We start from the raw sequence: 112,217 nt of genomic DNA, 5'->3' as shown, positions 1-112,217 counted from the left end.
CACATACGCGACGGGCGCGCCGCACACGCGCCCTGAGCCCCGGATGAGGGGTGTAACCAACCTTCTTACCGGACGGACGGCGCCGGCGACGAGCCCATAACGCGAAGGTCACATGCAGGTGACATGACTCATGGGCAGATATGCCGACAAGTACCGGACAAACCCTTGACAAACCCTTGGACGAGTGCTTAATGCAGCACAAAGCTCGAGCCGCGGCCATCTGCATCGCGAGATGCACCGAAGATCTTCCGGCCGGAATGAGAGATTCCCGCAAAAGGTCCCGCCTTGTTCGGCCTGGATGTACCGACCTGATGCGGTTCGGGGGTCGCCCGTTATCCGATTTTGACATAGCCGGTCCCCTGAATGGTCCAGTCCGAATGGCAAGATGCCCTAATCACACGAGGTCGCGACACCCGAAAGAGTGTGTTCTCGTCGACCCCATCGGCAACTCCATCCAGCCGCCGGAGGCACCCAAAATGACCGCAAGCTCCACCCGTCGTACGACCGCCGCGCATTCCCGGCTAGCAGCGGTCGGTGCGATCGCGGTCGCAGGCGCCCTGCTGCTCACCGGCTGCGGTGACCAGACGGACAGCAGCGGTGGCAGCTCCGACGAGTCCTCGTCGGCGAGCACCGCCCCGCTGTTCTCCAAGCTGCCCAAGGAGATCCAGGACAAGGGCGTCATCGAGGTCGGCACCAACGCCGAGTACGCGCCGATGGAGTACCAGGAGGGCGGCAAGATCGTCGGTGTCGACCCCGACATCGCCGCCGCGCTGGGCAAGCAGCTGGGCGTCGAGTTCAAGTTCACCTCGGGCTCCTTCGACGGCCTGATCACCTCGCTGAACTCCGGCCGTTACGACGTCGCCATGTCCTCCATCACGGACACCAAGGCGCGCCAGGAGGGCCTGGACGACGAAGGCAAGAAGCTCGGCCCGGGCGTCGACTTCGTCGACTACTTCGTGGCCGGCACCGCCATCTACGTCCAGAAGGGCAACCCGAAGGGCATCAACTCGATCGAGGACCTCTGCGGCCAGACGGTCGCCGTGCAGCGCGGCACGACCTACGAGGAGATCCTGCAGACGCAGTCCAAGACCTGCACGGAAGACGGCAAGAAGAAGCTCACGATCGAGTCCTTCGAGAACGACACCGAGGCCCAGACCCGAGTGAAGTCGGGCGGCGCCGTCGCGGGCGTCAACGACTACCCGGTCGCCGTGGACCTGGCCCGCAAGGCCGATGGCGGCAACGCCTTCGAGGTCGTCGGCGAGCAGGTCGACGCCGGCCCGTTCGGCATCGCGGTGAACAAGGACAACAAGGAGCTCACCACCGCTCTCGAGGCGGCCGTCAACGCGATCATCGAGGACGGCACGTACAAGACGATCCTCGAGAAGTGGGGCGCCGAGACCGGCGCCATCGACAAGTCGGCGATCAACGGCGGCAAGTGACAAACCCGGCAAGACTGAAGGGCAGTCACTGTGACTGACAAGTTCGACAAGGCACCGGCCGACGGCGACCCGTCGTCCGGCGTCACCAAGGAGAGCGGCTCCCTGCCGCCCGAGGCGATCAAGGCCATCCCGGTCCGCCACTACGGCCGCTGGGTCAGCGCGGTGATCGTGCTGGCGCTGGTGGCGCTGCTGATCAACGCGTTCGCCAGTGCCGAGAAGATCCAGTGGAACGCGGTCGGCGACAAGCTGTTCGACTCCACGGTTCTCGCGGGCGCCGGCCGCACCCTGCTGATCAGCGTCCTCGCGATGATCCTGGGCGTGGTCCTGGGCATCGTGCTGGCCGTGATGCGGCTCTCCAAGAACCCGGTGACCAGCTGGGTGGCCTGGGTCTACATCTGGTTCTTCCGCGGAACGCCGGTGTACGTCCAGCTGCTCCTCTGGTTCAACCTGGCGCTGATCTTCCCGATGCTGAATCTCGGTCCGATCTACAAGGACGAGATGACGGACGTCATGACCCCGTTCATGTGCGCCCTGCTGGGCCTGGGCCTCAACGAGGCCGCGTACATGGCGGAGATCTGCCGCGCCGGCCTGATGGCCGTCGACGAGGGCCAGACGGAGGCCGCGCACGCGCTCGGCATGAGCCACGGCAAGACGCTGCGCCGCATCGTCATCCCACAGGCGATGCGCGTGATCGTGCCGCCGACCGGCAACGAGTTCATCAACATGCTCAAGACCTCGTCGCTGGTCTACGCGGTGACGTACAACGAACTGCTGCGCGCGACCTCGACGATCGGTTCCACGTCGTACGCCGTGATGGAGATGCTCTTCGTCGCCTCGATCTGGTACCTGGTCATGACCAGCGTGTTCAGCGTCTTCCAGTACTACCTGGAGCGCTACTACGCACGCGGTTCCAGCCGCAGCCTGCCGCCGACGGTCTTCCAGAAGATCAAGGCGAACATGCTCGGTCTGGGCAGCGAAAGGGGCAAGGCAGCATGACCGCCATGGTGAAGGCGGAGGGCGTCCACAAGTCCTTCGGCCTGGTCGAGGTCCTCAAGGGCATCGACCTGGAAGTGCAGTCCGGCGAGGTCTTCTGCCTCATCGGCCCCTCCGGCTCCGGCAAGTCGACCTTCCTCAGGTGCATCAACCACCTGGAGAAGATCAACGCCGGTCGCCTGTACGTCGACGGGAACCTCGTCGGCTACAACCAGAAGGGCGACAAGCTGTACGAGCTCAAGGACAGCGAGGTCGCACAGCAGCGCCGGGACATCGGCATGGTGTTCCAGCGGTTCAACCTGTTCCCGCACATGACCGCGCTGGAGAACGTCGTCGAGGCGCCGGTCCAGGTCAAGGGCACCGGCAGGACCGAGGCCCGGGAGCGCGGCATGCAGCTCCTGGAGCGCGTGGGCCTGGCCGACAAGGCCAAGGGCTACCCCTCGCAGCTCTCCGGCGGCCAGCAGCAGCGCGTCGCGATCGCCCGCGCGCTCGCGATGGACCCGAAGCTGATGCTCTTCGACGAGCCGACCTCGGCCCTCGACCCGGAGCTGGTCGGCGACGTCCTCGACGTCATGCGCGACCTCGCCGAGTCCGGCATGACGATGGTCGTCGTCACCCACGAGATGGGCTTCGCCCGCGAGGTCGGCGACAGCCTGGTCTTCATGGACGGCGGCGTGGTCGTCGAGTCCGGCAACCCGCGCGACGTCCTGACGAACCCTCAACACGAGCGCACGCAGGCGTTCTTGTCGAAGGTGCTGTAGCGGTACGAAGTCGAGAAGGGGCGGCACGGGCATCCCGTACCGCCCCTTCTCCATGCCCCCAGTGGATCACTTCAGCGCCAGCAACAGGGTGTCCGACGGCGAGCACCACACCGGGCGCGCCTCCCCGAAGCCCTGCTCGCGCAGCACACGCGCGTGCCACGCGGCGGACGGCATGTCGCCGTCGGCGTGTTCGCCGTAGATCTCGAAGCGGCGGGCGGTGGGGCCGGCGAGGACCGGGTCCTTGGCTGCCAGCTCCCACCACTGGGCCCAGTCCAGGACACCGCTCTCTTTGGCCTGATCCATGCGGGCGTGGCGCTGTGCCCGTTCCGCCGCGTTGATCCTCGGCGTCGACTCGTCGATCATGTGGTCCGCGTTCATGAAGACACCGCCGTCGCGGACGAGTTCCGCGACCCGACCGTAGAGGGCCGCGAGGGGTTCGCCGTGCAGCCAGTGCAGGGCCGTGGCGGTCAGTACGGCGTCGTAGGAGTCGTACGGCAGCCTCGTCGGCCATGCCGGGTCCTTGAGGTCGGCCGTGACGAAGGAGACGCGCTCGTCGCCCGCGAAGGTGCCCTCGGCGATGGCGAGGAGGGCCGGGTCGAGGTCGACGCCCGTGCTGACGGCCTCCGGGAAGCGGGCGAGCAGCCGGGCCGTGATGGAGCCGGTGCCGCAGGCGAGGTCGAGGACGCGAGGTGTGGAACCGACGAGGGCCTCGACCATGTCCAGCATGACGCGGAAGCGTTCCTCGCGGTCGGGCATGTACCACTCCTGCTGGCGGTCCCAGCTCTGCTGCCAGGCCTGCCAGTCCGCGCCCGTCGTGGTGTCGGTGTCCGTCATCGCTGCCCTCCGTCGCGTACGCCGCCGTAATACCCTGGAAGCACGATCGTCTGTTACCCGTCCGCATCCACGACCATAGAGCGCCTCCGTAAGGACTACAAGTGGAACTGGCCTATTACTCGGACTACGCCGTGCGCCTCGTCAACACCGAGGAACCGGCCCGGGGCAAGGACGCCCTGACCTCGGTGGAGGCCGTCCGGTACCTGTTCGGCAACAACCAGGAGGCGGCCCGCCGCACCACCGAGGCCGACGTCACGCGCTTCCGCTCGGTCCGGGCGCGGCTGCGCGCCGTCTTCGACGCGGCGGACGGCGGCGACGAGACGCTGGCGGTGAACCTGCTGAACTCGCTCCTCCTGGAGTTCCCGGTGAGCCCGCAGATCTCCGGGCACAACTTCCGGGACGAGGACGGCCGCCCGCTGTGGCACATGCACCTGGCGGACCACCCGTCGAACGCGACCGCGGGCTACGCGGCGATCGCCGCGATGGGCCTGGCCTTCCACCTCACGGAGTACGGCGTGGACCGCCTGGGCCTGTGCGAGGCGCCGCCGTGCCGCAACGCCTACCTCGACACGTCGACAAACCGCTCCCGGCGGTACTGCTCCGACCGCTGCGCCACCCGCGCCAACGTGGCCGCCTACCGCGCCCGCAAGCGCCTGGAGGCCGACCGGTCCGAGAAGACGGGCCTGGCGGCCGACAGCGCCCAGCGGGCCACCGCGAACGGCGAACGCTGACCGGGCTTCAGCGGCCGATACCGAAACCGGACCCTGCCCAGGACCAGTTCCTCGGGCACGGTCCCGTAGTCCGTGCTGTCGCCGCCGGCGTACGTGTTGTCGCCGAGCACCCACCAGCCGCCGTCACGCCGCTCCACGGCCCGCTTCACGACGAGCAGGTCCTGCTGGAACGGATGACGTAGGACCACGACGTCACCCGGCCGGACCCTGGCTCCCCACTGCACCACGAGGCGGTCCCCGTGATAGAGCGTGGGCACCATGGACGGCCCGGTCACTTCGGCCACCCCGAAGGGCAGGACGGCCCTTCCCCGCTCGGTCTCCTGCGACAGCTCCGGCATCCCCGGCACCTCCCCGGTCCGATCCTCCACCAGTCTCAGTCTGACCCCGGACTTTTGTCCTAAGCCCATGGGGGCACCCGCGAAAACCCGTCTCGCAGGGAGTAATGTCCCACCTGAGAAGACGATCACGAGGAAGGAACGCTCCATGCTTTCCCGCCTGTTTGCCCCCAAGGTCAAGGTCAGCGCACACTGCGACCTGCCCTGCGGTGTGTACGACCCGGCCCAGGCCCGCATCGAGGCGGAGTCGGTGAAGGCCGTGCAGGACAAGATGGCCGCCAACGACGACCCTCACTTCCAGGCGCGCGCCACCGTCATCAAGGAGCAGCGCGCAGAGCTCGCGAAGCACCACGTCTCGGTGCTCTGGAGCGACTACTTCAAGCCCCCGCACTTCGAGAAGTACCCGGAGCTGCACCAGCTGGTCAACGACGCCCTGAAGGCCCTCTCGGCCGCCAAGGCCTCGACGGACCCGGCGACGGGCCAGAAGGCTCTGGACTACATCGCCCAGATCGACAAGATCTTCTGGGAGACCAAGAAGGCCTGACGCTCCACCAGTTCACGATGACCGGCGATCGGTGCACCATCGCAGGTCAGCGAAGACCCTGAAGGGGTCCGGCCGGTTCGCCGACTGGGCCCCTTCGGCGTTTCAATGACGGCATACGAGGATGCCGGCGGCGCTGTTGATCACGAACACGCCGTTGCGCGCGAGGTCTTCGGTGAGGATGGCTCGGGCCCGTTCTACGGTCGCCTCGAACGGCACGTCGTAGAGGTCGGCCCAGGCCCGCTGGGAGGCCAGGTGTGCGATGACCGGCTCCGGGGAGCGGACCGTGATGGTGCCGGTCAGTTCGATCGTGTCCACCCGGCCGAACTCGTCGCCGAGCAGGGCATGCGCCTTCTCCAGGGAGAAACGCGCATCGAGGGAGACACGGGCCGCGCCCAGGACGTCACCGGCCGCCCGCTGCCACAGCTCGTCGAGTTCGGCCTTGTCGCGTGCGCTGTTGGTGGAGACGATCACCAGTCCGTCGGGGGCGACCACCCGGGACAACTCCCTGACCGCCCGGGGGATGTCGGGGACGTGGTAGAGCATGTGCAGCGCCAACGCGGCGTCGACGCTCCCCGTGGCCAGCGGTAGGCGGGCGGCGTCCGCCACGGCGACCGGGCCGGGGACACCGGCGAGGATGCCCGGGGAGATGTCCAGGCCCAGCAGCGCCAGATCGGGGCGGTCCTGGCGGAGCCGCCGGACGTACATGCCGTTGCCGCAGCCGACGTCGACCACCCGTCCGCGCACTCCGCTCAGCTGTCCGGCGACGATGCCGGGAAGGTCGTAGCGAGGCGTCTGCCACTGGTAGAGGGCCTGACGGGCGGCCAGGTCACGGTCGCTGCTGTAGGCGCTTTTGGCGAGGCGGGCCCGGTCGGTGAGGGCGGCGTCGTGTGCGGCGGCGGGGTCGGACACGGCGGGACCTCCGTCCTCCTCAAGTGGCCGGCCGTGCTTCCGGCGCCCGCAGCCGCCGTACGAGCAGGCCGAGCAGGGTGGCGTTGAACAGGCCGGCCAGGGTCACGCCGGCGGAGAAGATCAACGGGTTCAGCCAGTCGAGCGAGGAGTCCCACGCGAAGGGCGCCGCCGGCAGGAGGGCGAGGAAACTGAACGGCGCCGCGGCCATGAGCGGCCAGATCCCGGCGAATCCCACGTCCGGCGACAGGTAGGCGGCGTACAGGAAGAACCCCAGCGACGCGGCGACCACGGCGAGGTACCCGCGTGCGGGCCAGTTGTCCACCGCGGGCGCCAGCAGGGCCCGGATCCTCCGTAGGCGGGGGCGTGCAGAACGTGCCATGTCCGTTCCTTTCTCTACTTCTTGTTCACGCGTGCCGCGTGGTGCGGCTGTCGCGGACGTGGTCGGCGAGGGCGCCGACGACGGCGGCGTTCACCAGGGCGCACAGCAGGAGCCATACGGCCGAGACGGCGACGGCGAGCACCTCGGCCGGTCCAGCGCCCTGGGTTCCGAAGCCGAAGGGGAAGACGATGCCCAAGTAGGAGAGGGGTGTGGTGAGCAGCAGGGGGCTCATGGCGTAGACGCTGTCCGGGAAGAGGAACGCGACGGGGACGGACGCGGCGAAGACAGCCAGATAGCCCCGTGCGGGCCAGTTGTCCGTGGCGAGCGCGAGGAGTCGGCGTAATCGCGGCATTCGGCGCGGGCGCGAGGCATTCGGCATCGCGGGTCCCTTCGGGTCGGTCCGTGGGTTGTGGTCTCCACGGTGGGCCCGGGGGCGCGTTCAGGGATGAGTACAGGTACTCAATCCCGTTGGGGGGTTCCGGAATTGCCGCTTCTTGGCGTTTGAACCGCTCCCGCCGAACGCCCGTTGTGCCGGTGGAAACGGAGAGCACCACCGATGCCGAGGAGGCGCGGCCAATGAAGCTCAACACATTCTGGGCCGGCGGAGAACTGCGGGAGCAGGACAAGGCGGACCTCCTGCGACTCAAGGACACCTTCCCCGACTGGGATCGCACCCTGTGGGTGCACCCCCGCGACACCGGCCCGGACGGTGCCGACAAGGCCGCACTGCTCATGGACAGCTATCGGCAGGCGGCCGAGCCGCTGGGATTCGCCGTGAAGGATCTGCGGGCGGAGGCCGACGACCTCGTCTCAGCGCTGCCCGAGGGAAAGCGCAATGGGCAACTGGTCAAGGACATCTGGCAATGGGAGATGCAGAACGACGGGCAGATCTCCGTCAAGGACATGGCGGCCTACCTCGTCGAGGGCAAGCACGGAGGCCTCTCCCTCGACCTGTCCGCACGCCCGACAGCGGAAGCCGGGCAGATCTCCGGGACAGAGGCGGCGTTCGACCGCGATTTCGCCGTTCCCATGATCAACGAGCGCGAAATCATCAATTACATGCCGGAAGAACACCGGACGTACTCGGAAGAAGCTGACTTCGACAACGATGACGCCATGGTCACCGCCCCCCAGATCGACATCTGGGCCATGTGGGCCAAGGAGGGCACCGAGGGCCAGACGATCATGCAAGGGGCCGCCGAGAGCATGATCGACAAGTACGTGAAGATGGCCGAAACCGGCGTCAAGGACGACATGATCGAGATGCAACACGGCCCCGGGGAAGGGCGGTTCGTGCCCGGCAGGGTCGACCAGGAATCCGCGCTGGGAAAGAAGGCGAACCGCGAAGACCCGTCCTGGGCCATGATTCCCGGAGAGCTCGCCGGGCACTCGCTCTACGACGGGCTGGCCAAGGTCGACGGCGAGACCGTGGATCAGTACGGCACGGACGTAAGGAAAGTCCGCGAGGAGAAGTGGCCGGAGCGCACGTGGCCGACAGGTATGGCCGGCGAGAGGGACCGGACCCTTCCCGGCCTGAACATCACGAAGTCCCATGAGGCGTCCTGGAAACAGGGCCTCGAACCGACCAACCCGCTCGCACAGGTCGCGCGCATGAGGCTCGACGGGTCCCCTCCTGCCCCGAGCACCTCCCAGCCCACGACGCCGCCCCGGGTGCCCTCCCCCGCGCTTAGCAATACCTCCTCCACCGGGCAGGGTAGGTAGCATCCACCACTGTGACGCGGATCACCCACACCAACACCCTGCCCATCGCCCCGATTTGGCGGCTCTGACACCGTTTCCCTCGATTCCCTCCCCTATACCGTCCCTCTGGTATCGCACACCTGTTGCACAAATAAACATGAGAGACCGAGGGTGATGAAGCGTCGTTGGTGGGGGGCGGCCGGTCTGGTGGCCGCGGCGGTAACGGGGACTCTGCTCGTGCAGGGTGTGACCGGTGGGCAGGCGGACGGATCGACCGGGGACGGCAAGTCGCGGCCCGTCAAGGTGAACACACGTACCGCCGCGATGACGTTGGCCGATGACGGCACGTCCGCAGCGATCGGCAAGCGGGACACCGAGCCGTTCAGCATGCTCGGCGTCACCTGGGCCGACCCGTCCGCCCAGGTCGACGGCACCGTCGAGATCCGTACCCGGGACTCGGAGACCGGCACCTGGTCGTCCTGGCTGTCGCTGGACGGCGACAGTGGACAGGGCGACGCGGAGGCCACGCGTGGCGGTACCGAGCCCGCGTGGGTGGGGCCGTCCGACGGCGTTGAGGTTCGGGTCGACGGCAAGTCGTCCACGCGGCTGCCCAAGGGGCTGCGCCTCGACATGGTCGATCCGGGCAGCAGCACCGTCTCGGAGCTGGAGCCCGCCGCGTATGCCATGGCGGCGGAGACCGATTCGGCCTCGCCCTCCGCCACGGACTCCTCCTCCGCCTCGCCGGAAGCCTCCGTGACCGACTCCGTGTCGCCCAGCGCGAGCAACTCGTCGAGTGCGTCGGCCTCCGCCTCCGCGACGCCCTCCAACTCGGCCTCGTCGTCCGCCTCCACCTCGCCGTCGCCCTCGACCACGGCTCCCTCGTCCACCGTTCCGCAGCCGCCGATCACCTCGCGCGCCGGCTGGGGCGCCGACGAGTCGATCAGCCCGGAGGAGCCCGCCTACCTGCCCGGCGGGAAGATCAAGGCGGTGGTCGTGCACCACACCGCCGAGTCGAACGACTACACCTGCGCCCAGGCGCCGGCCGTCGTCCGGGGCATTTACGCCTACCACGTCCAGACGTTGGGCTGGAAGGATATCGGCTACAACTTCCTCGTCGACAAGTGCGGCACCATCTACGAGGGCCGCAAGGGCGGCATCGACCAACCGGTGTTCGGCGCGCACACCTACGGCTTCAACTCCGAGACCACCGGCATCTCGGTCCTCGGCACCTACACGACCGCCGCCCCCTCGACGGCCGCGCTGACGTCCGTCGCCCGGCTCGCCGCCTGGAAGCTGGGCCAGTACGGCGTCGCCCCGAACGGCACCACCACCCTCACGGCGGGCGCCGACGGCAACAACTACGCCGGTACGACGTGGAAGTCGGGCGCGCAGCTCAGCTTCCCGACCATCCTGGGCCACCGCGACGGCTACAACACCCAGTGCCCCGGCGACGCCCTCTACGCCAAGCTGGCCACGATCCGCTCCTGGGCGGCGGGCCCGGTCGCCGGCCTGACGCTGAAGTCCGTCACCGGCGTGGGCGTCTCCGGCTCGACGTACTACACCAAGAGCTCCGCCACCGTGAACTGGTCGGCCACCACGCCGGCTTCGCTGATTACGAAGTACGAGGTGCTGGTGGACGGCACGACCGCCGCCACCGCCGCCGGTACGGCGACCTCGGCGAAGGTCAGCCTGGCGGTGGGCACCCACAGTGTGGCCGTACGGGCCGTGCACCAGTCCGGCAAGACGAAGACCACCGCGGCCGTCACGATCGTCGCGGAGACCACCGCGCCCACCTTCTCCACCAAGCCCAGCGTGGCGCTGCGCACCGGCACGGTGAACACCACCGCGGTTCCGCTGACCCTGAAGTGGAAGGCCACCGACACGGCCGCGCTGAAGGAGGTCCGCCTCACCGCTCCGACCACCGCGACCTACGGCCCGACCGTCACCAGCGCCTCCCTCACCGCCAAGTCGGGCACCGCCACGACCTGGGCGATGACGGCGTACGACCAGGCGGGCAACACCGCCGCGGCCTCGGTCGCCCGTACGCCGGTGATCCTCCAGGAGTCCTCGGCCACCAAGTCGGGCACCTGGACGACCAAGTCCTCCACGAGCTACCTGGGCGGGAAGTCGTACACCAGCAAGACCAAGAACTCCTCCCTGACCTGGACCTTCACCGGCCGCTCGGCCTCCTGGGTGGTGTCGCGCGCGGCGACCTCCGGGCAGGCGTACGTCTACGTCGACGGTGTGAAGACGGCGACCGTCGATCTGAAGTCGACCACCGCCAAGTACCGCCAGGCGATCTGGACGAAGACCTGGTCGACCAGCGCCAAGCACACCGTCAAGATCGTCGTCGTAGGCACGAGCGGTAGGCCGACCGTCACGACCGACGGTCTCGTCTACATCAAGTAGGTCAAGCGGTCACGGGGTCGTCGTCCTCCCCCGCCTCCAGCAGATTGGCCGCCGCGCCGATGATGCGGGGGTCGGGGGTGCCGACGACCTCGTGGTCCTTGTCGGAGTACTCGAAACGGGCCAGCACGCTGCGCATGGCCTCGACGCGGGCCCGCTTCTTGTCGTTGCTCTTGACCACCGTCCAGGGCGCCCGCTCGGTGTCCGTCTCCCGGAACATGGCGACCTTCGCGGCGGTGTAGTCGTCCCAGCGGTCAAGGGAGGCCAGGTCCATCGGGCTGAGCTTCCACTGCCGTACGGGGTCGACCTGGCGGATCGTGAAGCGGGTGCGCTGCTCGCCCTGCGAGACGGAGAACCAGAACTTGATCAGGTCCACCCCGTCGTCGACGAGCATCCGCTCGAACAGCGGGGCCTGGCGCATGAAGCGGCGGTACTCGTCGTCCGAGCAGAAGCCCATCACGCGCTCGACACCGGCCCGGTTGTACCAGGAGCGGTCGAACATCACGATCTCGCCCTCGGTCGGCAGATGCTCGACGTACCGCTGGAAGTACCACTGCCCGCGCTCACGCTCGGTCGGCTTCTCCAGCGCCACCACCCGGGCACCGCGCGGGTTGAGGTGCTCGGTGAAACGTTTGATCGTGCCGCCCTTGCCGGCCGCGTCCCGTCCCTCGAAGACGATGACGAGACGGCGCCCGGTCTCCTTTATCCAGCTCTGCAGCTTCAGCAGCTCGATCTGCTGGAGCCGCTTGTACCAGTCGTACTCCTTGCGCTCCATGCGCTCCGTGTACGGGTAGTTCTCCCGCCACGTGTCGACGGGCGTTCCATCGGCCCTGATGAGCACGGGCTCGTCCACATCGGTGTAGTCGACGGTCAGTCCGGTGATCAGCGGTGTCATGGAGTACCCCCAGCGTCAGTGAAACTGCGGCACGATCAGATAGATGCCGTACGCGACGACCGCCGCGCAGGCGAGGAAGCACAGGCCGGCCTCTGCCAGGCTCAACGCGTGGGTGGCGCCATTCTCGCGTGCTCCCTCCACTCGTACGAGACCCAGCACTCCGAGCGCGAAGACGACGACCACGGCGACGGTCACGCCGAGGCTCACCCCGGCGACCTCGCCCAGTGCGGTCCAGTCGAGCTGCATGTCGGTTTCTCCCTCGCTCAGGCGGCGCTGCCGGCGGTGGCCGGTGCCGGGGTGCGGACGGCGACCTCGTGGCCGTCGTTGACGTTGTTCGCGTGCACCGGGTTACGGCGGGAGAGCATGACGATGCCCGCCGCCACGGCAGCGCCGACCAGCGCGTGCGAGGAGCTGGAGGGCAGCCCGACCAGCCAGGTCAGCAGGTTCCACAGGATCGCCCCGATCAGCCCCGCGAAGATCATCCCTGGGGTGACGAGCGTGTCGTCCACGATCCCGCCGGAGATCGTCTTGGCGACCTCCGTGGACAGGAAAGCACCGACGAGTCGTGGAATCCGTTGGCGAAATCGAAGGCCAGTGCCGTGACGATGACGACCCCCACGAGGTACGTGATGTGATCCATGCCTTCATGGGAACAAGCGCTTCCATACGGGAAGCGAACTGGGAGCAAAGCCCGGGTCAGGACCCGGCACGCAGCCGGTGACGGTCGTGCGATGCTGATGTGGTGAACCGTGAGGATCTGGTACGGCTGCGACAGGCACGCGACCGCATGGACCGCGAGTACACCGAGCCGCTCGACGTCACCGCGCTCGCGAGCACCGCGATGATGTCGCCGGGCCACTTCCAGCGCAGCTTCCGCGAGGCCTACGGCGAGACACCGTACGGCTACCTGATGACCCGTCGCGTCGAGCGGGCCAAGGCCCTGCTGCGCCGGGGCGACCTCTCGGTCACCGACGTCTGCATGGCCGTCGGCTGTGCGTCCCTGGGCTCCTTCAGTTCCCGCTTCACCGAACTGGTCGGCGAGACCCCGAGCTCCTATCGGGCCCGCTCGCACGAGGAGAGCGCGGAGATCCCGCCCTGCGTGGTGCGGGCGTACACGCGTCCGAGGCGGACGTGACGCCGGTATTGACCTTAGGTTGGACGCATGGACCTGAAACTCAACAACTGCTTCATCGCCGTCGACGACCATGACAAGGCCGTCGCCTTCTACTCCGACGTCCTGGGGCTGGAGATCCGCAACGACGTCAAGTACGAGGGGATGCGGTGGGTGACCGTCGGGTCGCCGCTGCAACCGGAGGTGTCGATCGTCCTGGAGCCGCCCGCGGCCAACCCCGACCTCTCCCCGGCCGACCGGGAGGCGATGGAGCAGCTGCTGGCCAAGGGCATGCTGCGCGGGGTCAACTTCACCACCGAGGACTGCGACGCCCTCTTCGCCCGGGTCCGGGAATCCGGAGCCGAGGTGATCCAGGAACCGATGGACATGCCGTACGGGGTACGCGACTGCGCGTTCCGGGATCCGGCCGGGAACATGCTGCGGTTCATGGAGCGGGCCGAGAGCTGAGCGGGCCAGTGGCTGAAATTCGGGAAGCGGGACAGCACCGCCGACCTACGATCGCGCCATGAGCATCCGCTGGACCTACGCGTACATCGATCGACCCTCCGAGCTCGCCGGCCGGGCCCACGACTTCTGGACCGCCGTCACGGGCACGCACCTCTCCGAACTCCGGGGCGATCAGGGCGAGTTCGTGACCCTGTTGCCGGAGACGGGCGACGCCTGCGTCAAGCTCCAGGGGGTCGACTCGGGCGACGGCGGCGCCCATCTCGACCTCGCCGTCGAGGACGTACCGGACTTCGTGAAGTCGGCGCTGCGCCTGGGGGCCTCGGTCGTCGCCGAGCACGACGGATGGGCCGTACTGCGCTCCCCCGCCGGGCAGTTGTTCTGCGCGGTGCCCTGGCACGGGGAGGCGGTACGGCCGCCCGTCGTCGACGGCAGCCGCCTCGACCAGGTGAGTCTCGACATCCCGCCTTCCGCGTACGACGCCGAGGTCGCGTTCTGGAGCGGCCTCCTGGCCGGCTGGGAGTCACTGGCGGGCTCACTCCCCGAGTTCCACGTGCTCAAGCCCCCGCCCGGCCTGCCCGTCCGTATCCTCCTCCAGCGCCTCGGCGAGGAACGCCACGTCTCCGCCCACCTCGACCTCTCCTGCGCGGACATCGCGGCGACCCGCACCCGCCACGAGCGCCTCGGCGCCGCCTTCGTCGCCGAGCACAGCCACTGGACGGTGATGCGCGACCCGGCGGGCGGCGCGTACTGCCTGACCGGCCGCGATCCGGAGACGGGCGGGCTGCCCGGGCGCTCCTGACCGCGCCCGCGTCAGGCCCACTCCTCCACGTCGACCACGGCGTCCACCGGGATCGGCCCGTACACGTGCGGGAACTCCTCGCCGCCCGGGTGCGGAGACTCGTACTTCAGCGGGGCCGTGAGCCTTGCCGGGTTCACGACCAGGACCACCAGGTCGAGCGGGGGCTCGTCGGAGCCGTACAAGCGGGCTGCCACGCGCGGGAGTTGGGTGCGGGTGGAGCAGTGGATGAAGCCCTGCTCCTGGAGGGTGAGGTCGCGGCTCGACATCTCGTAGGTGCCGTGTGCGCGGGCCTCGTCCCAGAGTCGGCGTTCGGTGATGTGGAGGATGGGTTCGGAGAGTTCGGGCATGGCGGCAACGCTAATCCCTCAGACGCCCAGCCTCGCCGACCTCGCGTGGAGATAGCGCTGCTCGGGCAGGCTGAGCGTCCTGGCCGCCGCGGACTCGTACGCCGCCCGGGCGGCCTCCGTGTCGCCCGCCCGCTCCAGGAGATGACCCCGGACCGCGTCCAGGCGGTGGCCTTCGCCCAACTCGTCCACCAGCACGTCCAGTTCGGCGAGGCCCGCGTACGGTCCGTCGACCATGGCGACGGCGACGGCCCGGTTGAGGCGTTCGACGGGGCCGGGGACGAGGCGTACCAGCACCTCGTAGAGGCCGAGGATCTCGTACCAGTCCGTCGCCCGCGCGTCGGGCGCCTCGTCGTGCACCGCGGCGATCGCGGCGCGTAGTTGGTAGGGGCCGGCCCGGCCCCCGGAGAGCGCCCGGGTGACGAGCGTGACGCCCTCCTCGATCGCGGGCTTGTCCCAGCGGTCCCGGTCCTGTTCGTCGAGGGGGACGAGCTCGCCGTGCGGGCCGGTGCGCGCGTCGCGGCGGGCGTCGGTGAGCAGCATCAGGGCCAGCAGGCCGGCCACCTCGCGGTCCTCGGGGAGCAGGCGGTGGACGGTCCGGGTGAGGCGGATCGCCTCGCCCGCCAGGTCGCGCCGCTGGAGGGCCGAGCCGGAGGTCGCCGTGTAGCCCTCGTTGAAGATCAGGTAGAGGGTCTGGAGGACGGCCGGCAACCGTTCCTCCCAGCTGTCCGGGCGCCCGAAACTCACCCCCCTGACCTTCTGCTTGGCCCGGCTGATCCGCTGGGCCATCGTCGCCTCGGGGACCAGGTGGGCCCGGGCGATCTCCGCCGTGGTCAGACCGCCGACCGCCCGCAGTGTCAGGGCGATCTGGGCGGGCGGCGTCAGGTCCGGGTGGCAGCACAGGAAGAGCAGCGTGAGGGTGTCGTCCTCGCGCGGGGCACGGTCGGCACCGGGCGGCGGGGCGACAAAGGCATCGCGCGGAGCGAGCGCCGCCGCCCGCTCCTCTCTCCGCCGCCGCGCCTCCTCGGCACGCAGCGCGTCGGTCAGCCGCCGCGAGGCCACCTTGATCAGCCACCCGCGCGGGTTGTCCGGCACCCCGTCCCTCCCCCACTGCCCGGCCGCCGCGAGCAGTGCCTCCTGTACGGCGTCCTCGGCGGCGTCGAAATGGCCGTACCGCCGGACCAGCGCGCCGAGAACCTGCGGCGCGTGGCGGCGCAGCAGGTCCTCGGTCTCATCGGTCTCGGTCGGGTCGCTCATGGCCGCTCAGAGGTCGCCGGCGCCCTCCTGGATGCGCCGGATCACCACCGGGTGGTCGGGGGCGCCCGCGGGCTGGGGGCAGCGGGCGACGCGCTCGGCGATCTCCGTGACCCGCTCCAGGCTCGCGCAGTCCAGGATCCAGAAGCCGGCCAGCAGCTCCTTGGTCTCGCTGTACGGACCGTCGGTGATCTGCGCCTTGCCGTCGTCGCCCAGAGTGACGTGGCGGGTCTTCGCGGGCTCGACCAGGCCCTGCCCGTCGAGCATCTCGCCGGTCTCCGACAGGTCGTCGTTGATCGCGCTCATGTAGGCGTACATCGCCTGCACCTCCTGCTCGCTCCAGGCCGGGGAGCCCGCGGAGGCCTTGCCCTGCATCGCCTCGTAGTCCGCCTGTGTGCCCTGCACCATGACCAGGTACTTCATGATTCCGCTCCTTCGGCTCGGGCCACCCTCGGTGGGCGGCTCTCACAGGGGACGTCGGAGCCGGGCCGGGGTTCTCGACACGGTTCAGGAATTGTCGGCGGCCGGTTTCGGAGGGGCCGGTTTCTGGGGTGCCGGCTGCTGCGCGGCGGACTTCTTCGCCGGGGTCCTCTTGCGCGAGCGGTCGCCGGCCGGGGCGTCCGGGTCGAGGTACGCCTCGCACTCCCTGTTGCGGCACGGGCCACCGACCCACCGGGGCACCCACGCGCCCAACGTCTTGTACCGCTTCACGACCGTTGCGACGGGCTGTCCACAGACGGGACAGGCGTGTTTTTCGCTGTCCATGTCCTCAGCGTAGGGCGCTTGGGAGCGGGGTGCTCACCTCTTGCGTGGGTGAGGTGCGGACGAGCACGCGTCGCGCGACGCCCGCTGTCGACGATTGTGCCGGTGACTGGATCGACGGCAACCTACGGCGAGTGAGCCGAAGGGGCGCGCCTGTGTCGAGAGCCCGAGCGCGCGGAGGCCCGCAGGGTCGAGCACGGTCGGGCTCTCGACACAGGCTTTGGCGCCCCGGAGGCGAACCGAGCCTCCCCAAAAAGGGGTGTGGGGCGGGTCCCGCACACCGTGGGGATGTGCGGGACCCGCCCGGCCGGAATCCCCGGGTGGCTGCGCGGGGTCAGGAGCCGCGCGGGGCCGGGGATTCCGGGGTTCGTAGGTGGCCTCAGTTGCTACGGCGGGTGACGAACTCCGCCAGTGCGAGCAGGCCGCCCGCCGCCTCCGGGTCCGGGATCGCGCGGGACAGCTCGTGCATGGCCCGGGCCATGCGGTCGGCGGCCTGGACCTGCGCCCAGTCGCGACCGCCCGCCCGCTCCACGGCGAGGGTCGTACGCTCCAGCTCACCTTCCTCGTGGGGAACTCCGTACAGCTCCGCGAGCTCGGCCGCCGCCGGGGTGCCGGAGGCGAGCGCGGCGACCACCGGCAGGGACTTCTTGCGGGCGGCGAGGTCCGCGCCGGCCGGCTTGCCGGTGCGGGACGGGTCGCCCCATATCCCGATGACGTCGTCGATGAGCTGGAAGGCGAGCCCGGCCTCCCGGCCGAACGCGTCCAGCGCCTCCACGTCGTCGTCCGACGCCCCCGCGTACAACGCGCCCATCGCGCACGCGCACCCCAGCAGCGCACCCGTCTTGGCCGCGGCCATGGCGAGCACCTCGTCGAGGGTGACCTCGGTCGGACCGCACCGCTCCATCGCCACGTCCGCGTGCTGACCGGCGCACAGCTCGACGACACACGCCGCGAGCCGGGCGGCGGCCGCCGAGGACGCGGGGTGCGGATCCCGGGCGAGCAGCCCGAGGGCCAGCGCCTGGAGCGCGTCCCCGGCGAGGATGGCGTCCGCGTCACCGAACACCGTCCACGCGGTGGGCCGGTGCCGACGGGTGGTGTCCCGGTCCATCACGTCGTCGTGCAGCAACGTGAAGTTGTGGACCAGCTCCACCGCCGCGGCGGCCCGCAGGGCCGACTCCCGCACGCGCGTACCGCCGAGCGCGGCGGCCGTGGTGAGGACGAGGGCCGGACGTATCGCCTTGCCCGCGTTGCCCGCCGCCGGTGTGCCGTCCGCGTGCTCCCAGCCGAAGTGGTAGAGCGCGATCCGGCGCATGGAACCGGGCAACGACTCGATGGCCGCGCGCAGTTCGGGATCGACCGAGGCCCGGGCGCGCTTCAGGATCCCCGCCGCCTCGTGCCCGTCGGGCGGACCCGACCGATCCTCTATGTCGCTCTCGATGGACCTCCCCCTTTCACGTGTCCCGGTGAGGCCCGTCGTGTCGCCCGGGCACTGCTTCGTCCGCGTCATGAACTCACCCACGGATCACCTCGGGCGTCCGGTTCATCGCCAGCGGCCGATCTCGACGTTCTCCAGGACGCCGAGCGCGTCCGGTACCAGGACCGCGGCCGAGTAGTAGGCCGTCACCAGGTAGTTGATGATCGCCTGCTCGTTGATGCCCATGAACCGCACGGACAGGCTGGGCTCGATCTCGTCGGGGATGCCGGCCTGCTGGAGGCCGATGACACCCTGCTCTGCCTCGCCGGTGCGCATGGCGAGGATCGAGGTCGTACGGGCCTCGCTGACCGGGATCTTGTTGCACGGGTAGATCGGCACACCGCGCCAGGTGGGGATGCGGTTGCCGGCGATGTCGATGGTCTCGGGGACGAGTCCGCGCTTGTTGAGCTCACGGCCGAACGCGGAGATCGCACGCGGGTGGGCGAGGAACAGCTTGGTGCCGCGGCGCCTGCTGAGCAGCTCGTCCATGTCGTCCGGGCCGGGCACGCCGTCGTGGGGCTGGAGCCGCTGGTCGTACTCGCAGTTGCTGAGCAGGCCGAACTCACGGTTGTTGATGAGCTCGTGCTCCTGGCGCTCCTTCAACGCCTCGACGGTGAGCCGGAGTTGCTGCTCGGTCTGGTTCATCGGCTGGTTGTAGAGGTCGGCCACGCGTGTGTGGATACGCAGGACGGTCTGGGCGACGCTCAGTTCGTACTCACGCGGCCTGGCCTCGTAGTCGACGAACGTGTGCGGGATGTCCGGCTCGCCGGAGTGGCCGGCCGCGAGGTCGATCGACCTCTCGCCGTACTTGTTGGTCTGCTGCTCGGGGATGGAGCGCAGCTCCTGGAGGTGCCCGCTCAGTGATTCCGCGCGCTCCGCGACCATCTCGACGTCCTGGCGGGCCAGGACGAGGACCGTGCAGGCGGTGACCGCGCGGGCCGTGAACTCCCAGATGGCGTCCGGGTCCAGCAGCGCCTGGTCGCCGAAGTAGGCGCCGTCGGCGAGGACTCCAAGCTCCGCGTCGTCGCCGTAGGGGCCCGTGCCGATCTTCTCGACCTTGCCGTGTGCCAGCAGGAACACCTCGTCGGTCTGGCTGCCGAAGGAGGCGATCACCTCGCCCGGGGCGATCTCCCGCTGCCGGCAGCGCTGGGCGAGCTCCGCCAGCACTTCCTCGTCCTCGTAACCACGCAGGGCCGGCAGTTCGCCGAGCTCCGCCGGGATCACCTCGACACGGTCGCCGGTCTTCACGAACGTCACCCGGCCGTCGCCCACGGAGTAGGTCAGCCGCCGGTTCACGCGATACGTACCGCCCTGCACGTTCACCCATGGCAGCGTGCGCAGCAGCCAGCGTGAGCTGATCTCCTGCATCTGAGGCGCGGACTTCGTGGTGGTGGCCAGGTTCCGCGCGGCCGCCGTGCCGAGACTCTGCTGCGGCTTGCCCTGCTCCGTGCGGACCTCTTCGCCTACCGACATAAAAAATGCCCTCCCCGCTCATGCACCGGCACCCACCTGCGCCGGGCATCGATCTCCGCGCACAAGCCTTCCACCACGGAGGGTGCCGGTGCTATTACACGAAAGAGCGGGATTGGATCTTCGGCAGCTGGGCACATAAGGGCTTTCTGTCGAAAGCGGCCGTCGGTGTTCGAATCCGGCGGCGACAATGGCGAGGTGCACCGCCCCGACGCCCCCGACCTCGCCGCCCTGCGCCCGCGACTCCCCTCCCCGCTGCAGGACGTCGAGGACGAGCGGTTCGCACGCCACGCCGTACGCCTGCGGCTGAAGCGGGACGATCTGATCCACCCGGACCTGGTCGGCAACAAGTGGCGCAAGCTCGCGCCGAACCTCACCGCGGCGGCGGGCCGCCCGCTCGTCACGTTCGGCGGCGCGTACTCCAACCATCTGCGGGCCACCGCCGCAGCGGGCCGGCTGCTCGGTCTGCGGACCGTCGGTGTGGTCCGCGGCCAGGAGCTGGCCGACCTCCCCCTCAACCCCTCCCTGTCCCGGTGCGCGGCGGACGGGATGCGACTGCACTTCGTCGACAGGTCGACGTACCGCCGCAAGACCGAGCCGGACACCCTCGCGCGCGTGCTGCGCGCAGCCGGCGCCGAGGACGCGTACGTCGTCCCGGAGGGCGGCAGCAACGCCCTCGCCGTACGCGGCTGCCACGCGCTCGGCGAGGAGCTGCGCGGCCACGCCGACGTCGTCGCCCTCGCCTGCGGCACCGGCGGCACACTCGCGGGCCTGGCCGCCGGGCTGGCCTCCGACCAGCACGCCCTCGGCATTCCGGTCCTCAAGGGCGGTTTCCTGACCGCCGACATACAGGCCCTGCAACGAGAGGCCTTCGGCGGCCCGCGCGGCCACTGGCGCCTCGACGACCGCTTCCACTTCGGCGGCTACGCCCGCACCACCCCCGAACTCGACGCCTTCGCCGAGGACTTCGAGGACCGCCACGGCCTGCCCGTCGAGCGTCTCTATGTCGCCAAGTTGCTGTACGGACTTGTCACCCTGGCCGAGGAGGGCGCCTTCCCACGCGGGACGACTCTGGCCGCGGTGATCACGGGGTCACCGTTCGGGCAGTGAGCCCGCCTGTTCACGCTGCCTCGCGGTAGGCCGCCGCCTCCTCCAGGTCCAGTCTGCGCAGCAGGGTGCGCAGCATCTCGTCGTCGATGTAGCGGCCGTCCCGCAGCCGGACGAAGACCGCGCGCTCGGCGCTGATCATCTCGCGGGAGAGGCGGCGGTAGGTGTCGTCGACGGTCTCACCGGTGATCGGGTTGACCTGGCCGAGGCGTTCCCAGACGGAGTTACGGCGGCGTTCCAGAACCTGGCGGAGACGGTCGGCGAGGGGCGGCGGGAGCACGTTGCGTTCGTCGTCGAGGAGCTCGTCCAGGCGACGCTCTGCGGCCCGGGATGCCTGCGCCTGGGCGTTCGCCTCGGCGAGGGTCTCGGCCTGGGTGTCGCGGCCGGGGAGTTTCAGCGCGCGGATGAGCGGGGGCAGGGTCACGCCCTGCACGACCAGGGTGCCGATGACCGTCGTGAAGGTCAGGAAGAGGATGAGGTTGCGCTCGGGGAAGGGCTCGCCGTCGTGCGTGAGGGGGATCGAGAAGGCGATCGCCAGCGAGACCACGCCCCGCATTCCGGCCCAGGCGATGACGAACGCCCCCTTCCAGGTGGGATTCGGCTCTCTTTCGCGGATCCGGGCCGACAGCAGGCGGGGCACGAAGGTCCCCGGATACACCCACACGAACCGGGCCACGACGACGACCACGAAGAGGGCGAACGCGTACCAGGCGGCGCTGGCACCCTCGTACTCGCCAAGCCCCCTGAGCACCACCGGCAGTTGCAGTCCGATCAGCATGAAGACCGCGGACTCCAGGACGAAGGCGACCATCTTCCACACCGCCTCCTCCTGGAGGCGGGTCGCGAAATCCACCTCCCACGCGCGGTGGCCGAGGTAGAGCGCGACGACCACGACCGCGAGGACTCCGGAGGCGTGCACCTGCTCGGCGACGCCGTAGGCGACGAAGGGGATCAGCAGGGAGAGCGTGTTCTGCAGGAGCGCTTCCCTGAGGTGGGTGCGCAGCCAGTGGATCGGCACCATCAGCAGCAGCCCGATGCCGACGCCGCCGACCGCGGCGAGCAGGAACTCGCCGATCCCGCCGGCCCAGGTGGCGCCCTCGCCGACGGCGGCCGCGAGGGCGACCCGGTAGGCGGTGATCGCGGTGGCGTCGTTCACCAGGGACTCGCCCTGGAGGATCGTGGTGGTCCGCGACGGCAGCCCCACGCGGCGTGCCACCGCGGTGGCCGCGACCGCGTCCGGCGGCGCGACCACCGCGCCGAGTACGAGCGCCGCGGTCAGCGGCAGGCTCGGCACGATCATGTAGGCGGCCCAGCCGACGGCGAAGGTCGCGAAGAGCACGTAGCCGACCGACAAGAGCGCCACCGGCCGCAGTTGTGCCCGCAGATCGAGGTAGGAGCTGTCGGTGGCCGACGTGTACAGCAGCGGGGGCAGCAGCAGGGGCAGTACGACGTCGGGGTCCAGGGTGTATTCCGGCACCCCCGGGACGTACGAGACGAGCAGGCCCGCCGCGACCAGCAGCAGGGGTGCCGGTACGGGGGTGCGCCGGGCGGCCGCGGCCACCACGGCGCTGCCCGCCACCAGCAACAGCAGCGGCATCACGTCCATCGTCCTCGCCCACCCTCGGTTTTCCGCGCGGCAGGCCGCGCACCCGTCGTAACCTGGCAATCATGAAACAGTGCACGCATGCCGACGCGCTGCCGCACCCGGAACCCGCTCCCCTCAACGAGACGTGTCCCGAGTGCCTGGCGGAGGGCACCCACCCCGTGCAACTGAGGCTGTGCCTCAGCTGCGGTCATGTCGGTTGCTGCGACTCCTCGCCCGGACGGCACGCCACCGAGCACTACAAGGACTCGGGACATCCGATCATGCGCACCTTCGAGCCCGGCGAGGAATGGCGCTGGTGCTTCGTGGACCACGTGCTCGTATGACCTCGGGCCGGCCGGACAGTACCCCGGATCCGGACGGTTCGACCGTCTGACGTCTGGGTACGTCAACCCGGCGCGCGCTCTTCCCAATTGGGCCCGCGGACCCCCTAGCCACGGAGCGTATCCGTGTGTTTACTATGAGTTACAGCATGGGGTTGGGGTCCCGGGGACAGGAAAGTCGAGAGCGCGGTAGCGTCACCGCTGAAGCACACATCGCGTTATCCCGGGGGGCGACCCTCGGCCCCGAAAAGCTTGTACCACCTTGGAGGTGAGGGTGTCCCAGATCGCAGGCGAGCCCGCGACCCAGGACTTCGTGGAAGTCCGGCTGCCGGCCGCGGGTGCCTACCTGTCGGTGCTGCGTACGGCCACGGCCGGTCTCGCAGCCCGTTTGGACTTCACCCTCGACGAGATCGAGGACCTGCGCATCGCCGTGGACGAGGCCTGCGCGATCCTGCTCCAGCAGGCCGTGCCCGGCTCGGTCCTCAGCTGTGTGTTCCGACTGGTCGACGACTCGCTGGAGGTCACCGTCTCGGCCCCGACCACGGACGGTCACGCGCCCGCGCGCGACACCTTCGCCTGGACCGTCCTGTCCGCGCTCGCGGGCAAGGTCTCGTCCGCGGTGGACGACGACAAAACCGTTTCGATCAGCCTCTACAAACAGCGCGGCGCGGGACCCGGGCCGGCGTGAGGAACGGGGACGGGCCGGTGCGGGACGAAGAGCGCGGCACACGGGAGCTGCCGGCCGAGGGCTCGGGCACCCCTGGCGGGTCTCGGCGCACGGCGGACGGCATCCCCGAGCAGGCCCGGCCGCATCCGCAGGACGGCCTCGACGACCACGCGGAGGTCGGCGTGACGAACGACGGGCAGCGGGAGCAGGACGGTGCCGTGCTGAGCACGCCCCTGGAGGGCCGGATTGGTGGGGTCTCCCCCGTTCACGGGGGTCCCCCCGCTCGACCGAAGTCGAGGCTGGGGGAGGAGGCGAAAGCTCTGGGAAGGGCGACGGGCGGGACGATGAGCGAGCACGAGCGAGACGATCAGCAGGGCGCGCAGACTGTGCAGGCCACGCAGCACGACCCGCAGGACCGCAGCGGGGCACGCGCGTTGTTCATCGAGCTGCGCGAGCTGAAGGACGGCAGCGCGGAGTACGCGGAGCTGCGCAACAGGCTGGTCCGCATGCACCTGCCGCTCGTCGAGCACCTCGCGCGCCGCTTCCGCAACCGCGGCGAGCCGCTGGACGACCTCACCCAGGTCGCCACCATCGGCCTGATCAAGTCGGTCGACCGCTTCGACCCGGAGCGCGGCGTCGAGTTCTCGACGTACGCGACCCCGACGGTCGTCGGCGAGATCAAGCGGCACTTCCGCGACAAGGGCTGGGCGGTGCGCGTTCCGCGCAGGCTCCAGGAGCTGCGGCTGGCGCTCACGACGGCGACGGCGGAGCTCTCGCAGCTGCACGGCCGCTCCCCCACGGTCCACGAGCTGGCCGAGAAGCTGGGCATCTCGGAGGAGGAGGTCCTGGAGGGCCTGGAGTCGGCCAACGCGTACTCCACGCTGTCCCTGGACGTCCCCGACACGGACGACGAGTCCCCGGCGGTGGCGGACACGCTGGGCGCCGAGGACGAGGCCCTGGAGGGCGTCGAGTACCGGGAGTCGCTCAAGCCGCTCCTGGAGGACCTGCCGCCGCGCGAGAAGCGGATCCTGCTGCTGCGCTTCTTCGGCAACATGACCCAGTCGCAGATCGCGCAGGAGGTCGGCATCTCGCAGATGCACGTGTCCCGGCTGCTGGCCCGGACACTGGCCCAGCTGCGGGAGAAGCTTCTCGTAGAGGAGTAGCGCGCAGTGGTGCTCCGGAGCAGCAGTACTTACTGAGCTACTTCTGGTCCTGCACGTTTCCGGGCCCCCGGATCCCGAGGGCCCGGGTCGTCGCCGGATTGATCAGCAGGACGAGGGCCGTCACCGCGACCACCGCGAGGACGATTCCGCCGGGGATGGCCACGCTGTCGGCCTGGAGCAGGTTGTAGGCGACGGGCAGCGCCATGATCTGCGTGATGACGGCCGGGCCGCGGCTCCAGCTGCGGCGGGCGAGCAGCCCGCGCGCGGCCAGCAGCGGCAGCAGCCCGAGGACGATCAGCGTGATGCCGCCGGTGACGGCCTGCTGCCGGTCGTCCGGGTCACCCGTGAGGCCCAGGACCAGCATCCAGGCGCCGCCGACGACGAGGGCGAGCCCCTCCAGGCCGGCCAGCGCGGCCGCATAGATCAGGCGGCGGGGGCGGGGTTCCTCGGCCTGCGGGGCGGGGTTCTGCTCACTGCTCACCCCTGAAGGGTAGCCAACGCCCCGCGCCCCTCCGTTGAGGATCTCTTACTTGAATCCTCCCCCAGCTGAATCAGGGGGATTCCTGGCTCACGCCGCCTGCGGGTCAGCGACCCGACAGGTCTTCCACGATCAACACCAGCCGGGTTGAAACCAGCCCGGTTTGTACCGCAAAGCTTGGAGGTGCATGTGCTGTCTTGGTTCTCGATCAGCACGGTGTACGCGCTTGGTTCTCGCAACGCACAGTGATCAGCTTACCCGACTGCGTAGGGGAATCCTCGAACGTCTCCCGTGATCCCCACCTCGGACTGGGCCCGGTACCCCCCAGTAGGTACCCTGCAACCCATGCGTGCACTTCTCGTGGTCAATCCGGCGGCAACCACCACAAGCGCACGTACGCGCGATGTCCTGATTCATGCCCTCGCGAGCGAGATGAAGCTTGAGGCGGTCACCACCGAGTACCGCGGGCACGCGCGCGACCTGGGCCGGCAGGCGGCGGACAGCAAGGACATCGAGCTGGTCGTGGCCCTCGGCGGCGACGGCACGGTCAACGAGGTCGTGAACGGCCTGCTGCACAACGGCCCCGACCCCGAGCGGCTCCCCCGCCTCGCCGTGGTCCCCGGCGGTTCCACCAACGTCTTCGCCCGCGCCCTCGGCCTGCCGAACGACGCCGTGGAGGCCACCGGCGCCCTCCTTGACGCCCTGCGCGAGGAGCGGGAGCGCACGATCGGCCTCGGGCTCGCCGCCGGCACCCCGGGCACGGAGGACGAGGCGGTGCCGTCCCGCTGGTTCACCTTCTGCGCGGGGCTCGGCTTCGACGCGGGCGTGATCGGCCGGGTCGAACAGCAGCGCGAGCGCGGCAAGAGATCCACACACGCTCTTTACCTGCGTCAGGCTTTCCGCCAGTTCCTGGAGGAGCCCCACCGCAGACACGGCACGATCACGCTGGAGCGGGACGGCGAGGACCCGGTCACGGATCTGGTGCTGTCCATAGTCTGCAATACGTCCCCGTGGACGTTTCTTGGCAATCGCCCTGTGTACGCGTCGCCTAAGGCCTCGTTCGATACCGGGCTCGACGTGCTCGGTCTCAGCCGTATGTCCACGCCCGCTCTGGCCCGGTATGCAACACAGTTGCTCACTTCGTCCCCCGAGCGCGGACCCCATGGCAAGCACGCCACCTCCCTGCATGACCTGAGCGACTTCACCTTGCATTCGAAGGTGCCCCTCCCCCTCCAGATGGACGGCGACCACCTGGGACTGCGAACGAGCGTGACGTTCACAGGCGTACGCCGTGCACTGCGTGTGATTGTGTGAGCAGAAGGGGCTAAAGTCCTTTCACTCGAACGTTTAGACCAGGGTCCACCCCATGGAAGTACGGCTGTGACCTAGTCGACACCGAGGAATCAAAAAAAACTTTCCAGAAGGGGTTGTATCCGCCGCTGAGGTTTGCGAGTCTCTACGTGGCGATCGAGACGGCCCGCAACACCGGCCTCCGGAGATCACCAGAACCCCTCTCCAAAACAACGGACCACGCCGGGAACCCGGCAGTCGGCCCTTCACTTGTTGAGGGATTCGTGAAAGCGTTCACATTCACAAGCAACCCGCACGTAATACCAAGGAGAGGTAGCAGCCATGGACTGGCGTCACAACGCCGTTTGCCGCGAGGAAGACCCCGAGCTCTTCTTCCCCATCGGCAACACCGGTCCTGCGCTGCTGCAGATCGAGGAAGCCAAGGCCGTCTGCCGCCGCTGCCCCGTCATGGAGCAGTGCCTGCAGTGGGCGCTCGAGTCCGGCCAGGACTCCGGCGTCTGGGGTGGTCTCAGCGAGGACGAGCGTCGCGCCATGAAGCGCCGCGCCGCCCGCAACCGGGCCCGTCAGGCCACTGCCTGACAACCCACCCCGCTCACAGCCTGAGCTTGGCGGCGCGTACAGCGAGTACGCATCTCCCGCCCCCGAGCCGCAGCGCGCAGTACCCCCGATGCGCTTAGCAGTAAAACGAGCAGCAACGAGCACAAGCCTCGGACCACTTGGTGGTCCGGGGCTTCTTGCTGTTCCGACTGTCCGGACACACCGCTCGCGTTACTTGTGCGACCGCACCGGAATGTCGAGGATCACCCGCGTGCCGCGCTCCGGCGCCGCGATCATGTCGAACGTACCGCCCAACTCCCCCTCCACCAGCGTTCGTACGATCTGGAGGCCGAGGTTGCCCGAGCGGTGCGGGTCGAAGCCCTCGGGGAGGCCGACTCCGTCGTCCTGGACGGTGACGAGGAGGCGGGACTCCTTCGCCTTGTCGCCGCGGACCGCCGAGACCTCGACCGTGCCGGTGTCGCCTTCGCGGAAGCCGTGTTCGAGGGCGTTCTGGAGGATCTCGGTGAGCACCATCGACAACGGGGTGGCAACCTCGGCGTCCAGGATGCCGAAGCGTCCGGTGCGCCGGCCGGTGACCTTGCCCGGCGAGATCTCGGCGACCATGGCGAGCACCCGGTCGGCGATCTCGTCGAACTCCACGCGCTCGTCCAGGTTCTGGGAGAGCGTCTCGTGCACGATCGCGATCGAACCGACCCGCCGCACGGCCTCTTCGAGGGCCTCCCGGCCGCGCTCGGAATCGATGCGCCGGGCCTGGAGCCGCAGGAGGGCGGCGACCGTCTGGAGGTTGTTCTTCACCCGGTGGTGGATCTCCCGGATGGTCGCGTCCTTGGTGATCAACTCGCGCTCGCGGCGCCGCAGTTCGGTGACGTCACGGAGCAGGACCAGCGAACCGATGCGGGTGCCCTTGGGCTTGAGAGGGATCGCCCGGAACTGGATCACCCCGTCGCCGGACTCGATCTCGAACTCGCGCGGCGCCCACCCGCTCGCGACCTTGGCGAGCGCCTCGTCCACCGGCCCCCGCGTCGGGGCGAGTTCGGCGGTGGTCATGCCGAGATGGTGACCGACGAGGTCGGCGGCGAGGCCGAGGCGGTGGTACGCCGACAGCGCGTTCGGGGACGCGTACTGGACGATGCCGTCCGCGTCGAGGCGGATCAGGCCGTCGCCCACGCGGGGCGAGGCGTCCATGTCCACCTGCTGGTCGGGGAACGGGAAGGAGCCGGCCGCGATCATCTGCGCGAGGTCCGACGCGCTTTGCAGATACGTCAGTTCGAGGCGGCTCGGGGTGCGCACGGTGAGCAGGTTGGTGTTGCGCGCGATGACACCGAGGACGCGCCCTTCCCGTCGTACGGGGATCGACTCGACGCGGACGGGGACCTCTTCGCGCCACTCCGGGTCGCCCTCGCGCACGATCCTGCCCTCGTCCAGGGCCGCGTCCAGCATGGGGCGACGGCCGCGGGGGACGAGGTGGCCGACCATGTCGTCCTGGTAGGAGGTCGGGCCGGTGTTGGGGCGCATCTGGGCGACGGAGACATAGCGTGTGCCGTCGCGCGTGGGTACCCACAGGACGAGGTCGGCGAAGGAGAGGTCGGAGAGCAGCTGCCACTCCGAGACCAGCAGGTGGAGCCACTCGAGGTCGGAGTCCCCGAGGGCGGTGTGCTGGCGTACGAGTTCGTTCATGGAGGGCACGTGTGCGAGCGTACCCGCCGGTTTGTACGGGTCCTAAAACACCCGCGGGCCGCGGCGCCTGAGAGGGACCCTCAACCCTCCCGGCACCGCAGCCCGGAGCAGCAACGGCCACGGGGTGTGCGGTCCCGATCGGCCGATGGATGAGGATCCGGGGCAGTCAGGGCAGAGAGCTCCGGTTCCTCGGTCCGCCTTCCTGTGCGGGGAAGACGGAGGCTCATGCATTCATATGTTGTTCGCCCAGCGTGGCCCATTGTGGACTAGACCACTCCTTGGTGTCCACGCGTCGGAGAATGTTCGTTGCTGTTTCTTCACGACCGGACCGACTGGTCGGACGTCCCAGTAACCACCATGAAGCGTAGCCCGCCTGGGTCATTCGCGGGGCCGGATGGCCAGGGCAATTTCCGCGAGCGCGCTCAGCGGGTCTCCGTCACCTTCGCCAGGGCGCGTGGGGCGTCCGGGTCCTGGCCGCGGGCGATGGTGACCTCGTAGGCCAGGAGCTGGAGCGGGATGATCTCCAGGACGGGCTGGAGCTCCTCGACCACGCCTTCGGTGGGCAGGACGAAGCCGGCCGAGGCCTGCTCCACCTGGCCGGCGGGGCCGATGACGACCAGGTCGGCGCCCCGGCCGCGGAGCCGGTCGAGGACGGGTTGGAGTGCCTCGCCTCCCTTGCCGTCCGTGACGACCGCGATGACCGGGGAGACGTTGTCGACCATGGCGAGGGGGCCGTGCAGGAGGTCTGCGCCAGAGTAGGCGAGGGCGGGGATGTAGCTGGTCTCCATCAGCTTGAGGGCGGCCTCCTTCGCCGTGGGGTAGCCGTAGCCGCGCGAGGTGATGACCATGCGCTCGGCGAAGCGGTAGCGGGAGGCGAGGGCGCGGACCTCGTCCTGCCGGGCGAGCAGCTGCTCGGCGAGGTCCGGCAGGGCCTTCGCCGCCGCGCCGTCGCCGCCGCGCAGGCCCTCGACGAAGAGATAGAGCGCGAGTAGGGAGGCGGTGTAGGTCTTGGTGGCGGGAAGCGCCTTCTCCGGACCGGCCATGATGTCGATGTGGTACTCGGAGACGCCGGCCAGCGGCGAGTCCGGGTTGTTGGTGACCGCGAGGGTGACGGCGCCGGCCTCGCGGGCGGCCCGGGTCGAGGCGAGGGGGCTTCTGATGGATCTCCGCGGGAGAAGGAGTGGCGTTCGGTGCGTGCTCTCGGCGTGCCGGGCGGAAGTCCTTGTAGCGGAGCTACCAGGGCTTCCGTCCGGTGCGGCGAGAGTGCGTGCCGGGCGTCGCGACGCCGCGGAGATCCATCAGAAGCCCCCTAGATCCGGGGAGCCGCCGGACTGGCTGACGGTGACGACGAGGACGTCGGTGAGGTCGGGGCGGGCGCCGTAGGCCGTCGTGGTCGACATCGAGGTGAGCCCGCAGGGCAGGCCGAGGCGGATCTCCAGGAGGTACTTGGCGTACAGCGCGGCGTTGTCGGAGGTGCCGCGGGCGGTGAGCAGGACGAAACGGGGCTTGCGGGCGGCGATCTCCTGGGCCACCTGCCGGATGAGCGGGGCACCCTCGTCCAGGATCCGTCGCAGGACGGCGGGCTGCTCGGCCATCTCCCGAGCCATGACCCTGCCGGGGAGGTCCGGTGTCGTGGCGGTCATATGGGGTCCTCTCGGGGGTCGCTGCGCGTTTCGTCGTGCGTGTCATCGTGCACTGGCGGGTTCCCTTCCACTCTCCCTCGCGGGAGGGCGCCTCTGCCCTGGGACGCATGAACCGACTCTGTTAGATTGGTGGAGATTGGTCTAAACCACATGCCCAACCGGGTCCCCCAGAGCCCCTCTCCTCAGATCGGCAGGCCCAGCGTGGAAGTTGTCATCGTTCCGGACGCGAAGGCGGGCGGCGAGCTCATCGCCGAGGCCATGGCTCAGTTGCTCCGGCGCAAGCCCGACGCCCTGCTCGGCGTGGCCACCGGCTCGACGCCGCTGCCCATCTACGAGGCGCTGGCGGCCAAGGTGAAGTCCGGTGCCGTGGACGCCTCGTCGGCGCGGATCGCCCAGCTCGACGAGTACGTGGGGCTGCCGGCCGAGCATCCGGAGTCGTACCGTTCGGTGCTTCGGCGTGAGGTGTTGGAGCCGCTGGGGATCGGGATGGACGCGTTCATGGGGCCCGACGGGACCGCCGAGGACGTGCGGGGCTCGTGCGAGGCCTATGACCGGGCGTTGGCTGCCGCCGGTGGGGTGGATCTGCAGTTGCTGGGGATCGGGACCGATGGGCACATCGGGTTCAACGAGCCCTGTTCTTCGCTTGCCTCGCGGACGCGGATCAAGACGTTGATCGAGCAGACTCGGGTCGACAACGCGCGGTTCTTTGACGGGGATATCGAGCAGGTGCCGCATCACGTTATTACTCAGGGGATCGGGACGATTCTCGAAGCTCGGCACCTGGTGTTGCTCGCCACCGGCGAAGGTAAGGCGGATGCGGTGGCCGCGACTGTTGAGGGGCCGGTTGCTGCGGTGTGTCCTGCGTCGGCGCTTCAGTTGCATCCGCATGCGACTGTCGTGGTTGATGAGGGGGCTGCGTCCAAGTTGAAGTTGGCCGACTACTTCCGGCACACCTTTGTCAACAAGCCTGACTGGCAGGGGATTTAGACGCGTCAGCGTCTGCCGGGATCTGTTTGGCGGCGGGTGCGGGTTGTCTGTGGCTTGTCGCGCCCACGCGGCGGAGCCGCATATCGACACAGGCCCGCGCCCCTGAGCGGCGACGAAGGCGCCTGTTCCCTTTCCAGGAACCGGCGCCTTTCGTGTCGTAGGGGCTACTCGCCTGCTATTGCCTCTGCCGCCGCCCTTCCGCATACGCGGGCCGCGCCGTGTGTCGCTATGTGCAGGGCGCCTCTTGGTGGGGACTGGGGGACGCCCATTTCTACGACGATCGTGTCCGGGCGTTCTCGCAGGATCGTGTCCAGGGCCGTTGTCATCCAGGGGTGGCGGTGTTCGTCCCGGACCACCGCGACTATGCGGCGGTCGCCGGCCGCTGACAGGGCGTTGTGGCCTGCGTCCTGGCCTGTGAAGCTCGCCGTTTCCGTGCCAGGGAGGAGGCGGGAGAGTTCTGCTGCTACTCCCCAGGGGGTTTCCTCGCCTACGGCGATGTTCGCGGCCGGGGTGAAGGCCGCCACGTACGGAGGGGCGGTCAGGGGGGCGTGGGGGGCCGTGGCTGTCAAAGTCAGGGCTCGGCGGGCTGCTATCAGGCCCACTTCTGGGCGGGGGTCGGTGTCGGTCGTTTGGGCCGTGGTTGTCCAGCGGGCCAGGGCTCGGACTCGTTCCGCCGCGTCCGCCAGGCGTTCCTCGGGCAGTTCGCCCGAGCGGACCGCTGTGATCAGGGCGTCGCGCAGGCGTCGTACCGTCTCGTCGTCCGCCAGGCCGCCGCCCACGCAGATCGCGTCGGCGCCGGCGGCGATGGCGAGGACGCTGCCGTGTTCGATGCCGTAGGTGGCGGCGATGGCCTGCATTTCCATGCCGTCGGTGACGATCAGGCCGTCGTAGCCGAGTTCGCCGCGGAGCAGGTCGGTGAGGATGGGGGCGGACAACGTTGCCGGGTGGTCCGGGTCCAGGGCCGGGACCAGGATGTGGGCGCTCATCACCGCTCGGGTGCCCGCGGCGATGGCCGCGCGGAACGGGGCGAGTTCGCGTCCCTCCAGCACCGAGGCGGCCACGTCGATGCGTGGGAGTGCGTGGTGGGAGTCGACGGCCGTGTCGCCGTGGCCCGGGAAGTGTTTCGTGCACGCCGCGACGCCCGCCGACTGGAGGCCGGTGACGTAGGCGGCGGTGTGGCGGGCGGCCAGGGCGGTGTCGGCGCCGAAGGAGCGGACGCCGATGACCGGGTTGGCGGGGTTGGAGTTCACGTCGGCCGACGGGGCCCAGTTGAGGTTCACCCCGCAGGCGGCGAGGCGGCGGCCGAGTTCGTGCGCGACCTCGCGGGTCAGGTCGATGTCGTCCACCGCGCCCAGGGCGTGGTTGCCCGGGAAGGAGGATCCGGTCCTCACCTCCAGGCGCGTCACGTCACCTCCCTCCTCGTCGATGGCGACCAGGACGTCGTCGCGTTCGGCTCGCAACTGGGCTGTCAGGGATGCCAGTTGCTCGGGGGTGGCTATGTTGCGGCCGAACAGGCCCACCGAGGCCAGGCCCTCGCCGAGGCGGCGCAGCAGCCAGTCGGGAGCGGTCGTACCCGCGAAGCCGGGCTGGAGGACGGTCAGCGCGTCGCGCGTGAGCCCGTCTTTTCCAGGGTCGGATGCGGTCGTACCGCTGGCGAATGTCGTCATCGGGTGGCGCTATCCCTTCACGGCGCCTGAGGCGAGGCCGCTGACGGCCTTGCGCTGCAGGAAGACGAAGAGGATCAGGATCGGTATGGCGAACAGCGAGGCCGCCGCCATGGTGGCGCCCCAGTCGTCGCCGAAGGTCGTGCGGAAGCTGGACAGCCACAGCGGGAGGGTCTGGGCCTCGGCCTCCTTGTTGAGGATCAGGACCAGCGGGAACTCGTTCCAGGCGGTGATGAAGCCGAAGAGTGACGTGGCCATCAGGCCGGGCGCCAGCAGCGGGAAGATCACCTTGATGAAGGCCTGGGTGCGGGTGCAACCGTCCACCATCGCCGACTCCTCCAGCTCCTTCGGCACGGCGGCGACGTAGCCGCGCAGCGTCAGGATGGTGAAGGGGAGCACCATGACCATGTAGAAGCAGGTCAGCGGGACCAGGCTGTTGAGCAGGTCGGCGTCGCGCACGAGCATGTAGATGGCGATGACCATGACCTCCCAGGGGGCCATCTGCGCGACCATGAACGTGACGATGAAGCCGCGCCGGCCCTTGAAGCGGAGGCGGGCGAGCGCGTAGGACGCGAGCAGCGCGATGACGAGCGACAGCAGTACCGAACACACGGTGACCGTCACGGAGTTGCCGACCAGCGTCCAGAAGTTGTCCGCGTCGACGACCTTCCTGAAGTGTTCCAGGGTGGCGTCGGTCGGGAAGAAGACCGGGTCCTCGGCGATGATGTCGCCGGTCGGTTTGAAGGCCGTGGCGAACATCCAGTAGACGGGGAACGCGAAGACCGCGAAGAGGACGATCGCCGTCGCGTTGGGCCACAGGCGGCTGATGAGGGATCGGTTCACAGCTCGTCCTCCTCCTGCTTGAGCACGGTGCGCAGGTAGTACGCGGTCAGGGCCAGCAGGATCAGGATGGTCAGGAACGAGATGGCCGATCCCATGCCGAAGTGCTGGTTGCCGACGCCCTCGACGAAGGCGTAGATCGGCAGGGTCTCGGTGAGCCGGTCGGGGCCGCCCGCGTTCATCGCGAAGATCTGCGCGAACGACTTGAAGACCCAGATGACTTGGAGAAACGTCGTGGCCCACAGGAACGGCCGCAGGAACGGGAAGGTCACCGAGGCGAAGGACTGCCAGGCGCCGGCGCCGTCCAGCGAGGCGGCCTCGTACAGCTCCTTGGGGATCGTGGTCGTCGCGGCGTAGAGGTTGATCGCCACGAACGGGATGGACTGCCAGACGATCAGCAGGGTGACCACGGAGAAGGTGGAGAACTGGGTGCCGAGCCAGTTGTAGTCGGCCATGGAGTGCCAACCGAGCTTGTCGAGGACCCAGTTGACGACGCCGAAGCGCTGGGCGAACAGCCACTGGTAGACGGTGGTCGCCGCGATCACGGGCATCGCCCAGGCCAGCACGAGGCCGAGCATCAGCGTCACCCGCATCCGCCTGCCGAGGCGGGCCAGGAGCAGGCCGGTGAGGGTGCCGAGCAGCATGATGAGGACGACGTTGGCGGCGGTGAAGACGACCGACCGTCCGACGACCTTCCAGAAGTCCGAACCGGTCAGGACCGCCTGGTAGTTGTCGATCCCGTTCCACTCGGTGAGGTGGAGGATCAGCTGCCGTGGGTTGAGGTTCTGGAACGACAGCATGCCGTTCTTCACCAGCGGCCAGCCGAGGAGTACGGCGGTGGCCAGCAGCGCCGGCAGCAGGAGCAGATAGGGGGCGGACGCGCCGCCCTTTCTGCTCGCCCGGGTGTCCCCGTCTCCCGGCGGGCCGGAAGGTGTTGCGTCGCTCTTGTGGACTCCGGTCGCCAAGGCCGTGTCCGCGCGTTCGGTCTGCACTGACATGCTCGCCGTCTCTCTGTGGCTGCGCCGGGGCGCCCGCTCTGGGGCGCCCCGGCGGCGGGTGGTCAGCTCGTCTGCGCGAGACGCTTGTTGATCTCGGCCTCGACCTGCTTGGCGGCGTCGGCGGGCGACTTACCGTTCAGCACCGCGGTCATGTAGGTCTTGATCGGGTTGGGGGTGTTCTCGACGGCGGCCCACTCGGGGATCAGCGGCGTGGTGCCGCCGAAGGCCGCGGCCGGGGCGGCTGCCACGGCGGCGGGGTTGGCCGTGAGGTTGGTCTGCAGCGACTCCTTGTTCGGGATGACGCCGTTCTCCTTGGCGAGGGCGCCCTCGAACTTGTCGGACAGGGCCATCTTCAGGAACTCCTGGGCGAGTTCCTGCTTCTTGCTGCCCGCGGCCACCGCGAAGTTGGAGCCGCCGAGGAAGACGCCCTCGGGCTTGTCGGCGCTCTCACCCGGGATGGTGAAGTAGCCGATGTTCTTCTCGATGTCCTTGTTGGCGGCGATCGCCGTGCCGGCCTCCCAGCCCATGCCGATGAAGGCGCCGACGTTGCCCTTGGCGAAGACCTCGGCCTGCTGCGGGGTCGCCTCGTCCTTGTCCTTGGGGGCCTCGGAGAAGGACTGGTACTTCTTGTAGATCTCCATGGCCGCGGCGACCTTGGGGTCGGCGAGGTTGGAGACGTACTTGTCGCCGTCCTTCTTCACCAGGTCGGCGCCCTGGCCGATGGTCAGGCCGTCGAAGAAGTACCAGTTCTGGCCGGGCAGGTAGATCGGCTCGGCCTTGGTCTTCTCGCCGATGGTCTCCAGGTCCTTGTAGAACTCGTCCCGGGTCTTGGGGGTCTCGGTGATGCCGGCGTCGGCCCAGACCTTCTTGTTGTAGATGACGACGCGGTTGGCGAAGTACCAGGGGGCCGCGTACTGCTTGCCCTCGTAGACGGAGGACGCGTTGAGGGCCTCGGTCCAGTCGGCGCCGATCTCCGACTTGAGGTCGGTCAGGTCGGCGAGACCGCCGGTGGCCGCGTAGGCGGGGGTCTGGGTGTTGCCGACCTCGATGACGTCCGGCGGGTTCTCCTCGGAGAGCGCGGTCGTGATCTTCTGCTGGATGCCGTTCCACTGCTGCGTCTCGAACTTCAGCGTGGCGCCGGTCTTCTTCTCGAAGGCCGCGGTCAGGTCCTTGGTCCAGCCGGGAGGCGTCGAGCCGTCCATCGCCCACACGGTCAGGGTCTCGCCCTTGAAACCGTCGGCCCCCGCCTTGCCTTCGCTGTCACTGTCGTCGCCACCGCACGCCGCGACCGAGAAGATCATGCCCGCGATACCGATCGCGGCTATCAGCTTTCGCTTCACGCCATCCTCCTCAGGGATGCCACATACCCCCCTGCCTCCCCGCGCGAGCGATGGGCCGGGACCTGGACCAATGGTGTAGACCAGTAGGGGGAGCTTGGCCCAGACCATGAAGCGTGTCAAGGGTGGCCGAAAAGGCTCCGACCAGCCGTTATGGGACCTACATATGCAGGAACCTTTAAGTAAGAAGCCCTCGAAAACATGAGGCCCGGACCGCTCGATTCCGGTAGACCATTTAAAGTGGTGGACTAGACCAAAAGAGGTGACCGACGGTATACAGAGGGGATCACGGAGCGTGCGGGGAACATCCCGGTACGCTGCCGTGCCACGATGTGAGCCGCATCCGGAGCCGGGAAGGCAGAGCATGAGCACCGACGTCAGCAGTGCGGAGAACGAGGGTGGGGCGACCGTCCGTACCGCGCGTGTGCCCAAGTACTACCGCCTGAAGAAACACCTCCTCGACATGACGGAGACACAGTCGCCCGGCACCCCGGTGCCGCCCGAGCGCACTCTCGCCGCCGAGTTCGACACCTCCCGCACGACCGTGCGCCAGGCCCTCCAGGAACTGGTCGTCGAGGGCCGCCTGGAGCGCATCCAGGGCAAGGGCACCTTCGTCGCCAAGCCGAAGGTCTCGCAGGCCCTCCAACTCACCTCGTACACCGAGGACATGCGCGCCCAGGGCCTCGAACCCACCTCGCAGCTCTTGGACATCGGCTACATCACCGCCGACGACCGCCTCGCCGAGCTCCTCGACATCACCGCCGGCGGCCGCGTCCTGCGCATCGAGCGCCTGCGCATGGCCAACGGCGAGCCCATGGCCATCGAGACGACGCACCTGAGCGCCAAGCGCTTCCCGGCCCTGCGCAGGTCACTCGTCAAGTACACGTCCCTCTACACCGCGTTGGCCGAGGTCTACGACGTCCACCTCGCCGAGGCCGAGGAGACCATCGAGACCTCCCTGGCCACCCCGCGCGAGGCCGGCCTCCTCGGCACCGACGTGGGCCTGCCGATGCTGATGCTGTCCCGCCACTCCCTGGACAAGGAGGGCCAGCCGGTGGAGTGGGTGCGGTCGGTGTACCGGGGCGACCGCTACAAGTTCGTGGCGAGGCTCAAGCGCCCTCAGGACTAGGGGCGTTGGGCAACACGGCCTTTGGGCAGTAATGCACGCGGTGTAGCGCAACCGTCAATCCTGCTCTACGTTCCTCCCGTCGCCGCATCAACGGGAGGACGACCCGTGCGCACTGCGAATGCCCGAACCATCGTCATCTGGACCCTCGTCGCGCTGATCGGAGCCGCGGGCTGGACCGTGCTCGCGCTCTCGCGCGGTGAGAACGTCTCGGCCGCCTGGATGGTCGCGGCGGCCCTCGGCTCGTACGCGATCGGCTACCGCTTCTACTCGAAGTTCATCGCGTACAAGGTGCTCAAGGTCGACAAGACCCGGGCCACTCCCGCGGAGCGGCTGAACAACGGCATCGACTTCCATCCGACCGACCGGCGCGTCCTGCTCGGCCACCACTTCGCCGCGATCGCCGGCGCCGGACCGCTCGTCGGCCCCGTGCTCGCCGCGCAGATGGGCTATCTGCCCGGCACGATCTGGATCGTCGTCGGCGTCATCTTCGCGGGCGCGGTCCAGGACATGGTGGTGCTGTTCTTCTCCACCCGCCGGGACGGCAGGTCGCTCGGGCAGATGGCACGGGAGGAGATCGGCCCGTTCGGCGGGGCGGCCGCGCTGATCGCCGCCTTCGCCATCATGATCATCCTGCTCGGGGTGCTGGCGCTGGTCATCGTCAACGCCCTCGCGCAGTCCCCCTGGGGCACCTTCTCCATCGCCATGACGATCCCGATCGCCTTGCTGATGGGCTTCTATCTACGGGTGCTGCGGCCGGGCCGGGTCACCGAGGTCTCGCTGATCGGGGTGGCGCTGCTGCTGCTCGCCCTGGTCGCGGGCAAGTGGGTCGCCGACTCGTCCTGGGCCGACACCTTCACCCTCGCCCCCTCCACCCTGGTCATCTGGCTGGTGGCGTACGGCTTCATCGCGTCGATCCTGCCCGTGTGGACGCTGCTCGCCCCGCGCGACTACCTCTCCACGTTCATGAAGATCGGCACGATCTTCCTGCTCGCCCTCGGTGTCGTCATCGCGCTGCCGACGCTGAAGATGGACGCGGTCACCGACTTCGCCTCACACGGCAACGGGCCGGTCTTCGCGGGCTCCCTCTTCCCGTTCGTCTTCATCACGATCGCCTGCGGGGCCCTTTCCGGCTTCCACTCGCTCATCTCCAGCGGTACGACGCCGAAGATGATCCAGAAGGAGACGCAGGTCCGGATGATCGGCTACGGCTCCATGCTGATGGAGTCGGCGGTCGCGATCATGGCGCTGCTCGCGGCCAGCATCATCGACCCGGGCCTGTACTTCGCGATGAACGCGCCGGCCGGTGTCATCGGCACCACGGTCGACAACGCCTCGCAGGTGGTGGGCAGTTGGGGCTACCAGATCTCCCCCGCAGAACTCGCCCAGGCGGCGAAGAACGTCGAGGAGACGAGCCTGCTGTCCCGCACCGGCGGTGCGCCCACCCTCGCCGTCGGCGTCTCGGAGATCTTCTCCAAGGTCACGGGCGGGAGCCTGCGGGCATTCTGGTATCACTTCGCGATCATGTTCGAGGCACTGTTCATCCTGACCGCGCTGGACGCCGGCACGCGCGTGGGCCGCTTCATGCTCCAGGACACCCTCGGCAACCTCTACCGGCCGTTCAAGAACGTCAGTTGGAAGCCGGGGCTCGTCATCACCAGCGCCATCGTGTGCGCGCTGTGGGGCTACTTCCTGTGGGTCGGCGTCCACGAGCCCCTCGGCGGCATCAACCAGCTCTTCCCGATCTTCGGCATCTCCAACCAGCTGCTCGCCGCGGTGGCGCTGGCCGTCTGCACGACACTCCTGGTGAAGTCGGGACGCCTCAAGTGGGCCTGGATCACCGGGGTTCCGCTCGTCTGGGACGCCACGGTGACCCTGACGGCCAGCTTCCAGAAGGTGTTCTCCAGCGACCCGCGCGTGGGCTTCTTCGAGCAACGCAGCGTCTACCAGGCCGGCATCGACCGGGGCGAGGTCCTGCCCCCGGCCAAGAGCATGGACGACATGCACACCGTCGTCACCAACTCCACGGTGGACGGCATCCTTTCGGCGGTCCTCGCGATCCTGATCATCATCGTGATCGCCGACGCGGCCCGCGTCTGCGTCCGCCATGTCCGCCGCCCGGCCATGTCCACGCTGAGCGAGACCCCGTACGTCGAGTCGAAGATCATCGCCCCGGCCGGGCTGATCCCGACCAAGGAGGAGAAGGAGGAGGCACGGGATGCGGTCTCCACTCCGGCGGGCACTTGAGGGTGTGCGCTGGTACGTACGGGAGTTGACCGACGAGTCGGCGTACGACCGCTATGTCGCGCATGTGCGTACGGGTCACCCGGAGGCGTGCGTGCCGTCCCGCCGGGAGTTCGAGCGGATGCGCACGGACCGTCAGGAGGCGGATCCACGGCAGGGCTTCCGCTGCTGTTGACACCGATGTCTGGCCTTCACGGAATCGACATACCGATATGCGGACGAGGTCTTCCGCTTGCGTGACACCGTGACCTAGATTGCCTGCGCGTTACACAGGTGATCAGTGAGGGAGCGGAGCCGCCAGATGTCAGATGCGCCTGAAGTGAGACCACCGGTGGTGACCCCGGTCCGTGTGGTCATAGCCCTGTGCCTCTTCGCCCCGTTCGTGGCGATGTTGTGGGTCGGCTCGTTCGCGAAAGTGGACCCGACGTTCATCGGCATCCCGTTCTTCTACTGGTACCAGATGCTGTGGGTGCTCATCTCCACGGCGCTGACGATGACCGCGTACCAGCTGTGGCAGCGTGACCAGCGCGCCCGCTCGGCCACGAAGGGTGGTGCCGGCGCGTGAACGACGGCGTGAACGGCGTGGCACTCGCCGTCTTCATCTTCTTCTTCCTGGCCGTCACGGTCATGGGCTTCCTGGCCGCGCGCTGGCGCAAGGCCGACAACGAGCACAGCCTCGACGAATGGGGCCTGGGCGGCCGGTCGTTCGGCACCTGGGTGACCTGGTTCCTGCTCGGCGGCGACCTGTACACCGCGTACACCTTCGTGGCCGTACCGGCGGCGATCTACGCGGCGGGCGCGGCCGGCTTCTTCGCGGTGCCGTACACGATCCTCATCTACCCGCTGATCTTCACGTTCCTGCCGCGCCTCTGGTCGGTGTCGCACAAGCACGGCTATGTGACGACGTCGGACTTCGTGCGTGGCCGGTTCGGCTCGAAGAGCCTGTCGCTGGCGGTGGCCGTGACCGGCATCCTGGCGACGATGCCGTACATCGCGCTCCAACTGGTCGGCATCCAGGCCGTCCTGGACGTGATGGGCGTCGGCGGCGGCGAGGACACCAACTGGTTCGTCAAGGACCTGCCGCTGCTGATCGCGTTCGGCGTGCTGGCGGCGTACACGTACTCGTCGGGTCTGCGGGCCCCCGCGCTGATCGCGTTCGTCAAGGACACGCTGATCTACATCGTCATCGCCGTCGCGATCATCTACATCCCGATCAAGCTGGGCGGGTTCGACGAGATCTTCAAGGCGGCGAACGAAAAGTACACGGCGGCCGGCGTCGGCGGCCTCGTCCCGGCCGAGGCGGGCCAATGGACGTACGCCACGCTGGCGTTGGGCTCCGCGCTCGCGCTCTTCATGTACCCGCACTCGATCACGGCGACGCTCTCCTCGCGCAGCCGTGAGGTGATCCGCCGCAACACCACGATCCTCCCCCTGTACTCGCTGATGCTGGGCCTGCTCGCCCTGCTCGGGTTCATGGCGATCGCGGCCGGAGTGAAGGTCACCAACGGGCAGTTGGCGATCCCGCAGCTCTTCGAGACGATGTTCCCGGCCTGGTTCGCGGGCGTGGCCTTCGCGGCGATCGGCATCGGCGCGCTCGTCCCGGCGGCCATCATGTCCATCGCGGCCGCCAACCTCTTCACCCGCAACATCTACAAGGACTTCATCCGCCCGGACGCGACCCCGGCCCAGGAGACGAAGGTCTCCAAGCTGGTCTCGCTGCTGGTGAAGGTCGGCGCGCTGGTCTTCGTCCTGACGATGGACAAGACGGTAGCCATCAACTTCCAGCTCCTGGGCGGCATCTGGATCCTCCAGACCTTCCCGGCCCTGGTCGGCGGCCTCTTCACCCGCTGGTTCCACCGCTGGGCCCTCCTCGCGGGCTGGGCGGTCGGCATGCTCTACGGCACCTTCGCCGCATGGGGCGTGGCCTCCCCGACCCAGAAGCACTTCGGCGGCTCGGCGAAGGAGATCCCGGGCATCGGCGAGATCGGCTACATCGGCCTCACGGCCTTCGTCCTGAACGTGGTGGTCACGGTGATCCTGACCTTCATCCTGAAGGCGACCAACGCCCCCGAGGGCGAGGACGAGACCAGCCCGCAGGACTACACGGCGGACGCGGGCGACAAGGGCGTAGAGACGGAACTGGTAGGCGCCGCTCACTGACCCCACCTAAGGGGCGCGGGGAACTGCGCGACCAGCCACACACAACCCGCAACGGGCCACCGAGAGCAAGAAACTCGGCGGCCCGTTGTCGTACCCATCCGGCACACTCGCCAACATGGACATCGCGATCAGGCAGGCGACCCCCGACGAGTACACAGCCCTAGGCGAAATCACCGCCCAGGCCTACCTCCAGGACGGCCTCCTGGACTTCGGCGAGAGCGACGAATACCTGGGCGAACTCAGAGACGTAGCCAAACGAGCCGCCGCCGCAGACGTCCTCGTCGCCACAGCACAGGGCCACCTACTCGGCGGAGTGACTTTCGTCCCGGCCGGCGGCCCCATGGCCGACATCGCAAAGCCCGGCGAGGCAGAAATACGCATGCTGGCGATCGCTCACGGGGCCCGAGGCCAAGGCGCCGGCGAGGCCCTCGTACGCGCCTGCATCGACCGCGCGAGGGCCACCCCCGGCTGCACAGCCATCGTCCTGTCGACCCAGCGCACGATGCACTCAGCCCACCGCATCTACGAACGCCTGGGCTTCACCCGCACACCCGCTCGCGACTGGAATCCCATCCCGGAGCTCGACGACATCACTCTCCTCACCTACGAGTTGACGCTGAGTTGACGCCCTGACACGCGACACGACACAACATCTGGTGGTGCCATGACGGCCCGGCACAAGATGTATGCTCATGCTCGCTGTCGCCGCAGGGGAATCCGGTGCGAATCCGGAACTGTCCCGCAACGGTGTACTTGTGCATGTTTTGTGCACATGGTCAGTCCGAGGACCTGCCGACAGCGCGCCCGGCCGTCCGGCCCGGGTGCATTGACGTCCGGGCCTCGCGGAGTGGGCCGGTGGACGCGACGCCGCGCGCGCTCGTGAACTGCCATGCCCTCCCCAAGGCCCCGTGCCGAGCGAGGGAGAGCCCCACGTGACCATCGCGCCAGCCGAACCGGCTTCAGCGACCGCGACCACGGCCGAGACCGAGACCGACGGTCCCGGAACCGCGCTGCTGCGGACCCTGACCGAGCTGACCGCCGACCTCCCCGACGCCGACCCCGGCCGGGTCGCCGCCGCCGCGTTGCGCGGCCGGTCCGCCCGGGCCGACGAGTCGGAGTTGCGCGAGCTGGCCACGGAGGCGGCCGCCGGCCTCATCTCCGAGGACCCCGCGTACTCGCGGCTGGCCGCGCGGCTGCTGACGATCAGCATCGCCGCCGAGGCCGCCTCGCAGGGTGTCACGTCGTTCACGGAATCCGTCGCCGTCGGCCACCGCGAGGGCCTCATCGCCGACCGCACCGCCGAGTTCGCGCGCATCCACGCGGCCCGCCTCGACGCGCTCGTCGACCGCGAAGCCGACGACCGCTTCGGCTACTTCGGCCTGCGCACCCTCCACAGCCGCTACCTGCTCCGGCACCCGATCACCCGCAAGGTGATCGAGACGCCCCAGCACTTCATGCTGCGCGTGGCCGCCGGCCTGGCGGAGGACGACACGACCCGAGCTCTCGACGAAGTAGCCGCGCTCTACAGGCTCATGAGCCGCCTCGACTACCTCCCCTCCTCCCCCACGCTCTTCAACTCCGGCACCCGGCACCCCCAGATGTCGTCCTGCTACCTCCTCGACTCCCCGCTGGACGAGCTGGACTCCATCTACGACCGCTACCACCAGGTGGCCCGCCTCTCGAAGCACGCCGGCGGCATCGGCCTGTCGTACAGCCGGATCCGTTCCCGCGGCTCCCTGATCCGCGGCACGAACGGGCACTCCAACGGCATCGTCCCGTTCCTGAAGACCCTCGACGCGTCCGTCGCCGCCGTGAACCAGGGCGGCCGGCGCAAGGGTGCCGCCGCGGTGTACCTGGAGACCTGGCACTCCGACATCGAGGAGTTCCTTGAGCTGCGCGACAACACCGGTGAGGACGCCCGCCGTACGCACAATCTGAACCTCGCGCACTGGATCCCGGACGAGTTCATGCGCCGGGTCAACGCGGACGCGGTCTGGTCGCTGTTCTCCCCCGCCGACGTGCCCGAGCTGGTCGACCTGTGGGGCGAGGAGTTCGACGCGGCGTACCGCAAGGCCGAGGCGGATGGCCTCGCCCGCAAGACCATCCCGGCCCGTGACCTCTACGGCCGCATGATGCGCACCCTCGCGCAGACCGGCAACGGCTGGATGACCTTCAAGGACGCGGCCAACCGCACCGCCAACCAGACCGCCGAGCCGGGCCACGTGGTCCACTCCTCGAACCTGTGCACCGAGATCCTGGAGGTCACGGACGACGGGGAGACGGCGGTCTGCAACCTGGGTTCGGTGAACCTCGGCGCGTTCGTGGTCGACGGGGACATCGACTGGGACCGTCTGGACGAGACGGTCCGTACGGCCGTCACCTTCCTCGACCGTGTCGTCGACATCAACTTCTACCCGACCGAGCAGGCGGGCCGCTCCAACTCCCTGTGGCGTCCGGTCGGCCTCGGCGCGATGGGCCTCCAGGACGTCTTCTTCAAGCTGCGCGTGCCCTTCGACTCGCCGCAGGCCAAGGCCCTGTCCACCCGTATCGCGGAGCGCGTCATGCTCGCCGCGTACGAGGCCTCCGCCGACCTCGCCGAGCGCAACGGCCCGCTGCCGGCCTGGGAGAAGACCCGTACGGCGAAGGGTGTCCTCCACCCCGACCACTACGACGTGGAACTGACCTGGCCGGAGCGCTGGGCGACCCTGCGCGAGCGCATCGCGACCACGGGCATGCGCAACTCGCTCCTCCTCGCCATCGCGCCCACCGCCACCATCGCGTCGATCGCCGGCGTGTACGAGTGCATCGAGCCGCAGGTGTCCAACCTGTTCAAGCGGGAGACGCTGTCGGGCGAGTTCCTCCAGGTCAACTCATACCTGGTTGACGAGTTGAAGAAGCTCGGCGTGTGGGACGCGCAGACCCGGGAGGCGCTGCGCGATTCCAACGGCTCGGTGCAGGGCTTCACTTGGGTCCCGCAGGACGTCCGCGATCTGTACCGCACGGCGTGGGAGATCCCGCAGCGCGGCCTCATCGACATGGCGGCGGCGCGGACCCCCTTCCTCGACCAGGCCCAGTCCCTGAACCTGTTCCTGGAGACGCCGACCATCGGCAAGCTCTCCTCGATGTACTCGTACGCCTGGAAGCAGGGCCTGAAGACGACGTACTACCTGCGCTCCCGCCCGGCGACCCGCATCGCCCGCGCGGCCCAGGCGCAAGCCCCCATCCCCGTACAGCAGCCGGCGGACGAAGACGCCGTCGCCTGCTCCCTGGAAAACCCCGAGTCCTGCGAGGCGTGCCAGTAAATGAGCTCCACCAACTCCGAGAAGAACCTGCTCGACCCGGGATTCGAACTCACCCTCCGCCCCATGCGCTACCCCGACTTCTACGAGCGCTACCGGGACGCCATCAAGAACACCTGGACCGTCGAGGAGGTCGACCTCCACTCGGACGTCGCCGACCTGGCGAAGCTGTCCGAGGGCGAGCAGCACATGATCGGCCGGCTGGTCGCGTTCTTCGCGACGGGCGACTCGATCGTGGCGAACAACCTCGTGCTGACCCTCTACAAGCACATCAACTCCCCGGAGGCGCGCCTGTACTTGTCGCGCCAGCTCTTCGAGGAGGCAGTCCACGTCCAGTTCTATCTGACCCTCCTGGACACCTACCTCCCCGACCCGGAGGACAGGACGGCCGCCTTCGCGGCGGTGGAGAACATCCCCTCCATCCGCGAGAAGGCGGAGTTCTGCTTCAAGTGGATGGACTCGGTCGAGAAGCTGGACCGCCTGGAGACGAAGGCCGACCGCCGCCGCTTCCTCCTCAACCTCATCTGCTTCGCCGCGTGCATCGAGGGCCTCTTCTTCTACGGTGCTTTCGCGTACGTCTACTGGTTCCGCAGCCGGGGTCTCCTGCACGGCCTGGCCACCGGCACCAATTGGGTGTTCCGCGACGAGACCATGCACATGTCCTTCGCCTTCGAGGTCGTCGACACCGTCCGCAAGGAGGAGCCGGAGCTCTTCGACGACCAGCTCAAGGAGCAGGTGACCGACATGCTGCGCGAAGCCGTCGAGGCCGAGCTGCAGTTCGGGCGCGACCTGTGCGGCGAAGGCCTGCCGGGCATGAACACCGAGTCGATGCGCCAGTACCTGGAGTGCGTCGCCGACCAGCGCCTCACGCGCCTCGGCTTCGCTCCGGTGTACGGCTCTGAGAACCCCTTCTCCTTCATGGAGCTCCAGGGCGTCCAGGAGCTGACGAACTTCTTCGAGCGCCGCCCGTCGGCGTACCAGGTCGCGGTCGAGGGCACAGTCGACCTCGACGAGGACTTCTGACCGCACCGCGTCACAGTGGACAGGGCCCCGGCCGTTCCGAACGGCCGGGGCCCTGTCATGTACCCGTATGGATCCTGATCCGGTGTCGGTACGTCCAAGCGGCAAGGAGGCCTTCCATGGACCGAACGACCCACCGCCGCACCGTCGCCCTCGCGGCACTGGCGCTTCTCCTCGCGGGCTGCGGCGCGGAGAACGACAGCGGCGCGGGAGGCAGCGGCACCGTGTCGCCGTCCCCCACGGCGTCGTCCCCCACGACAACTCCCTCTGACTCCGCCTCTCCCACTGCGAGCGACGAGGGCTGTGAACCGGCGCCGACGGAGCTCTCCGCCGCCGACTCCGGGCACACGTACTGCCTGGCGACCGGGGGTGTGTTGCGTATCAGTCTGGACGGCACGACCGCCCGGCCCTGGAAGGCGGTCGCCGTCGACGGCTCCGCCCTGGAGGCCACCAACAGCGGCATCGTCCTCCCGCCGGGCGACGCCTCGTCCGCCTTCGAGGCGGTCTCGGCCGGGACGGCTGAACTGACGTCGTCCCGCCCGCTGTGCGCCATCGCGACCAAGCCGGGCCAGGTGTCGTGCAAGGGGATTCAGGAGTGGGCGGTCACCGTAGTGGTGTCGAACCGCTGACGTCGGTCCGAGGGTTCCAGGTGCGGACGGGGCGCTGGGCCTCCCTGATCTGACGGTCGATGCGACGCTCGTGCACGAGACCGACCAGCGAGGGGAGGGCCACGGCGGCGAAGACGAAGAGAAGGGCGATGACGGCGATGAGGTTGTCCGTGGCTGTATTCATGACATGAGTCTCGCGCCGATTGCCCCTGACCGTCAGTGGCAGGACTGCCGCACACCCTCGATTTACTGCCAGATGCAAGGCACACTGGCAGCATGCTGAAAAACGTGGCCGCCGTCCTCCTCGACGGAGTGCACCCCTTCGAACTCGGCGTCGTCTGCGAGGTGTTCGGCCTCGACCGCGCCGACCAGGGCCTGCCGGTGTACGACTTCGCGGTCGTCTCCGCGGAGGGCCCCTCGCTGCGCACCCACGTCCCCGGCTTCACCGTCTCCACGCCGTACGGCCTCGACCGGCTGGAGGAGGCCGATCTGATCGCCGTACCGGCGGGCAGCGACTACGTGGGCCGGGAGTACCCGCCCGAACTGCTCGCCGCCCTCGTGAGGGCAGTTGACCGGGGTGCCCGCGTGCTCAGTGTCTGCTCCGGTGTCTTCGTGCTCGGTGCCGCCGGGCTGCTGGACGGGCGGCGCTGCGCGGTGCACTGGCAGCAGGCGGACGAACTGGCCCGGCGCGTCCCGCGCGCGATCATCGAGCGCGATGTGCTGTACGTGGACGAGGACCCGGTGATCACCTCGGCGGGCACGGCCGCCGGTATCGACGCCTGTCTGCACATCGTGCGCAAGGAGGAGGGCACGGAGGTCGCCAACACCATCGCCCGCCGTATGGTCGTCCCCCCGCACCGCGACGGCGGCCAGGCCCAGTACATCGACCGCCCGCTGCCGGACTCCCCCTGCGACACCGTCGGCGAGGTGCTCGTCTGGATGGCGGAGAACCTCGACGAGGAGGTCACCGTCGAGCAGCTAGCCGCCCGCGCCCACATGTCCCCGCGCACCTTCGCACGCCGCTTCCAGCAGGAGACGGGCACGACCCCCTACCGCTGGATCCTGCGCCAACGCGTCCTGCAGGCCCAGCGGTTGCTGGAGGCGACGGACGAGACGATGGACGCGATCGCGGGCCGAACAGGGTTCGGTACGGCGGCAGCGCTACGCCATCAGTTCGTACGGGCCCTGGGCACCACCCCGAACGCCTATCGCCGCACGTTCAGGGGCCCGGAGGCCGCCTGAACGCATACTCGACCGCTCAGTCGTTCTCGACGATGGCGTAACGGGGCTCGTTCTCGGCCATCTGCCGCAGCGCGTCCTTGCGCTCGCGCTTGGAGAGCCGGTCGATGTACAGGTAGCCGTACAGGTGATCGGTCTCGTGCTGCAGACACCGGGCGAAATAGCCGGTGCCGCGCACCTTGATCGCGTTGCCCTGCTCGTCCTGCCCGGTCACCTCGGCGTAGTCGGGCCGGGCGAGCGGCGCGTACGCGGTCGGCACGGACAGACAGCCCTCGTTGCTGTCGTCCAGGCGGCGCAGCTCGGCGGGCAGCTCGACGAGCTTGGGGTTGCAGACGACACCGGTGTGCCGGGCACCCTCGTCGTCGGGGCAGTCGTAGACGAAGACCTTCAGGTCGACGCCGATCTGGTTGGCGGCCAGGCCCACGCCCTCGGCGGCACGCTGGCTGGCGAACATGTCCGCGACCAGCTGCTGGAGCTCCTCGCCGAACTCGGTGACGTCCTTGCACTCCTTGTGCAGCACCGGGTTCCCGACAACGGTGATCGGCCGCGAGGTCCCGCGCTCACGCCACCCGGCCTCACGCTCCTCGCCGCCCTCGGTGTCGATGACGAAGCCCTCGTCGTCCACGGGAAGCACGCCCACGTGCTGCTGATCGGTGTCCTGCTGCGCCATGACCGACGATGCCTTCCTCAACCAAAAAATAAGGGGGGTGTGATGCTGATACAGGGTAAGGGCACCTAACAGACCTCTTCGAGATCCCGCCAGTCCCTGGAATCCGGGCTGTCGGCAACCCACCCGTCCAGCAACCCCCGAACCAGCGAGGCGGGCGCCGCAACGCCACACTCCCGCTCAGGCACCCACAGCTGCCCATCGGTCCGATGACCGAGCGGCCCAGGATGCCCCGGCTCACTGTGATCATGCGGATCGAGATGCTCCCCGTCGCCCTCATCGGACGGCATCCGGGACTCCGAGCACATCCGACACAGCAACCGAACCGACGACGACCAGTCCTCCGCCGCGAACCCGGCGTCAGCCGCAAGCTGCTCCAGCGCATCCCGATCGGCCTCGGTATCGGCCTCCAGAAGCACGACCCAGGTAGGAACAGGCGAAGGAGCCCAAAGCTCGATCTCGTCGAAAACGGGGTAAGCGTGCCCCGCACCAGTCGTCCGCTCCCCATGCGGAACCCCGTCGTGCAGCACGACCTCACCCCACCGCCGCCCGGACGACGGCAGCGGAATGGACAGCACCTCAATACGGGCGGGATCCAGCCGCCGCCCCCACACGACCTCGGCCTCCCCCTCGGGAGAGAGTCGTACGGCCGCGCTGCCCAGGTCCATCCCGACGGGCTCCCCGGACGCACCGGGAGCGCCCGGCACGCGCAGCCCGTACGCCTGCCAGGCCCGCCGCGCCAGCGGCCAGTCCTGGAGCGCGGTGGCGGCGATGCCGACGTTCCACCAGTCAGGTGCCCCGGTCTCCCGGTCGAGCAGCGCGACGGCACGCAGCCCCGCCGCCCTGGCCTGCTCCCAGTCGTGCCGGAACTTGTGCAGCAGGGCGAGGTTGAACCAGGACTCGGACAACCAGGGCTCAAGGTCGGCAGCACGTGTCAACAGCGCTCCCGCGTCCTCGTACCGACCGTCGCCGATCAGCGTGAACGCACGGTCGGTGGCCTGCCGCCAGGAGGCGGAGGGCCGGTGCCGTCCCTTGCCGAAGATCCTCACGATTCCCGCCTGCCAGTTCCGTGGTGTGGGCTGGCCTGTGCCCCCGGACACCCTCTCATTCGCATCCAACCACGTGCGGCTGGAAGGGCGCTCATTACCCATGGGTTACCCAGCCGAGGGCAGCGTAAGACAGTCCCGCGACAGCACGCGGGCCAGCGATTCCACGACCTCGGGCGCGTAGTCCCCGGCGCCCCCCAGCCGCAGCTCCTCCAGGGCTTTCAGCGGCCCGCCGGGCCCCGCGTCCCGGGCTTTTTCCTCGTACGCGTTCACCGCCCGCACGATCTGCGCGGTGACCGGTTGCTCCCGATAGGGGTCGGCCTGCCGCTCGACGACGACGGCGACCTCCGCGTCGACCCCGGTCTGGCGTACGACGGCTCCCCCGAGCAGGGCGATACGGCGCTGCTCCTGCGCGGGCAGCACGGCGGTGGCCCCGGCCGGCACCGGGTCGACGAGGCTGAGCTGGCCGATGTCGTGCATCAGGGCCGCGTACTCCAGAACGGTCAGGTCGGGCTCGGACAGCCCCAGGTCCCGCCCGACGGCCCGACTGAGCGCGGCGACGCGGCGGGCGTGCCCGGCGGGGGTGTAGCCCGCTATCTCGGTGGACCGGGCCAGGGAGGCGATGGTCTGCCGGTAGGTGGCGCGTACGGCGGCGTACCGCCGGAAGGAGAGCTGGGTGAGCAGCAGCGGCAGCGAGAACACGGGCAGCGCCCACAGCCCCACGACGGCGACCGCGAGCGCCATCACCGCCCCCGTCGCACACACGGCCGACCCGATCCCGAGCATCGCCCGCAACTCGTCCCGCAGCAGCGGGCCGAACGGCCACCGGGTACGGGAGTGCGCCAGCGCGGCGGCGAGCACGGCGTCGCACAGGGCGGTGAGCGTGAGAAGCGCGAGCAGCAGCAGCGCGTAGGCGGGACCGCCCCACTCCCCGAACACACCCCGGTTGTACAGCGGTTGAAAACAGACGGCGGCGAATCCGACGGTGAGCACCCGCCGGGCCAGGTGATCGAGCGTAGGGCTCTGCCCGCGAGCTATGTGCGGCACGGATCCAAGCAGGGAGGCGACAAGAACGACGGTGACGACCTGGGCCGCGCCATGATGCGTCGGCTGCCCGGCATCCTCCCCGAGCAACGCATAGGCCAGCGCCCCGGCGGCCCCGAGTGGCGCGGCCTGGCGCACATCGGCCCCGGTCCACCGAGTCAGCTCCCCCAGAGCGACGAGCACCCCGAAGGCAAGGGCGACACCGCGTTCGTCGAGGCCGGTCCAGAGGGTGACGAGGAGGGAGACGAGGCCGAGGAGGGCGGCGGAGGCGTGAATGAGGGCGAGCAGGAGGGGAGGGCGGGGCGAGGCAGATGGCCCAGGCAAGGCCGAACGGGACGGCGCGGACGAAGTCATGGCCCGCTCCGGCCGACGCCGTCGGGGTGCTTCTCTGTCCGACTGGAAACGGGTGGCGTGGGTGGGAAGGCTTTTCGGGACTGGGCCTCGTCGGCTGTGACCGCCGGATGCCATCCATACCGCCCCAGCGCCCGCACCAACGCCGTGACCATCAAGGGGTCGAACTGCACCCCCGCACACCGACGTAGCTCCTCCAACGCCGCCGACACAGGCCGACCCCGACGGTAGGACCGAGTGGACGTCATCGCATCGAACGCGTCAGCGACAGCCACCACTCGCGCGAACTCCGGGATCTGACTCCCGACGAGCCCATAGGGATACCCGCTCCCGTCGATCCGCTCATGGTGATGAAGAATCGCCGACCGGGCCTCCCCCAGAAACCCGATGCCCCGCACGATCTCGTGCCCGTACTCGGGGTGCAGTTCGATCACGCGCCGCTCCTCGGGCGTCAACGGCCCGTCCTTGCGGAGCAACCGCGTCGGTACGCCCAGCTTCCCCACGTCATGCAGGATCCCGGCGAACCGCAGCACCTCGACCCGCTCGTCGTCCATCCCGAGCTCACGCGCGATCATCATCGAGGCCTGTCCGACCCGCTCGCTGTGCCCGCGTGTGTACCCGTCCTTGATGTCGACGGCCTGCACCAACGCCCTGATCGTCGCCTGATGGGCGGCCCGTTCCCGGTGGTACTGGGCGAACACCCACCACGACACACACATCGGCAACAGCACGAGCAACGCGGCGACAGGACCGTACGGACTGCGCCACAGGACGGCCATCATCAGCCCGGCGAGCCCGTGCACGGCGACGGGAGCGAGGGATCGTAGGAACAGCCCCCGCCAGGCCCGCCGTACCGGCACCCGCTCGGCGAGCACCAGAATCCCGCCGTCGAGCACGCTCAGCACCAGGCAGAACGCCACCACGGCGGCCCCGGCGGGCAGCAGCGCGTAAGGGAAGTCGGACGCGACGACGGCGTCCCGGCCGCCGAGCCACCAGTGCACCCGGGAGGCCGCCCACACCCCGAGCGCCAGCTGAGCGGCCCGCCACACCCGCCGTAGCAGGAAAGGCCGCTGCTCGACCCGCGAGAGCAGCGCCCCCGGCAGTGGTACGAGCGCGGCGGCGGGCGGCGGCAGGAGAAAGGCGCCGGCGAGCAGCACGGGGTAGAAGGTGCCGGCGAACCGCCTGCGGGCGACCTGCTCGCAGCCGGCGTACAGCACGGCGAGCAGCAGGACGGCCCACCACGGTGTACGCACCGTCGGCAGCGGAAGCAGGCAGAACAGGACGCAGAGGACGACACAGGCGACGTACGCGCGCGCCCGTGCCGGAATTGCCTCCATGATGTTCCTGCTCCTCCCCCGACCATGCCTGTCCAGGCTGGGGAGCCTAGGGCGGCCAGGGGGGAGTGCGCGGGCTTATCACCCGCGGATTAGCACGTTCGAGTGACGATCGCGCGTTCAGGATTCCTGCGGGGCGGCGGTGATGTCGTGCTCGGGCACGGCCTGCCCGGAGCGGATCTGATCGAGCCGCCCCAGGACCTTGGAGCGCAGGTCGCTCGGCACGTCGTCGTGACCGCAGCACCGCTTGACCAGCTTCTTCACGGCCTCTTCGAGCCCGTACTTTTCCAGGCACGGCGAGCACTCCGTGAAGTGCTGCTTGAACTTGTCGCGGTCGACGTCCGGCATCTCACTGTCGAGGAACTCGTAGAGATGGTCGAGTACCTCACTGCAGTCCGTCTCGTGCGGCTCTCCGCAGCTCATGAGCCCGAGCCTTTCGCTTCGTTCGACTCTCCGACACCGGCCGGGACCAGCCCGCGCTCACGCGCGTAGTCCTCGAGCATGCCGCGCAGTTGACGGCGGCCCCGGTGCAGCCGGGACATCACCGTACCGATGGGCGTCCCCATGATGTCCGCGATCTCCTTGTACGCAAAGCCCTCAACGTCCGCGAGATACACGGCGATGCGGAACTCCTCGGGGATCGCCTGGAGCGCTGCCTTCACATCCGAGTCGGGCAGGTGGTCGAGCGCCTGCGACTCCGCGGAGCGCAAGCCCGTCGACATGTGCGACTCGGCCCGTGCGAGCTGCCAGTCCTCGATCTCCTCGGCCGCACTGCGCTGGGGTTCGCGCTGCTTCTTGCGGTACGAGTTGATGAACGTGTTGGTGAGAATCCGGTACAGCCACGCCTTGAGGTTGGTGCCCTCGCGGAACTGGTGGAACGACGCGTACGCCTTGGCGTAGGTCTCCTGCACCAGGTCCTCGGCGTCGGCCGGGTTGCGCGTCATGCGCAGCGCGGCCGAGTACATCTGGTCGAGGAATTCGAGCGCGTCCCGCTCGAAGCGCAGGCTGCGCTCGGCGGACGACTCCGTGCTCGTGCCCTGGCCCTCGGGCTGCTCCGCCTGGCCGTGTTCGGTCCCTGCGTCGGTCCCAGTGACCGGACCCACCTCCTCAAGATTGCCGACAGCACCGAAACCGATGCCACCAGAATCGGAGGATAGACGACGATCCGGTCCGGCCGCCGCCCGAATAGGGCCGCTCTTCGTCGCGTGCAGCACTGTCCAGTCCAGTTCAGCGCTGCTGCTGCGACTCGGGCAGAAGGTCGAACCCATGCGGCGGACTTCCTCTCCTACGACGTCTGCGCTGCCGGCCAGTCCTTCACCCGGCCAGCACTTCTGTCCGCCTCAACAGTGGTAAGGGGCTCAGCATTCCCGCCCTTTACCCGAGTGTTCGAGTCCACTCCACGACCCGCCCCGTGACGATCGCCAGCGCCTGCTCCTGCGTGATCTCCGCGCGCTTCGGCACGACGAACCCGTGATCGCCGTAGGGCACCTCGACCAGCTCGAAGGATCCGTCCGGGAACTCCTCCGGCTTCCCGAAGGGATCGTGGCCGCCCTGGACGACGAGTGTGGGCACCCCGGCCCCGAGGAGTTCGTCGGCGCGGGACTTCTCGGGCCTGCCGGGCGGGTGGAGCGGGAAGCTGAGGGCGAGTACGGCATGGGCGCCCAGCTCCGTCGCCGTACGACAGGCGACACGGGCACCGGCGCTGCGCCCGCCCGAGATCACCGGCAGCCCGGGCTTGGCGAGCGCGGGCCACAGTCCCCGCCAGCCCACGTCCAGGGTCTTCGGCGCCGGCGCCACCTTCTTGCCGGCCACCCGCCAGGGCTGCTCGACGAGCGCCACGCTCACCCCGTGCCCGGGCAGCACGGCCGCCAGCGCCTGGAGGTCCCGCGCTTCGATGCCCCCGCCGGCGCCATGGCTGACGGCGAGGACGAGTCGCGCCTTCCGCGCCTTGTGCCAGGTGATGCGGGCGTCCCCCGCGTCCGTGCCAATGATCTCGGTGCCCATGATCTCGCTCGTCACATCAGAAGAGTGTGCCCTCTTCAGGCCCCTCAAGTTCGGTCAGCAGCTCCGGTCCGTTGTTGCGGACGTTGCTGACGGCCGTGGTCACCGGGTAGGCGCGCATCAGACCGGCGGGCGGCGGCGCGAGCAGCTCGCGGAGGTCGTCGGGGTCCGTGCGGGAGGGGTCCAGCCAGGCGTCCCAGCGGTCCGGCGTCAGCATCAGGGGCATCCGCGGGTGGATGTCGGCCAGCGCGTACGGGCCGTCGGCCGGAGCGATCGCGAGCGGCGTCGTCTCCGCCTCGGTCGTGATCACCGAGCAGGTCACCCACCAGGCCTGCGGATGGTCGTCGGGGAGCGTCTTGTCCCGCCAGAACTCGTACAGCCCGGCCATCGCGAAGACCGAGCCGTCGGCGGGCAGCACGAAGTACGGCTGCTTGCGCGGCCGCTTCTTCCTGCCCTCGACCTCCAGGTCCCTCTCCTGTGTGCCGGTGACCCACTCGTAGTAGCCGTCGGCGGGGATGATGCAGCGTCGGGCGGCGAAGGCCCGGCGGTAGGACGGCTTCTCGTGCACGGTCTCGGCGCGCGCGTTGATCATCCGGGCGCCGCCCTCGGGCGTCTTGGACCAGGACGGGACCAGGCCCCACTTGAGTTTCCGCAGCTGGCGAACCGGACGGGGGTCCTCCGCGTCTTTGACGGGACGGTCGAGGACTGCATAGACCTCTTTGGTCGGGGCCACGTTGTAATCGGGGGCCAGGGTCTCCTCGGGCTCCCACTTCTCGATCTCAAAGATTCCTGCGAGATCCTCGGGCCCACGACTCGCTGCATACCGTCCGCACATACGTGCAACACTGCCAGGCCCACCCGTCGCCCGACCACCACCCCTCAACGATGGCGCTGCGCGCCAGCCCCTTTTGATCCGACCCACGGGAGCCACCGCCGAACATGGACAGCATCGCCTCGACCTCGCTGGCCGACCTCTGGAACGAGATCTTCGGCAGCCAGCCCGACCCCGATCTGTGGGTGGTGCTCGCCACCATGGTCGCCGCCCTCGCCGTGGTCGTCCCGCACACCCTGTGGCGCATCTCCCGCAACGCCATCACCATCGCCCACGAGGGTGGCCACGGCCTGATCGCCCTCCTCACCGGCCGCCAGCTCACCGGCATACGCCTGCACTCCGACACCAGCGGCCTCACCGTCAGCCGCGGCAAGCCCCACGGCATCGGCATGATCCTCACCGCCGCCGCCGGCTACACCGCTCCCCCGCTCCTGGGCCTGGGCGGCGCCGCGATGCTCGCCGCCGGCCACATCACGGCCCTCTTGTGGCTGGCCTCGGCGCTCCTGGTGGCGATGCTGGTGATGATCCGCAACGCCTACGGCGCCCTGACCGTGATCCTCTCCGGCGCCACCTTCGTGGTGGTGTCCTGGCTGGCGGGCCCCCAGGTCCAGGCGGCGTTCGCGTACGCGGTGGTGTGGTTCCTGCTGCTGGGCGGAGTACGCCCGGCTTTCGAGCTACAGATGAAGCGCTCGCGCGGCGGCGCCGGAGACTCGGACGCGGATCAGTTGTCGAGGCTGACGCACGTACCGGCGGGGTTGTGGTTCTTCCTGTTCCACGCGGTGAGCCTGTGCTCGCTGATAGGCGGGGGCAGGTGGCTCCTGGAGGTATGACGCGCCCCGAAGGGGCAGGCGTCAGGGGCGCGGGGCTGTATCAATTTGCGGCTCCGCCGCGTGGGCGCGACCAGCCACAACGGCGCAGCACCCGAACGACGGCCTACTTATACAGTTGCCCCATGGCTCCGAACGACCCACACATCGCCCTCTGGCCCGCCCCATACGCGACCGGAGCCGTCGACGCGACGGTCCACGTACCCGGGTCGAAGTCGGTCACGAACCGTGCCCTCGTCCTGGCCTCCCTCGCCTCAGAACCCGGCTGGCTGCGCCGCCCCCTCCGCTCCCGCGACACCCTCCTCATGGCCGGCGCCCTGCGCGCAATGGGCGTCGGCATCGAGGAGGGCGTAGGCCCGGACGGCTCCGGCGAAGCCTGGCGCGTCATCCCCGCGGGCCTGCACGGCCCCGCCACGATCAACGTCGGCAACGCCGGCACGGTGATGCGCTTCCTCCCCCCGGTCGCCGCCCTCGCAGACGGCGAGATCCGTTTCGACGGCGACCCGAGGTCGTACGAGCGCCCCCTGCACGGCGTGATCGACGCCCTCCGCGTCCTCGGCGCCCGCATCGACGACGACAGTCGAGGCGCACTCCCGCTTACGGTCCACGGCGGCGGCGCCCTGGACGGCGGCCCGGTGTCGGTCGACGCGTCCTCGTCCTCCCAGTTCGTCTCGGCGCTGCTGCTGTCCGGCCCCCGTTTCAACCAGGGCGTCGAGGTCCGCCACACCGGCTCCTCGCTGCCCTCGATGCCGCACATCCGGATGACGGTCGACATGCTGCGCGCGGTCGGCGCCCAGGTCGACACCCCGGAGTCGGGCGGCGAGCCGAACGTCTGGCGGGTCACCCCGGGCGCCCTGCTGGGCCGGGACCTGACCGTGGAGCCGGACCTGTCCAACGCCCAGCCGTTCCTTGCGGCGGCCCTGGTGACCGGCGGCAAGGTCCTGATCCCGGACTGGCCGGCCCGCACCACCCAGCCCGGCGACCGGCTGCGCGAGATCTTCACCGAGATGGGCGGTTCCTGCGAACTGACCGAGTACGGGCTGGTGTTCACCGGCTCCGGCGCCATCCACGGTATCGACGTGGACCTGAGCGAGGTCGGCGAGCTGACCCCGGGCATCGCGGCGGTGGCGGCTCTCGCCGACTCCCCCTCGACCCTCCGCGGCGTGGCCCATCTCCGGCTGCACGAGACGGACCGCCTGGCCGCGCTCACCAAGGAGATCAACGAGCTCGGCGGCGACGTCACCGAGACCGCCGACGGCCTGCACATCCGCCCGCGCCCACTGCACGGCGGGATCTTCCACACGTACGAGGACCACCGCATGGCGACGGCCGGCGCGATCATCGGCCTCGCGGTGGAGGGCGTCCAGATCGAGAACGTGGCGACGACGGCGAAGACCCTCCCGGACTTCCCCGACCTGTGGAGCGGGATGCTCGGGAGCGATGGGGCGTAGGGGACTCACGCGATGCGCCGCTACGGCAAGCACACCGACGAGGACGACATCCGTCAGCGCCCCAACCGCAAGGGCAACCGGCCGCGTACGAACATCCGCCCCAAGCACGAGGAGGCGGTCGAGGGCATGGTCCTCACCGTCGACCGGGGCCGGCTGACCTGTCTGGTCGAGGACCGGGTCGTGATGGCGATCAAGGCCCGCGAACTGGGCCGCAAGGCGGCGGTGGTCGGCGACCGGGTGGCCATCATCGGTGACCTGTCCGGGGAGAAGGACACCCTCGCCCGCATCGTCCGCATCGAGCCGCGCAGCTCCGTGCTGCGCCGCACGGCCGACGACGACGATCCGTACGAGCGGGTGGTCGTCGCCAACGCCGACCAACTCGCCATCGTCACCGCCCTCGCCGACCCGGAGCCGCGGCCCCGCCTCATCGACCGCTGTCTGGTCGCGGCGTACGACGGCGGCCTCGACCCGCTGCTCGTGCTGACGAAGTCGGACCTGGCCTCGCCCGACGAACTCCTGGAGCTGTACGGGGCGTTGGGCGTCCCCTACGTCGTGACGAGCCGTGAGGAGCTGGAGAGCGGCGCGGCGGTGGAGCGGGTGCGCAAGCAACTGGACGGCAAGATCACGGCGTTCGTCGGCCACTCGGGCGTCGGCAAGACGACCCTGGTCAACGCGCTGGTCTCGCTGGAGCGGCGGCGCAGCACCGGGATCGTCAACGCCGTCACCGGGCGCGGCCGGCACACCACGACCTCCGCGCGCGCGATCCCGCTGCCCGACGACAACGGCTGGGTCGTCGACACGCCCGGCGTCCGCTCCTTCGGCCTGCACCACGTGGACCCGTCCCGGGTGATCAAGGCCTTCCCCGACCTCGAACCCGGCACCGAGGGCTGCCCGCGCGCGTGCAGTCACGACGAGCCGGACTGCGCCCTTGACCAGTGGGTGGCCGACGGCCACGCGGACCCGGCGCGACTGTATTCCCTACGCCGATTGCTGGCGACACGGGAACGGACGGAGGGCGACTGACCTCCGCGTTGTTTGGCCGGGTCGAGGTCCGGTAAGTGCATAATCGCACCGAGCCGATCCAAGCCGGACGAAGCAGTCGACGTGGCGACACGGAGGGACAAGACATGGCGTGGCTGCTGGTCGTTGTGGCGGGACTCCTCGAAACAGGCTTCGCCGTCTGCCTGAAGCTCTCTCACGGCTTCACCAGATTCTGGCCGACCGTCGCATTCTGCATCTTCGCCCTGGGCAGCTTCGGCCTGCTCACGATGTCCCTGAAGAAGCTCGACGTGGGCCCGGCGTACGCGGTGTGGACCGGCATCGGCGCGGCCGGCACCGCCATCTACGGCATGATCTTCCTCGACGACCTGGTGTCCACCCTGAAGATCGTCTCGATCAGCCTGGTCATCATCGGCGTGATCGGCCTGCAGCTGTCGGGCTCGTCGCACTGAGGCCCGTCGTACCACTGAGGCCCGTCGTACCACTGAAGTCCCTCAACTGACCTGCCGGTGCAGCGCGCTGCGCACCAGGTCCGCGACCCCGCCCTCCCCCGGCGGTGCCGCCACGCAGGACAGGGCGAGACGGACGACGAGTTCGCAGGAGCGGGCCAGGTCGGCGGTGTCCGGCTTGGCCGCGCCGGGCCCGGAGAGCACGGCCACGGCACGGTCGCGGACCAGGGCGACGAAGTCACCGGGCGAGGGCAGCGGGCCGTCCGCCCGCCGCTGTGCCGGTACCGCCGAGGAGGAGGGCACGGCGGAGAGCGTCGGCGAGGGCAGGCGTTCGCTCCAGCATCCGGTGAGCATGGCCCGTACGAGCGCGTTCTCGCGGGCCGTGGACGCGGTCCACTCGGCGGTCGCGGTCAGCCGTTCGCGGGCGTCGGCGGGGCCGCGCTCACGCAGGTCCACGGCGCCGGCGAGGGCGCGTTCGACCCCGGCGAGATAGCCGTCCGCTTCCCTGCGGACGAGGGCCCGGGCGAGGCCCTCCTTGCTGCCGAACTCGTTGTACAGCGTCTGACGGGACACTCCCGCCGCCGCGGCCACGTCAACCATCCGCACAGCGGACCACGGCCGACGGGCCAGCGCCGTATAGGCGGCGTCCAGTAGGGATTCCCGCGCTGCAGGCATTCCGCCTCCCTGGGGCCAAGCGGGGTCCGGCGAAGTTCGGTGCGGTTCGGAGGCGCCCCAAAGGGGCGCGGGGGCCGTATCGATATGCGGCTCCCCCGCGCGGGCGCGCCCAGCCAGAACGAACCCGCGGTCGACTCACCGGACTTCCAGCGGAGCGCTTAGCGGCTCTGCGCCCAGATTTGACGCGCACGGGGGCACTGTCAAGGGTTCGCGAGAGCACCGGGGGGCGCCTTTCGGCCTTCGCGACCCGCTTCACTGTCGACACGGTTCCTCCACAGACAGTTGTTGGTCCATCACAGCCCCCTGTAGCCCGGAACCGATCGGTAAAGATACGGTTCGTCGCATGCCCGACTATCGCGATGACCTGCGTCTCGCCCACGTCCTCGCGGACGCCGCCGACAACGCGACGACGTCCCGGTTCAAGGCTCTTGACCTGAAGGTCGAGACCAAGCCGGACATGACCCCGGTGACCGAGGCCGACAAGGCGGCGGAGGAGGTCATCCGCGGCCAGCTCCAGCGTGCCCGCCCACGGGACGCGATCCTCGGCGAGGAGTTCGGCATCGAGGGCACCGGCCCCCGCCGCTGGGTGATCGACCCGATCGACGGCACCAAGAACTACGTACGCGGCGTGCCCGTCTGGGCCACCCTGATCGCCCTGATGGAGGCGACGGAGGGCGGCTACGAGCCCGTCGTCGGCGTCGTCTCCGCGCCCGCCCTCGGCCGCCGCTGGTGGGCCGCGAAGGGCCACGGCGCCTTCACGGGCCGCAGCCTCTCCTCGGCGTCCCGGCTGCACGTCTCCCGCGTCTCCAAGCTCTCCGACGCCTCTTTCGCGTACTCCTCGCTGTCCGGCTGGGAGGCGCAGAGCCGCCTGAACGGCTTCCTGGATCTGACCCGCGATGTGTGGCGCACGCGCGCGTACGGCGACTTCTGGCCCTACATGATGGTCGCCGAGGGTTCCGTCGACATCTGCGCCGAGCCCGAGCTCTCCTTGTGGGACATGGCCGCCACCGCGGTCATCGTGACCGAGGCCGGCGGCACGTTCACCGGCCTCGACGGCCGCCCGGGCCCGCACAGCGGCAACGCGGCCGCGTCGAACACACTGCTGCACGACGAGTTCCTGGGGTATCTCAACCAGCGCTACTGAGCTTCCCGCGCCCCCTTGTTGACCCTCTCTTTGCCTGCCACTCTGAGAGTCCCGCCCCTTGTGAATTTGTGAAACAATGAACAAACGCCGGCGGGGTACCCCAGGAGGTGGCTCGTCCCCATGCTCGTTCGTGACGCCATGAGCACAGTGGTCCTCACCGTCGGCCCGACCCACACCCTTCGCCAGGCTGCCGCACTGATGTCCTCCCGCCGGGTGGGCGCGGCGGTCGTCCTCGACCCCGACGCCGGTGGCATCGGCATCCTCACCGAACGCGACATCCTCAACTCCGTGGCCCTGGGCCAGAACCCGGACACGGAGCCCACAGGCACCCACACCACCAACGACGTCGTGTTCGCCACCCCGACCTGGACCCTGGAGGAGGCGGCCCGGGCCATGGCCCACGGCGGCTTCCGCCATCTCATCGTCCTCGACCACGACGAACCCGTGGGCATCGTCTCGGTCCGCGACATCATCCGCTGCTGGGCGCCGGTACGACAGCACGCGCCGGCCTGAGCGCACACCCAAGCGCACACACATACGGGCCGGACCCCCACGCAGGGAAGTCCGGCCCGTCCAGCACGACAAGCGATGACAGATCCTGTATTAGACAAATTCCAATCCAATCAGAGCTCTAAAGTCACACCCATTCGGGACCTGGTCCCCTTCTGTTAAACTGGCTCTTATGAGCGACCTTCTGGAACGACTGCGTGGACGCGGATGGCGAATGACCGCGCAGCGACGCGTCGTGGCCGAGGTCCTCGACGGTGAGCACGTCCACCTGACGGCCGACGAGGTGCACACACGCGCCGTCGCGAAGCTGCCCGAGATCTCCCGTGCGACCGTCTACAACACGCTGGGCGAGCTGGTCTCCCTCGGCGAGGTCCTGGAAGTCGCCACGGACAAGCGCGCCAAGCGGTACGACCCGAACGCGCACCAGCCGCACCACCACCTGGTCTGCGCCCAGTGCGGCGAGATCAAGGACGTCCACCCGAGCGGCAACCCGCTGGCCGACCTCCCCGACTCGGAGCGCTTCGGCTTCGCGGTCTCGGACGTCGAGGTGACCTACCGGGGCGTGTGCCCGAACTGCGCGGCAGCGTAGAACATACGAACGCGAGCCCCCGGCGCCGATCCGGCACCGGGGGCTTTCTGCTGCGCACGACCTTCCCGTATCTGACGGTCCGTCATATCGTCGACGCCGTGGGAGAGCCGTATCCAAAACTCAGCGCGACCGACCTGACCCGCACCTTCGGCAGGGGCCCCGGGGCCGTGGAAGCCCTCGGCCCCCTCGATCTGACCGTCGCCCCCGGCGAGTTCGTCTGCCTCGTCGGCCCCTCGGGCTGCGGCAAGTCCACACTCCTGCGCATCGCCGCCGGCCTGCTCCGCCCCAGCAGGGGCACCCTGGAAATCCGCACCACGAGCCCGCGCCCCGCAGCCATGATCTTCCAGGACTACGGCATCTACGACTGGAAGACGGTCCAGGCCAACGTCCGCTTCGGCCTGGACATCCAGCGCGTCCCGCGCCGCGAGGCGAACGCCCGAGCCACCGAGTGGCTGACCCGCATGGGCCTCGCCGACTTCGCCCAGGCCTACCCGGCGACCCTCTCGGGAGGCATGCGCCAACGCGTGGCGATCGCAAGAGCCCTGGCGGTGGACCCCGAACTCCTCCTGATGGACGAGCCGTTCGCAGCCCTGGACGCCCAACTCCGCATGATCCTCCAGGACGAACTCCTGGACCTGACCCAGACGACCCCCACAACCACCCTCTTCATCACGCACAGTCTGGAGGAGGCGATCGTTCTCGGCGACCGCGTCCTGGTGATGTCCGCCCGCCCGGGCCGCATCATCGCCGAACACCGCCCGCCGTTCCCGCGCCCACGCAACGGCGAGATCCGCTCGACCCCTGAATTCACCGCCCTGAAGACCGAGTTGTGGGACCTGTTGCGAAAGGAGGCGGCCCCGGCATGACCACGGTCACCAAGGCGCCCCCCGGCGAGTCGATCCTGATCCGCCGCCCGGGCCCACAGGAACTCCATCCCGTACGGACCCACCGCCGCCGGCGCGCCCTGGAACTGTCCCTGGCGGTGGCCGTCCCCCTCTGCCTGATCCTCCTGTGGCAACTGGCCGCCACCCAGGCCTGGATCGACGACCGGGTCTACCCGGCACCGTCCGCGATCCTCGCCGACGGCTGGGACCGTGCCGCGGCCGGCGACCTGTGGCCGGACGTGTGGGCCACCCTGAAACGCGTCCTGGCCGGCTACGCGGTCGGCACGGCGGCGGGCTTCGCCCTTGGCCTGCTGATGGGCTCCCTGTCGCTGGTACGGGCGGCACTGGAACCGATGCTGGACGCCCTGTACGTCGTACCGAAACTGGCCCTGCTCCCGATCTTCCTGAACATGTTCGGCCTGGGCGAGGGCCCGCAGGTGGCCCTGGTGGGGGCCACGGTCTTCTTCTTCGTGTGGATCTCGACGATGTCGGCCGTGATGGCGATCCCGTCCGGCTACCGCGACGCGGGCCAGGTCTTCGGAGCCTCCCGCTGGCAGATGTTCCGCCACGTCCTACTGCCCGCGTCCCTCCCCTCGGTCCTGGTGGGCGCGCGGATAGCGGCGGGCGTGGCGGTCCTGGTCATCGTCGCGTCGGAGCAGATCGCCGCGACGAACGGCCTGGGCCATCTGATCTTCGACTCGCGCGCGCTGTTCCAGAACGACGTGATGTTCGTGGGGATCGTCTGCGTAGCCGTCCTGGGCGTGCTCTTCTCCGAACTGGTGCGGGTGGCGGGCCGGTTGCTGACGCCGTGGGCACCGAGGGACCGAGGACGGGGACAGTCATGAGAAGCCGTACGTACGTCGCCGCACTGACGCTGGCGACATTGCTGACGGGAGCCGGATGCACGGCGCAGGACAACTCGGCGTCGAACTCCCCTTCATCCTCGGCACCGCGCACGATCAAGTCGGTGGCGGGCTGCGGGACATCGTCCTGGACGGACCCTGCCGACCTCTCACCGAACCGCACCCCGGCCCGCTGCCGCGCCGGAGCCCCCGCGCCCCAGCCCCTCCCCGAAACCCGGAAGCTGACGATAGCGACGGGAACGCTGAGCGCGGAGTATGTGGCACCGCTCCAGGTAGCCCTGGACAAGGGCGAGTTCAAGAAGGAGGGCCTGGACGTCACGCTCAAGGTGCTCCCGACACCGGACGCCCTCCCGCTCCTGGCCAAGGGTGACCTGGACGCGATCTGGGCGGCCCCGGAGGCGGCGGTGATGAACGGCGTCAAGGGCGGCTTCGACATCAAGTGGGTGGCGGGCAACTTCTCACCCTCCCCCGGTTCGAAGAGCGGCCTGTGGGTGCGCTTGAAGGACGGCGAGACCACGGACCGGGTAGCGATGGCCGGCCGCAGGATGGGCACGATGATCGGCAAAGGCTCCGTGATCGCGTACCCCATGGAGAAGGCCCTGGAGAAACACGGCGGCGGCCTGGACAAGATCCAATACCAGCAACTGGGCTCCGCCGACGTCCTCACGGCCCTGCAGAACGGAGGCGTGGACTCGGCCTGGCTCCTGGACCCGGTGTGGCGCAAGGTCGACGGCGAGCCGGGGTACGCCTTCCTGGGCGGCCAACCGCCCGGCGAGCCCCTGGGTGGCATGCTGTACGGCCGCAGCCTGCTGAGCGACGACGTGGACGCGGGGGTGGCCCTCCTGAGGGCGTACATCCGCACGGTGAACACGTACTTCGCGTCGGACTACAAGAAGAACGCGACCTTCGTCACATACCTGGCGAACCTCCTGAAGACGGACCCGGCGATCCTCGAATCCACCCCGTCCCTCCGCATGGACTGGGAAATCCGCGCCGGCACAACAGACCGCCTCCAGTCCGCGTACGCCGCCCAGGGCGTGGCAGAGGGCTCCCCACTCCCGGAGTCGAAGACGGTGAACCGCGCCCTGTACGAGGAAGCGGTGGGCCACAAAAACGCGTAAGGACCCGGATCTTCAAGATCCGGGTCCTTAGGCGTTCAGTAGCGGGGACAGGATTTGAACCTGCGACCTCTGGGTTATGAGCCCAGCGAGCTACCGAGCTGCTCCACCCCGCGTCGATGAACTGAACATTACGTCAGGGATGCAGACGGAAGCAAATCGCTTACTGAAGGCCGAACTACTCAACGCCGGTCCAGGCATCTCAGCCTGTCCGGCGTTTGAGGACAAGGCCCGTTCAGGGCCGGCAGCGGGGGTCTGGGGGCGCAGCCCCCAGGGATGGGACGGGTAGGGGCGGCGGGGGCGAAAAAACCCGACGACCACCGTCAGGCAGACAGCTCCTCCCGCAGAGCGTCCCGCAACCGAGCCGCCCGCTCCGAAACCTCCCCCGGCCCCAGCGTCACAGCAAGATCAGCCCACCGCTGCCCCTCCGCCAGCTCCCCACGACGCGCGTAGACCAGGGCAAGCCGCAAAGCCGCCCGCCCATGCCCCGCGTCAGCGGCCCGAGTCCACCACACCGCAGCCTCAGGCTCACTCCCCTCCCGAGCCAACAGCAACCCAAGATTGAACGCCCCGTTCCGAGACCCGGCCTCGGCAGCCTCCCGGTACCACCGAGCCGCCTCCACCACATCGCCCCGCGCAGCGGCAAGCATCCCCACCCGCACCTGCGCCCGCCGATGCCCCTGAGAAGCCGCCCGCTGATACCACTCCTCGCACTCACTCCGCTCCCGCACAGGCTCCCCGAGCTCATGCGAAGGCACAGGAGGCCGCCGAGCGTCGAGCACGGCGGCCAACCGATACGCCGCCTCCGCGCTCCCACCCCCCGCGGCACACCGCAGATGCCGCTCGGCCTCCGGCTCGTCCCCGTCCCGCAGCAACACGATCCCGACCTGCAACGCCGCTTCCGTATGCCCGGCGGCGGCAGCACGCTCGTACCACCGCAGCGCGGCCTCGTCCTCACCCCGCCCGGCATGCAGAATCCCGAGGTTGAACGCGGCGTCCACGCTCCCGGCCTCCGCGGCCTTGGAGAACCACGGCTCCGCCCCCGTCGTGTCCCCGCCCTGAAGCAGCAGGATCGCGAGCGCGTTGGCCGCCTCGCGATGCCCGGCGTACGCGGCCCGCCGATACCACTGCTCGGCCTGGGCGGTCCGCCCCTGCGCGGCACAGAGCAGCCCGAGGTTGTAGGCGCCGTTGACGTCCCCGGCGTCCATGGCGGCCCGGTACCACCGCTCGGCGGTCTGGGTCTCACCCCGCTCGGCATGCAGCGCGCCCAGCGCGTTCGCGGCGTTCCCGTCCCCGTCCTGCGCGGCCCGCAGCCACCACACGGCGGCGCTCTCGGAGTCCCCGGCGTCCCGCAGCAGGAACCCGAGCGCGCACGCGGCCCGCGCCTCGCCGTCCTTGGCGGACGTCAGATACCAGCGCCCCGCCTCCTTGAGCTCTCCGCGCTTCTCCAGGATCGCGCCGAGCTGGAGCGCTGCCCGGCGGTGCCCACGCGCGGCGGCCTGCCGGTACCACTGCTCGGCCTCGTCGACACCGTTGTCACCACCGGTCTCGCCCTCATCAGCGGCCTTGCGGTCGATCGTCCGCGCCAGCCGGTACGCCGCCTCCCGGTGGCCCCGCTCGGCCGCGGCCCGCATCCACTGCTCGGCCGTGCCGTCCGCGCGGTGTTCCAGCAGATCGGCGAGCGCGTAGGCGCCCAGGGCGTGTCCCTGCTCGGCGGACTGGCGCAGCCAGTACTCGGCGGCGGGCTCGTCGCCCCGCTCGCGGTGATGCCGGCCCAGCGCGTGCCCGGCGGCCGCGGACCCGGCGACGGCGGCGATCCGCCACCAGCCGGCGGCCTCGTCGGCGTACCCGCGCTGGTGGAGGAGGACTCCCAGGTTGTTGGCGGCGGCACGGTCCCCGGCGGCGGTGGCGGCACGCAGCTGGGGCTCGGCTCCGTCGAGATCACCGCGGCGCAGCAGCATGGCGCCGAGGACACTCATCGCCTCGGTGTCGCCTGCTTCGGCGGCCAGCCGAGTGCGTGCCTCGTCGGCAGCCTCGCCGGTTTCGTCCCGGTCGGAAGGCTGCGCAAAGCCCGCGGGCTCCACGAAGTCAGAAGGCTCCGCAAAGCCGGAAGGCTGCACAAAACGCCCTGTCTCCAACAGAGTTGCCTTGTCCCCCATAACGTCCATCGTCGCACCACCTGCAACCTGGGTACACCTGGTATACCGCAGCCAGTGAGGTCACTTCAGCGTTTTGTCGACATGCCCACAGAACGACAAGTCAAACACACATACACCAACTCCCCACGGCGGCACGGCCGTCCCGCAGGTCGGCACATCCGTTCGCACACACACCGAAGGCCCGGATCCTTTGAGGATCCGGGCCTTGGTATCAGTAGCGGGGACAGGATTTGAACCTGCGACCTCTGGGTTATGAGCCCAGCGAGCTACCGAGCTGCTCCACCCCGCGCCGTTGTGTTGCAACCGTACCACGGCGCGGGATGGCCACTTGACCAGCTGGATCAGCCGCTGGGGCTGCTGCTCGGACTAGTGCTGGGGCTGCTGGTGGAACCACTATTGGGACTGCTGCTTGGACTCGCACTGCTACTGGGCTTACTGGTGCTCTTGTCGGCCTCGGCCTGAGCCTCTTCCGCCCGCTGCAACGCGTCCTCAAGGTCCTTCTGCGCCTGGCCGTACGCCTCCCAGTCGCCCTTCTTCAGGGCCGCCTGGCCCTCGTCGAAGGCCTTCTGGGCGTCGTTCAGCGCCTCTTGGACCGTGGGATTACTGGACGTGGGTGGAGTGGTCGTCCCCTCGTCCGGTGGCTCAGTGGTCGAACCCTCGCCCCCGAACACCTTGTTGAGCGCGGCGTCCAGGGTGTCCTCGAAGGCGGTGTTGCCTCCGTAGGTCACCAACACCTTGCGCAACAGCGGGTACTTGAGTCCACCACCGCGTACGTAGACGGGCTCCACGTACAGCAGTCCTCCGTCGAGTGGCACCGTCAGCAGGTTGCCGTACTCGACCTCGGAGTCGCCACCTCTCAGGAGTCTGATGGTCTCGGCGATGTTCTGTTCGGAGTTGAACTGGCTCTGGACCTGTTTGGGCCCGTTGACGGTGGTGCTCGTCGGCAGTTTCAGAACTCTGATCTTGCCGTAGTCACTTGTGCCCGCCTCGGCGTCGACCGCCATGAAGGCACTGAGGTTGTCCCGGCCGTTCGGCGTGAACGTCGTCGTCAGCGAGAACGCCTGCGCCTTCTGGTCGGGCATCTTCATGCTCAGGTAGTACGGCGGCACCGCGTCGCCCGACTTGTTGCTCGGGTCGTCCGGCACCTGCCACACCTCGCTGCCGGAGAGGAACGTCTGCGCGTCCTTCACGTGGTAGCGGGTGAGCAGCTCGCGCTGGACCTTGAACAGGTCCTGCGGGTACCGGAGATGGGCCATCAGCGAGTCCGAGATCTTGCTCTTGGACTCCACCGTGCCAGGGAACGCCTTCATCCAGGTCTTCAGGACCGGGTCCTGGGTGTCCCACTGGTAGAGCTTGACCTCGCCGGTGTACGCGTCGACGGTCGCCTTCACCGAGTTGCGGATGTAGTTGACCTGGTTCTGCTGGGCCACCACCGCACGCTGGTTGTTGCCGGCGGTCAGCGAGTCGGCGGTCGTGTCGCCGAGGGTCGTACGCGAGGCGTACGGATAGCCGTTGGTCGTCGTGTACGCGTCGACGATCCACTGGATCTGCCCGTCCACGACCGCCGGGTAGGCGTCGCCGTCGATGGTCAGCCAGGGCGCGACAGCCTCGACGCGCTCCTTGGGCGTGCGGTTGTACAGGATCCGCGAACCCTCGCCGATGGCACCGGAGTAGAGGATCTGCGGCTCGTTGAACGCCACCGCGTACGCCGCCCGGTTGATCGGGTTGGCGAGGTTGACCCCGCTCTTGCCCGTGTAGCTGGTGGTCTTCTCACCGTTGTCGTCGGAGTAGTCGATCTCCTTCTGGGGACCGCCGACGATCGAGTACTGGCTGGTCTTCTCGCCGTAGTAGATCCGCTGCTCGTACGTCCCGAGGTCGCCCTGGGACGGCAGGTCGGACTCGGTGAACTCCGGGCGGCCCTCGGCGTCGGCGGTGGTGCCCTTGGCGGCGACCACTCCGAAGCCGTGGGTGTAGCGGAAGTGGTCGTTGATCCAGTTGTTCTTCGGAATGCCGGCGAGGTTCAGCTCGCGCAGACCGATGACCGTGTCCTGGTCTTGGCCGTCCTCGCTGTAGCGGTCGACGTCCAGGTTGGTCGGGAACGCGTAGTAGTTCCTGATCTGCTGGAGCTGCTGGAACGTCGGCGACACGATGTTCGGGTCCAGCACACGGATGCTCGCCGTGGAGTCGACGTCCTTGCGCAGCTTGGCCTGGTCCGTGGTGCTGCTCGTCCCCGAGTACTCGGTGACCTGCGCGTCGTCGATGCCGTAGGCCTCACGCGTAGCCTTGAGGTTCTTGGTGACGTACGGCGCTTCCTTGGCCTGCTCGTTCGGCTGGACCTGGAACTTCTGGACGATCGCCGGGTACAGCCCGCCGATGAGGATCGCCGAGAGCACCATCAGACCGAAGCCGATCATGGGCAGCTGCCAGGTGCGCCGCCACAGGGTGGCGAAGAACAGCAGGGCGCAGATGACCGCGATACAGAACAGGATCGTCTTGGCGGGCAGATAGGCGTTCGCGTCGACGTACCTGAGGCCCGTCCAGTTGTCCGTCGCCTTGAAGTCGCTCGACTTGACCGCGAGGCCGTACCGGTCGAGCCAGTACGCGACCGCCTTCAGGCTGACGAAGAGGCCGAGCAGCACCGAGAGGTGCCCGGTGGCCGCAGCCGTGGCCCGCGCGCCGGGACTCGTGACCCTGAGCCCGCCGTACAGGTAGTGGGTGAGCGCGGCGGCGATCAGGGAGAGGATCGCGGCGGCGAAGCCGAAGCCGAGCAGGAACCGGTACCAGGGCAGGTCGAACGCGTAGAACTTGACGTCGAGGTGGAACTGCGGGTCCTTCGTACCGAAGGACACACCGTTGACCCACATCAGCCAGGTCCGCCACTGGCCGGACGCCGAGGCACCCGCGATCAGACCCACCAGGGAGGTGATCGCGAGCAGCAGCCACTTCTTGTACGGCGCGATACCCATCCGGTAGCGGTCGAGGCTCTGCTGCTCCATCGACATGGCGCTCAGCGGCGGGCGCAGCCGGTGCGCCAGCCAGATGTTGAAGCCGACCGCGGCCGCCATGAGCAGGCCGAAGACGAAGAAGAGCCCGATCTTCGTCCACAGGGTGGTCGTGAACACGGACGAGTACTTCACCGACCGGTACCAGAGCCAGTCCGTCCAGAATCCCGCGAACATGGTGAACGCCATGCCGAGTACGGCAAGGACGCCCAACGTCATGAGCAGGGTCCGGACACGCCGGGAGGGGCGGCCCACTCTGATCCGTGGCCCCGTCGGGCCTCCGCCGCGGTCCGGCATCTGGAAAGCCAAGGTGCGCACCTCGAAGTTCGCTGTTGGTCCGTCAGGCCCCCGTCTTCGCGGGCCCGCCATGGGGCCTCGTGATCGTAGGCCCCCACCTATGCAACTTACTCACGGTTTACGCGGTTCCCGATTCCGGCCCCCAACGAGGCAGGATTGTGACTATGTCCAACACTCCCATGGCAGCGAGCCCCCTCACCCGGGCCGTACTCGAGATCGACGAGTACGCCTCCACCCTCGGCTGGGACCAGCCCGCTCGCCTTTTCGCCCTCGTAGACACCGCGCGGCTGCGGACTCAGGAACCCTCCCTCGCGGCCCAGCTCGGCCTGGAGGACGAGCAGGAGACCACCGGTCTCACCCCGATCGAGCAGGACGAGATCCCGGCCGGCAAGCCGCTGGACGAGTTCCTCGGCACGATCGCCTGGCCCGGCGCCGTCGTCGGCTGCGCGCTCACGGTGGAGCGGCTGATGCTGCCGCCGTCCGCCGAGGCCTCGGTCCCGGAGGGCCTGAACGACGCCGCCCTCACGAAGTGGGTCGCCAAGCATCCGGACCGTCAGGAGGTCCGCATGACGGTCGGTGTCCTCCGCGACGGCACCCGCGACTCGGCCCTGCGCCTGCGCGAGAAGGACGCCCCGACGGAGGTCCTCACGGGCTCGGGCCTGGTCCCGGGCCTGGCGGAGGCGTTGTCGGCGACGTTCGAGGACTGATTCGCGGACTGAGGGGACGGGGTCCCTTCGGTAGTTCTTCGCGTACGACGACGGGGGCGCCCTTCGTGCTGGGGGCGCCCCCGTCGTCGTAGAGCCGTCTCTGTTTCTCTGTTTCTCTGTCTCTCTGTCAGCCCTTGGTGGTGCACTTCGGCAGGTCGGCGGTGTCGCCGCTGCGGATGTCCTTGAGGGCGCCGAGGGCGTCGTCGATGGTGGCGACCTTGACGAGCGTGAGTCCGTCGGGTGTGTCGGAGGCGGCGGCCGCGCAGTTGTCGGCGGGCGTCAGGAAGTACTGGGCACCCTTGCTGCGCGCGCCCACCGTCTTCATCTCGATGCCGCCGATCGGGCCGACCGTGCCGTCGTCGTCGATCGTGCCGGTGCCGGCGACGAACTTGCCGCCGGTGAGGCTGCCCGGGGTGAGCTTGTCGTAGATGCCGAGGGCGAACATCAGGCCGGCGCTCGGCCCGCCGACGTCGGCGAGCTTGATGTCGACGGTGAACGGGAACGTGTGGTCGGTCCCCGCGGAGATCCCGACGATGGCGCGCTTCTCACCGGTGTCGTCGGACGTCGCGGTGGTGATGGTGATGTTCTCGGTCCTGGTCGCCGTCTTGTTGGCCTTCTCGGCGGCGGCCTGCTCCTTGGCGGGGATGATCGTGAAGTCGACGTCCTCGCCGGGCTTGTGCTTGGTGACCAGTTCGGCGACGTCGTCGGGCGCCTTCACCGTCGTACCGTCTACCGCCTTGATCACGTCACCGGCGTGCAGCTTGCCCTCGGACGGGGAGTCCTTGACGACGGTCGAGACGATCACCCAGGACTTCACGGGGATGTCCAGCTCCTTCAGGGCGGCGACCTTGGCACTCTCCTGGGACTGGCTGAACTCCTCGGCGTTCTCCTGGGTCGACTGCTCCTCCGTCTTGCCGTCCGGGTAGAGCGTGTCGTGCGGCACGATCTTGTTGTCGTGCGCGAGCCATCCGTAGACGGCCTCGACCAGGTTCATCTTGTAGTCGGCGCTGGTGACGCGCACCGTGGTCATGTTCAGATTCCCGCTGGTCGCGTAGGTCTTGCGCCCGGAGATCTGCAGTACCGGCTCGCCGTCGTGATCGCCGAGGGTGTTCACCGTCGGGCCCGGGGACATCTCCGAATACGGCACGGGGATGAACACTCCCGCGCACAGGAGCGCGATCAGCATCAGGGTGGAGGCGAGCATCGTCGCGGTGCGGCGTGGCATGGAACGACAGTACGGGACGTGTCTGTCAGCGCCCCGTCAGGGCCGCCCGTCACAAGCCGGAGTGCGACTTCGACTTCTCCATGGCCTCGCGGAAACGCGCGTACCCGTCGAGCTCGGGGCGGTCGCTGCGCGTCTTACGCGTGCGGTTGGCCCAACTTCCCCACAGACCGGCGCCGATCGCAGCCAAAAGCGGAATCAGCAACCAGGCGAGCGCCGCCATGCCGACCTCCCAACCCCGATGAGCGACCGCAACTGACTGATCAGCAGATTAACCATCCGCACTGACAACGCTCACGCCAGGGGTGCGGTTACGCAACCGGAAGGAGAGTAAGAGGTCGGGAAGGAGATGAGGAGGCGGATCGTCCGCTCAGCAGGCGCCGACCCACTCCTCGGTCCCGTCGGAGAACTTCTGGTGCTTCCAGATGGGCACTTCGTGCTTGAGGTCGTCGATCAGCTTCCGACAGGCCTCGAAGGCCTCACCGCGATGCGGGCAAGAGACGGCGACGACGACGGCGAGATCCCCGACCTTGAGGTCCCCGACGCGATGCACGGCCGCCAGCGCCCGCACCGGATACTCGGCGACGACCTTCTCCGCGACCCGCCGCATCTCGGCCTCCGCACTGGGATGACACGAGTACCCGAGCTCATCGACATCGGCCCCCCCGTCATGATTCCGCACGGTCCCGACAAACAGCGCGGTCCCCCCGGCCGCGTCATCCCCGACGGCCCGAAAGACCTCGTCGAGAGAGAGCGCGGTCTCGCGAATACCGAGAAGCTTGATGGGATCCTGCGCACCGAGCTCACCGGGATGATCGTTCATGGCTGCCATGCCTCCATCGTGCCCCAAGCCACGGACAACCAGGAACAGAACATTCACCAGCACGCACGCGTGCGGCTTCGGAGTCTCCTACAGGGCGAGCATCATCAGCCCGTCTGGGGGTCCCCCCTCTGGGGGAGTTTGAGGACAAGGCCCCTTCAGGGCCGAAAGGGGGGTCTGGGGGCGCAGCCCCCAGGGATGGGACGGGCAGGGGCGGCGGGGGCGAAAAAAGCCGCCCCACGCGGCAGCACCCCGCACAGTCAGATCCGCCGCCGAGCCTTCCGAGCCCGCCGCACGACAGCCGCCGCACCCAGCAGTGCGACCGTCGCCCCCGCGGCCCCCGCCGCAGTCGCGTCCTTCCGCCCGAGCCGCCGCCCGGCAACGGTATGCCTCCCGGCAACCTCCTCAAGCAGCTCCGCGAGCACCTCCTCGTTGCTCCACTGCGGCCGCCACCCCGCGTCATGCAGCCGACTCCCGCTCACCACCCAGGGATACATCGTGTACGCCAGATCCCCGGCCGGAGACGGTGTGAGCCCGATCCGGTGCAACCGAGCCGCCGCCCCCAGCGCGACCGCCGACGGCAGCTCCATCCGCCGGATCCCGCTGAGCTCCTCGACCTCCTCCTGCTCCAGCCACCCGTCACACCCGACGGCCAGCTCCCCGTCCGCCTTCTCCAGAACGGCGTACTCCAGAGCGCTGCACAGATCCTCGACGTGACAGAACTGCCAGGCAGGCCGCGACCCGGCCACGACAAGCAGCCGAGGCGACTCGAAGTACCTGGTCAGGGCGGTGTCGGTGCCCCCGACGAGAACAGCCGGCCGGACAACGGTGACGTTGAGCCCGGGATGCGCGCGCGGAGCCCGCCGCGCCAGCCGCTCGATCTCCAGCAGGTCACCGACCCCGGTGGCCTCCGCGGTGGCCCGCAGCTCGGCGTCCTCGGACAGCGGCAGCTCGTTGTCCGGCAACGCTCCGTAGACCATCGCGGACGTGCAGAGCACGACCCGGTGGACCCCGGCCGCCGCGGCGGCGGTCAGCACGGTCTGAGTCCCCCGCACGTTGTAGGCCGTACGGGCGGCGGCGTCCGTCTCCAGGTCCAGATCGAGCGCCAGATGGACCACCACATCGGCCCCGCGCAGCTTTTCCGCGATGGCCGGATCTCGTACATCCAGGATGTGCCAGAGCGCGGCCGCGCACTCACCGCGCCGCTCGTCGATGGCGATGACCTGCTTGATCTCGTCGGACGCGGCGAGCCGCTCGGTGAGCAGCGCTCCGATGCCGGACGCGGCGCCGGTGACCGCGACGACGGGCCCGCGCACGGCGGGCGTGGTTGAGTGGTTTCGCGCTCCGCGAATCTGCGGATCTGGGGAACTCACCGGGCGTCTCCAGCGGTTGTCTTCAATACGGGCGCGAGTGACGCGTACGTACCAGGTGGCATCCATCCTGCCGCAGGCCGAGAGTCGGCGAAGCACCGAGGCCCGAACCGCCAGTGGTGTCTACGCTGGGTGGTGTTGCAGGGCAGCCGTGCCGCCGGAGAGAACCGGTGGCCTTACCAGCCGAGGAATCCCGTGAGTGACACCCCATTCGGTTTCGGCCTTCCGCCGGAGGAGCCGGAAGACGGCGACGAGGGCAAGAAGAAGGACCAGCAGAGCGGCGGTGGTCAGGGACCGGACAACCCGTTCGGGTTCGGGGGCCTGCCCGGAGCCGGAGGTTTTGGCGCCCCCGGAGCCGACAATCCGCTCGCTGCCATGTTCGGTTCACTGAACCCCAACGACCTGGGCGCCGCGTTCCAGCAGCTGGGCCAGATGCTCTCGTACGAGGGCGGCCCGGTGAACTGGGACATGGCCAAGCAGATCGCCCGCCAGACGGTCGCCCAGGGCACTTCTGAGGGCACCAAGGACGCAAGCGTGGGCCCCTCCGAGCGCACCGCGGTCGAGGAGGCCGTCCGTCTGGCCGATCTGTGGCTGGACGACGCGACGTCGCTGCCGTCCGGTGCCGGTTCCGCGGTGGCGTGGAGCCGCGCGGAGTGGGTCGAGGCGACCCTGCCGGCGTGGAAGGAGCTCGTCGATCCGGTCGCCGAGCGCGTCGGCGCGGCCATGGGCGATGTTCTGCCGGAGGAGATGCAGGCCATGGCGGGCCCGCTGATCGGCATGATGCGCTCGATGGGCGGCGCCATGTTCGGCACGCAGATCGGGCAGGCCGTCGGCGTGCTCGCAGGCGAGGTCGTCGGTTCGACCGACATCGGCCTGCCGCTCGGCCCGGTCGGCAAGGCCGCGCTGCTGCCGGTGAACATCGAGGCGTTCGGCAAGGACCTGGGCGTGCCCAAGGAGGAGGTGCGGCTGTACCTCGCGCTGCGCGAGGCCGCCCACCAGCGCCTCTTCGCGCACGTGCCGTGGCTGCGCTCGCACCTGTTCGGCGCGGTCGAGGGGTACGCGCGCGGGATCAAGGTCGACACGGCCAAGCTGGAGGACGTGGTCGGCCAGTTCGACCCGCAGAACCCGGAGCAGCTGCAGGACGCCCTCCAGCAGGGCATGTTCCAGCCGGAGGACACCCCGGAGCAGAAGGCCGCCCTGGCCCGTCTGGAGACGGCTCTGGCGCTCGTCGAGGGCTGGGTCGACGCGGTGGTGCACGCGGCCGCGAAGCCGCGCCTGACGTCCGCGGACGCGCTGCGCGAGACGCTGCGCCGGCGCCGGGCCACCGGTGGCCCGGCCGAGCAGACGTTCGCCACGCTGATCGGCCTGGAGCTGCGCCCGCGCCGTCTGCGCGACGCTTCCCGGCTGTGGGCCTCGCTCACGGACGCGCGCGGTGTCGACGGCCGCGACGGCCTGTGGGCCCACCCGGACATGCTGCCGACGGCCTCGGACCTGGACGACCCGGACGGCTTCGTGCACCGCGAGCAGCTGGACTTCTCGGAGCTGGACAAGATGCTGGGCGAGGCGGCCGAGAAGCCTGACCTGAAGAAGAAGGACGACGACACCGAGTGAGCTTGTACGACGACGCCGTCCTGGTCCTCAAGGGCTACGAGGACCAGGCGGAGCTCCGCCAGGCGTACCTGGACCATCTCGCGGCTCACCCGGACGGCATATGGAAGGCCTGCGAGGAAGGGCACCTCACCGCCAGTGGCCTGGTCATCGACCCGGAGCAGGGTCGGGTGCTGCTCACGCTCCACAAGAAGCTGCGGATGTGGCTCCAGATGGGCGGCCACTGCGAGCCACAGGACATCTCCTTGGAGGCGGCTGCCCTGCGTGAGGCGACGGAGGAGTCCGGGGTCGAGGGGCTGACCCTGCTGCCCGGTGGCCCGGTGCGCCTGGACCGGCATCCGATCCCGCCGCCGTGCCACTGTCACTTCGACGTCCAGTACGCGGTGGTGGCCCCGCCCGACGCGACGCACACGGTCAGCGACGAGTCTCTCGACGTGCGCTGGTTCGCCTACGACGAGGTGGCGGACGTAGCGGATGAGTCGGTCGTACGGCTGCTGGAAGCGACCCGGGCGCGGCTGTGAAGGTGTAAGGGGTGACCGCCATTGCGGGTCACCCCTTACATCGCTTCAGCTCCAGGCGTTGCCCTGGTTCTGTCCCCGGGCTCCCTGCTGGCCCATGCCGAACTGGGCGGCCATGCCCTGTCCGATCACGGCGTTCTGCGGCGGCAGCAGTTCGCTGGGCTGGACGAGCGCGTAGCCGCTGCCCATGAAGCTGAGCTCCCAGCCCTCGCCGGTGTTGCCGCGGCGGCGCCATATCCCGGAGGAGTGCGTCTGGGCCTGCATCTGCACGCGCAGAGAGGTGGACCAGGCGACGATCGCGTCGGCGTCGCAGTTGACGTACTTGTCGGGCGTGACCTGCATCATCAGCGGCGCGCCCGAGGTCATCAGGGCGACCTTGCCGCGGCCGGTGATGTTGAGCTGGTACTTCCCCGAGCCGGAGATGCCGTACAGGCTGTCGACGGCGATGACCTCGTGGTGCAGCGAGGAGTCCATCGCGAGGACGTAATTGCTGTCGACCGTCAGGCCGTCCTGTTCCACATCCACTACGTGGATGTGCTGGGCGAGGTTGGCGAGGAAGACCGTGCCCTGTCCGTGGCAGCGCATCAGGCTGAGGCCCTCACCGGTGTGCGCACGCGCGCGACGCTGGTTGTTGCTCTGGTACTCGGCGTCGAACTCGACGAGGCCCTGGTAGGCGACCATGGTGCCCTTGCGGGCGAGGATGTCGTCGTGTCCCTCCAGGACGACGCGCAGCATCTGCTTGTTCTGCAGGCTGTAGCGGTCCTGGGTCTGCTGGTCGTTGTAGGCGAAAAGCGGGCTCTGCATGGTGTGGTGATCCCCCTCAGCCCCGGAGCCGGAGACGGTCGGTGCTGTCCTCGCTGGGCTGGACTACGACGATGCCCTGGCCGGAGAAGGCCATCTGGTAGGCCTCGCCGCTGCCCCGGCCGATCAGCGACTGCGCCTTGAAGCTGCGCTTGCCCTTCACCTTGAGGTTCGGGGACCAGGCGACGAGCGCGTCCGGGTCGACGTACGTCTCGTCCTCGCCACCGCCGCAGTCGACGACGATCGGCTTGCCCCGGGAGGTCAGCGCGACCCAGCCCTGGCCTGTGATCTTGGTGTTCCACAGGCCCTGCCCGGCGAACTTGGCGAGCCCCTTGACGCGCTCGACGCCCCAGGTGAGGGACGCGTCGAAGGCGAGCAGGTTGGTGGCGTTGACGGAGATCCCGTCGCCGTTGAGGTTGATCACGACGACGTCCGCCCCGTAGTCGGCGAGGTAGAGCAGGCCGTCGCCGGAGCACTTCATCAGCGGCGCGCCCTCGCCGGTGGCCCAGTCGCGGGCGATCTGGCGCACGGCGGGCGGGTTGGGCTCGTACTGGATGAATCCTTCGTAGGCGACCATCGAGCCCACGCGCGCGAGGAGGTCGTTTCCGGTCTGCATGGCGACCTTGAGCATGTGGTTGCCGTGGTTGTCCATGCGGGCGGTGACGGGTGCGGGGGCGTAGCCCGCGAGCGGCTGGTTCATGACGGGCTCCCTCAGACCTCGTACGGCTGGACGACGATGAAGTTGCCGGGCGCGCCCCGGAACTGGAGGTTGACGCTCTCTCCGGTGTCGCCGGGGTAGGCGTTGCGGCGCATCCGTACCTGGCTGGAGACGATCGGCTGGCAGGCCGAGGACCAGGCGACCACGGCGTTGCAGTCGGCGAACGTCGTCGGTGTGACGGGCAGGACCACGGGTGCTCCGTGCGTCTTCACGACGATCGTGCCGGTGCCCTGGAACAGCATGGTGAACAGGGCGCCACCGGGGATGCCGTGTCCTTCGACGCGGCGGACCTCGTACTGCAGGCTCTCGTCGAAGGCGAGCACGTTCTCCGCGGAGACGCAGATGCCGTCGCCCTGGAGTTCGATGGGGTGCAGCATCGACGAGTTCTCGGCAAGGAACACCTGCCCCTGGCCGGTGCAGCGCATGAGCTGCATCTCCTGGCCGGTCACGTTGCCCGCGATCCGGCCGGCGAAGCCCGCTCCCTTGTAGCTGAAGTCGACCTTGCCCTGGTAGAGCACCATGCTGCCCTGACGCGCCAGCACGGGCTGACCGCCGATACCGAGGTCGACGCGGATGAGCTTCTTGTTCTGCTGCGTCCAGCGCTGACCGGTGGGCGTCTCCTTGAACTTCTGGAGCGCGGCCGACACGCCGGCACCGCCCTGTGGAGCGCCCTGCGGCACTCCGTAGGCGGCCGGCTGGGCCGGGACCTGCCCGAAGGGGGGCTGCTGTCCATAGCCGGGAGGTGCCGTCGGGGCCTGCGGCGCCTGGGGTGCTTGGGGCGGCTGTCCGTAGCCGGGAGGCAGCGGAGCGGTCTGGCCGGGGGCCTGGCCGTACGGCGGCGGCTGCTGACCCGGCTGCCCGTACGGCGCGGGGGCCGGGGGCGGCACGGGGGCGCCGGGCGGAGGGGTCATCGGCGCGACGACGGTCGGCGCGGTGTGCACCTGGGGCGCGGGCGCCGGGGCAGGCGGCGCGGGAGGCGGCGCGAAGCCCTGCGCGGCGGGCTGTGGCGCGGGCGCCGGGGCAGGAGCGGGCGCGGCCGGGGCGCCGAACGCGGGCGGCGCGGAAGCCTGAGCGGGTGGTGCGAAGCCCGGGACGGCGCCACCGGGCTGGGGCTGCTGCTCGGGCTCGGGGGTCTCCTCCTCGGCGACCTCGCCGCCGAAGTTCCTCAGCAGCGCGTCGAGGCCGCCGTCGAAGCCCTGGCCGACCGCGGCGAACCGCCAGACGTCCTTGAGGTAGAAGTCGCCCAGCATGACGGCCCGTTCGGTGGAGAACTCCGAGCCGTTGAACGCGTAGCGCGCCACTTCCTCGCCGCCCGCGACGATGCGGATGTATCCGGGGGCGATCTGCGACATCTGCCCGGCGCCGTCGAGCGTCGCCGTGAACGACAGCTTCTGGATCTGCGGCGGGACGCTGTCCAGCGTGACGCGGAACGACTCCGTGTCACCCGCCTGCGCGCCCAGCAACTGGATCGCGTCCTCGGGGGACTTCGGCTGGTTGAAGAAGATGAAGTACCGGTCGTCCGAAAGCCGTTCGTCGGCGTCGAGACCGAAGCAGCTGATGTCGAAACTCAGCCCGGGGCCCGAGATCTGTACACCTACGTACAGATCGGTGCCCGCGGTGAGGTCACTGATCCTGGCCTTGTGGCCGCGTTGGAATTCCCTGGCCATGCGTAACGACCGTCCCCCATCCCGATGGCGAGTACGCCGGAAGTGCGTCGCGTCAGGCTAACGGCTAAATCCGGAAAGGGATGAGGCTGGTACAAACCCGGTACAGAGAGCCACGCCGTACGGTCACTCGTCCCGCGCGGAGGGCAGGTGCGGCAGCCGGTCGGCGGCGACCACACCTTCGAGGTAGCCACGGGCCCGCTCGGTCCGCGGATACGCCTCCAGGAGCCGCCAGAACCGGGGCCCGTGTCCGGGCACGAGCAGATGCGCGAGTTCGTGGACGAGGACGTAGTCGACGACATACTCGGGCATGCCCTGCAGTCGGTGCGAGAGACGGATGCTGCCCTCGGACGGGGTGCACGAGCCCCAGCGCGTGTTCTGGTTGGTGACCCAGCGTACGGAGGCGGGCCGGGCCCGGCCGTCGAAGTACTGCTCGGACAACCGCAGCGCGCGCTCGGCCAGCTCGGCGTCGCCGAGGACCCGCTTGCTCTCCTGGGCGGCCAGTTTGTCGAGCATGACGCTGACCCAGCGCTGCTCCTCCGCCTCGGACATCCGAGCGGGGATGAGCACGACGGTGCGATCGCCCTCGCGGTACGCGGAGACGGTCCGGCGGCGCCGGGCGCTCCTGCGCACCTCGATCGCGCTCGCCCCCGAGCCGCTTGGCGGCTGGCTCGTCGTGCTGCGCTGTGGGTTTCCGGCGCGGTGCAGTGGGTCGGCGGGCACGCCCCGACGTTACCCGTTGTGCATGCGGGAAGTCCCGACTCCGGGACGGTTCGCTTCCGATCCCCCACCAATGCGTTTGATTTGTACGACGAATATCCACCGCCTGTGGACAACTTTCGGCACCCTCGGGCGGGGCCGGGCATGCTGGCTCTCGTCGGCGAATCGTGGACTGACCGCCACCTGCCGACCTGGACATCTCAGGGGCTTTTTCGCTTTTCCGACGGCTACGGGGGCCTGTCATGCATCCGATGGTGAAACCCGCGCTCCGGCGCGGCTGGCGCGATCTCAACACCGTGCAGTTCGGGATGACACCGGCGCACGCGATGACACTCGGTCCGATGGACACGGCCACGGGCAGTTTCCTGGATCTGCTCAACGGCACACGCGGGCTTCCGCTCCTGCGGGAGGAAGGACGCCGGATGGACCTGCCCGACGGCCATGTCGACGGGCTGGTGCGGCGGCTGGAGCGAGCCGGGCTCCTCGACGACGCGAAGGGAGGCGGTCCGGCCGCGGACGCCCTGCGGGAGAAGAAGTCGGTCCTGGACCGGCTGCGCCCCGACCTCGCCTCGCTCTCGCTGGTCACGTCCGAACCGGGCGACGCGCTCGGCCGTCTGGCCGCCCGCCGTTCGTTGCGCGTGCAGGTGCGCGGCGCGGGCCGGGTGGGCGCGGTCCTGGCGTCGCTGCTGTCGGCCGCGGGTGTCGGCGAGGTCGATGTGCGTGACGCCGGCCGGGTCGAGCCGTGGGACGTGGCACCGGGCGGGCTGTCCGCCGAGGCCGTCGGTGAGCGCCGGGACGAGGCCGCCGCGCAGGCCGTGCGCCGGGCGGCACCGGACCGTCCCGGCCGCCGCGGTCCCCGGTCACCGCTCGATGACGCGGACCTCGGCTTCTCCCTGGTGATCCTGGCTCCGCGGGACGACGTCGCCGTGCACGCGCCCGACCCCGCCGTCACCGAGCCCCTCCTCTCCTCGGGGACACCCCATCTCTATGCCGGGGTCGTGGAGGGCACGGGCGTCGTCGGCCCGTTCGTCCTGCCGGGCGAGACGAGTTGCGCCGGCTGTCTGCACCAGGGGCGCGCCGACCGGGATCCGACCTGGCCGCGTCTGGTCGCGCAGTGGCGCTCAGGGAAGCAGCGCCAGGTCGGGCCCTGCGACGTGACGCTGGCCACAACGGTCGCCGGTCTGGCGGCGGCGCACGCGCTCGCTTTCCTGGACGGCGGGTCGCCGTCAAGCGCGGGCGCGCGCTGGGAGGTCTCCGTGCCCGGACTTCACTGGCACGCACGGCCGGTCTGGGCGCATCCCGCATGCCCGTGCGGAGCCGCGGAGAAAGGTAAGGAGGAACACAACACCTCTACTGACGGGGAGTCGCACGCGACAATGGCGGAGCAACGGCCGTCGGAGCAGTTACGCCGCAAGGCAGAGGCGGCACGGCTTGCAGGGACTTGGAGGGCGCATGTCTGATCTTCCCCGGAAGGCGGTCACCCGGACCGCCAAGCTCGCCGCGCTCCCGCTCGGCTTCGCCGGACGGGCCACCTGGGGCCTCGGCAAGCGGATCGTCGGCGAGTCCGCGGAGATCGTCGGCCGCGAGCTGCAACAGCGCACGGCGGAGCAGCTGTTCAAGGTGCTCGGCGAGCTCAAGGGCGGTGCGATGAAGTTCGGACAGGCACTGTCCGTCTTCGAGTCGGCCCTGCCCGAGGAGGTCGCGGGCCCCTATCGGGTGGCGCTGACGAAGCTCCAGGAGGCGGCGCCCCCGATGCCGACGCGCACCGTGCACTCCGTGCTCAAGGAGCGGCTCGGCGCGGATTGGCAGGACCTGTTCCTGGAGTTCGAGGAGAAGCCGTCCGCGGCGGCCTCGATCGGGCAGGTGCACCGGGCCGTGTGGCACGACGGTCGCGAGGTCGCGGTCAAGGTGCAGTATCCAGGCGCCGGCGAGGCCCTTCTGTCCGACCTGAACCAATTGAGCAGGTTTGCCCGCCTGTTGGGTCCCCTCATCCCGGGGATCGACATCAAGCCGCTCATCGCCGAGCTCCGCGACCGGGTCTCCGAGGAACTGGACTACGGCCTGGAGGCGCAGGCCCAGGAAGCCCACTCCGAGGAGTTCGCGGACGACCCGGACGTCATCGTGCCTGCTGTCGTCCACCAGTGCGACCAGATCCTGGTGAGCGAGTGGATCGACGGTGTCCCGCTGTCGGAGGTGATCGCGGACGGTTCGCCGGAGCAGCGCGACCGTGCAGGGCAGCTCCTGGCCCGGTTCCTCTTCTCCGGCCCGGCCCGCACCGGCCTCCTGCACGCCGACCCGCACCCGGGCAACTTCCGTCTGCTGCCCGGTGGCCCGGGCGGCAAAGACGACTGGCGCCTGGGTGTCCTGGACTTCGGCACGGTCGACCGGCTGCCCGGCGGACTGCCGACGCCCATCGGCGACTCCCTGCGCATGACCCTCGACGGCGACGCCGAGGCGGTCTACGAACTGCTGTGTGCCGAGGGCTTCGTCAAGGAATCCATAGAGCTGGATCCCGACGCCGTCCTGGACTACCTCCTGCCGATCATCGAGCCGGCACAGGCCGACGAGTTCACCTTCACTCGCGGTTGGATGCGCAGCCAGGCGGCCCGGATCGCCGACCCCCGATCCCCCGCGCACCAACTGGGCCGGCAACTCAACCTGCCTCCGGCGTATCTGCTGATACACCGGGTGACCCTGAGCACCATCGGTGTGCTGTGCCAGCTGGGAGCGACGGTACGGCTGCGCGAGGAGTTGGAGGAGTGGTTGCCGGGGTTCGTGCCGGAGGCCGAGGAAGTCGAAGTGGAGGGGTCGGTCGCGGGGGCCTGAACTCGCCCGCGATTCACCACCAGGCCGAGTCCAGCCGCCCCTCGATCGCTCTGAGGTTCTGCCGGGAGCAGCTGTCGCAGAAGTAGTGGCGGACGCCGTTCTCCACCGAGCAGGTCCAGGTGGGCCGCGGACCTTCGGCCGCGGTGCCGCAGCGGGCGCACACAAGAGGCTGGGGCTCGACCGTGGAGCCGCCGTCGTCACTGCCTCCGGGAAGACTCGTCACGCGGCGACGATATCGCCGCACTCCGCGGATCGGCGGGCACAACGCACCGCGGGGGCCGGTCCGTTCGGACGGACCGGCCCCCGCGGGGAAGTTCTCGCCTCCCCAGGTCGGGAGGCCACCGCTTCAGGTGTGGTGGGTTACTGCATGACCGCCATGGCGAGCGCGCGGCGGGCGCGCAGCGAGGCGCGCTCGGCCCGGCGCTGCATGCGGCGGGCGGCGATCAGGCGCAGGGCCTGACGTTCCCGCTCGGCCTCTTGCAGTCGCTCGTGCATATGCGCACGCGCGAGGGCTTCTGGAATGAGTTGCATCTCTCGGGTCCTGTTCTGACGCGAGTCGATCGCGCCGGTGGTGGTGAAGTCTGGAATCGCGGAACCTGCGGGCTCGCTGGGGGACGGCTTCATCGGGGCCTGCTTCTTGGGGTCGTGCGTGAAGGGACGGTCGATCGTTCCTGCGGTGTTCATGCCGTAACCGGGTTCTTGCGCGGGCGGCCACGGGGCCGCTTCCGGGCGACGACGACACCCTGGACGAACAGCTCGCCACCCCAGACGCCCCAGGGCTCGCGCCGCTCCTTGGCGCCGGCGAGGCAGGCCTCGACCAGCGGGCAGGTGCGGCAGAGGGACTTGGCGTACTCGACGTCCGCCGGCGTCTCCGCGAAGAAGACCTCCGGGTCGTACGAACGGCAGGGGACGGGTACGCCGAGGTTCTCGATGGCGTCGTCGAGCGCGGTGAGCGCGGTGAGCGGGGTCAAGGTGGAGTCCTCCGTGAGGCCGGGCGGGGGGATCGTTTCGGAAGGCGGTACGGACGGGGCGTGCGCTTCGAGTTGCACGGTTGGTCTTCCTCGTCTGGTCGTTCCGGCCCTGTTGGACCGGGTTGCGGCTGGTACCGGGTTCTTTTGTTGTCCCGAGGCCCCTTCGCTCCGTCGTCCCCGTTCGGGGAAAACAGAAGGGCCGCGGATCCCGGATGGGGTTCCGCGGCCCTGAAGGCGCCGGCCTGATCGATCAGGCTGGATCACTCCAGGGTTCTGGCCCACGGAAGGCCCACATCTGGTGGTGCTGCGTCGTCAGCTTCCGGAATCCGGCACCGGTCGCCGTCGCGGCATAGGCCTTCGCCTGTGCCACTACTGCCGCTTCCAGTGCCTTGGTCGGTCGCTCATTGCGCTCACGGATGGGAAGACCCGCGAGAGACAGGGAGGACGCCGGACGCACGGCATTGCTGCCGGACAGACCGGTGCCCAGGTTCGAAACGCCGAGCATGCACGTGGAGACGACCGAGCGATCGGTCATTTTGGCGGTGCTGATGGAGCGGGTCTTGATGCTGATCACTGGAATCGCCTCCTCTCGGCGTCTATGGGGACTGGGGTCAACCAGTCCTGCGGGTATGTAAGTACAGCACGGAATCGGGGCCTCCGAGAAGGCCTCCGTTGCCGCGATTAAGAACCTATGGGGATTGCTGGGGCATGCGCAAACTATTTTTTCGACGAGTTCGTTTCCGTCCCCGCCCCGTCCCCGTCCTCGTCTCCCACGAGCTCCTGGCCTGCGCAGATGGCCAGGACATCGGCGCCGTAGCGGTTCAACTTGCGTACCCCGACGCCGGGGATCCGGGCCAGCTCGCCCTCGTCGTCGGGCACGGTCTCCGCGATGGCCATCAGGGTCTTGTCGGTGAACACGCAGAACGCGGGCTGTCCGCTGCGCCCCGCCTGCACCGCGCGCCACTCGCGCAACCGCTCGTAGAGACCCTCGTCCATGTCGGAGGGGCAGCCCTCGCAGCGCATCAGCTTCATCTCGCCGGCGTCGGTCAGCGTGCGCCCGCAGACCCGGCAGCGGGCGGGCGTCCTCTGTCTGCGGTGCGGGGCGGCCGCACCGCAGACGCTGCCGCTGCCGCTGCCGCCGAAGCCGCGCTCGATGCCCCCGGGGCCGGCCGTGCCGGTGCGGCCCGGGGTGCCGGCGGAGCCGGGGCGCAGTCCGTCGAGGAAGCGGCTGGGGCGTCGGCTGGGGCGTCCGCCGGGTGAGCGGGACAGGGCCCAGGAGACATGGAGGTGTTCTCTCGCCCGGGTCACTCCGACGTAGAGGAGGCGGCGCTCCTCCTCGATCTGTTCGTCGGTCTTTGCGTAGGTGATCGGCATCATGCCCTCGGCGACGCCCACGAGGAAGACGACGTCCCACTCCAGGCCCTTGGCCGAGTGCAGAGAGGCGAGAGTGACGCCCTGCACGGTCGGGGCGTGCTGGGCGTTCGCCCGTTCGTCGAGCTCCGCGACCAGGTCGCCGAGGGTGGCGCCGGGTTTGGCGGCGGCGAAGTCCTGAGCGAGGTTCACCAGCGCGGCCAGCGACTCCCAGCGCTCTCTGACGGCGCCGGAGCCGGCCGGGGGCTCGGTGGTCCAGCCCTCGCCGGACAGTACGGCACGCACCTGCGAGGGCAGGTCCACGACATCGTCCAGCAGGGCGTCGTTGCCGCCGAAGCGGGCCGCACCGCGCAACGCGACGCCGGCCTTGCGCACCTCGGGGCGGTCGAAGAAGCGCTCGGCGCCGCGCAGCTGGTAGGGCACTCCGGCGTCGGCGAGAGCTTGCTCGTAGGTCTCGGACTGGGAGTTCGTGCGGTACAGGATCGCGATCTCGCTGGCCGGGACGCCGGCGGCCATGAGCTCGCGGATGCGGCGGGCGGCGCCCTCGGCCTCGGCGGGTTCGTCCGGGTAGTCGGCGTAGCCGGGCTCGGGTCCCGCGGCGCGCTGGGAGATCAGCTCCAGGCGGTGGTCCGCGGCGCGGCCGCGGGCCTGGGCGAGCAGACCGTTGGCGAGGTGGACGACCTGGGGCGTCGAGCGGTAGTCGCGGACCAGCTTGACGACGGTGGCGCCGGGGTGGCGGGTGCGGAAGTCGAGAAGGTGGTCGGGAGTTGCTCCCGTGAACGAGTAGATCGTCTGGCTGGCGTCGCCGACCACGCACAGGTTGTCCCGCTCGCCCAGCCACAGCTCCAGGAGGCGTTGCTGGAGCGGGCTGACGTCCTGGTACTCGTCGACCACGAAGTGCTGGTACTGGGAGCGGACCTGTTCGGCGACGTCGTGGCGGTCCTGGAGGATGGCCACGGTCAGCAGCAGGACGTCCTCGAAGTCGATGACCCCGCGGTCCCGCTTGAGGTCCTCGTAGACCGAGTACAGCTGGGCGATCTCGGCGGGGTCGCGGGGGACTTCGCGGCCGACCTTGGCGGCGGCGGGTGCGTAGTCGGCGGGGACTGTCTGGGTGACCTTGGACCACTCGATCTCAGCGGTGACGTCCCGCAGTTCACCCCGGTCGAGACGGATACGGCAGGCGGCGGCAGCGTCGGCGACGAGCTGGATCTTGCGGTCGACGAGCCGGGGCATGGAGCCGCCGACCGCCTTCGGCCAGAAGTACTGGAGCTGGCGCAGTGCGGCCGAGTGGAAGGTACGCGCCTGCACACCGCCGGCGCCGAGCTGGCGGAGTCGGCCGCGCATCTCGCCGGCGGCGCGGTTGGTGAAGGTGACGGCCAGCACGGTGGAGGGCTGCAGGATCCCGGCGCGCACCCCGTAGGCGATGCGGTGGGTGATCGCCCGGGTCTTGCCCGTGCCGGCGCCCGCCAGGACGCACACCGGGCCGTGCAGGGCGGTGGCCACCTCGCGCTGCTCGGGGTCGAGCCCTTCGAGCACCGCGTCGGCCGAGTCCGGTACCTGCGGGAAGAGGGTGGAGTGCGTTGCTGCTGTCACACGGCCATGCTGCCAGGTCGCCGGAGACGGGTGAGCCGGTTGTCCACAGGCAGGCACCCGCAGTCGTACTAATGCGGCAGGCGTCACGTCCCGCCGGTGGGAATGGCCGCCCGGTCGCGTACGTTCCACCACTGCGACCACCCGTCCCCCGAACCGCTGAGGAGTACGAGAGACATGCCGGGCACTGTGACGATGTACAGCACCACGTGGTGCGGCTACTGCCGCCGGCTCAAGAGCCAGCTGGACCGCGAGGGAATCACGTACAACGAGATCAACATCGAGCAGGACCCGGAGTCCGCGGCGTTCGTGGAGAAGGCGAACGGCGGGAACCAGACGGTTCCGACCGTGCTGGTCGTCCCCTCTCAGGGCGGCTCCGAGGTCGTCATGACCAACCCGAGCCTTGCCCAGGTGAAGCAGGCGCTCAGCGCCTGAACCCTGCCCCGGCACCGCATCACCCCCGACCGGCCTCCGGGTGATCGGGGGTTTTGTGCGTCCGGCGGCTCAGCGCAGCAGATGGGGTGCGTGCGTCTCGACCGCTGTCAGTACGTCCTTCTTCGACGGGTTCACCATCGCGTGCCCGGCCACGGTCACCGTGGGCACCGTCTCGTTCCCGTCGGCGACCGAGCGCACGAAGGCCGCCGCCTCGGGGTCCCGCCAGATGTTGACGCGCCTGTACGGCAGCCGCGTGAACCGCAGGCGCAGCCGCAGCTTCATGCAGTACGGGCAACCGGGCCGCCAGTACAGGACGACCCCGTCTTGCTCGTCGGCCATGGTGCTCCCCCTCTTGCTCCGTCCCGGCTGAGTCCCTTGTCAGACCACGCTTCGGGTCGGTAGCGGCTTGCCGTACCAGAGTTCGATCAGGCGGGCCGCGATCGAGATGCCGTACGGGGGCAGGACCTCGCCGGAGTCGAAGGCGGCGCGCAGTTCGTCGCGGGAGAACCAGCGGGCCTCGTGGATCTCGTCGCCGTCGACGTCGATGTCGGTCGAGGTGGCGCGGGCCATGAAGCCGAGCATCAGGCTGGACGGGAAGGGCCAGGGCTGGCTGGCGACGTACTCGACCTGGCCGACGGTGATACCGGCCTCCTCGAAGACCTCGCGGCGCACCGACTGCTCGATGGACTCGCCGGGCTCGACGAAGCCGGCGAGCGTCGAGAAGCGGCCCTCGGGCCAGTGGACCTGGCGGCCGAGGAGGATGCGGTCCTCCTCGTCGGTGACGGCCATGATCACGGCGGGGTCGGTGCGCGGGTAGTGCTCGGCGCCGCACGCCGGGCAACGGCGGATGTGCCCGGCCGCGGCGATGACGGTGCGCTCGCCGCAGCGGGAGCAGAAGCGGTGCAGTCGCTGCCAGTTCTCCAGGGCGACCGCGTGCGCCATGAGGCCCGCGTCGCGGGGTGACAGCAGCAGGCCCGCCTCGCGCAGGCCCGCCGGGCGCGCGGACTGGTCCATGCGGCCGGGCAGGGCGTCCTTCTGGAGGGCGAAGTAGCTGACGCCGTCCTCGTCGTTGCCCAGGAAGTAGCGGTGTGCCTCGGTGAGGGGGGCCTCGAAGGAGGGGGTCATGACGAGTTCGGTGCGCCCGTCGGACGTCTCGTCGATGAGGGCCTGGCCGCCGGAGACCACGAAGCAGCGGGTCGTGGGGTGGCTCCATGCCGCCGCGAGCCAGGCCTCGTCGAGGCGGTGGTGTGCGGCGCGGTCGATGCCGCTCGGGGCGGTGAGCGAGATGGGTCGGGCGGTGTGGTCGGTCCAGGTGGTCACGGGTGCTTCCAACTCCCCCGGTGCAACGGATATTTCGGCGGTTCAGCGGGACCTACGGCAGGTGGCGACCGGGTCCGGCGGGGCGTGATCGTGCGGAGCGGCCCCTTCAGTGTGCCCCGCGCGGGGTACCGCCCCGGGCGGCGCGGGGCGGTCAGGGCGCACGGCGCCAGTTCTCCGCGAGGTCGCCCCACAGGTGTGCGGTGGTCTCGACGCCCTTGAGGAGCAGATCGAGTTCGACCTTCTCGTTCGGGGCGTGCCAGCCGTCGGAGGGGACGGAGATGCCCAGGAAGAGCACGGGTGCGCCGAGGACCTCCTGGAGGTCGGCGGCCGGTCCCGAGCCGCCCTCGCGGGTGAAGCGGACGGGCTTGTCGAAGGCGCGACCCATGGCTCGGACGACGGACTGCAGGGCCGGGTGGTCCAGCGGTGTCAGACACGGGCGCGTGGCCGCGCCGAACGTGAGCTCGTAGCGGATTCCGGCGGGCACCTGCCCGGCGGTCCAGTCCCGGACGGCCTTCTCGATGTGATCGGGGTCCTGGCCCGCGACCAGCCGGAAGGAGAGCTTCACCATGGCCGACGACGGGATGATCGTCTTGCTGCCGGGGCCCTGGTAGCCGCCGCCGATGCCGTTGACCTCGGCGGTGGGGCGGGCCCAAATGCGCTCCAGGGTGGTGTGGCCGGCCTCGCCGTGGGTCGCGTGGGACTTCGCCGTGCGCAGCCACTCGTCCTCGTCGAAGGGCAGTTCGGCCAGGAGTGCGCGCTCGCGGTCGGTGAGCTCGACGATGCCGTCGTAGAAGCCGGGGACGGCCACGCGTGCGTGCTCGTCGTGCAGTGCGGCGACGAGGCGGGCGGCGGCGGTCGCCGGGTTGGGCACGGCGCCGCCGAAGGAGCCGGAGTGGATGTCCTGGTCGGGGCCGTGCAGCTGGATCTCGCACTCCGCGAGACCGCGCATGCCGGTACACACGGTCGGGGTGTCCTCGGACCACATGCCGGTGTCGGAGACGATCACGGCGTCGGCGGCGAGCCGCTCGGCGTTCTCCTCCACGAGGGCACGGAAGTGCGGGGACCCGGACTCCTCCTCGCCCTCGATCAGCAGCTTCAGGTGGACGGCCGGGGTGGTGCGGCCCGTGGCGGCGAGGTGGGCGCGGACGCCGAGTGTGTGAAAGAACACCTGGCCCTTGTCGTCGGCCGCCCCGCGCGCGTAGAGGCGGTTGTCGCGGACGACGGGCTCGAAGGGGTCGCTGTCCCAGCCGTCCTCGCGGGCGGCGGGCTGCACGTCGTGGTGGCCGTAGACGAGGACCGTGGGCGCCTCGGGGTCGTCGGAGGGCCACTCTGCGAAGACGGCTGGGGCACCGGGGGTCGCCCACACCTCGGTGGTCGGGAAGCCGGTTTCCCTGAGTTTGGCGGCGAGCCAGTCGGCGCTGCGCCGTACATCGGGTGCATGATCGGGCTGGGCCGACACGGAAGGGATGCGCAGCCACTCGGCGAGGTCGCCGAGGAAAGCGGCGCGGTGCTGCTCGATGTGCGTGCGGACGGCGCTGACGGCACTGTCAACGGGCTGGCTCATGTCCACGAGCCTATCGGCCCGCACCGACATCCTGGTCGGGCGGTTCCTCCTCGGACGCCTCCCCGCCTTCGGCGACCGGCCCCTCCACCAGCAGCCGCTCCAGCCCGGCCCGGTCGAGGAGACCTTCCGGCCTGACGACCTCGCCGCCGCGGACGTACACGAACGCGGCCGTGACCGACTCCAGGGGCACACCCCGCTGCTCGGCCCAGGCCAGCCGGTACACGGCGAGTTGGAGCGGATCGGCCGCGCGCGTGCGGCTGGTCTTCCAGTCGACGATCTCGTACGTCGTCGCGTCGCCGTCGCCCTCCCGGTAGACGGCGTCGATACGGCCCCGTACGACACGGCCGGCGATCGCGAGCTGGAAGGGGGTCTCGACGCGGTAGGGCGTGCGGTGGGCGTACTCGGTGCGTTCGAAGGCGTCCTTGAGGGCTTCCAGGTCGCGTTCGTCGGCGATCTCGGCGTCGCTGCCTGGCAGTTCGTCCGGTTCGAGCATGGGCAGCCGCAGTTCCTCGAAGCGGGCCTCGACCCAGGCGTGGAAGCGGGTGCCACGGCGCGCGGCGGGCTGCGGCGGGCGCGGCATGGGACGGGCCAGTTCCTGCGCGAGGCCGTCCGGGTCGGCGGCCAGGCGCAGCACCTGGGTCGCGGTGAGCGATTGCGGCAGGAGTACGTCCGTGACGCTCTCCCGCGCGCGGAGAAGCTCCCCGGTGAGCGCGTCGAGGTCGCGGTCCCAGGAGGCGAGGGTGCGTGCTTCCTCGGGTGTGAGGGGGACGCTCTCGGGGTCGGTGGGGTGCGGGCGCGCGTGCGGCACCGAGGCGGGGGGTTCCGGGGCCCCCGCCTGGTGCGGGACGGCGGGCCGGTCCGTCGTCCACGCCTCCCAGTCGGAGGAATCCTCTTCCGGGGAGGCGGCTTCCTCGTACGGGGGCTCGTCGTCCTCCGGAGGTGGCGGCCAGTCGGGGTCCTCGTGGACGTCCGGGTCGTGTGTGGCCGCCGGGTGGTCGTCGGTGTGGGAGGCGAGTTCCTCCAGGTGCGCGAGGACCGTCTCGGCGGCGGCGCGGCGGCGGGTCAGCGACGCGTCATCCAGGGGCAGCGGCCACACCTGGTCGATGGTCGCCCGGTGCAGGGCCGGGTTCTCCTCGTCCTCGGCCGGCTCGTCCGCCCACGCCTCGATCTCGCCGTACCCGGCCGTGCAGTGGTCGTACAGCGCCAGGAGGAAGTCGGACGGTCCGCGCGGCTTCTTCTGGCTGGGCCCCCACCAGTGGCCCGAGCCGAGGAGCAGGGAGCGGGGGCGGGTGAAGGTGACGTAGCCGAGGCGGAGTTCCTCGGTGTGCTGGTGGTCCTTCATGGCCTCCTGGAAGGCCTTCAGGCCGCGTGAGTCCCAGGACTGGACGTCGGGGAGTGTGGCGGTGTCACCGCGCAGTTCGTGCGGCAGCACCTTGCCCTGGGCCGTCCACTTCTCGCGCCCCTTGGTGCTCGGGAAGGTCCCGGTGACCAGACCGGGGACGGCGACGACGTCCCACTCCAGGCCCTTGGACTTGTGCGCGGTGAGGACCTTGACGGTGTTCTCGCCGCCGGGGAGGGCGTTGTCGAGGCCCTTCTCGTACTGTGCGGCGGTGCGCAGGAAGGCGAGGAAGGCCAGCAGGGTCGCCTCGCCGTCGCCCGCGGCGAAGGAGGCAGCGATGTCCAGGAAGTTGGACAGGGTTTCGCGGCGGCGGGCGGCCAGGGCGTGCGGGGACGCCGACAGCTCGACCTCCAGTCCGGTGACGGCCAGGACACGGTGCAGGACGTCCATCAGGGGGTCGGACAGGGAGCGGCGCAGGTCGCGCAGTTCGGTGGCCAGGCGCGCGAACCGCACGCGCGCGTCCGGGGAGAAGGGCAGCCCGTCGTCGTCCCTGTCGCCGCCGGCGCCGTACAGGGGTGTCTCCACGAACGTGTCGAGGGCGTCCGCGAGCGAGATCACCTCGGACGGGTCGACCCCCTCGACGGCCTCGGCGAGCCGACGGTCGGGATCGTCGTCGGCCCCCACGCGCGCGTGGGCGACGAGCAGCCGGGCGCGCCGTCCCAGGAGGGCCAGGTCGCGCGGGCCGATGCGCCAGCGCGGGCCGGTCAGCAGGCGGACCAGGGAGGCGTTGGCGCCGGGGTCCTGGAGGACCTCGCAGACGGCGACGAGGTCGGCGATCTCGGGCAGGTGCAGCAGCCCGGACAGGCCGACCACCTCGACCGGGATGTCGCGGGCGACGAGCGCGCCCTGGATCTCGGCGAAGTCGGTCGCCGTGCGACACAGGACGGCGATCTCGCCCGGTTCCTTTCCGGTGCGTACGAGATGGGCGAGGGAGTCGGCGAGCCAGTCGATCTCGTCGGCGTGGGTGGGCAGCAGGGCGCAGCGGACCAGGCCGTCGCGCTCGGCGCCGGGGCCCGGGCGGAGGGCCTCCACGCCCGCGTGCATGGCGCGCAGGGGCTCCGCGAGGCCGTTGGCAAGGTCGAGGAGGCGGCCACCGCTGCGGCGGTTCTCGCTGAGCGACTGGCGGGTGGCGGGGTGGCCGTCGGCGTGGGCGAAGTGCTCGGGGAAGTCGTCGAGGTTGGCGACGGAGGCGCCGCGCCAGCCGTAGATCGCCTGGCAGGGGTCGCCGACGGCGGTCACCGGGTGGCCGGTGCCGCCACCGAACAGACCCGCGAGGAGGATGCGCTGGGCCACCGAGGTGTCCTGGTACTCGTCGAGCAGGACCACGCGGAACTCGTCGCGCAGGATGCGGCCCACCTCGGGGATCCCGGCGAGAGTCGCCGACAGGGCGATCTGGTCGCCGAAGTCGAGCAGGTCCCGCTCGCGTTTGGCGGCCCGGTAGCGGCCCACCAGCTCGGCGAGTTCACGGCGGGCGGCCGCCGTCTCGGGGACCTTGCGCAGGTCGGCGTTGGTGAGTTTGGCGCCCTGCAGGCTGAGCAGCAGCCCGGCGTCCCACGCGCGCAGTTCCTGGGGCTGTACGAGGTGTTCCGCGAGCTCGGCGTCGAGGGTGAGGAGGTCGCTCACCAGGTCCGGGAAGGAGCGGGTGAGCGCCGGGTAGGGGCCGGGGGCCTCGCGCAGCACGCGTGCGGCGAGCTGGAAGCGGGTGGCGTCGGCGAGCAGGCGGGACGTCGGCTCCAGGCCGATGCGCAGGCCGTGGTCGGTCAGGAGGCGGCCGGCGAAGGCGTGGTAGGTGGAGATGACCGGCTCGCCCGGCGGGTTGTCGGGGTCGATGACGTCCGGGTCGGTGACGCCCGCCTTGATCAACGCCTTGCGGACGCGCTCGGCGAGTTCACCGGCGGCCTTGTTGGTGAAGGTCAGGCCGAGGACCTGTTCGGGGGCGACCTGGCCGGTGCCGACCAGCCACACCACGCGTGCCGCCATCACCGTCGTCTTGCCCGACCCGGCTCCGGCCACGATGACCTGCGGGGCGGGCGGCGCGGTGATGCAGGCCGTCTGCTCCGGGGTGAACGGGATGCCGAGAAGCTCTTTGAGCTGATCGGGATCGGTGATACGGGCGGGCATGTCGGAGAGGCTAGCGGCGGCCACTGACAGTGGAGGCCGGATCGCCTTGAGGGCCGGGAGAAGCGCAGGTCAGCACGTGTGGTGCGGTCTGTCACACACGTGTTCGCACGCCACGGCCGCGTACCGCGCGGACACTCACTCCACGACGTGGCGGCCTTCCGGCCGTGCGCTGCACGACGCCCGGAACGCGCAGTGCGTGCAGTGCTGGCCGGCAGTCGGTGTGAACCGCTCGTCCAGGACCTTGCCCGCGGCCGTGGCCAGCAGGTCGCCCACCCACTCCCCCGCCCCCTCCCCCTCCAGGGGGGGCTGGGCCTGCACCTTGGGCAGGGTCTCGCCGCCGTCCCGCTGCGGGGCGCCCTGGCGCAGCTGGACGAGTTCGGCGCCGCCCGCTTCGGGCCGTACTCCGTCGAACGCCTCGTCGACGGCGCCCTCGCCGACGGCGAGCTGGTAGACGGCGAGCTGCGGATGGCGGGCCACCTCGGCCGCGCTGGGCGTCTGTTTGCCGGTCTTGAAGTCGACGACGTAGGCCCGGCCCTCGCCGTCCGCCTCGACGCGGTCCATGGAGCCGCGGATACGCACTTCGTAGTCGCCCGCTTCGAGGGTGACGTCGAAGTCGTGCTCACTCGCCACCGGCGTACGTCCCGCACGATCGGTGACATGCCACTTCAGGAAGCGTTCGAGCGCCACGCGCGCGTTCTCCTTCTCCTGCGCCGACTTCCACGGCGCGTCGAAGGCGAGCGCGTTCCACACGGAGTCCAGGCGCTCCATAAGGACGGCGAGGTCGGCCGGGGTGTGTCCGGAGGCGACCTCGTCGGCGAGGACGTGCACCACGTTGCCGAAGCCCTGGGCCGCCGTCGCGGGTGCGTCGGCCTTCACCTCGCGCCCCAGGAACCACTGCAGGGCACAGGTATTGGCGAGCTGGTCGAGGGCGCTTCCGGACAGCACCACGGGCTGGTCGCGGTTGCGCAGCGGCACCTTGCTCTCGGTCGGCTCGAACATGCCCCACCAGCGGTAGGGGTGCGCGGACGGCACCAGGGGGCGGCCGTCCTCGTCGGCGAGTGCGGCGAGCCGGGCCAGGCGGCGGGCCGCGGCCTGTCTGAGGGTGTCCGACACGCGCGGGTCGACCGTCGTGGCGCGGAGTTCGGCGACGAGTGCGGCGACCGAAAGCGGGCGGCGCGGGCGGCCCGTGACGTCCTTGGGCTCGACACCGAGTTCGGTCAGGAAGCGGGAGGGCTGGTCGCCGTCGTCCGCCGGGGCCTTGACCGCGGTCACGACGAGGCGTTCACGCGCGCGTGTCGCGGCGACGTAGAAGAGGCGGCGCTCCTCGGTGAGCAGGGCGCCCGGGGTGAGCGGCTCGGCGAGTCCGTCGCGGCCGATGCGGTCGGCCTCCAGGAGGGAGCCGCGACGGCGCAGGTCGGGCCACAGGCCCTCCTGCACGCCGGCGACGACGACCAGGCGCCACTCCAGGCCCTTGGAGCGGTGCGCGGTCATCAGGCGCACGGCGTCGGGGCGTACGGCACGCCGGGTGAGCGTGTCGGCGGCGATGTCCTCGGAGTCGATCTCCTCCAGGAAGTTCAGGGCACCGCGGCCGCCGGTGCGCTCCTCCGCGCGGGCCGCCGTCGCGAACAACGCGCACACGGCGTCCAGGTCGCGGTCGGCGTTGCGCCCGGCAGCGCCGCCGCGCCGGGCGGCCCGCTCCAGCCGCCCCGGCCACGGCGTGCCCTCCCACAGGTCCCAGAGCGCCTCCTCGGCGCTACCGCCGCCCGCCAGGCGCTCCCGCGCCTTCCTGAGCAGCGCACCGAGGCGCTGCGCCCCGCGCGCGTACGTCGGGTCGTGCGCGACCAGGCGCTCCGGTTCGGCAAGCGCCCGCGCGAGCAGCTCGTCCGACGGGGGCGGCAGCGCGTTGCCCCCCGCCCGCTCCTCCTCGCGCAGGGCGCGACCGAGACGCCGTAGGTCGGCGGCGTCCATGCCGGCGAGCGGGGAGGCGAGCAGGGTCAGAGCGGTCTCGGTGTCGAGCCAGGAGGTGTCGGAGCCCGGCTCTTCGGACGCCGCCTCGTTCTCGGCCTGTTCAGCCGCTACGTCATCGTCGTCGACCTCAGCCTTCTCGGCCCGTACGTCATTGTCGTCGCCCTCGGACCGCACGCCCCCGGTGTCGCCCCCAGGACGGACCGAAGCCTCGGCCGTGGCCACCGCCCGCAGTGCCGTCAGCAGCGGTGCCACCGCCGGCTCGTGCCGCAGGGGCAGGTCGTCGCCGTCGATGTCCAGCGGGACGCCCGCCGCGGTGAGGGCGCGCCGGACCGTCGGGATGGTGCGGGAACCTGCGCGCACGAGGACGGCCATCTCGTGCCAGGGGACGCCGTCCTCCAGGTGTGCCCTGCGCAGGATGTCGGCGATGTTGTCCAGCTCCGTACCGGGTGTCGGGTAGGTGTAGACCTCGGTGCGGCCGCCGTCCCGTACCGGAGCGAGCTCGCGGTGGGCGCGAACTTTCTCGGCCGGGAGCCGGGTCAGCGGCATGCGCTGGGTCAGCAGCCGGGTGGCGGCCAGCAGATCGGCTCCGGAGCGGCGGGAGGTCCGCAGGACCTCGACGCGGGCCGGGCGGCCGTCCGCGCGCGGGAAGGCGTCCGGGAAGTCCAGGATCCCGTTCACGTCGGCGCCCCGGAACGCGTAGATCGACTGGTCGGGGTCGCCGAAGGCGACGAGGGTGCGGCCGCCGCCGGCGAGGGCGTGCAGCAGCCGGACCTGTGCCGGGTCGGTGTCCTGGTACTCGTCGACGAAGACGGCGTCGTACTGGGCGGCGAGGTGCGCGGCGGTCTCGGGTTGGTGGGCGAGGAGCACCGCGCGGTGGACCAGTTCCGCGTAGTCGAGCACGCCCTGCATGTCGAGCACGTCGAGGTATTCGGCGAGGAAGGCGGCCGCGACGCGCCAGTCGGGGCGGCCGATGCGGCGGGCGAAGGCGTCCAGGGCGTCGGGGCCCAGGCCCAGTTCGCGGCTGCGGGCGAGGACCGCGCGGACCTCGTCGGCGAAGCCGCGCGTGGTCAGACAGGCGCGCAGTTCGTCCGGCCAGCGCACGTGCGCGAGGCTGAGCCGCTCCAGATCGGGCTGCCCCGCGAGCAGTTCACGGACGGCAACGTCCTGCTCGGGACCGGACAGGAGCCGTAGGGGCTCCACGAACAGGTCGCTGTCCTGGTGGGCGCGGACCAGGGCGTAGCAGAACGAGTGGAAGGTCGTCGCCTGCGGGGCGCGCGCCGCCCCTATGCGCAGGGCCATGCGGTCGCGCAGTTCGACCGCGGCCTTGCGGCTGAACGTCAGCACGAGGATCCGGGCGGGGTCCCCTCCCTGGGCGATCCGCGCCGCCACGGACTCGACGAGCGTGGTCGTCTTGCCGGTGCCGGGACCCGCGAGGACGAGCAGCGGTCCTGCCCTGTGGTCAACCACCGCACGCTGTGCGGCGTCCAGACGAGGGGGACCCACTCGCGCCGGCGGGGTACGCACCAGTCGGTAAGCGCCACGGCTCCCCTGTCGCACCTGGTAGTGCGACAGGCGCCTGGTGGAGGAAGAGGAGCTCACGTGGTTCGCCGGTCCTGGTGGGTGTGCTGGTTGGCAGTCCGCCGCGCGTTCAGGGCGGTGGTCGCGGGATGAGGGGGACGAGTCCAGCCGACGCTACGCCGACGGTCCGTACGGAAGCAGGGCTTCCGCTTGTTCCCTCCCGGCCCGTGCGACACTCGCGCCCCTCGCCCCACGAACGTACGGCATGCCACGGACGTGCCCTGTCTCCCCCGTACGGGCCACAGGTTCCCCCCGGGCACGTCCCATGGCGGAAGCTGTCAGGTGTGACCCTCCGCGCCTTCGCCGCCGTCCCATCGCGCCCGCTTCATGTCGACGCGGGGCAGGTGGCCCTCGGCGGCCCTGCTCGCCTGTTTCAGGGGTGTGCCCTCGGTGCGGTAGTGGCCGAGCGCCTCCAGTTCGTGCCCCGGGAGCAGGACGCCGTCCGCGCGGATGACACGCCACCACGGCACGGCTCCGCCGTAGAGGGCCATCACGCGGCCGACCTGGCGCGGGCCACCCTCCTCCAGCCATTCGGCGACGTCCCCGTACGTCATGACACGCCCGGACGGGATCAGTTCGGCGACCTGGAGGACGCGCTCGGCGTACTCCGGCAGCGCGTCCGCGTACTCCGGGTGGGCGTCCTCCGGAAGGTTCTCCTGGCTCATCCGCCCCATCCTGCCGCACGCCTACGACACTGTGAGGCGCGCGCGACTGTGCGTATCCCTCGCCCCGGAGCGGCGCTTCGGGCAGACTGTGCGCCCCCGCATTTGCACCCTGATACCCGTGTGTGTCAGTGGGGCATGCCACCATCGTGCGGGCGGTGACTGGTGATACGAGATCAAGAAGAGACGATGAAGCAGCAGGGTGCGCAGCCCGAAGACGCGGAGGGCAGCACCTCTGACGCTTCGTCGCGCCCGGACACCGCCGCGGACGAGGACGAGAAGACCGAGCAGGACGAGAAGATCGTCGACGCCGCCGACGAGGTGCACGTCGACGAGGTGGAGGGCGACGAACCGCTGCTCCCCGCGCGCGTGCACCGCCCGTCCGACCTGATGCGGCTCCTGGTGGGCGTGCTCGCCATCGTCGTACTGCTGTCGATCTCCGCGTTCGCACATGGCACCACCTCGGGCCTCGAACAGGACATCAACAAAGGCACCGGGCAGGCACCCGACCTGCTGATCAAGATCGCGGGGCTGGCGTCCAGCATCGCGATCCTCCTGGTGCCCGTGGCGTTCGCGATCGAGCGGTTGATCAAGCGGGACGGGCTGCGCATCGCCGACGGCGTGCTCGCGGCGGTCCTCGCGCACGGGGTGACCCTCGCCACCGACCTGTGGGTCGCCAAGGCCGCCCCGGACTCGATCCAGGAAGCGCTCACCCAGCCCTCGCCCGGCGACATCCACGCCCTCACCGACCCGGTGCACGGGTATCTCGCGCCGGTCATCGCGTACATGACGGCCGTCGGCATGTCCCGCAGGCCACGCTGGCGTGCGGTGCTGTGGATCGTGCTGATGCTCGACGCGTTCTCGATGCTGGTCACCGGGTACACGACGCCGTTCTCGATCATCCTGACGGTGCTGATCGGCTGGACCGTGGCCTACGGCACGCTCTACGCCGTCGGCTCGCCCAACGTACGTCCCACCGGGCGGACGCTGATGGCCGGTCTGCGGCACGTCGGCTTCCGTCCGGTGAGCGCCGCCCGTGAGGAGGTGCCGGACGCCGCGGAGACCGGCGACCGCGGCCGGCGCTACTTCGTCAGCCTGGAGGACGGCCCACCGCTGGACGTCACGGTGGTCGACCGCGAGCAGCAGGCACAGGGCTTCTTCTACCGGGTGTGGCGCAATCTGACGCTGCGCGGCTTCGCGACGCGCCGCAGCCTCCAGTCGCTGCGTCAGGCCCTGGAGCAGGAAGCGCTGCTCGCGTACGCGGCCATCGCGGCCGGCGCCAACGCGCCCAAGCTGATCGCCACCTCGGAGCTCGGCCCCGACGCCGTGATGCTGGTCTACGAGCACACCGGCGGGCGCACGCTCGACTCGCTGGCCGACGAGGAGATCACCGACGATTTGCTGCGGGACACCTGGCACCAGGTGCAGGCACTCCAGTCGCGGCGCATCGCGCACCGCAGGCTCGCGGGTGACGCGATCTTGGTGGATCGTTCCGGCACGGTGATCCTCACCGATCTGCGCGGCGGTGAGATCGCCGCCGGAGAACTGCTGCTGCGCATGGACGTCGCTCAGCTGATGACGACGCTCGGACTGCGGGTGGGTGCCGAGCGCTCGGTGGCCTCGGCGGTCGGTGTGCTCGGCCCCGACACCGTCGCCGACTGTCTGCCGATGCTCCAGCCCATCGCGCTGACGCGCTCCACGCGCGCGACGCTGCGCAGACTGGCCCGGGAGCGGGCGCAGCGCGAGCGTGAGGCCGTCCTGGAGGCCTCCCGGCTGGCCAGGCAGGCCCGGCTGGAGGAGAGCCACGACGCCGCCGGTCCCGTCGTACTCGAAAAGCCCGGTAAGAAGGCCGTTCGGGCGGAGCAGCGGGCCGAGAAGCGGGCCATCGACGAGGCGCTGGACGAGGCGCGCGAGGAGGATCTGCTCACCCAGATCCGTCACGAGGTGCTGCTGATCAGGCCGCAGGCGCCCGTCGAGCCGGCCCGCCTGGAGCGGGTGCGACCGCGCACGCTGATCAGTTTCATCGCCGGTGCCATCGGCGCGTACTTCCTGCTGACGCAGCTCACGCACATCGAGTTCGGTCCGCTCATCACCAACGCCGAGTGGGGCTGGGTCGCCGCGGCCGTGCTGTTCTCGGCGCTGAGCTATTTCGCGGCGGCGATGGCCCTGTTGGGGTTCGTGCCGGAGCGGGTGCCGTTCCTGCGGGCCGTGGGGGCGCAGGTCGCCGGGTCGTTCGTGAAGATCGTGGCGCCGGCCGCGGTCGGCGGTGTCGCCCTCAACACGCGCTTCCTGCAGCGCGCGGGTGTGCGGCCGGGGCTGGCGGTGGCGAGTGTCGGCGCGTCGCAGTTGTTCGGGCTCGGCTGCCACATCCTGATGCTGCTGTCGTTCGGCTATCTCACCGGCACGGAGAAGACACCGTCGCTGTCCCCGTCCCGGACGGTGATCGCGGGTCTGCTGACGGTGGCGGTGCTCGTGCTCGTGGTGACATCGGTGCCGTTCCTGCGGAAATTCGTCTCCACGCGCGTGCGGTCACTCTTCGCGGGTGTCGTGCCGCGCATGCTCGACGTGCTGCAACGGCCGCAGAAGCTGGTCACCGGCATCGGCGGCATGCTGCTGCTGACGGCCTGTTTCGTGATGTGTCTCGACGCGTCGATCCGGGCGTTCGGCGACGAGTCGACGCACCTCAGCCTGGCCAGCGTCGCGGTCGTCTTCCTCGCTGGCAACGCGCTCGGTTCCGCGGCGCCGACTCCGGGCGGTGTCGGCGCGGTCGAGGCGACCCTGACGGTCGGTCTGATCGCCGTGGGTCTCCCCAAGGAGGTCGCCGCGCCGGCCGTGCTGCTGTACCGGCTGCTGACGCTGTGGCTGCCGGTGCTGCCGGGCTGGCTTGCCTTCAACCACCTGACGCGCAAGGGCGCGCTGTAGCGCGAAGGCCGCCGCCGTACCTCGTACGGCCCGTGCCCGAGCGCCCTGACGTGCGCGACCTCAGGATGGGATCATGCCGACTCCCTCCCTGCCGCGCGCCGCTGCCCTGACCGTGACCGCCCTTCTGCTCTCCTCCCTGCTGGCGGGCTGCGGCGACGACTCCAAGGACGAGGATCTGACGGCCCAGCAGCTGAGCTGGAAGGACTGCCCGGCCCCGTCCGAGTCGGAGGGCGGCGGCGACGCGCCCACCCCGCTGCCGAACGGCGACGAGTGGAAGTGCGCCACGCTGAAGGCACCCCTCGACTGGGACGAGCCGAAGGGCGACACGATCGGTATCGCGCTGATCCGGGCCGAGGCGAGCGGCGCCGAGGACCGGCGCATCGGCTCGCTCGTCTTCAACTTCGGCGGCCCCGGCGGCTCCGGCGTCACCACCCTGCCCGCCTTCGCCGAGGACTACACGAAACTGCGCACCCGCTACGACCTGGTGAGCTTCGATCCGCGCGGGGTCGGCCGCAGCGCGGGCGTGGAGTGCGAGACCGCCCCGCAGCTCGACGCGTACTTCCAGCAGGACGCGACACCCGACGACGCGGCCGAGCGCACCCAGCTCCTGGACAGCACCAGGGAGTTCAACGCGGCCTGCGAGGAGAACTCCCAGAAGATCCTGCCGTATGTGCGCACCACCGACGCGGCCCGCGACCTGGACCTGATGCGCCAGGTGCTGGGCGACGACAAGCTGTACTACTTCGGCATCTCCTACGGCACCGAACTCGGCGGCGTCTACGCCCATTTGTTCCCCAAGAACGTGGGCCGTGCCGTCTTCGACGCGGTCGTCGACCCCACACAGGACCCGGAACAGGGCTCGCTCAGCCAGGCCAAGGGCTTTCAGCTCGCGCTCGACAACTTCGCCGCGGACTGCACCTCGAAGACGGAGGACTGCCCGATCGGCGACACCGCCCAGGACGTCAAGGACCGCATCTCCAAGCTGCTCAAGGACCTCGACAGCAAGCCGATCCCCGGGGACTCCTCGCGCGAACTGACCCAGACCGCGGCGACCAACGGCATCGTGCAGGCGCTGTACTCGCAGGACTTCTGGGATTTTCTCACGGCGAGCCTGGAGCAGGCCTACGACGGTGATGGCAGGGGTCTGATGCTGCTGTCCGACGAGATGAACGGGCGCAGCGAGAACGGCGAGTACAGCAACATCACCGCGGCCAACATCTCCATCAACTGCACCGACGACAAGCCGCGGTACACCGCCGACGACGTGGAGCGGAAGCTGCCCGAGTTCCGGGCCGCCTCGGCCCTGTTCGGCGACTACCTGGCCTGGGGGATGGTCAGCTGCACCGACTGGGCCGTGACGGGCGCCGCCGACCATCCCGACGTGAGCGCGTCCGGGGCCGCGCCGATCCTCGTCGTGGGGAACACCGGAGATCCGGCCACACCGTACGAGGGCGCGGGCAGGATGGTGGACGCGCTGGGCAAGGGCGTCGGGGTCGAGCTGACATACAAGGGCCAGGGGCACGGGGCCTACGACAGCAAGAACAAGTGCGTGCAGAACGCGGTGAACGGCTATCTGCTGGACGGGAAGGTGCCGGCGGCGGGGACCGTCTGTTCCTAGCACGAGGGCGAGGGGGTCGGGCGGCGGGCCGAGCCGACACCTCGGGAAAAAGTGCAGGTCAAAGGGTTATCCACAGGCTGTCACGGCCGTGCCATGATCCGCCTACTATGACCTCACCGCCATCCGCGGCTCCCTGCGGACGGCTCGCGAGGGGGGAAGTGCACATGGCGCGTTTGGCACGGTGGACGGCTCTGACGGCCGTCGCCGCACTACTGGTGACGGGCTGCGGCGGCTCGTCCGACGACGGCAAGGACACGAGCAGTACGCCGCCGGCGACCGCCTCGTCCTCGTCCGCACCCTCGCCCGCCGCCTCCGGCGCGGCCTACGCGCCGCCCGCCTCCCTGACCTCGCAGAAGCTCGACTGGGGACGCTGCAAGGCCACCTCCGACTCCCCCGCGGCCGGCACCGACTGGCAGTGCGCGACGCTCAAGACGCCCCTGGACTGGGCGGATCCGGGCGGCGAGACGATCGGCCTCGCGCTGATCCGTGCCAAGGCCCGCGGCGACAACCGCATCGGCTCGCTCCTGTTCAACTTCGGCGGTCCGGGCAACTCTGGCGTCTCCTCGCTGCCGTACTACGCCTCCACCGCCTCCCTGCTACGCGAGCGGTACGACCTGGTGAGCTGGGACCCGCGCGGGGTCGGGGCCAGTGAAGGGATCCGCTGCCGCTCCGACAAGGCGGTGCAGACGGCGGAGTCGGTGGACGTGACACCGGACACCCCGGCCGAGGAACTGGCGTACTTCCAGGACGCCGCCGCCTTCGGCAAGGGCTGTGAGAAGGCCGCCGGGAAGCTGCTGGCGCACGTCTCGACCACCGACACGGTCCGCGACATGGACCTGATGCGCCAGGTCCTGGGCGACGACAAGCTGTACTACTTCGGCATCTCCTACGGCACCGAACTCGGCGGCGTCTACGCCCACTTGTTCCCCCAGAGGGTGGGGCGGCTGACCCTCGACGCCGTCGTCGACCCCAGTGCCGACTCGGTGGGCCATGCCAAGAACCAGACGCTGGGCTTCCAGCGCGCGCTGAACGACTACCTCAAGTCGACGGATCAGGACCCGGAGGAGGGCTCGCAGAAGATCGCGGACCTGCTGAAGCGGCTCGACGAGGATCCCCTGCCGACGTCGTACGGGCGGAAGCTGACGGAGACCCTGGCGCTCACCGGCCTGGTGCAGCCGCTGTACAGCAAGGCCAGCTGGCCCAGTCTGACCGCGGCTCTGGCCGCCGCGGAACAGGGCGACGGGTCCAGGCTGCTGTCCCTCGCCGACGGTTACAACGAGCGCGATGTGACCGGGCACTACTCCACGGCGACGCAGTCACAACGGGTCATATCGTGCCTGGACAACAAGCAGCGGCTGACGTCGGCCCAGACGAAGAAGCTGCTGCCCGAGTTCGAGGAGATCTCGCCCGTCTTCGGCGACTTCCTGGGCTGGGACACGGCCGGGTTCTGCCACGACTGGCCGGTGGCCGGGCAGTACGACACTCCGGAGGTGAGCGCGTCCGGTGCGGCGCCGATCCTCGTGGTGGGCAACACCGGGGACCCGGCGACGCCGTACGAGGGTGCGCGCAGGATGGCGGACGAGCTGGGCAAGGGCGTCGGTGTGGAGCTCACCTGGAAGGGCGAGGGACACGGTGCGTACGGGAGCGGCAGCGACTGCGTCGACTCCACGGTGAACGCGTATCTGCTGAACGGCAAGGTGCCGCAGGACGGCAAGGTCTGCGCCTCGTAGCCCGGACACTCGTAGCCCGGACAGCGGGAAGGGGCCCGGCACACCTGGTGCCGAGCCCCTTCCGAGAAGGCGTTGGCCTAGTAGACCGGCTTGCTGGGCTCGATCTGGTTGACCCAGCCGATCACGCCACCGCCGACGTGCACGGCGTCGGCGAAGCCCGCGGACTTCAGCACGGCGAGGACTTCCGCACTGCGGACACCCGTCTTGCAGTGCAGGACGATCTTCTTGTCCTGCGGGAGGGTCTCCAGGGCGGTGCCCATGAGGAACTCGTTCTTCGGGATCAGCCTGGCGCCGGGGATCGAGACGATCTCGTACTCGTTGATCTCACGGACATCGATGATCTCGATGTTCTCGCCGTCGTCGATCCACTCCTTGAGCTGCTTGGGAGTGATCGTCGAGCCGGCGGCCGCCTGCTGGGCCTCCTCGGAGACGACGCCGCAGAAGGCCTCGTAGTCGATGAGCTCGGTGACGGTCGGGTTCTCGCCGCAGACCGCGCAGTTGGGGTCCTTGCGGACCTTGACCTGGCGGTACTGCATCTCCAGGGCGTCGTAGATCATCAGGCGGCCGACGAGCGGCTCGCCGATGCCCGCGAGGAGCTTGATGGCCTCGTTGACCTGGATGGAGCCGATGGACGCGCACAGCACGCCCAGCACGCCGCCCTCGGCGCAGGAGGGAACCATGCCCGGGGGCGGGGGCTCCGGGTAGAGGCAGCGGTAGCAGGGGCCGTGCTCGGACCAGAAGACGGAGGCCTGGCCGTCGAAGCGGTAGATCGAGCCCCACACGTACGGCTTGTTCAGGAGTACGGCGGCGTCGTTGACCAGGTAGCGGGTCGCGAAGTTGTCCGTGCCGTCGACGATCAGGTCGTACTGGCTGAAGATGTCCATCACGTTCTCGGCTTCGAGCCGCTCTTCGTGCAGGACCACGTTCACGTACGGGTTGATGCCCTTGACCGAGTCACGGGCCGACTCGGCCTTGGAGCGGCCGATGTCCGCCTGGCTGTGGATGATCTGGCGCTGCAGGTTCGACTCGTCGACCTCGTCGAACTCCACGATGCCGAGCGTGCCCACGCCCGCCGCGGCCAGGTACATCAGCGCCGGCGAGCCCAGGCCGCCGGCGCCCACACAGAGCACCTTGGCGTTCTTCAGCCGCTTCTGCCCGTCCATCCCGACGTCGGGGATGATCAGGTGACGGGAGTACCTGCGGACCTCGTCTACGGTGAGCTCGGAAGCGGGCTCGACCAGGGGTGGCAGCGACACGGGGTCTCCGTTGGTCGGTCAATCACTACAGTTGTTCTCCCTGTAACACTGCCATGGCCTTCTTCATTCCGAGACACCCGTTCCGATCCGCGAGACGATTTCGTCCCAGTAGCCGGGCAGCGTCTCCCAGGGATCGGTGCGGCCGCCGCGGTCCGTGCGGTCGGTGAAGTAGATCGTCGAGGCGCCCTGCCAGCGGGCGATGCGCAGCGCCTCGTCGAGGTGACCGCGCGGCATCCCGTGCACGAGGTGGCAGAACCGCTCGGGCGGATAGTCCGCGGTCCACTCCGCGACCTGGGACCAGCGGTAGTCGCTCCACGGCCCGGAGAAGGTGACGAGCTGGTCGGCGCTCTCGGCGAAGCCGGGGTAGGGGTGGGTGCCGTGGCCGAGGACGATGTGAGCGTCGTCACTGATCGCGCGGAGCGTGGTGACGGTGCGGCGGATCTCGGGGAGCGCGCTGCGTTCGACGGGGCAGCGGTCCAGGACGAAGCCGTCGACCTGGTACCAGTCGAGATAGCGGTACGCGTCGGAGATCAACTCGCCATAGGCACGGGCTCCGTACGTCGTGTCGAGGTGGCCGAGGACACGGACGCGCGCGTTGCGGAGCCGGCCGACCGCCTCCAGGCAGTGCGGGTCGGAGCGTGCGCCGGGGCCGTCGGCGACGTTGAGGACTACCCAGTGCAAGGGGGTGCCGGGGCGGTTGAGTTCGCCCCACTCGGTCGGGGCGACCAGGGGGTGGGCATAGCCGGGGATGCCGAAGCCGAGCCCGGTGTGTAAGGCGGTGGTGCCCGTTGCGGTGCTGGTCAGATGCGGCATGCCGCCTCCATCCAGATGTCGGCGAGGGACTCTTCGAGGTTGATCCGGGGGCGCCAGCCGAGGCGGTCGCGTGCGGTGCGCACGTCTGCCTGCTGCCAGCTGCCGCAGCCGTCCGGGTACGGGTACGCGGCCGGGGTCGTGTGGTCGGATTCGGAGCGGGGGTGCCCGATGGATGCCCGCAACGGGCCGGGAGGTCCGTCGAGTTCGTGCAGGGCGCCGCCGTAGCCGGCCACGCGCGCGAGGACGGCGGCGGCGTCGCGGAGGCGGACGGCACGGCCCGAGCCGATGTTGATGACGCCCTGCGCGGCGGACAGCGAGGCGGCGTGCACGGCCCGCGCCACGTCGCGCACGTCGACGAAGTCGCGCTGGGCACCGAGGCCGCCGAGCTTCAGCTCGCCGTCGCCGGACTGCATCGTGCGCCGCATCGCCTCGGCGAGGCGGCCCAGCGGGGAGCCGGCGGGGGTGCCGGGGCCGGCCGGCGAGAAGACGCGCAGGACGACGGCGTCGAGGCCCGAGCCGAGGACGAGTTCGGTGGCGGCGAGCTTGCTGACGCCGTACGGGCCGCCGGGGCGGGGGACGGCGTCCTCGGCGGTGGAGGAGCCGGGCTGGCTCGGGCCGTACTCGGCGCCGCAGCCGATCTGCACCAGGCGGGCGCCGCAGCCGCTGCGGCGCAGGGCCTCGCAGACGGTGGCTACGGCGACGGTGTTGTGCCGGGTGAGTTCGCGGGCGCCGCCGCGGGTGGCGCCCGCGCAGTTGACGACGACCCCGGGGTGGACCGCGTCGAGGAAGCGGGTGAGCGCCCCAGGGCTGCCGGACGCGAGGTCGAAGCGGACGTCGGCGTCGTCGCCACGGCCGAGTGCGGTGAGCTGGACGGCGGGGTCGGCGAGCAGGCGGTCGGCGACGAAGCGCCCGAGGTAGCCGTTGGCTCCGATCAGCAGAACCCTCATCGGACGGCTCCCGGGGCCGAGTCTCCGGGTCGGGAGGTGATCATCTGGCGTTCTCCTTCTCGGGGGGGGTGGTGGATCGGAGGCGGGGACGTCCGCGTGCATCCGGCTGTTGGGGGTGCGCGTCGCGGACGGGCGCGGTGGCGGTCTCATGGCGACTCGCCCGGTCGTGCGTGGGCCGAAGCCCTGGTGAGCGTGCGGGTCGCGTGGACCAGCAGGGTGAGGGCCGCCGCTCCGCAGGCGAGCGTCTGGACGCCTGCCGGACCCCAGGCGTCGACGATCGCCTCCACCGGGGCCGACAGGAACCCGCATCCGGGCAGGCGGCCCGCGAACACCGTGGCCAGTGCGGCTGCCTCGGCGGTGGCCGCCGTGGCCAGGACGAGGAACGGCGCGTGGGTGAAGCCGTGGACGGTGAGGAGGCGGGCCAGGAGGAGCAGGGAGCCCAGGGTGATGGCTTCGGCGTAGGCGGCGGGTTCGTTCAGCGCAGCAGCGCAGAGGGCCACCAGTACCGTCAGGGCGCACAGGAACAGGGCGAACGTGCCGAGGAGCAACGGTTGTACGGAGGCGGTGAAGTCCTCCAGGCCGCGGCTGGCGGTCAGTTTGCGCCGGGCGCGTACGGCGAAGAGGTGGGCGCACCAGGCTGCGGGGGCGCAGGCCAGGGTGAGGGCCAGGACGGGGGCCGCGGTGAGGGGCCAAGGGCCGTCCGCGGCGCCCGTCGGGAGGCCGTCGGGGCCGCCGGCGACCGCGGCTCGCAGGAGGCCGTCGCCGAGGAGCGCGTAGGCGACCAGCCAGCAGGTCCAGGTGCGGCTGCCGGGGTGCGTGTGGTGCGTGGTGCTCAGCGGGCCCCGGCCGAGTGCCGCGCGCAGGCCCAGGGCGACGGCGAGAGTGCCGAGTAGGACTGCCCACAGGTGTGGTTGGCCGTGGGTGAGGTGCAGGCCGGCCACTGCGGTCGCGCACAGGGCGCCGGGGAGGAGGGTGCGCACCACCCAGTCGGCTCGTGGCCGGAGAGTCTCGTCGGTCTCGGCTCGCGGAGGTGTCTCCTCGTCGCGTGACACTCGGGCGTACATCTCCTCCGCGAGGGAGAAGACGTCCCGGTGGCGGAAGCGTGCGGCGGTCCGGTCGGTGACGCCATGGGCCTCCAGACCCGCCGCGATCTCCAGGGGGTCCACGGCCCGTTCGCACAGGTCGCGGTGGCGGTGCATCAGCGCCTTCACCGGGTCTGCCGCGCCTCGGCGACCGCCGCCCGTCTTGGTGGTGCCGGTGGTCACGGCCCCGGAGGGCGCGGCGGCGACGGCGGCCGCACCGGCGCGCGCGGTAGGGCGGGCGCCGGTGGTGCGCGCCGCGTACGCCGCCCCATCCGACTCGACTTGCGCGCCCGGCTCGTCGGACTCCCCCACGAGCCACTCCTCCGACCGCGTGTCCCACGCGCCCGGGCTGCTCGGTGTGGCGGGCCGGTCTCGTTCCCCGAGTTCGCTCATCGCGCTCCCTCCCTGGCAGACATCGGTGGTGTGGCGCGTACCGGGGCTCCCGGCGCGCAGGCGGGTCCGCCGCGGGCCACGACGCGGGCGCCGGTGTCGGTCCAGCTGCCGGGCAGGTGGGCCTCGGCCGGGACGGCGAACGGCAGGGGCTCTCCGGTGTCGTCGAGGACGACCCGCCGGATCGGGGAGTGCGAGACGACCTCCAGGTAAATGCCGCGAAATGCCGCGATGTTCTGCTCGACGGTGAACAGTTCGAGCGCTCTGGCGCGGGCGGCGGCGCCCAGGCGCTCACGGCGCTCGGGGTCGCGCAGCAGCGCAACGCACGCCTCCGCGAGCGCCCGTGGGTTGCGCGGGGGCACGACGAGTCCCGTGCCGCCGATGACCTCGACGACCGCGCCGACGTCGGTGGACACGGTCGCGCGGCCGCAGAACATGGCCTCGACCAGGCTGATGGGGAAGCCCTCGACGACGCTCGACAGCACGATCACGGCGCCGACGGAGTACGCCTCGGCGAGGGTCGTGGCCTCCGGGCCGCCGATCTCCTCGAAGGACACCGGGTTGTCGCCGACCGCGTGCAGCCCCTCCGCCTCGTCGGGGAAGAGCTGTGCGGCGAGCGCCTTGCAGTGGCTCAGATAGGCCGCGCCCTCGGTGCCCATGGGCGCGCCCACGATCCGCAGGCGCGTCTTCGGCTCCTCCTTGCGGATCTCCGCGAAGGCGTGGAGGAGGGAGATCAGGTCCTTGGTCGGTTCGATGCGGCCGACCCAGACCAGCGTCTCGGGGTCCGCCGTCTCCGGTGCCTCGCCGACCTCCGCGAAGTGGGAGGCCTCCATGCCCGGATAGACCGTGCGCAGCTTTGCGCGGTCGGCGCCACAGCGCTCCTGCCAGCGGCGGGCGTGCGTGTTGCCGGGCGTGATGAGCGCGGCCTGCCGGTAGACCTCGCCGGCGAGCCCGCCGTGGAAGGCGGCGAGCAGGGCACGTACCGCGGGAGAGGACTCGGTGGAGGCCAGGTAGTGCGTCCGCAACTGCACGCCGTACTCGGTCACCAGCAGCGGTACGCCGGAGAAGTGACGGGCCAGCAGTCCCGGCAGGGCGGCCGCGCCGCCGGACGCCGCGTGGCACAGGTCGACCGCGCCGAGGCCGTCGTCCTCGTACCAGTCGAGCGAGAGGGGGCGCAGGGCGCGTTCCAGATGCGCGGCGACCGCGAGGAGATCCGGTACGCGCGCCTCGCGCGCCGCTCGGCGGGTGCCCGGCGCGCGACAGGCACGCTCCAGGGCGCGTACGGCGGTTTCGGAGCGGAGCGCCCCCACCAGGCCGCCCTCGTCGCGGGCGAGTTCGGCGAGCCCGTACAACGCGCTGCCGAAACGGTCCGCCTCAACGGTGGACGAGTCCTCGGTGCCCGACGCGTCCCCGGTGCACAGGACGGCGGCCAACTCCCCGTAGCAGTCGGCGAACCGTCGACGTGCCCGGCGTCCGTGCACGACACCGTCGTCCTCGGCCGTCCACAGCGGTGCCGTGCGCACCCGGGTGACCTGCGGCGGCAGCGGGATCCAGCCCTCGTCCTCCTGGCGCTCGGTGCGGCTGAGCGCGTAGATGTCGAACTCGTGCCGCCCGAGCCCGCGCACGAGCCGGTCGCACCAGAGCCTGGCGTCACCGCTCACATACGGATAGCCACCCTCCGTAAGCAGTCCGATGCGCACGAGCACACCCCCGATCTCCCGTATGGGGAGCCGTCGTTGACCCGACGGCTCGCAGCGGGACGAACGTATGCGGACAAGGCGGTGGCGCGACGGACGGTTGTCCATCGCGCCACCAAAAGGGGTGAACGCTCGTAACTTTCCCGTGCGGGCCGCGTTCGGTCGCGCTAAGAGATCAAGCAGTTACGTTTCGCTACACCTCGGCCATCTCCACGGTCGACTCCCCGCTAGACCCCGGCCAGCTCCCGTCTGGCCGCCCGGCGCTGGGCCGCGACCTCCGGGTCGAGTGCCGGTACGGCGGCCAGGAGCTGCTTGGTGTACGGGTCCTGGGGGGACTCGTACACCTCGTCGGCGGGGCCCTCCTCGACGATTCGGCCGCGCCGCATCACCGCGACCCGGTCGCTGACCTGGCGCACGACGGCGAGGTCGTGGGCGACGAAGACCAGCGCGAGTCCGAGTTCGCGCTGCAACTCGCCCAGCAGGGCGACCACCTGGGCCTGAGTCGTGACGTCGAGTGCCGAGACCGGCTCGTCGCAGACGATGACGCGCGGGTCGGCCGCGAGCGCCCGCGCGATGCCCACGCGCTGGCGCTGGCCGCCGCTGAACTCGTGCGGATAGCGGTCGTAGTGCGCCGCTTCGAGCCCCACGCGCTCCAACAGCTCCCGTACGCGCCCCCGGACGCGCCCTTCGTCCCTCTCTCCACGCGCGCGTAGCGGGTCGGCGATCGACTCGCCCACGCTGCGGCGGGGGTTGAGGGAGGAGACGGGGTCCTGGAAGACCATCTGGACCGCCGGATTCACGCCCACGCGCGCGTGCCCCTCGTAACGGATCTCCCCCGCCGTCGGCTCCAGCAGCCCGACCAGCATGCGCCCCAGGGTCGTCTTGCCGCTGCCGCTCTCGCCGACGATGCCGAGGGTCTCGCCCCGGTGGACGGTCAGCGACACGTCGTCGACGGCCGCGAAGGCCCGTTTGCCGCGCCCGAACTCGCGCCGCAGCCCCTTCGCCTCGATGACGACCTCGTCGGACGCCTCCGAGGGGGCGCGCTGCGCGTCCACGCGCGGGACCGCGCCGAGGAGTTCGCGGGTGTACGGCCGTGCCGGCGCCCCCAGTACGGCGGCGACCGGGCCGTGTTCGACCGCCCGCCCGTGCCGCATGACCAGAACCTCGTCGACGCTCTCCGCGGCGACGCCCACGTCGTGTGTGACGAGGAGCAGTCCCATGCCGGTCTCCTCGCGCAGTGTGCGCAGCAGGTCGAGGATCTGGGCCTGGACGGTGACGTCGAGCGCGGTCGTCGGCTCGTCGGCGATCAGCAGGTCCGGCTCGCACGCCAGCGCCATCGCGATGAGGGCCCGCTGGCGCATGCCGCCGCTGAACTCGTGGGGGCGCGAGCGGGATCGCCGTAGTGCGTCCGGAATTCCAACCCGGTCCAGCACCTCGACGGCACGCGCGCGTGCGGCTCGTCGCGACACGCGCGTGTGCACGCGGTAGACCTCGGCGATCTGGTCGCCGATCGCGTAGTACGGGTCGAGGGACGACAGGGGGTCCTGGAAGACCATCGCGGCCTTTCCGCCACGCAGCCGCCGCAGTTCGTCGTCGGACGCCTCCTGTACGTCGACGCCGGCCACGCGCACCGAGCCGCCGACCCGCGCCCCTGTCCCCCGGTGCAGCCCCAGCAGTGCGGACGCGACCGTGGACTTGCCCGAGCCGGACTCGCCGACCAGACCGAGCGCGGCGCCCTCCACGAGCCGGAAGGAGAGGCCGTCGACGGCGCGCAGCGTGCCGAACTCGACGGTCAGGTCCGTCACTTCCACCAGGCTCATGCGAGCACCACCCGTCGGTCTGCCACCGCGTACAGCACGTCCGCGACGGCGTTGGCGATGACAACGAAGAAGCCGATGACCAGGAC

104 protein-coding genes, 2 tRNA genes, 3 pseudogenes and 1 riboswitch (1 of these 110 cut by a window edge) are annotated in these 112,217 nt (G+C 69.9%); of the genes and pseudogenes, 46 read left to right on the top strand and 63 right to left on the bottom strand.

Going from position 1 to position 112,217, the window contains the following annotated elements; all coding sequences use genetic code 11:
* Window positions 1-476 precede the first annotated feature (476 nt).
* The 3 genes from AC5DRG_RS35505 to AC5DRG_RS35495 are packed head-to-tail and all read left to right on the top strand — an operon-like array spanning window position 477 to window position 3,193.
* Entirely contained in the window at window positions 477-1,439 is a 963-nt protein-coding gene (locus AC5DRG_RS35505) for an ABC transporter substrate-binding protein (RefSeq protein ID WP_491803689.1), read from the top strand.
* Window positions 1,440-1,469: 30 nt separating this feature from the next.
* The gene (locus tag AC5DRG_RS35500; RefSeq protein ID WP_491803688.1) at window positions 1,470-2,435 is read left to right on the top strand and encodes an amino acid ABC transporter permease; all 966 of its coding nucleotides are present in this window, start codon (window positions 1,470-1,472) and stop codon (window positions 2,433-2,435) included.
* Window positions 2,432-3,193 carry an amino acid ABC transporter ATP-binding protein gene (locus tag AC5DRG_RS35495; RefSeq protein WP_491803687.1) on the top strand — a complete coding sequence of 254 codons (762 nt, stop codon included), beginning with the start codon at window positions 2,432-2,434 and terminating at the stop codon, window positions 3,191-3,193. Before AC5DRG_RS35500 ends, AC5DRG_RS35495 begins: the two co-directional genes overlap by 4 nt.
* A gap of 66 nt (window positions 3,194-3,259) precedes the next feature.
* On the opposite strand, the gene AC5DRG_RS35490 is transcribed toward AC5DRG_RS35495, so the two are convergent.
* On the bottom strand, window positions 3,260-4,027 hold the full coding sequence (locus tag AC5DRG_RS35490) for a class I SAM-dependent methyltransferase (RefSeq protein ID WP_491803686.1): 768 nt from the start codon (window positions 4,025-4,027) through the stop codon (window positions 3,260-3,262).
* A gap of 101 nt (window positions 4,028-4,128) precedes the next feature.
* On the opposite strand from AC5DRG_RS35490, the gene AC5DRG_RS35485 reads away from it, so the two are divergent.
* On the top strand, window positions 4,129-4,758 hold the full coding sequence (locus AC5DRG_RS35485; RefSeq protein WP_491803684.1) for a CGNR zinc finger domain-containing protein: 630 nt from the start codon (window positions 4,129-4,131) through the stop codon (window positions 4,756-4,758).
* Here the strand turns inward: AC5DRG_RS35485 and sodX are convergent.
* A complete protein-coding gene (sodX, locus tag AC5DRG_RS35480; RefSeq protein ID WP_491813247.1) occupies window positions 4,662-5,096 on the bottom strand; it encodes a nickel-type superoxide dismutase maturation protease in 435 nt (144 codons plus the stop codon). The two genes, AC5DRG_RS35485 and sodX, sit on opposite strands and share 97 nt — an antisense overlap.
* 145 nt (window positions 5,097-5,241) lie before the next feature.
* Here sodX and sodN point away from each other — a divergent pair, with 145 nt between their 5' ends.
* Window positions 5,242-5,637 (top strand): superoxide dismutase, Ni, encoded by a 396-nt coding sequence (sodN, locus tag AC5DRG_RS35475; RefSeq protein WP_005480378.1) that lies wholly within the window; start codon window positions 5,242-5,244, stop codon window positions 5,635-5,637.
* A gap of 102 nt (window positions 5,638-5,739) precedes the next feature.
* On the opposite strand, the gene AC5DRG_RS35470 is transcribed toward sodN, so the two are convergent.
* Genes AC5DRG_RS35470 through AC5DRG_RS35460 form a run of 3 tightly spaced genes read right to left on the bottom strand, consistent with a single transcriptional unit; the run spans window position 5,740 to window position 7,304 of the window.
* Window positions 5,740-6,546: a class I SAM-dependent methyltransferase gene (locus AC5DRG_RS35470; protein ID WP_491803682.1), complete on the bottom strand. Its 807-nt coding sequence runs from the start codon at window positions 6,544-6,546 to the stop codon at window positions 5,740-5,742.
* Window positions 6,547-6,565: 19 nt separating this feature from the next.
* Window positions 6,566-6,925, bottom strand: coding sequence for an SCO4225 family membrane protein (locus tag AC5DRG_RS35465; RefSeq protein ID WP_491803681.1), 360 nt, complete (start codon window positions 6,923-6,925; stop codon window positions 6,566-6,568).
* Between the two features lie 25 nt (window positions 6,926-6,950).
* Entirely contained in the window at window positions 6,951-7,304 is a 354-nt protein-coding gene (locus AC5DRG_RS35460) for an SCO4225 family membrane protein (RefSeq protein WP_491803680.1), read from the bottom strand.
* Window positions 7,305-7,501: 197 nt separating this feature from the next.
* Between AC5DRG_RS35460 and AC5DRG_RS35455 the strand changes: the two genes are divergently transcribed.
* Together AC5DRG_RS35455 and AC5DRG_RS35450 are read left to right on the top strand one after the other, a co-directional pair.
* A complete protein-coding gene (locus tag AC5DRG_RS35455; RefSeq protein WP_491803679.1) occupies window positions 7,502-8,647 on the top strand; it encodes a hypothetical protein in 1,146 nt (381 codons plus the stop codon).
* Between the two features lie 153 nt (window positions 8,648-8,800).
* Window positions 8,801-11,035, top strand: a complete 2,235-nt coding sequence (locus AC5DRG_RS35450; protein WP_491803678.1) for a peptidoglycan recognition protein family protein — start codon at window positions 8,801-8,803, stop codon at window positions 11,033-11,035.
* Between the two features lies 1 nt (window position 11,036).
* On the opposite strand, the gene ppk2 is transcribed toward AC5DRG_RS35450, so the two are convergent.
* The 3 genes and pseudogenes from ppk2 to AC5DRG_RS35435 form a co-directional block, all read right to left on the bottom strand.
* A complete protein-coding gene (ppk2, locus tag AC5DRG_RS35445; RefSeq protein ID WP_491803676.1) occupies window positions 11,037-11,927 on the bottom strand; it encodes a polyphosphate kinase 2 in 891 nt (296 codons plus the stop codon).
* A gap of 15 nt (window positions 11,928-11,942) precedes the next feature.
* On the bottom strand, window positions 11,943-12,173 hold the full coding sequence (locus AC5DRG_RS35440; protein ID WP_491803674.1) for a hypothetical protein: 231 nt from the start codon (window positions 12,171-12,173) through the stop codon (window positions 11,943-11,945).
* 128 nt (window positions 12,174-12,301) lie between these two features.
* Window positions 12,302-12,567, bottom strand: a pseudogene (locus tag AC5DRG_RS35435) (inorganic phosphate transporter); the annotation flags it as partial.
* A gap of 102 nt (window positions 12,568-12,669) precedes the next feature.
* Between AC5DRG_RS35435 and AC5DRG_RS35430 the strand changes: the two are divergent.
* From AC5DRG_RS35430 to AC5DRG_RS35420, 3 genes are read left to right on the top strand one after another with little or no spacing between them, the layout of a single operon-like run.
* A complete protein-coding gene (locus AC5DRG_RS35430; protein WP_491803673.1) occupies window positions 12,670-13,062 on the top strand; it encodes a helix-turn-helix transcriptional regulator in 393 nt (130 codons plus the stop codon).
* Window positions 13,063-13,089: 27 nt separating this feature from the next.
* Window positions 13,090-13,506 carry a VOC family protein gene (locus tag AC5DRG_RS35425; RefSeq protein ID WP_491803672.1) on the top strand — a complete coding sequence of 139 codons (417 nt, stop codon included), beginning with the start codon at window positions 13,090-13,092 and terminating at the stop codon, window positions 13,504-13,506.
* A 58-nt stretch (window positions 13,507-13,564) separates the two neighbouring features.
* Window positions 13,565-14,305, top strand: a complete 741-nt coding sequence (locus tag AC5DRG_RS35420) for a VOC family protein (RefSeq protein WP_491803671.1) — start codon at window positions 13,565-13,567, stop codon at window positions 14,303-14,305.
* Between the two features lie 11 nt (window positions 14,306-14,316).
* On the opposite strand, the gene AC5DRG_RS35415 is transcribed toward AC5DRG_RS35420, so the two are convergent.
* The 6 genes from AC5DRG_RS35415 to AC5DRG_RS35390 all read right to left on the bottom strand — a co-directional run bounded on the left by AC5DRG_RS35415 (window position 14,317) and on the right by AC5DRG_RS35390 (window position 19,612).
* Window positions 14,317-14,652 (bottom strand): DUF952 domain-containing protein, encoded by a 336-nt coding sequence (locus tag AC5DRG_RS35415; RefSeq protein ID WP_491803670.1) that lies wholly within the window; start codon window positions 14,650-14,652, stop codon window positions 14,317-14,319.
* A gap of 18 nt (window positions 14,653-14,670) precedes the next feature.
* The gene (locus AC5DRG_RS35410; RefSeq protein ID WP_491803669.1) at window positions 14,671-15,906 is read right to left on the bottom strand and encodes an RNA polymerase sigma factor; all 1,236 of its coding nucleotides are present in this window, start codon (window positions 15,904-15,906) and stop codon (window positions 14,671-14,673) included.
* A gap of 6 nt (window positions 15,907-15,912) precedes the next feature.
* On the bottom strand, window positions 15,913-16,326 hold the full coding sequence (locus tag AC5DRG_RS35405; RefSeq protein WP_491803667.1) for a YciI family protein: 414 nt from the start codon (window positions 16,324-16,326) through the stop codon (window positions 15,913-15,915).
* A gap of 84 nt (window positions 16,327-16,410) precedes the next feature.
* On the bottom strand, window positions 16,411-16,668 hold the full coding sequence (locus tag AC5DRG_RS35400; RefSeq protein ID WP_491803665.1) for a hypothetical protein: 258 nt from the start codon (window positions 16,666-16,668) through the stop codon (window positions 16,411-16,413).
* A 376-nt stretch (window positions 16,669-17,044) separates the two neighbouring features.
* Complete coding sequence (locus tag AC5DRG_RS35395) at window positions 17,045-18,172, bottom strand: family 2 encapsulin nanocompartment cargo protein polyprenyl transferase (protein WP_491803664.1); 1,128 nt, start codon at window positions 18,170-18,172, stop codon at window positions 17,045-17,047.
* Between the two features lie 33 nt (window positions 18,173-18,205).
* Entirely contained in the window at window positions 18,206-19,612 is a 1,407-nt protein-coding gene (locus AC5DRG_RS35390; protein ID WP_491803662.1) for a family 2B encapsulin nanocompartment shell protein, read from the bottom strand.
* A gap of 195 nt (window positions 19,613-19,807) precedes the next feature.
* Between AC5DRG_RS35390 and AC5DRG_RS35385 the strand changes: the two genes are divergently transcribed.
* Complete coding sequence (locus tag AC5DRG_RS35385) at window positions 19,808-20,719, top strand: 1-aminocyclopropane-1-carboxylate deaminase/D-cysteine desulfhydrase (RefSeq protein WP_491803660.1); 912 nt, start codon at window positions 19,808-19,810, stop codon at window positions 20,717-20,719.
* Window positions 20,720-20,729: 10 nt separating this feature from the next.
* Here the strand turns inward: AC5DRG_RS35385 and AC5DRG_RS35380 are convergent, their stop codons facing one another.
* Entirely contained in the window at window positions 20,730-22,322 is a 1,593-nt protein-coding gene (locus AC5DRG_RS35380; protein ID WP_491803659.1) for a Na+/H+ antiporter, read from the bottom strand.
* 62 nt (window positions 22,323-22,384) lie between these two features.
* On the opposite strand from AC5DRG_RS35380, the gene AC5DRG_RS35375 reads away from it, so the two are divergent.
* The 3 genes from AC5DRG_RS35375 (at window position 22,385) to AC5DRG_RS35365 (ending at window position 24,472) form a co-directional block, all read left to right on the top strand.
* Window positions 22,385-22,645 carry a UBP-type zinc finger domain-containing protein gene (locus AC5DRG_RS35375; RefSeq protein WP_491803658.1) on the top strand — a complete coding sequence of 87 codons (261 nt, stop codon included), beginning with the start codon at window positions 22,385-22,387 and terminating at the stop codon, window positions 22,643-22,645.
* 271 nt (window positions 22,646-22,916) lie between these two features.
* Window positions 22,917-23,330, top strand: a complete 414-nt coding sequence (locus AC5DRG_RS35370; RefSeq protein ID WP_030784224.1) for an ATP-binding protein — start codon at window positions 22,917-22,919, stop codon at window positions 23,328-23,330.
* Between the two features lie 17 nt (window positions 23,331-23,347).
* Window positions 23,348-24,472 (top strand): RNA polymerase sigma factor SigF, encoded by a 1,125-nt coding sequence (locus AC5DRG_RS35365; protein WP_491803657.1) that lies wholly within the window; start codon window positions 23,348-23,350, stop codon window positions 24,470-24,472.
* 37 nt (window positions 24,473-24,509) lie between these two features.
* Here the strand turns inward: AC5DRG_RS35365 and AC5DRG_RS35360 are convergent, their stop codons facing one another.
* Window positions 24,510-24,953 (bottom strand): hypothetical protein, encoded by a 444-nt coding sequence (locus tag AC5DRG_RS35360; RefSeq protein WP_491803656.1) that lies wholly within the window; start codon window positions 24,951-24,953, stop codon window positions 24,510-24,512.
* A gap of 342 nt (window positions 24,954-25,295) precedes the next feature.
* On the opposite strand from AC5DRG_RS35360, the gene AC5DRG_RS35355 reads away from it, so the two are divergent.
* Together AC5DRG_RS35355 and AC5DRG_RS35350 are read left to right on the top strand one after the other, a co-directional pair.
* The gene (locus AC5DRG_RS35355) at window positions 25,296-26,264 is read left to right on the top strand and encodes a diacylglycerol/lipid kinase family protein (protein WP_491803655.1); all 969 of its coding nucleotides are present in this window, start codon (window positions 25,296-25,298) and stop codon (window positions 26,262-26,264) included.
* A 318-nt stretch (window positions 26,265-26,582) separates the two neighbouring features.
* Entirely contained in the window at window positions 26,583-26,840 is a 258-nt protein-coding gene (locus tag AC5DRG_RS35350) for a WhiB family transcriptional regulator (RefSeq protein ID WP_006380970.1), read from the top strand.
* Between the two features lie 189 nt (window positions 26,841-27,029).
* On the opposite strand, the gene AC5DRG_RS35345 is transcribed toward AC5DRG_RS35350, so the two are convergent.
* The 3 genes and pseudogenes from AC5DRG_RS35345 to AC5DRG_RS35335 form a co-directional block, all read right to left on the bottom strand.
* On the bottom strand, window positions 27,030-28,496 hold the full coding sequence (locus tag AC5DRG_RS35345) for a sensor histidine kinase (RefSeq protein ID WP_491813246.1): 1,467 nt from the start codon (window positions 28,494-28,496) through the stop codon (window positions 27,030-27,032).
* Between the two features lie 422 nt (window positions 28,497-28,918).
* Window positions 28,919-29,644 (bottom strand): annotated as a pseudogene (locus AC5DRG_RS35340) (SIS domain-containing protein); the annotation flags it as partial.
* Window positions 29,645-29,806: 162 nt separating this feature from the next.
* A pseudogene (locus AC5DRG_RS35335) lies at window positions 29,807-30,139 on the bottom strand (SIS domain-containing protein); the annotation flags it as partial.
* 201 nt (window positions 30,140-30,340) lie between these two features.
* Here AC5DRG_RS35335 and nagB point away from each other — a divergent pair.
* Entirely contained in the window at window positions 30,341-31,126 is a 786-nt protein-coding gene (gene nagB / locus AC5DRG_RS35330; RefSeq protein ID WP_491803653.1) for a glucosamine-6-phosphate deaminase, read from the top strand.
* 164 nt (window positions 31,127-31,290) lie between these two features.
* Here nagB and AC5DRG_RS35325 read toward each other — a convergent pair whose 3' ends face one another.
* From AC5DRG_RS35325 to AC5DRG_RS35310, 4 genes are all read right to left on the bottom strand, one after another.
* Complete coding sequence (locus tag AC5DRG_RS35325) at window positions 31,291-32,793, bottom strand: glycoside hydrolase family 3 protein (RefSeq protein ID WP_491803652.1); 1,503 nt, start codon at window positions 32,791-32,793, stop codon at window positions 31,291-31,293.
* 9 nt (window positions 32,794-32,802) lie between these two features.
* Entirely contained in the window at window positions 32,803-33,633 is an 831-nt protein-coding gene (locus AC5DRG_RS35320; protein WP_491803650.1) for a carbohydrate ABC transporter permease, read from the bottom strand.
* Window positions 33,630-34,628 carry a carbohydrate ABC transporter permease gene (locus AC5DRG_RS35315; RefSeq protein ID WP_491803649.1) on the bottom strand — a complete coding sequence of 333 codons (999 nt, stop codon included), beginning with the start codon at window positions 34,626-34,628 and terminating at the stop codon, window positions 33,630-33,632. The genes AC5DRG_RS35320 and AC5DRG_RS35315 overlap by 4 nt, the downstream gene beginning before the upstream one ends.
* 62 nt (window positions 34,629-34,690) lie before the next feature.
* Window positions 34,691-35,968, bottom strand: coding sequence for an extracellular solute-binding protein (locus tag AC5DRG_RS35310; RefSeq protein ID WP_491803648.1), 1,278 nt, complete (start codon window positions 35,966-35,968; stop codon window positions 34,691-34,693).
* 361 nt (window positions 35,969-36,329) lie between these two features.
* Between AC5DRG_RS35310 and AC5DRG_RS35305 the strand changes: the two genes are divergently transcribed.
* The 9 genes from AC5DRG_RS35305 (at window position 36,330) to AC5DRG_RS35265 (ending at window position 46,443) form a co-directional block, all read left to right on the top strand.
* On the top strand, window positions 36,330-37,094 hold the full coding sequence (locus tag AC5DRG_RS35305) for a GntR family transcriptional regulator (RefSeq protein ID WP_491803647.1): 765 nt from the start codon (window positions 36,330-36,332) through the stop codon (window positions 37,092-37,094).
* Window positions 37,095-37,199: 105 nt separating this feature from the next.
* On the top strand, window positions 37,200-39,338 hold the full coding sequence (locus tag AC5DRG_RS35300) for a carbon starvation CstA family protein (RefSeq protein ID WP_491803646.1): 2,139 nt from the start codon (window positions 37,200-37,202) through the stop codon (window positions 39,336-39,338).
* The gene (locus AC5DRG_RS35295; RefSeq protein ID WP_491803644.1) at window positions 39,310-39,510 is read left to right on the top strand and encodes a CstA-like transporter-associated (seleno)protein; all 201 of its coding nucleotides are present in this window, start codon (window positions 39,310-39,312) and stop codon (window positions 39,508-39,510) included. Before AC5DRG_RS35300 ends, AC5DRG_RS35295 begins: the two co-directional genes overlap by 29 nt.
* Window positions 39,511-39,636: 126 nt before the next feature.
* Complete coding sequence (locus AC5DRG_RS35290; protein WP_491803642.1) at window positions 39,637-39,900, top strand: DUF3311 domain-containing protein; 264 nt, start codon at window positions 39,637-39,639, stop codon at window positions 39,898-39,900.
* The gene (gene mctP, locus AC5DRG_RS35285; protein ID WP_491803641.1) at window positions 39,897-41,495 is read left to right on the top strand and encodes a monocarboxylate uptake permease MctP; all 1,599 of its coding nucleotides are present in this window, start codon (window positions 39,897-39,899) and stop codon (window positions 41,493-41,495) included. The genes AC5DRG_RS35290 and mctP overlap by 4 nt, the downstream gene beginning before the upstream one ends.
* Window positions 41,496-41,610: 115 nt before the next feature.
* The gene (locus tag AC5DRG_RS35280) at window positions 41,611-42,120 is read left to right on the top strand and encodes a GNAT family N-acetyltransferase (protein ID WP_491803640.1); all 510 of its coding nucleotides are present in this window, start codon (window positions 41,611-41,613) and stop codon (window positions 42,118-42,120) included.
* Between the two features lie 26 nt (window positions 42,121-42,146).
* Window positions 42,147-42,306, top strand: a riboswitch (cobalamin riboswitch).
* A 121-nt stretch (window positions 42,307-42,427) separates the two neighbouring features.
* A complete protein-coding gene (locus AC5DRG_RS35275) occupies window positions 42,428-44,797 on the top strand; it encodes a ribonucleoside-diphosphate reductase subunit alpha (protein WP_491803639.1) in 2,370 nt (789 codons plus the stop codon).
* A complete protein-coding gene (locus tag AC5DRG_RS35270; protein WP_491803638.1) occupies window positions 44,798-45,817 on the top strand; it encodes a ribonucleotide-diphosphate reductase subunit beta in 1,020 nt (339 codons plus the stop codon).
* Between the two features lie 116 nt (window positions 45,818-45,933).
* A complete protein-coding gene (locus tag AC5DRG_RS35265; protein WP_491803636.1) occupies window positions 45,934-46,443 on the top strand; it encodes a hypothetical protein in 510 nt (169 codons plus the stop codon).
* On the opposite strand, the gene AC5DRG_RS35260 is transcribed toward AC5DRG_RS35265, so the two are convergent.
* Entirely contained in the window at window positions 46,418-46,606 is a 189-nt protein-coding gene (locus AC5DRG_RS35260) for a hypothetical protein (protein ID WP_491803635.1), read from the bottom strand. The genes AC5DRG_RS35265 and AC5DRG_RS35260 overlap by 26 nt on opposite strands.
* Before the next feature lie 92 nt (window positions 46,607-46,698).
* Between AC5DRG_RS35260 and AC5DRG_RS35255 the strand changes: the two genes are divergently transcribed.
* A complete protein-coding gene (locus tag AC5DRG_RS35255) occupies window positions 46,699-47,664 on the top strand; it encodes a GlxA family transcriptional regulator (protein WP_491803634.1) in 966 nt (321 codons plus the stop codon).
* Between the two features lie 16 nt (window positions 47,665-47,680).
* Here AC5DRG_RS35255 and def read toward each other — a convergent pair whose 3' ends face one another.
* The 8 genes from def to AC5DRG_RS35215 all read right to left on the bottom strand — a co-directional run bounded on the left by def (window position 47,681) and on the right by AC5DRG_RS35215 (window position 54,939).
* On the bottom strand, window positions 47,681-48,331 hold the full coding sequence (gene def, locus AC5DRG_RS35250; RefSeq protein ID WP_491803633.1) for a peptide deformylase: 651 nt from the start codon (window positions 48,329-48,331) through the stop codon (window positions 47,681-47,683).
* Window positions 48,332-48,396: 65 nt separating this feature from the next.
* Window positions 48,397-49,377: a tetratricopeptide repeat protein gene (locus tag AC5DRG_RS35245; RefSeq protein ID WP_491803632.1), complete on the bottom strand. Its 981-nt coding sequence runs from the start codon at window positions 49,375-49,377 to the stop codon at window positions 48,397-48,399.
* A 105-nt stretch (window positions 49,378-49,482) separates the two neighbouring features.
* Window positions 49,483-50,772 carry an HD-GYP domain-containing protein gene (locus tag AC5DRG_RS35240; protein ID WP_491803631.1) on the bottom strand — a complete coding sequence of 430 codons (1,290 nt, stop codon included), beginning with the start codon at window positions 50,770-50,772 and terminating at the stop codon, window positions 49,483-49,485.
* The gene (locus AC5DRG_RS35235; RefSeq protein WP_491803630.1) at window positions 50,769-52,106 is read right to left on the bottom strand and encodes an HD-GYP domain-containing protein; all 1,338 of its coding nucleotides are present in this window, start codon (window positions 52,104-52,106) and stop codon (window positions 50,769-50,771) included. Before AC5DRG_RS35235 ends, AC5DRG_RS35240 begins: the two co-directional genes overlap by 4 nt.
* Window positions 52,107-52,223: 117 nt before the next feature.
* Window positions 52,224-52,526 carry a mycothiol system anti-sigma-R factor gene (gene rsrA / locus AC5DRG_RS35230; protein ID WP_491803628.1) on the bottom strand — a complete coding sequence of 101 codons (303 nt, stop codon included), beginning with the start codon at window positions 52,524-52,526 and terminating at the stop codon, window positions 52,224-52,226.
* Complete coding sequence (gene sigR / locus AC5DRG_RS35225; RefSeq protein ID WP_491803627.1) at window positions 52,523-53,206, bottom strand: RNA polymerase sigma factor SigR; 684 nt, start codon at window positions 53,204-53,206, stop codon at window positions 52,523-52,525. The genes rsrA and sigR overlap by 4 nt, the downstream gene beginning before the upstream one ends.
* A 271-nt stretch (window positions 53,207-53,477) precedes the next feature.
* Entirely contained in the window at window positions 53,478-54,107 is a 630-nt protein-coding gene (locus AC5DRG_RS35220) for an alpha/beta hydrolase family protein (RefSeq protein WP_491813245.1), read from the bottom strand.
* A 16-nt stretch (window positions 54,108-54,123) separates the two neighbouring features.
* Entirely contained in the window at window positions 54,124-54,939 is an 816-nt protein-coding gene (locus AC5DRG_RS35215) for an SOS response-associated peptidase (protein WP_491803625.1), read from the bottom strand.
* A gap of 104 nt (window positions 54,940-55,043) precedes the next feature.
* On the opposite strand from AC5DRG_RS35215, the gene AC5DRG_RS35210 reads away from it, so the two are divergent.
* The 4 genes from AC5DRG_RS35210 (at window position 55,044) to AC5DRG_RS35195 (ending at window position 58,665) form a co-directional block, all read left to right on the top strand.
* Window positions 55,044-55,766 carry a M50 family metallopeptidase gene (locus AC5DRG_RS35210; protein ID WP_491803623.1) on the top strand — a complete coding sequence of 241 codons (723 nt, stop codon included), beginning with the start codon at window positions 55,044-55,046 and terminating at the stop codon, window positions 55,764-55,766.
* Between the two features lie 122 nt (window positions 55,767-55,888).
* Window positions 55,889-57,214: a 3-phosphoshikimate 1-carboxyvinyltransferase gene (aroA, locus tag AC5DRG_RS35205; RefSeq protein ID WP_491803621.1), complete on the top strand. Its 1,326-nt coding sequence runs from the start codon at window positions 55,889-55,891 to the stop codon at window positions 57,212-57,214.
* Between the two features lie 12 nt (window positions 57,215-57,226).
* On the top strand, window positions 57,227-58,237 hold the full coding sequence (gene rsgA / locus AC5DRG_RS35200; protein WP_491803619.1) for a ribosome small subunit-dependent GTPase A: 1,011 nt from the start codon (window positions 57,227-57,229) through the stop codon (window positions 58,235-58,237).
* 104 nt (window positions 58,238-58,341) lie between these two features.
* Window positions 58,342-58,665 (top strand): DMT family transporter, encoded by a 324-nt coding sequence (locus tag AC5DRG_RS35195; RefSeq protein ID WP_491803618.1) that lies wholly within the window; start codon window positions 58,342-58,344, stop codon window positions 58,663-58,665.
* A 42-nt stretch (window positions 58,666-58,707) separates the two neighbouring features.
* Here AC5DRG_RS35195 and AC5DRG_RS35190 read toward each other — a convergent pair whose 3' ends face one another.
* Window positions 58,708-59,337 carry a TetR/AcrR family transcriptional regulator gene (locus tag AC5DRG_RS35190; protein ID WP_491803617.1) on the bottom strand — a complete coding sequence of 210 codons (630 nt, stop codon included), beginning with the start codon at window positions 59,335-59,337 and terminating at the stop codon, window positions 58,708-58,710.
* Between the two features lie 343 nt (window positions 59,338-59,680).
* Between AC5DRG_RS35190 and hisN the strand changes: the two genes are divergently transcribed.
* The 6 genes from hisN (at window position 59,681) to AC5DRG_RS35160 (ending at window position 64,448) form a co-directional block, all read left to right on the top strand.
* The gene (hisN, locus tag AC5DRG_RS35185; protein ID WP_491803616.1) at window positions 59,681-60,481 is read left to right on the top strand and encodes a histidinol-phosphatase; all 801 of its coding nucleotides are present in this window, start codon (window positions 59,681-59,683) and stop codon (window positions 60,479-60,481) included.
* A 120-nt stretch (window positions 60,482-60,601) separates the two neighbouring features.
* On the top strand, window positions 60,602-60,994 hold the full coding sequence (locus AC5DRG_RS35180) for a CBS domain-containing protein (RefSeq protein WP_491803615.1): 393 nt from the start codon (window positions 60,602-60,604) through the stop codon (window positions 60,992-60,994).
* A gap of 169 nt (window positions 60,995-61,163) precedes the next feature.
* Entirely contained in the window at window positions 61,164-61,580 is a 417-nt protein-coding gene (locus AC5DRG_RS35175) for a Fur family transcriptional regulator (protein ID WP_491803614.1), read from the top strand.
* Window positions 61,581-61,678: 98 nt separating this feature from the next.
* The gene (locus AC5DRG_RS35170) at window positions 61,679-62,446 is read left to right on the top strand and encodes an ABC transporter ATP-binding protein (protein ID WP_491803613.1); all 768 of its coding nucleotides are present in this window, start codon (window positions 61,679-61,681) and stop codon (window positions 62,444-62,446) included.
* Window positions 62,443-63,309: an ABC transporter permease gene (locus AC5DRG_RS35165; protein ID WP_491803612.1), complete on the top strand. Its 867-nt coding sequence runs from the start codon at window positions 62,443-62,445 to the stop codon at window positions 63,307-63,309. Before AC5DRG_RS35170 ends, AC5DRG_RS35165 begins: the two co-directional genes overlap by 4 nt.
* Window positions 63,306-64,448 carry an ABC transporter substrate-binding protein gene (locus tag AC5DRG_RS35160; protein ID WP_491803611.1) on the top strand — a complete coding sequence of 381 codons (1,143 nt, stop codon included), beginning with the start codon at window positions 63,306-63,308 and terminating at the stop codon, window positions 64,446-64,448. The genes AC5DRG_RS35165 and AC5DRG_RS35160 overlap by 4 nt, the downstream gene beginning before the upstream one ends.
* Before the next feature lie 39 nt (window positions 64,449-64,487).
* Here the strand turns inward: AC5DRG_RS35160 and AC5DRG_RS35155 are convergent.
* From AC5DRG_RS35155 to AC5DRG_RS35140, 4 genes are all read right to left on the bottom strand, one after another.
* Window positions 64,488-64,561: transfer RNA gene (locus tag AC5DRG_RS35155), tRNA-Met, on the bottom strand.
* A gap of 207 nt (window positions 64,562-64,768) precedes the next feature.
* Window positions 64,769-66,613, bottom strand: a complete 1,845-nt coding sequence (locus AC5DRG_RS35150; protein WP_491803609.1) for a tetratricopeptide repeat protein — start codon at window positions 66,611-66,613, stop codon at window positions 64,769-64,771.
* Window positions 66,614-66,819: 206 nt separating this feature from the next.
* Window positions 66,820-66,893 (bottom strand) — tRNA-Met (locus tag AC5DRG_RS35145).
* A gap of 52 nt (window positions 66,894-66,945) precedes the next feature.
* Window positions 66,946-69,903, bottom strand: a complete 2,958-nt coding sequence (locus AC5DRG_RS35140) for a UPF0182 family membrane protein (RefSeq protein WP_491803608.1) — start codon at window positions 69,901-69,903, stop codon at window positions 66,946-66,948.
* Between the two features lie 164 nt (window positions 69,904-70,067).
* Between AC5DRG_RS35140 and AC5DRG_RS35135 the strand changes: the two genes are divergently transcribed.
* Window positions 70,068-70,610, top strand: coding sequence for a PPA1309 family protein (locus tag AC5DRG_RS35135; protein ID WP_491803607.1), 543 nt, complete (start codon window positions 70,068-70,070; stop codon window positions 70,608-70,610).
* 127 nt (window positions 70,611-70,737) lie between these two features.
* On the opposite strand, the gene AC5DRG_RS35130 is transcribed toward AC5DRG_RS35135, so the two are convergent.
* From AC5DRG_RS35130 to AC5DRG_RS35115, 4 genes are all read right to left on the bottom strand, one after another.
* Window positions 70,738-71,835, bottom strand: a complete 1,098-nt coding sequence (locus AC5DRG_RS35130) for a YlbL family protein (RefSeq protein WP_491803606.1) — start codon at window positions 71,833-71,835, stop codon at window positions 70,738-70,740.
* A gap of 49 nt (window positions 71,836-71,884) precedes the next feature.
* A complete protein-coding gene (locus tag AC5DRG_RS35125) occupies window positions 71,885-72,055 on the bottom strand; it encodes a hypothetical protein (RefSeq protein WP_491803605.1) in 171 nt (56 codons plus the stop codon).
* Between the two features lie 147 nt (window positions 72,056-72,202).
* Window positions 72,203-72,664 carry a molybdenum cofactor biosynthesis protein MoaE gene (locus AC5DRG_RS35120; RefSeq protein WP_491803603.1) on the bottom strand — a complete coding sequence of 154 codons (462 nt, stop codon included), beginning with the start codon at window positions 72,662-72,664 and terminating at the stop codon, window positions 72,203-72,205.
* Window positions 72,665-72,912: 248 nt separating this feature from the next.
* Complete coding sequence (locus AC5DRG_RS35115; RefSeq protein ID WP_491803602.1) at window positions 72,913-74,025, bottom strand: SDR family oxidoreductase; 1,113 nt, start codon at window positions 74,023-74,025, stop codon at window positions 72,913-72,915.
* 192 nt (window positions 74,026-74,217) lie between these two features.
* On the opposite strand from AC5DRG_RS35115, the gene AC5DRG_RS35110 reads away from it, so the two are divergent.
* Window positions 74,218-75,633, top strand: coding sequence for a zinc-dependent metalloprotease (locus AC5DRG_RS35110; protein WP_491803600.1), 1,416 nt, complete (start codon window positions 74,218-74,220; stop codon window positions 75,631-75,633).
* Window positions 75,630-76,151: an NUDIX hydrolase gene (locus tag AC5DRG_RS35105; RefSeq protein ID WP_491803599.1), complete on the top strand. Its 522-nt coding sequence runs from the start codon at window positions 75,630-75,632 to the stop codon at window positions 76,149-76,151. Before AC5DRG_RS35110 ends, AC5DRG_RS35105 begins: the two co-directional genes overlap by 4 nt.
* Before the next feature lie 45 nt (window positions 76,152-76,196).
* Here the strand turns inward: AC5DRG_RS35105 and AC5DRG_RS35100 are convergent, their stop codons facing one another.
* The 4 genes from AC5DRG_RS35100 to AC5DRG_RS35085 all read right to left on the bottom strand — a co-directional run bounded on the left by AC5DRG_RS35100 (window position 76,197) and on the right by AC5DRG_RS35085 (window position 80,054).
* Entirely contained in the window at window positions 76,197-76,952 is a 756-nt protein-coding gene (locus AC5DRG_RS35100) for an AIM24 family protein (RefSeq protein WP_491803598.1), read from the bottom strand.
* Window positions 76,953-76,968: 16 nt separating this feature from the next.
* Entirely contained in the window at window positions 76,969-77,649 is a 681-nt protein-coding gene (locus tag AC5DRG_RS35095) for an AIM24 family protein (protein ID WP_491803597.1), read from the bottom strand.
* Between the two features lie 11 nt (window positions 77,650-77,660).
* Entirely contained in the window at window positions 77,661-79,334 is a 1,674-nt protein-coding gene (locus AC5DRG_RS35090; protein WP_491803596.1) for a TerD family protein, read from the bottom strand.
* Window positions 79,335-79,457: 123 nt separating this feature from the next.
* The gene (locus AC5DRG_RS35085; protein WP_491803595.1) at window positions 79,458-80,054 is read right to left on the bottom strand and encodes a M48 metallopeptidase family protein; all 597 of its coding nucleotides are present in this window, start codon (window positions 80,052-80,054) and stop codon (window positions 79,458-79,460) included.
* Window positions 80,055-80,293: 239 nt separating this feature from the next.
* Between AC5DRG_RS35085 and AC5DRG_RS35080 the strand changes: the two genes are divergently transcribed.
* Window positions 80,294-81,511, top strand: a complete 1,218-nt coding sequence (locus AC5DRG_RS35080; protein WP_491803593.1) for a TOMM precursor leader peptide-binding protein — start codon at window positions 80,294-80,296, stop codon at window positions 81,509-81,511.
* Window positions 81,504-82,877, top strand: a complete 1,374-nt coding sequence (locus AC5DRG_RS35075; protein WP_491803592.1) for an ABC1 kinase family protein — start codon at window positions 81,504-81,506, stop codon at window positions 82,875-82,877. Before AC5DRG_RS35080 ends, AC5DRG_RS35075 begins: the two co-directional genes overlap by 8 nt.
* 13 nt (window positions 82,878-82,890) lie before the next feature.
* Here the strand turns inward: AC5DRG_RS35075 and AC5DRG_RS35070 are convergent, their stop codons facing one another.
* From AC5DRG_RS35070 to AC5DRG_RS35050, 5 genes are all read right to left on the bottom strand, one after another.
* On the bottom strand, window positions 82,891-83,100 hold the full coding sequence (locus AC5DRG_RS35070; RefSeq protein WP_491803591.1) for a hypothetical protein: 210 nt from the start codon (window positions 83,098-83,100) through the stop codon (window positions 82,891-82,893).
* Between the two features lie 137 nt (window positions 83,101-83,237).
* The gene (locus tag AC5DRG_RS35065; RefSeq protein ID WP_491803590.1) at window positions 83,238-83,561 is read right to left on the bottom strand and encodes a putative WhiB-interacting protein; all 324 of its coding nucleotides are present in this window, start codon (window positions 83,559-83,561) and stop codon (window positions 83,238-83,240) included.
* A complete protein-coding gene (locus AC5DRG_RS35060) occupies window positions 83,558-83,926 on the bottom strand; it encodes a WhiB family transcriptional regulator (RefSeq protein WP_057584309.1) in 369 nt (122 codons plus the stop codon). Before AC5DRG_RS35060 ends, AC5DRG_RS35065 begins: the two co-directional genes overlap by 4 nt.
* A gap of 172 nt (window positions 83,927-84,098) precedes the next feature.
* A complete protein-coding gene (locus AC5DRG_RS35055) occupies window positions 84,099-84,422 on the bottom strand; it encodes a hypothetical protein (RefSeq protein ID WP_491803588.1) in 324 nt (107 codons plus the stop codon).
* Window positions 84,423-84,565: 143 nt separating this feature from the next.
* A complete protein-coding gene (locus AC5DRG_RS35050) occupies window positions 84,566-86,812 on the bottom strand; it encodes an ATP-dependent DNA helicase UvrD2 (RefSeq protein ID WP_491803587.1) in 2,247 nt (748 codons plus the stop codon).
* A gap of 174 nt (window positions 86,813-86,986) precedes the next feature.
* Between AC5DRG_RS35050 and AC5DRG_RS35045 the strand changes: the two genes are divergently transcribed.
* A complete protein-coding gene (locus AC5DRG_RS35045) occupies window positions 86,987-87,244 on the top strand; it encodes a mycoredoxin (protein WP_491803586.1) in 258 nt (85 codons plus the stop codon).
* 69 nt (window positions 87,245-87,313) lie between these two features.
* Here the strand turns inward: AC5DRG_RS35045 and AC5DRG_RS35040 are convergent, their stop codons facing one another.
* From AC5DRG_RS35040 to AC5DRG_RS35015, 6 genes are all read right to left on the bottom strand, one after another.
* Window positions 87,314-87,583, bottom strand: coding sequence for a glutaredoxin domain-containing protein (locus AC5DRG_RS35040; RefSeq protein WP_491803585.1), 270 nt, complete (start codon window positions 87,581-87,583; stop codon window positions 87,314-87,316).
* 39 nt (window positions 87,584-87,622) lie between these two features.
* Window positions 87,623-88,564 carry an NAD(+) diphosphatase gene (nudC, locus tag AC5DRG_RS35035; protein WP_491803584.1) on the bottom strand — a complete coding sequence of 314 codons (942 nt, stop codon included), beginning with the start codon at window positions 88,562-88,564 and terminating at the stop codon, window positions 87,623-87,625.
* A gap of 151 nt (window positions 88,565-88,715) precedes the next feature.
* On the bottom strand, window positions 88,716-90,128 hold the full coding sequence (locus AC5DRG_RS35030) for a dipeptidase (protein ID WP_491803583.1): 1,413 nt from the start codon (window positions 90,126-90,128) through the stop codon (window positions 88,716-88,718).
* 10 nt (window positions 90,129-90,138) lie between these two features.
* A complete protein-coding gene (locus AC5DRG_RS35025) occupies window positions 90,139-93,648 on the bottom strand; it encodes an ATP-dependent helicase (RefSeq protein WP_491803582.1) in 3,510 nt (1,169 codons plus the stop codon).
* A gap of 135 nt (window positions 93,649-93,783) precedes the next feature.
* On the bottom strand, window positions 93,784-97,215 hold the full coding sequence (locus AC5DRG_RS35020) for an ATP-dependent helicase (protein ID WP_491803580.1): 3,432 nt from the start codon (window positions 97,213-97,215) through the stop codon (window positions 93,784-93,786).
* Between the two features lie 257 nt (window positions 97,216-97,472).
* Window positions 97,473-97,859, bottom strand: a complete 387-nt coding sequence (locus AC5DRG_RS35015; RefSeq protein ID WP_491803579.1) for an MGMT family protein — start codon at window positions 97,857-97,859, stop codon at window positions 97,473-97,475.
* A gap of 186 nt (window positions 97,860-98,045) precedes the next feature.
* Here AC5DRG_RS35015 and AC5DRG_RS35010 point away from each other — a divergent pair, with 186 nt between their 5' ends.
* The 3 genes from AC5DRG_RS35010 to AC5DRG_RS35000 all read left to right on the top strand — a co-directional run bounded on the left by AC5DRG_RS35010 (window position 98,046) and on the right by AC5DRG_RS35000 (window position 104,126).
* The gene (locus tag AC5DRG_RS35010; RefSeq protein WP_491803578.1) at window positions 98,046-100,778 is read left to right on the top strand and encodes a lysylphosphatidylglycerol synthase domain-containing protein; all 2,733 of its coding nucleotides are present in this window, start codon (window positions 98,046-98,048) and stop codon (window positions 100,776-100,778) included.
* Between the two features lie 73 nt (window positions 100,779-100,851).
* Complete coding sequence (locus AC5DRG_RS35005) at window positions 100,852-102,396, top strand: alpha/beta hydrolase (protein WP_491803577.1); 1,545 nt, start codon at window positions 100,852-100,854, stop codon at window positions 102,394-102,396.
* A gap of 164 nt (window positions 102,397-102,560) precedes the next feature.
* Window positions 102,561-104,126, top strand: coding sequence for an alpha/beta hydrolase (locus tag AC5DRG_RS35000; protein ID WP_491803576.1), 1,566 nt, complete (start codon window positions 102,561-102,563; stop codon window positions 104,124-104,126).
* Window positions 104,127-104,203: 77 nt separating this feature from the next.
* On the opposite strand, the gene moeZ is transcribed toward AC5DRG_RS35000, so the two are convergent.
* The 7 genes from moeZ to AC5DRG_RS34965 all read right to left on the bottom strand — a co-directional run.
* Window positions 104,204-105,382: an adenylyltransferase/sulfurtransferase MoeZ gene (gene moeZ / locus AC5DRG_RS34995; protein ID WP_491803574.1), complete on the bottom strand. Its 1,179-nt coding sequence runs from the start codon at window positions 105,380-105,382 to the stop codon at window positions 104,204-104,206.
* 63 nt (window positions 105,383-105,445) lie between these two features.
* On the bottom strand, window positions 105,446-106,195 hold the full coding sequence (locus AC5DRG_RS34990; RefSeq protein WP_491803573.1) for a spherulation-specific family 4 protein: 750 nt from the start codon (window positions 106,193-106,195) through the stop codon (window positions 105,446-105,448).
* The gene (locus tag AC5DRG_RS34985) at window positions 106,183-107,142 is read right to left on the bottom strand and encodes an NAD-dependent epimerase/dehydratase family protein (RefSeq protein WP_491803572.1); all 960 of its coding nucleotides are present in this window, start codon (window positions 107,140-107,142) and stop codon (window positions 106,183-106,185) included. Before AC5DRG_RS34985 ends, AC5DRG_RS34990 begins: the two co-directional genes overlap by 13 nt.
* A 146-nt stretch (window positions 107,143-107,288) precedes the next feature.
* A complete protein-coding gene (locus tag AC5DRG_RS34980) occupies window positions 107,289-108,617 on the bottom strand; it encodes a hypothetical protein (protein ID WP_491803571.1) in 1,329 nt (442 codons plus the stop codon).
* Window positions 108,614-110,314, bottom strand: coding sequence for a DUF3492 domain-containing protein (locus tag AC5DRG_RS34975; RefSeq protein WP_491803570.1), 1,701 nt, complete (start codon window positions 110,312-110,314; stop codon window positions 108,614-108,616). The genes AC5DRG_RS34980 and AC5DRG_RS34975 overlap by 4 nt, the downstream gene beginning before the upstream one ends.
* A 224-nt stretch (window positions 110,315-110,538) precedes the next feature.
* Complete coding sequence (locus AC5DRG_RS34970) at window positions 110,539-112,131, bottom strand: dipeptide ABC transporter ATP-binding protein (protein ID WP_491803569.1); 1,593 nt, start codon at window positions 112,129-112,131, stop codon at window positions 110,539-110,541.
* On the bottom strand, window positions 112,128-112,217 hold the final stretch of the coding sequence (locus tag AC5DRG_RS34965) for an ABC transporter permease (RefSeq protein WP_491803568.1). It continues 909 nt past the right edge of the window; 90 of the gene's 999 nt are visible here — the last part of the coding sequence; its start codon lies beyond the right edge, outside the window; the stop codon is at window positions 112,128-112,130. Before AC5DRG_RS34965 ends, AC5DRG_RS34970 begins: the two co-directional genes overlap by 4 nt.

The organism is Streptomyces sp. JLBG701 (assembly GCF_058544905.1).
Note: the sequence above shows the minus strand (reverse complement) of the source record. Positions and strands in the feature narration are given on the sequence as shown.

Excerpts from the sequence above, each read along its gene's own strand:
- AC5DRG_RS35505 (WP_491803689.1), top strand. The coding sequence starts at position 477 with ATGACCGCAAGCTCCACCCGTCGTACGACCGCCGCGCATTCCCGGCTA.
- AC5DRG_RS35495 (WP_491803687.1), top strand. The coding sequence starts at position 2,432 with ATGACCGCCATGGTGAAGGCGGAGGGCGTCCACAAGTCCTTCGGCCTG.
- AC5DRG_RS35490 (WP_491803686.1), bottom strand. The coding sequence starts at position 4,027 with ATGACGGACACCGACACCACGACGGGCGCGGACTGGCAGGCCTGGCAG.
- sodX (WP_491813247.1), bottom strand. The coding sequence starts at position 5,096 with ATGCCGGAGCTGTCGCAGGAGACCGAGCGGGGAAGGGCCGTCCTGCCC.
- sodN (WP_005480378.1), top strand. The coding sequence starts at position 5,242 with ATGCTTTCCCGCCTGTTTGCCCCCAAGGTCAAGGTCAGCGCACACTGC.
- AC5DRG_RS35465 (WP_491803681.1), bottom strand. The coding sequence starts at position 6,925 with ATGGCACGTTCTGCACGCCCCCGCCTACGGAGGATCCGGGCCCTGCTG.
- AC5DRG_RS35460 (WP_491803680.1), bottom strand. The coding sequence starts at position 7,304 with ATGCCGAATGCCTCGCGCCCGCGCCGAATGCCGCGATTACGCCGACTC.
- AC5DRG_RS35455 (WP_491803679.1), top strand. The coding sequence starts at position 7,502 with ATGAAGCTCAACACATTCTGGGCCGGCGGAGAACTGCGGGAGCAGGAC.
- AC5DRG_RS35450 (WP_491803678.1), top strand. The coding sequence starts at position 8,801 with ATGAAGCGTCGTTGGTGGGGGGCGGCCGGTCTGGTGGCCGCGGCGGTA.
- ppk2 (WP_491803676.1), bottom strand. The coding sequence starts at position 11,927 with ATGACACCGCTGATCACCGGACTGACCGTCGACTACACCGATGTGGAC.
- AC5DRG_RS35440 (WP_491803674.1), bottom strand. The coding sequence starts at position 12,173 with ATGCAGCTCGACTGGACCGCACTGGGCGAGGTCGCCGGGGTGAGCCTC.
- AC5DRG_RS35425 (WP_491803672.1), top strand. The coding sequence starts at position 13,090 with ATGGACCTGAAACTCAACAACTGCTTCATCGCCGTCGACGACCATGAC.
- AC5DRG_RS35420 (WP_491803671.1), top strand. The coding sequence starts at position 13,565 with ATGAGCATCCGCTGGACCTACGCGTACATCGATCGACCCTCCGAGCTC.
- AC5DRG_RS35415 (WP_491803670.1), bottom strand. The coding sequence starts at position 14,652 with ATGCCCGAACTCTCCGAACCCATCCTCCACATCACCGAACGCCGACTC.
- AC5DRG_RS35410 (WP_491803669.1), bottom strand. The coding sequence starts at position 15,906 with ATGAGCGACCCGACCGAGACCGATGAGACCGAGGACCTGCTGCGCCGC.
- AC5DRG_RS35405 (WP_491803667.1), bottom strand. The coding sequence starts at position 16,326 with ATGAAGTACCTGGTCATGGTGCAGGGCACACAGGCGGACTACGAGGCG.
- AC5DRG_RS35400 (WP_491803665.1), bottom strand. The coding sequence starts at position 16,668 with ATGGACAGCGAAAAACACGCCTGTCCCGTCTGTGGACAGCCCGTCGCA.
- AC5DRG_RS35395 (WP_491803664.1), bottom strand. The coding sequence starts at position 18,172 with ATGACGCGGACGAAGCAGTGCCCGGGCGACACGACGGGCCTCACCGGG.
- AC5DRG_RS35390 (WP_491803662.1), bottom strand. The coding sequence starts at position 19,612 with ATGTCGGTAGGCGAAGAGGTCCGCACGGAGCAGGGCAAGCCGCAGCAG.
- AC5DRG_RS35380 (WP_491803659.1), bottom strand. The coding sequence starts at position 22,322 with ATGGACGTGATGCCGCTGCTGTTGCTGGTGGCGGGCAGCGCCGTGGTG.
- AC5DRG_RS35375 (WP_491803658.1), top strand. The coding sequence starts at position 22,385 with ATGAAACAGTGCACGCATGCCGACGCGCTGCCGCACCCGGAACCCGCT.
- AC5DRG_RS35355 (WP_491803655.1), top strand. The coding sequence starts at position 25,296 with ATGCGTGCACTTCTCGTGGTCAATCCGGCGGCAACCACCACAAGCGCA.
- AC5DRG_RS35350 (WP_006380970.1), top strand. The coding sequence starts at position 26,583 with ATGGACTGGCGTCACAACGCCGTTTGCCGCGAGGAAGACCCCGAGCTC.
- AC5DRG_RS35345 (WP_491813246.1), bottom strand. The coding sequence starts at position 28,496 with ATGAACGAACTCGTACGCCAGCACACCGCCCTCGGGGACTCCGACCTC.
- AC5DRG_RS35325 (WP_491803652.1), bottom strand. The coding sequence starts at position 32,793 with ATGACGACATTCGCCAGCGGTACGACCGCATCCGACCCTGGAAAAGAC.
- AC5DRG_RS35315 (WP_491803649.1), bottom strand. The coding sequence starts at position 34,628 with ATGTCAGTGCAGACCGAACGCGCGGACACGGCCTTGGCGACCGGAGTC.
- AC5DRG_RS35305 (WP_491803647.1), top strand. The coding sequence starts at position 36,330 with ATGAGCACCGACGTCAGCAGTGCGGAGAACGAGGGTGGGGCGACCGTC.
- AC5DRG_RS35295 (WP_491803644.1), top strand. The coding sequence starts at position 39,310 with ATGCGGTCTCCACTCCGGCGGGCACTTGAGGGTGTGCGCTGGTACGTA.
- AC5DRG_RS35290 (WP_491803642.1), top strand. The coding sequence starts at position 39,637 with ATGTCAGATGCGCCTGAAGTGAGACCACCGGTGGTGACCCCGGTCCGT.
- AC5DRG_RS35280 (WP_491803640.1), top strand. The coding sequence starts at position 41,611 with ATGGACATCGCGATCAGGCAGGCGACCCCCGACGAGTACACAGCCCTA.
- AC5DRG_RS35270 (WP_491803638.1), top strand. The coding sequence starts at position 44,798 with ATGAGCTCCACCAACTCCGAGAAGAACCTGCTCGACCCGGGATTCGAA.
- AC5DRG_RS35265 (WP_491803636.1), top strand. The coding sequence starts at position 45,934 with ATGGACCGAACGACCCACCGCCGCACCGTCGCCCTCGCGGCACTGGCG.
- AC5DRG_RS35260 (WP_491803635.1), bottom strand. The coding sequence starts at position 46,606 with ATGAATACAGCCACGGACAACCTCATCGCCGTCATCGCCCTTCTCTTC.
- AC5DRG_RS35255 (WP_491803634.1), top strand. The coding sequence starts at position 46,699 with ATGCTGAAAAACGTGGCCGCCGTCCTCCTCGACGGAGTGCACCCCTTC.
- def (WP_491803633.1), bottom strand. The coding sequence starts at position 48,331 with ATGGCGCAGCAGGACACCGATCAGCAGCACGTGGGCGTGCTTCCCGTG.
- AC5DRG_RS35240 (WP_491803631.1), bottom strand. The coding sequence starts at position 50,772 with ATGACTTCGTCCGCGCCGTCCCGTTCGGCCTTGCCTGGGCCATCTGCC.
- AC5DRG_RS35235 (WP_491803630.1), bottom strand. The coding sequence starts at position 52,106 with ATGGAGGCAATTCCGGCACGGGCGCGCGCGTACGTCGCCTGTGTCGTC.
- rsrA (WP_491803628.1), bottom strand. The coding sequence starts at position 52,526 with ATGAGCTGCGGAGAGCCGCACGAGACGGACTGCAGTGAGGTACTCGAC.
- AC5DRG_RS35220 (WP_491813245.1), bottom strand. The coding sequence starts at position 54,107 with ATGGGCACCGAGATCATTGGCACGGACGCGGGGGACGCCCGCATCACC.
- AC5DRG_RS35215 (WP_491803625.1), bottom strand. The coding sequence starts at position 54,939 with ATGTGCGGACGGTATGCAGCGAGTCGTGGGCCCGAGGATCTCGCAGGA.
- AC5DRG_RS35210 (WP_491803623.1), top strand. The coding sequence starts at position 55,044 with ATGGACAGCATCGCCTCGACCTCGCTGGCCGACCTCTGGAACGAGATC.
- aroA (WP_491803621.1), top strand. The coding sequence starts at position 55,889 with ATGGCTCCGAACGACCCACACATCGCCCTCTGGCCCGCCCCATACGCG.
- rsgA (WP_491803619.1), top strand. The coding sequence starts at position 57,227 with ATGCGCCGCTACGGCAAGCACACCGACGAGGACGACATCCGTCAGCGC.
- AC5DRG_RS35195 (WP_491803618.1), top strand. The coding sequence starts at position 58,342 with ATGGCGTGGCTGCTGGTCGTTGTGGCGGGACTCCTCGAAACAGGCTTC.
- AC5DRG_RS35190 (WP_491803617.1), bottom strand. The coding sequence starts at position 59,337 with ATGCCTGCAGCGCGGGAATCCCTACTGGACGCCGCCTATACGGCGCTG.
- hisN (WP_491803616.1), top strand. The coding sequence starts at position 59,681 with ATGCCCGACTATCGCGATGACCTGCGTCTCGCCCACGTCCTCGCGGAC.
- AC5DRG_RS35180 (WP_491803615.1), top strand. The coding sequence starts at position 60,602 with ATGCTCGTTCGTGACGCCATGAGCACAGTGGTCCTCACCGTCGGCCCG.
- AC5DRG_RS35175 (WP_491803614.1), top strand. The coding sequence starts at position 61,164 with ATGAGCGACCTTCTGGAACGACTGCGTGGACGCGGATGGCGAATGACC.
- AC5DRG_RS35165 (WP_491803612.1), top strand. The coding sequence starts at position 62,443 with ATGACCACGGTCACCAAGGCGCCCCCCGGCGAGTCGATCCTGATCCGC.
- AC5DRG_RS35160 (WP_491803611.1), top strand. The coding sequence starts at position 63,306 with ATGAGAAGCCGTACGTACGTCGCCGCACTGACGCTGGCGACATTGCTG.
- AC5DRG_RS35150 (WP_491803609.1), bottom strand. The coding sequence starts at position 66,613 with ATGGACGTTATGGGGGACAAGGCAACTCTGTTGGAGACAGGGCGTTTT.
- AC5DRG_RS35140 (WP_491803608.1), bottom strand. The coding sequence starts at position 69,903 with ATGCCGGACCGCGGCGGAGGCCCGACGGGGCCACGGATCAGAGTGGGC.
- AC5DRG_RS35135 (WP_491803607.1), top strand. The coding sequence starts at position 70,068 with ATGTCCAACACTCCCATGGCAGCGAGCCCCCTCACCCGGGCCGTACTC.
- AC5DRG_RS35130 (WP_491803606.1), bottom strand. The coding sequence starts at position 71,835 with ATGCCACGCCGCACCGCGACGATGCTCGCCTCCACCCTGATGCTGATC.
- AC5DRG_RS35125 (WP_491803605.1), bottom strand. The coding sequence starts at position 72,055 with ATGGCGGCGCTCGCCTGGTTGCTGATTCCGCTTTTGGCTGCGATCGGC.
- AC5DRG_RS35120 (WP_491803603.1), bottom strand. The coding sequence starts at position 72,664 with ATGGCAGCCATGAACGATCATCCCGGTGAGCTCGGTGCGCAGGATCCC.
- AC5DRG_RS35100 (WP_491803598.1), bottom strand. The coding sequence starts at position 76,952 with ATGCAGAGCCCGCTTTTCGCCTACAACGACCAGCAGACCCAGGACCGC.
- AC5DRG_RS35095 (WP_491803597.1), bottom strand. The coding sequence starts at position 77,649 with ATGAACCAGCCGCTCGCGGGCTACGCCCCCGCACCCGTCACCGCCCGC.
- AC5DRG_RS35090 (WP_491803596.1), bottom strand. The coding sequence starts at position 79,334 with ATGGCCAGGGAATTCCAACGCGGCCACAAGGCCAGGATCAGTGACCTC.
- AC5DRG_RS35080 (WP_491803593.1), top strand. The coding sequence starts at position 80,294 with ATGCATCCGATGGTGAAACCCGCGCTCCGGCGCGGCTGGCGCGATCTC.
- AC5DRG_RS35075 (WP_491803592.1), top strand. The coding sequence starts at position 81,504 with ATGTCTGATCTTCCCCGGAAGGCGGTCACCCGGACCGCCAAGCTCGCC.
- AC5DRG_RS35065 (WP_491803590.1), bottom strand. The coding sequence starts at position 83,561 with ATGAACACCGCAGGAACGATCGACCGTCCCTTCACGCACGACCCCAAG.
- AC5DRG_RS35045 (WP_491803586.1), top strand. The coding sequence starts at position 86,987 with ATGCCGGGCACTGTGACGATGTACAGCACCACGTGGTGCGGCTACTGC.
- AC5DRG_RS35040 (WP_491803585.1), bottom strand. The coding sequence starts at position 87,583 with ATGGCCGACGAGCAAGACGGGGTCGTCCTGTACTGGCGGCCCGGTTGC.
- AC5DRG_RS35030 (WP_491803583.1), bottom strand. The coding sequence starts at position 90,128 with ATGAGCCAGCCCGTTGACAGTGCCGTCAGCGCCGTCCGCACGCACATC.
- AC5DRG_RS35025 (WP_491803582.1), bottom strand. The coding sequence starts at position 93,648 with ATGCCCGCCCGTATCACCGATCCCGATCAGCTCAAAGAGCTTCTCGGC.
- AC5DRG_RS35015 (WP_491803579.1), bottom strand. The coding sequence starts at position 97,859 with ATGAGCCAGGAGAACCTTCCGGAGGACGCCCACCCGGAGTACGCGGAC.
- AC5DRG_RS35010 (WP_491803578.1), top strand. The coding sequence starts at position 98,046 with ATGAAGCAGCAGGGTGCGCAGCCCGAAGACGCGGAGGGCAGCACCTCT.
- AC5DRG_RS35005 (WP_491803577.1), top strand. The coding sequence starts at position 100,852 with ATGCCGACTCCCTCCCTGCCGCGCGCCGCTGCCCTGACCGTGACCGCC.
- AC5DRG_RS35000 (WP_491803576.1), top strand. The coding sequence starts at position 102,561 with ATGGCGCGTTTGGCACGGTGGACGGCTCTGACGGCCGTCGCCGCACTA.
- AC5DRG_RS34990 (WP_491803573.1), bottom strand. The coding sequence starts at position 106,195 with ATGCCGCATCTGACCAGCACCGCAACGGGCACCACCGCCTTACACACC.
- AC5DRG_RS34985 (WP_491803572.1), bottom strand. The coding sequence starts at position 107,142 with ATGAGGGTTCTGCTGATCGGAGCCAACGGCTACCTCGGGCGCTTCGTC.
- AC5DRG_RS34980 (WP_491803571.1), bottom strand. The coding sequence starts at position 108,617 with ATGAGCGAACTCGGGGAACGAGACCGGCCCGCCACACCGAGCAGCCCG.
- AC5DRG_RS34970 (WP_491803569.1), bottom strand. The coding sequence starts at position 112,131 with ATGAGCCTGGTGGAAGTGACGGACCTGACCGTCGAGTTCGGCACGCTG.